The organism is Haloarchaeobius amylolyticus (assembly GCF_042678045.1).
GTDB classification, from domain to species: Archaea; Halobacteriota; Halobacteria; order Halobacteriales; family Natrialbaceae; genus Natrinema; species Natrinema amylolyticus_A.
In genome coordinates, this window is record NZ_JBHUDI010000004.1 from 138,740 (window position 1) to 248,639 (window position 109,900).

Annotated in this window: 118 protein-coding genes, 1 tRNA gene and 2 pseudogenes (2 of these 121 cut by a window edge); 58 read left to right on the top strand and 63 right to left on the bottom strand. The window is 64.8% G+C overall.

Annotated elements, in window-relative coordinates; genetic code table 11:
* Both ACFR99_RS06910 and ACFR99_RS06915 read left to right on the top strand, forming a co-directional pair.
* On the top strand, positions 1-814 hold the end of the coding sequence (locus tag ACFR99_RS06910; RefSeq protein ID WP_390285686.1) for a UvrD-helicase domain-containing protein. 1,058 nt of this gene lie to the left of the window's left edge; 814 of the gene's 1,872 nt are visible here — the last part of the coding sequence; the start codon falls outside the window, past its left edge; its stop codon occupies positions 812-814.
* Positions 811-1,959: a M24 family metallopeptidase gene (locus tag ACFR99_RS06915; RefSeq protein ID WP_390285688.1), complete on the top strand. Its 1,149-nt coding sequence runs from the start codon at positions 811-813 to the stop codon at positions 1,957-1,959. Before ACFR99_RS06910 ends, ACFR99_RS06915 begins: the two co-directional genes overlap by 4 nt.
* 259 nt (positions 1,960-2,218) lie before the next feature.
* On the opposite strand, the gene ACFR99_RS06920 is transcribed toward ACFR99_RS06915, so the two are convergent.
* Both ACFR99_RS06920 and ACFR99_RS06925 read right to left on the bottom strand, forming a co-directional pair.
* Positions 2,219-3,295, bottom strand: coding sequence for a DUF7972 family membrane protein (locus ACFR99_RS06920; protein ID WP_390285690.1), 1,077 nt, complete (start codon positions 3,293-3,295; stop codon positions 2,219-2,221).
* A gap of 122 nt (positions 3,296-3,417) precedes the next feature.
* On the bottom strand, positions 3,418-3,678 hold the full coding sequence (locus tag ACFR99_RS06925) for a DUF7533 family protein (protein ID WP_390285692.1): 261 nt from the start codon (positions 3,676-3,678) through the stop codon (positions 3,418-3,420).
* 191 nt (positions 3,679-3,869) lie between these two features.
* Here ACFR99_RS06925 and ACFR99_RS06930 point away from each other — a divergent pair, with 191 nt between their 5' ends.
* Entirely contained in the window at positions 3,870-5,930 is a 2,061-nt protein-coding gene (locus ACFR99_RS06930) for a PAS domain-containing sensor histidine kinase (protein WP_390285694.1), read from the top strand.
* Between the two features lie 90 nt (positions 5,931-6,020).
* On the top strand, positions 6,021-6,626 hold the full coding sequence (locus ACFR99_RS06935) for a riboflavin synthase (protein WP_390285696.1): 606 nt from the start codon (positions 6,021-6,023) through the stop codon (positions 6,624-6,626).
* 8 nt (positions 6,627-6,634) lie between these two features.
* Here ACFR99_RS06935 and ACFR99_RS06940 read toward each other — a convergent pair whose 3' ends face one another.
* The 3 genes from ACFR99_RS06940 to ACFR99_RS06950 form a co-directional block, all read right to left on the bottom strand.
* Positions 6,635-8,683 carry a hypothetical protein gene (locus ACFR99_RS06940; RefSeq protein WP_390285697.1) on the bottom strand — a complete coding sequence of 683 codons (2,049 nt, stop codon included), beginning with the start codon at positions 8,681-8,683 and terminating at the stop codon, positions 6,635-6,637.
* A 93-nt stretch (positions 8,684-8,776) separates the two neighbouring features.
* The gene (locus ACFR99_RS06945) at positions 8,777-9,793 is read right to left on the bottom strand and encodes a PrsW family intramembrane metalloprotease (RefSeq protein WP_390285699.1); all 1,017 of its coding nucleotides are present in this window, start codon (positions 9,791-9,793) and stop codon (positions 8,777-8,779) included.
* 109 nt (positions 9,794-9,902) lie between these two features.
* Positions 9,903-10,325 carry a DUF7522 family protein gene (locus tag ACFR99_RS06950; RefSeq protein WP_390285701.1) on the bottom strand — a complete coding sequence of 141 codons (423 nt, stop codon included), beginning with the start codon at positions 10,323-10,325 and terminating at the stop codon, positions 9,903-9,905.
* 166 nt (positions 10,326-10,491) lie between these two features.
* Here ACFR99_RS06950 and ACFR99_RS06955 point away from each other — a divergent pair, with 166 nt between their 5' ends.
* Together ACFR99_RS06955 and ACFR99_RS06960 are read left to right on the top strand one after the other, a co-directional pair.
* Positions 10,492-10,869 carry a DUF7532 family protein gene (locus ACFR99_RS06955; protein ID WP_390285703.1) on the top strand — a complete coding sequence of 126 codons (378 nt, stop codon included), beginning with the start codon at positions 10,492-10,494 and terminating at the stop codon, positions 10,867-10,869.
* A gap of 88 nt (positions 10,870-10,957) precedes the next feature.
* Positions 10,958-12,388 (top strand): ribonuclease FAU-1 family protein, encoded by a 1,431-nt coding sequence (locus ACFR99_RS06960; RefSeq protein WP_390285705.1) that lies wholly within the window; start codon positions 10,958-10,960, stop codon positions 12,386-12,388.
* A 93-nt stretch (positions 12,389-12,481) separates the two neighbouring features.
* Here the strand turns inward: ACFR99_RS06960 and ACFR99_RS06965 are convergent, their stop codons facing one another.
* From ACFR99_RS06965 to ACFR99_RS06980, 4 genes and pseudogenes are all read right to left on the bottom strand, one after another.
* Positions 12,482-12,934: an NUDIX hydrolase gene (locus ACFR99_RS06965; RefSeq protein WP_390285707.1), complete on the bottom strand. Its 453-nt coding sequence runs from the start codon at positions 12,932-12,934 to the stop codon at positions 12,482-12,484.
* Between the two features lie 65 nt (positions 12,935-12,999).
* Positions 13,000-13,128, bottom strand: a pseudogene (locus ACFR99_RS06970) (bile acid:sodium symporter family protein); the annotation flags it as partial.
* A gap of 182 nt (positions 13,129-13,310) precedes the next feature.
* Positions 13,311-13,445, bottom strand: coding sequence for a DUF7560 family zinc ribbon protein (locus ACFR99_RS06975; RefSeq protein ID WP_390285709.1), 135 nt, complete (start codon positions 13,443-13,445; stop codon positions 13,311-13,313).
* A gap of 116 nt (positions 13,446-13,561) precedes the next feature.
* The gene (locus ACFR99_RS06980; RefSeq protein ID WP_390285711.1) at positions 13,562-14,017 is read right to left on the bottom strand and encodes a hypothetical protein; all 456 of its coding nucleotides are present in this window, start codon (positions 14,015-14,017) and stop codon (positions 13,562-13,564) included.
* Between the two features lie 102 nt (positions 14,018-14,119).
* On the opposite strand from ACFR99_RS06980, the gene ACFR99_RS06985 reads away from it, so the two are divergent.
* The 3 genes from ACFR99_RS06985 (at position 14,120) to ACFR99_RS06995 (ending at position 15,144) form a co-directional block, all read left to right on the top strand.
* Positions 14,120-14,464, top strand: a complete 345-nt coding sequence (locus ACFR99_RS06985; protein WP_390285713.1) for a helix-turn-helix domain-containing protein — start codon at positions 14,120-14,122, stop codon at positions 14,462-14,464.
* A gap of 1 nt (position 14,465) precedes the next feature.
* A complete protein-coding gene (locus ACFR99_RS06990) occupies positions 14,466-14,786 on the top strand; it encodes a DUF7521 family protein (protein ID WP_390285715.1) in 321 nt (106 codons plus the stop codon).
* Between the two features lie 85 nt (positions 14,787-14,871).
* On the top strand, positions 14,872-15,144 hold the full coding sequence (locus ACFR99_RS06995; RefSeq protein ID WP_390285717.1) for a hypothetical protein: 273 nt from the start codon (positions 14,872-14,874) through the stop codon (positions 15,142-15,144).
* 41 nt (positions 15,145-15,185) lie between these two features.
* Here ACFR99_RS06995 and ACFR99_RS07000 read toward each other — a convergent pair whose 3' ends face one another.
* The gene (locus tag ACFR99_RS07000) at positions 15,186-16,241 is read right to left on the bottom strand and encodes an aldo/keto reductase (protein ID WP_390285719.1); all 1,056 of its coding nucleotides are present in this window, start codon (positions 16,239-16,241) and stop codon (positions 15,186-15,188) included.
* A 185-nt stretch (positions 16,242-16,426) separates the two neighbouring features.
* Between ACFR99_RS07000 and ACFR99_RS07005 the strand changes: the two genes are divergently transcribed.
* The 3 genes from ACFR99_RS07005 to ACFR99_RS07015 all read left to right on the top strand — a co-directional run bounded on the left by ACFR99_RS07005 (position 16,427) and on the right by ACFR99_RS07015 (position 18,125).
* Positions 16,427-16,642 carry a hypothetical protein gene (locus ACFR99_RS07005; RefSeq protein ID WP_390285721.1) on the top strand — a complete coding sequence of 72 codons (216 nt, stop codon included), beginning with the start codon at positions 16,427-16,429 and terminating at the stop codon, positions 16,640-16,642.
* 182 nt (positions 16,643-16,824) lie between these two features.
* A complete protein-coding gene (locus tag ACFR99_RS07010; RefSeq protein WP_390285723.1) occupies positions 16,825-17,724 on the top strand; it encodes an acyltransferase in 900 nt (299 codons plus the stop codon).
* Between the two features lie 74 nt (positions 17,725-17,798).
* Positions 17,799-18,125 (top strand): DUF7577 domain-containing protein, encoded by a 327-nt coding sequence (locus ACFR99_RS07015; protein WP_390285725.1) that lies wholly within the window; start codon positions 17,799-17,801, stop codon positions 18,123-18,125.
* A gap of 120 nt (positions 18,126-18,245) precedes the next feature.
* On the opposite strand, the gene ACFR99_RS07020 is transcribed toward ACFR99_RS07015, so the two are convergent.
* A complete protein-coding gene (locus ACFR99_RS07020) occupies positions 18,246-18,998 on the bottom strand; it encodes a hypothetical protein (protein ID WP_390285727.1) in 753 nt (250 codons plus the stop codon).
* 491 nt (positions 18,999-19,489) lie between these two features.
* Between ACFR99_RS07020 and thsB the strand changes: the two genes are divergently transcribed.
* The gene (thsB, locus tag ACFR99_RS07025) at positions 19,490-21,142 is read left to right on the top strand and encodes a thermosome subunit beta (protein WP_390286391.1); all 1,653 of its coding nucleotides are present in this window, start codon (positions 19,490-19,492) and stop codon (positions 21,140-21,142) included.
* A gap of 201 nt (positions 21,143-21,343) precedes the next feature.
* Here the strand turns inward: thsB and lrp are convergent, their stop codons facing one another.
* Positions 21,344-21,808, bottom strand: a complete 465-nt coding sequence (lrp, locus tag ACFR99_RS07030) for an HTH-type transcriptional regulator Lrp (RefSeq protein WP_390285729.1) — start codon at positions 21,806-21,808, stop codon at positions 21,344-21,346.
* Between the two features lie 126 nt (positions 21,809-21,934).
* Between lrp and glnA the strand changes: the two genes are divergently transcribed.
* Complete coding sequence (gene glnA / locus ACFR99_RS07035) at positions 21,935-23,290, top strand: type I glutamate--ammonia ligase (RefSeq protein WP_390285731.1); 1,356 nt, start codon at positions 21,935-21,937, stop codon at positions 23,288-23,290.
* A 42-nt stretch (positions 23,291-23,332) separates the two neighbouring features.
* Here the strand turns inward: glnA and ACFR99_RS07040 are convergent, their stop codons facing one another.
* The gene (locus tag ACFR99_RS07040) at positions 23,333-23,977 is read right to left on the bottom strand and encodes a metallophosphoesterase family protein (RefSeq protein ID WP_390285732.1); all 645 of its coding nucleotides are present in this window, start codon (positions 23,975-23,977) and stop codon (positions 23,333-23,335) included.
* A gap of 126 nt (positions 23,978-24,103) precedes the next feature.
* Between ACFR99_RS07040 and ACFR99_RS07045 the strand changes: the two genes are divergently transcribed.
* Positions 24,104-24,370, top strand: coding sequence for a hypothetical protein (locus tag ACFR99_RS07045; RefSeq protein WP_390285734.1), 267 nt, complete (start codon positions 24,104-24,106; stop codon positions 24,368-24,370).
* 60 nt (positions 24,371-24,430) lie between these two features.
* Here ACFR99_RS07045 and ACFR99_RS07050 read toward each other — a convergent pair whose 3' ends face one another.
* On the bottom strand, positions 24,431-25,246 hold the full coding sequence (locus tag ACFR99_RS07050; RefSeq protein WP_390285736.1) for a helix-hairpin-helix domain-containing protein: 816 nt from the start codon (positions 25,244-25,246) through the stop codon (positions 24,431-24,433).
* Between the two features lie 227 nt (positions 25,247-25,473).
* On the opposite strand from ACFR99_RS07050, the gene ACFR99_RS07055 reads away from it, so the two are divergent.
* Entirely contained in the window at positions 25,474-25,992 is a 519-nt protein-coding gene (locus ACFR99_RS07055) for a gamma carbonic anhydrase family protein (protein ID WP_390285738.1), read from the top strand.
* A gap of 87 nt (positions 25,993-26,079) precedes the next feature.
* On the opposite strand, the gene ACFR99_RS07060 is transcribed toward ACFR99_RS07055, so the two are convergent.
* The 3 genes from ACFR99_RS07060 to ACFR99_RS07070 form a co-directional block, all read right to left on the bottom strand.
* Positions 26,080-26,583, bottom strand: a complete 504-nt coding sequence (locus ACFR99_RS07060; RefSeq protein WP_390285740.1) for a hypothetical protein — start codon at positions 26,581-26,583, stop codon at positions 26,080-26,082.
* Positions 26,584-26,660: 77 nt separating this feature from the next.
* Positions 26,661-27,788, bottom strand: a complete 1,128-nt coding sequence (gene pdhA / locus ACFR99_RS07065) for a pyruvate dehydrogenase (acetyl-transferring) E1 component subunit alpha (protein WP_390285742.1) — start codon at positions 27,786-27,788, stop codon at positions 26,661-26,663.
* 211 nt (positions 27,789-27,999) lie between these two features.
* Positions 28,000-28,221 carry a hypothetical protein gene (locus ACFR99_RS07070; RefSeq protein WP_390285744.1) on the bottom strand — a complete coding sequence of 74 codons (222 nt, stop codon included), beginning with the start codon at positions 28,219-28,221 and terminating at the stop codon, positions 28,000-28,002.
* Positions 28,222-28,721: 500 nt separating this feature from the next.
* Between ACFR99_RS07070 and ACFR99_RS07075 the strand changes: the two genes are divergently transcribed.
* Positions 28,722-29,537: a TrmB family transcriptional regulator gene (locus ACFR99_RS07075; protein WP_390285746.1), complete on the top strand. Its 816-nt coding sequence runs from the start codon at positions 28,722-28,724 to the stop codon at positions 29,535-29,537.
* 62 nt (positions 29,538-29,599) lie between these two features.
* Here ACFR99_RS07075 and ygfZ read toward each other — a convergent pair whose 3' ends face one another.
* Positions 29,600-30,691 (bottom strand): CAF17-like 4Fe-4S cluster assembly/insertion protein YgfZ, encoded by a 1,092-nt coding sequence (gene ygfZ, locus ACFR99_RS07080; protein ID WP_390285748.1) that lies wholly within the window; start codon positions 30,689-30,691, stop codon positions 29,600-29,602.
* Positions 30,692-30,730: 39 nt separating this feature from the next.
* The gene (locus tag ACFR99_RS07085) at positions 30,731-31,027 is read right to left on the bottom strand and encodes a DUF6432 family protein (protein ID WP_390285750.1); all 297 of its coding nucleotides are present in this window, start codon (positions 31,025-31,027) and stop codon (positions 30,731-30,733) included.
* A 200-nt stretch (positions 31,028-31,227) separates the two neighbouring features.
* On the opposite strand from ACFR99_RS07085, the gene ACFR99_RS07090 reads away from it, so the two are divergent.
* The 3 genes from ACFR99_RS07090 (at position 31,228) to ACFR99_RS07100 (ending at position 33,360) form a co-directional block, all read left to right on the top strand.
* The gene (locus tag ACFR99_RS07090) at positions 31,228-32,268 is read left to right on the top strand and encodes a DUF7093 family protein (RefSeq protein ID WP_390285752.1); all 1,041 of its coding nucleotides are present in this window, start codon (positions 31,228-31,230) and stop codon (positions 32,266-32,268) included.
* Between the two features lie 163 nt (positions 32,269-32,431).
* Positions 32,432-32,815 (top strand): DUF5611 family protein, encoded by a 384-nt coding sequence (locus ACFR99_RS07095; protein ID WP_390285754.1) that lies wholly within the window; start codon positions 32,432-32,434, stop codon positions 32,813-32,815.
* Positions 32,816-33,171: 356 nt separating this feature from the next.
* Positions 33,172-33,360 (top strand): hypothetical protein, encoded by a 189-nt coding sequence (locus ACFR99_RS07100; RefSeq protein WP_390285756.1) that lies wholly within the window; start codon positions 33,172-33,174, stop codon positions 33,358-33,360.
* A 41-nt stretch (positions 33,361-33,401) separates the two neighbouring features.
* Here ACFR99_RS07100 and ACFR99_RS07105 read toward each other — a convergent pair whose 3' ends face one another.
* From ACFR99_RS07105 to ACFR99_RS07125, 5 genes are all read right to left on the bottom strand, one after another.
* Complete coding sequence (locus ACFR99_RS07105; protein ID WP_390285758.1) at positions 33,402-34,883, bottom strand: heme-binding protein; 1,482 nt, start codon at positions 34,881-34,883, stop codon at positions 33,402-33,404.
* A 221-nt stretch (positions 34,884-35,104) separates the two neighbouring features.
* Positions 35,105-36,946: a site-2 protease family protein gene (locus ACFR99_RS07110; protein ID WP_390285760.1), complete on the bottom strand. Its 1,842-nt coding sequence runs from the start codon at positions 36,944-36,946 to the stop codon at positions 35,105-35,107.
* Between the two features lie 103 nt (positions 36,947-37,049).
* Entirely contained in the window at positions 37,050-38,750 is a 1,701-nt protein-coding gene (gene lysS / locus ACFR99_RS07115; RefSeq protein ID WP_390285762.1) for a lysine--tRNA ligase, read from the bottom strand.
* Entirely contained in the window at positions 38,747-39,472 is a 726-nt protein-coding gene (gene pyrH, locus ACFR99_RS07120; RefSeq protein WP_390285764.1) for a UMP kinase, read from the bottom strand. The genes lysS and pyrH overlap by 4 nt, the downstream gene beginning before the upstream one ends.
* 119 nt (positions 39,473-39,591) lie before the next feature.
* Complete coding sequence (locus ACFR99_RS07125) at positions 39,592-40,608, bottom strand: CapA family protein (RefSeq protein ID WP_390285766.1); 1,017 nt, start codon at positions 40,606-40,608, stop codon at positions 39,592-39,594.
* A 104-nt stretch (positions 40,609-40,712) separates the two neighbouring features.
* Here ACFR99_RS07125 and ACFR99_RS07130 point away from each other — a divergent pair, with 104 nt between their 5' ends.
* From ACFR99_RS07130 to ACFR99_RS07140, 3 genes are all read left to right on the top strand, one after another.
* Positions 40,713-41,570, top strand: coding sequence for a molybdopterin synthase (locus ACFR99_RS07130; RefSeq protein ID WP_390285768.1), 858 nt, complete (start codon positions 40,713-40,715; stop codon positions 41,568-41,570).
* Between the two features lie 256 nt (positions 41,571-41,826).
* Positions 41,827-42,069, top strand: coding sequence for a DUF7123 family protein (locus tag ACFR99_RS07135; protein WP_008010849.1), 243 nt, complete (start codon positions 41,827-41,829; stop codon positions 42,067-42,069).
* 228 nt (positions 42,070-42,297) lie between these two features.
* Positions 42,298-43,455, top strand: coding sequence for a site-2 protease family protein (locus ACFR99_RS07140; RefSeq protein ID WP_390285770.1), 1,158 nt, complete (start codon positions 42,298-42,300; stop codon positions 43,453-43,455).
* Between the two features lie 11 nt (positions 43,456-43,466).
* On the opposite strand, the gene thiL is transcribed toward ACFR99_RS07140, so the two are convergent.
* On the bottom strand, positions 43,467-44,363 hold the full coding sequence (gene thiL / locus ACFR99_RS07145) for a thiamine-phosphate kinase (protein ID WP_390285772.1): 897 nt from the start codon (positions 44,361-44,363) through the stop codon (positions 43,467-43,469).
* Between the two features lie 98 nt (positions 44,364-44,461).
* Here thiL and ACFR99_RS07150 point away from each other — a divergent pair, with 98 nt between their 5' ends.
* The 5 genes from ACFR99_RS07150 (at position 44,462) to ACFR99_RS07170 (ending at position 48,701) form a co-directional block, all read left to right on the top strand.
* On the top strand, positions 44,462-44,917 hold the full coding sequence (locus ACFR99_RS07150; RefSeq protein WP_390285774.1) for a 30S ribosomal protein S19e: 456 nt from the start codon (positions 44,462-44,464) through the stop codon (positions 44,915-44,917).
* A 181-nt stretch (positions 44,918-45,098) separates the two neighbouring features.
* The gene (locus ACFR99_RS07155; protein WP_390285776.1) at positions 45,099-45,446 is read left to right on the top strand and encodes a DNA-binding protein; all 348 of its coding nucleotides are present in this window, start codon (positions 45,099-45,101) and stop codon (positions 45,444-45,446) included.
* Positions 45,446-46,036: a DUF7411 family protein gene (locus tag ACFR99_RS07160; RefSeq protein WP_390285778.1), complete on the top strand. Its 591-nt coding sequence runs from the start codon at positions 45,446-45,448 to the stop codon at positions 46,034-46,036. The genes ACFR99_RS07155 and ACFR99_RS07160 overlap by 1 nt, the downstream gene beginning before the upstream one ends.
* Positions 46,037-46,095: 59 nt before the next feature.
* Positions 46,096-47,394, top strand: coding sequence for a histidine--tRNA ligase (gene hisS, locus ACFR99_RS07165; RefSeq protein WP_390285780.1), 1,299 nt, complete (start codon positions 46,096-46,098; stop codon positions 47,392-47,394).
* 98 nt (positions 47,395-47,492) lie between these two features.
* Positions 47,493-48,701 (top strand): MFS transporter, encoded by a 1,209-nt coding sequence (locus tag ACFR99_RS07170; protein WP_390285782.1) that lies wholly within the window; start codon positions 47,493-47,495, stop codon positions 48,699-48,701.
* Between the two features lie 41 nt (positions 48,702-48,742).
* Here ACFR99_RS07170 and ACFR99_RS07175 read toward each other — a convergent pair whose 3' ends face one another.
* From ACFR99_RS07175 to ACFR99_RS07195, 5 genes are all read right to left on the bottom strand, one after another.
* Positions 48,743-49,117, bottom strand: a complete 375-nt coding sequence (locus ACFR99_RS07175; RefSeq protein WP_390285784.1) for a VOC family protein — start codon at positions 49,115-49,117, stop codon at positions 48,743-48,745.
* Positions 49,118-49,165: 48 nt separating this feature from the next.
* On the bottom strand, positions 49,166-49,828 hold the full coding sequence (locus ACFR99_RS07180; RefSeq protein ID WP_390285786.1) for a helix-turn-helix domain-containing protein: 663 nt from the start codon (positions 49,826-49,828) through the stop codon (positions 49,166-49,168).
* Between the two features lie 134 nt (positions 49,829-49,962).
* Complete coding sequence (locus ACFR99_RS07185) at positions 49,963-50,313, bottom strand: cell division protein SepF (RefSeq protein ID WP_390285788.1); 351 nt, start codon at positions 50,311-50,313, stop codon at positions 49,963-49,965.
* A gap of 183 nt (positions 50,314-50,496) precedes the next feature.
* On the bottom strand, positions 50,497-50,946 hold the full coding sequence (locus tag ACFR99_RS07190) for a CBS domain-containing protein (RefSeq protein ID WP_390285790.1): 450 nt from the start codon (positions 50,944-50,946) through the stop codon (positions 50,497-50,499).
* Positions 50,947-51,153: 207 nt separating this feature from the next.
* A complete protein-coding gene (locus ACFR99_RS07195; RefSeq protein WP_390285792.1) occupies positions 51,154-51,633 on the bottom strand; it encodes an RNA-binding protein in 480 nt (159 codons plus the stop codon).
* A gap of 198 nt (positions 51,634-51,831) precedes the next feature.
* Here ACFR99_RS07195 and ACFR99_RS07200 point away from each other — a divergent pair, with 198 nt between their 5' ends.
* The gene (locus ACFR99_RS07200; RefSeq protein ID WP_390285794.1) at positions 51,832-52,128 is read left to right on the top strand and encodes a DUF7562 family protein; all 297 of its coding nucleotides are present in this window, start codon (positions 51,832-51,834) and stop codon (positions 52,126-52,128) included.
* 82 nt (positions 52,129-52,210) lie between these two features.
* Positions 52,211-53,509, top strand: a complete 1,299-nt coding sequence (locus ACFR99_RS07205; RefSeq protein WP_390285796.1) for an RNB domain-containing ribonuclease — start codon at positions 52,211-52,213, stop codon at positions 53,507-53,509.
* 84 nt (positions 53,510-53,593) lie between these two features.
* Here ACFR99_RS07205 and ACFR99_RS07210 read toward each other — a convergent pair whose 3' ends face one another.
* From ACFR99_RS07210 to ACFR99_RS07230, 5 genes are all read right to left on the bottom strand, one after another.
* Positions 53,594-54,139 (bottom strand): GNAT family N-acetyltransferase, encoded by a 546-nt coding sequence (locus tag ACFR99_RS07210; RefSeq protein WP_390285798.1) that lies wholly within the window; start codon positions 54,137-54,139, stop codon positions 53,594-53,596.
* Between the two features lie 171 nt (positions 54,140-54,310).
* The gene (locus ACFR99_RS07215; protein WP_390285800.1) at positions 54,311-55,603 is read right to left on the bottom strand and encodes a PGF-CTERM sorting domain-containing protein; all 1,293 of its coding nucleotides are present in this window, start codon (positions 55,601-55,603) and stop codon (positions 54,311-54,313) included.
* A 77-nt stretch (positions 55,604-55,680) separates the two neighbouring features.
* The gene (gene kdgK1, locus ACFR99_RS07220; protein ID WP_390285802.1) at positions 55,681-56,634 is read right to left on the bottom strand and encodes a bifunctional 2-dehydro-3-deoxygluconokinase/2-dehydro-3-deoxygalactonokinase; all 954 of its coding nucleotides are present in this window, start codon (positions 56,632-56,634) and stop codon (positions 55,681-55,683) included.
* A 167-nt stretch (positions 56,635-56,801) separates the two neighbouring features.
* Positions 56,802-57,878 carry an RNA 3'-terminal phosphate cyclase gene (gene rtcA, locus ACFR99_RS07225; protein WP_390285804.1) on the bottom strand — a complete coding sequence of 359 codons (1,077 nt, stop codon included), beginning with the start codon at positions 57,876-57,878 and terminating at the stop codon, positions 56,802-56,804.
* A 248-nt stretch (positions 57,879-58,126) separates the two neighbouring features.
* Positions 58,127-58,750, bottom strand: coding sequence for an acetate uptake transporter (locus ACFR99_RS07230; RefSeq protein WP_390285806.1), 624 nt, complete (start codon positions 58,748-58,750; stop codon positions 58,127-58,129).
* A gap of 460 nt (positions 58,751-59,210) precedes the next feature.
* Here ACFR99_RS07230 and ACFR99_RS07235 point away from each other — a divergent pair, with 460 nt between their 5' ends.
* Positions 59,211-60,533, top strand: coding sequence for an MFS transporter (locus ACFR99_RS07235; RefSeq protein WP_390285808.1), 1,323 nt, complete (start codon positions 59,211-59,213; stop codon positions 60,531-60,533).
* A gap of 37 nt (positions 60,534-60,570) precedes the next feature.
* Here ACFR99_RS07235 and mutL read toward each other — a convergent pair whose 3' ends face one another.
* The 3 genes from mutL to ACFR99_RS07250 form a co-directional block, all read right to left on the bottom strand.
* The gene (gene mutL, locus ACFR99_RS07240; RefSeq protein ID WP_390285810.1) at positions 60,571-62,778 is read right to left on the bottom strand and encodes a DNA mismatch repair endonuclease MutL; all 2,208 of its coding nucleotides are present in this window, start codon (positions 62,776-62,778) and stop codon (positions 60,571-60,573) included.
* A gap of 628 nt (positions 62,779-63,406) precedes the next feature.
* Complete coding sequence (mutS, locus tag ACFR99_RS07245; protein ID WP_390285812.1) at positions 63,407-66,064, bottom strand: DNA mismatch repair protein MutS; 2,658 nt, start codon at positions 66,062-66,064, stop codon at positions 63,407-63,409.
* Positions 66,065-66,451: 387 nt separating this feature from the next.
* A complete protein-coding gene (locus ACFR99_RS07250) occupies positions 66,452-66,775 on the bottom strand; it encodes a tRNA-binding protein (RefSeq protein ID WP_390285814.1) in 324 nt (107 codons plus the stop codon).
* 105 nt (positions 66,776-66,880) lie between these two features.
* On the opposite strand from ACFR99_RS07250, the gene ACFR99_RS07255 reads away from it, so the two are divergent.
* A complete protein-coding gene (locus ACFR99_RS07255; protein ID WP_390285816.1) occupies positions 66,881-67,651 on the top strand; it encodes a universal stress protein in 771 nt (256 codons plus the stop codon).
* Positions 67,652-67,774: 123 nt separating this feature from the next.
* Here ACFR99_RS07255 and ACFR99_RS07260 read toward each other — a convergent pair whose 3' ends face one another.
* From ACFR99_RS07260 to thiD, 5 genes are all read right to left on the bottom strand, one after another.
* Positions 67,775-69,565, bottom strand: coding sequence for a PAS domain-containing protein (locus tag ACFR99_RS07260; protein ID WP_390285818.1), 1,791 nt, complete (start codon positions 69,563-69,565; stop codon positions 67,775-67,777).
* Positions 69,566-69,647: 82 nt separating this feature from the next.
* The gene (locus ACFR99_RS07265) at positions 69,648-70,400 is read right to left on the bottom strand and encodes a universal stress protein (RefSeq protein WP_390285820.1); all 753 of its coding nucleotides are present in this window, start codon (positions 70,398-70,400) and stop codon (positions 69,648-69,650) included.
* Entirely contained in the window at positions 70,397-71,815 is a 1,419-nt protein-coding gene (locus tag ACFR99_RS07270; RefSeq protein WP_390285822.1) for an APC family permease, read from the bottom strand. Before ACFR99_RS07270 ends, ACFR99_RS07265 begins: the two co-directional genes overlap by 4 nt.
* Before the next feature lie 105 nt (positions 71,816-71,920).
* Positions 71,921-72,895 carry a TIGR03560 family F420-dependent LLM class oxidoreductase gene (locus tag ACFR99_RS07275; protein ID WP_390285824.1) on the bottom strand — a complete coding sequence of 325 codons (975 nt, stop codon included), beginning with the start codon at positions 72,893-72,895 and terminating at the stop codon, positions 71,921-71,923.
* Positions 72,892-74,253, bottom strand: a complete 1,362-nt coding sequence (gene thiD, locus ACFR99_RS07280) for a bifunctional hydroxymethylpyrimidine kinase/phosphomethylpyrimidine kinase (RefSeq protein ID WP_390285826.1) — start codon at positions 74,251-74,253, stop codon at positions 72,892-72,894. Before thiD ends, ACFR99_RS07275 begins: the two co-directional genes overlap by 4 nt.
* Positions 74,254-74,344: 91 nt before the next feature.
* On the opposite strand from thiD, the gene ACFR99_RS07285 reads away from it, so the two are divergent.
* The 5 genes and pseudogenes from ACFR99_RS07285 to ACFR99_RS07300 all read left to right on the top strand — a co-directional run bounded on the left by ACFR99_RS07285 (position 74,345) and on the right by ACFR99_RS07300 (position 77,577).
* Positions 74,345-75,028: a rhomboid family intramembrane serine protease gene (locus ACFR99_RS07285; protein ID WP_390285828.1), complete on the top strand. Its 684-nt coding sequence runs from the start codon at positions 74,345-74,347 to the stop codon at positions 75,026-75,028.
* Positions 75,029-75,143: 115 nt separating this feature from the next.
* Positions 75,144-75,215 (top strand) — tRNA-Ala (locus ACFR99_RS07290).
* Between the two features lie 392 nt (positions 75,216-75,607).
* The gene (locus ACFR99_RS07295; protein WP_390285830.1) at positions 75,608-76,144 is read left to right on the top strand and encodes a hypothetical protein; all 537 of its coding nucleotides are present in this window, start codon (positions 75,608-75,610) and stop codon (positions 76,142-76,144) included.
* Positions 76,145-76,402: 258 nt separating this feature from the next.
* A pseudogene (locus tag ACFR99_RS20355) lies at positions 76,403-76,545 on the top strand (DUF7692 domain-containing protein).
* A gap of 564 nt (positions 76,546-77,109) precedes the next feature.
* The gene (locus ACFR99_RS07300) at positions 77,110-77,577 is read left to right on the top strand and encodes a cupin domain-containing protein (RefSeq protein ID WP_390285832.1); all 468 of its coding nucleotides are present in this window, start codon (positions 77,110-77,112) and stop codon (positions 77,575-77,577) included.
* Between the two features lie 174 nt (positions 77,578-77,751).
* Here the strand turns inward: ACFR99_RS07300 and ACFR99_RS07305 are convergent, their stop codons facing one another.
* The gene (locus ACFR99_RS07305) at positions 77,752-77,949 is read right to left on the bottom strand and encodes a hypothetical protein (RefSeq protein WP_390285833.1); all 198 of its coding nucleotides are present in this window, start codon (positions 77,947-77,949) and stop codon (positions 77,752-77,754) included.
* Between the two features lie 280 nt (positions 77,950-78,229).
* Between ACFR99_RS07305 and ACFR99_RS07310 the strand changes: the two genes are divergently transcribed.
* The 7 genes from ACFR99_RS07310 (at position 78,230) to ACFR99_RS07340 (ending at position 83,391) form a co-directional block, all read left to right on the top strand.
* A complete protein-coding gene (locus tag ACFR99_RS07310; protein ID WP_390285835.1) occupies positions 78,230-78,508 on the top strand; it encodes an amphi-Trp domain-containing protein in 279 nt (92 codons plus the stop codon).
* 15 nt (positions 78,509-78,523) lie between these two features.
* Positions 78,524-79,405, top strand: coding sequence for a universal stress protein (locus ACFR99_RS07315; protein ID WP_390285837.1), 882 nt, complete (start codon positions 78,524-78,526; stop codon positions 79,403-79,405).
* A gap of 74 nt (positions 79,406-79,479) precedes the next feature.
* Positions 79,480-80,550 (top strand): WD40/YVTN/BNR-like repeat-containing protein, encoded by a 1,071-nt coding sequence (locus tag ACFR99_RS07320; RefSeq protein WP_390285839.1) that lies wholly within the window; start codon positions 79,480-79,482, stop codon positions 80,548-80,550.
* Between the two features lie 194 nt (positions 80,551-80,744).
* Positions 80,745-81,059, top strand: a complete 315-nt coding sequence (locus ACFR99_RS07325; protein ID WP_390285841.1) for a 30S ribosomal protein S24e — start codon at positions 80,745-80,747, stop codon at positions 81,057-81,059.
* 1 nt (position 81,060) lies between these two features.
* Entirely contained in the window at positions 81,061-81,195 is a 135-nt protein-coding gene (locus ACFR99_RS07330; protein WP_390285843.1) for a 30S ribosomal protein S27ae, read from the top strand.
* A gap of 69 nt (positions 81,196-81,264) precedes the next feature.
* On the top strand, positions 81,265-83,013 hold the full coding sequence (locus ACFR99_RS07335; RefSeq protein WP_390285845.1) for a bifunctional N(6)-L-threonylcarbamoyladenine synthase/serine/threonine protein kinase: 1,749 nt from the start codon (positions 81,265-81,267) through the stop codon (positions 83,011-83,013).
* A gap of 93 nt (positions 83,014-83,106) precedes the next feature.
* Complete coding sequence (locus tag ACFR99_RS07340) at positions 83,107-83,391, top strand: DUF5808 domain-containing protein (RefSeq protein ID WP_390285847.1); 285 nt, start codon at positions 83,107-83,109, stop codon at positions 83,389-83,391.
* A gap of 146 nt (positions 83,392-83,537) precedes the next feature.
* Here ACFR99_RS07340 and ACFR99_RS07345 read toward each other — a convergent pair whose 3' ends face one another.
* Positions 83,538-85,208, bottom strand: coding sequence for an NADH-quinone oxidoreductase subunit D (locus ACFR99_RS07345; protein ID WP_390285849.1), 1,671 nt, complete (start codon positions 85,206-85,208; stop codon positions 83,538-83,540).
* 83 nt (positions 85,209-85,291) lie between these two features.
* Between ACFR99_RS07345 and ACFR99_RS07350 the strand changes: the two genes are divergently transcribed.
* The 4 genes from ACFR99_RS07350 to ACFR99_RS07365 all read left to right on the top strand — a co-directional run bounded on the left by ACFR99_RS07350 (position 85,292) and on the right by ACFR99_RS07365 (position 87,607).
* Positions 85,292-85,942, top strand: a complete 651-nt coding sequence (locus tag ACFR99_RS07350; RefSeq protein WP_390285851.1) for a helix-turn-helix domain-containing protein — start codon at positions 85,292-85,294, stop codon at positions 85,940-85,942.
* 54 nt (positions 85,943-85,996) lie between these two features.
* Positions 85,997-86,548, top strand: a complete 552-nt coding sequence (locus tag ACFR99_RS07355; RefSeq protein ID WP_390285853.1) for an XTP/dITP diphosphatase — start codon at positions 85,997-85,999, stop codon at positions 86,546-86,548.
* A 146-nt stretch (positions 86,549-86,694) separates the two neighbouring features.
* A complete protein-coding gene (locus tag ACFR99_RS07360; RefSeq protein ID WP_390285855.1) occupies positions 86,695-87,114 on the top strand; it encodes a universal stress protein in 420 nt (139 codons plus the stop codon).
* A 73-nt stretch (positions 87,115-87,187) separates the two neighbouring features.
* Entirely contained in the window at positions 87,188-87,607 is a 420-nt protein-coding gene (locus tag ACFR99_RS07365) for a universal stress protein (RefSeq protein ID WP_390285857.1), read from the top strand.
* Positions 87,608-87,664: 57 nt separating this feature from the next.
* Here the strand turns inward: ACFR99_RS07365 and ACFR99_RS07370 are convergent, their stop codons facing one another.
* Positions 87,665-88,159 carry a universal stress protein gene (locus ACFR99_RS07370; protein WP_390285859.1) on the bottom strand — a complete coding sequence of 165 codons (495 nt, stop codon included), beginning with the start codon at positions 88,157-88,159 and terminating at the stop codon, positions 87,665-87,667.
* A 142-nt stretch (positions 88,160-88,301) separates the two neighbouring features.
* On the opposite strand from ACFR99_RS07370, the gene ACFR99_RS07375 reads away from it, so the two are divergent.
* Positions 88,302-88,940 (top strand): SOUL family heme-binding protein, encoded by a 639-nt coding sequence (locus tag ACFR99_RS07375; protein ID WP_390285861.1) that lies wholly within the window; start codon positions 88,302-88,304, stop codon positions 88,938-88,940.
* Between the two features lie 46 nt (positions 88,941-88,986).
* On the opposite strand, the gene ACFR99_RS07380 is transcribed toward ACFR99_RS07375, so the two are convergent.
* Positions 88,987-89,475, bottom strand: coding sequence for a DUF2267 domain-containing protein (locus tag ACFR99_RS07380; protein WP_390285863.1), 489 nt, complete (start codon positions 89,473-89,475; stop codon positions 88,987-88,989).
* 140 nt (positions 89,476-89,615) lie between these two features.
* Between ACFR99_RS07380 and ACFR99_RS07385 the strand changes: the two genes are divergently transcribed.
* Both ACFR99_RS07385 and ACFR99_RS07390 read left to right on the top strand, forming a co-directional pair.
* Positions 89,616-90,320 carry a DUF2270 domain-containing protein gene (locus ACFR99_RS07385; RefSeq protein ID WP_390285865.1) on the top strand — a complete coding sequence of 235 codons (705 nt, stop codon included), beginning with the start codon at positions 89,616-89,618 and terminating at the stop codon, positions 90,318-90,320.
* 65 nt (positions 90,321-90,385) lie between these two features.
* On the top strand, positions 90,386-91,261 hold the full coding sequence (locus ACFR99_RS07390) for a universal stress protein (protein WP_390285867.1): 876 nt from the start codon (positions 90,386-90,388) through the stop codon (positions 91,259-91,261).
* A gap of 7 nt (positions 91,262-91,268) precedes the next feature.
* Here the strand turns inward: ACFR99_RS07390 and ACFR99_RS07395 are convergent, their stop codons facing one another.
* The 13 genes from ACFR99_RS07395 to ACFR99_RS07455 all read right to left on the bottom strand — a co-directional run bounded on the left by ACFR99_RS07395 (position 91,269) and on the right by ACFR99_RS07455 (position 103,252).
* A complete protein-coding gene (locus ACFR99_RS07395) occupies positions 91,269-91,721 on the bottom strand; it encodes a universal stress protein (RefSeq protein ID WP_390285869.1) in 453 nt (150 codons plus the stop codon).
* A gap of 115 nt (positions 91,722-91,836) precedes the next feature.
* Complete coding sequence (locus tag ACFR99_RS07400; protein WP_390285871.1) at positions 91,837-92,967, bottom strand: guanosine monophosphate reductase; 1,131 nt, start codon at positions 92,965-92,967, stop codon at positions 91,837-91,839.
* 95 nt (positions 92,968-93,062) lie between these two features.
* Entirely contained in the window at positions 93,063-93,536 is a 474-nt protein-coding gene (locus tag ACFR99_RS07405; RefSeq protein ID WP_390285873.1) for a DUF7384 family protein, read from the bottom strand.
* Positions 93,537-93,676: 140 nt separating this feature from the next.
* Complete coding sequence (locus ACFR99_RS07410) at positions 93,677-94,783, bottom strand: putative sulfate/molybdate transporter (protein WP_390285875.1); 1,107 nt, start codon at positions 94,781-94,783, stop codon at positions 93,677-93,679.
* 202 nt (positions 94,784-94,985) lie between these two features.
* Complete coding sequence (gene rpsJ, locus ACFR99_RS07415) at positions 94,986-95,294, bottom strand: 30S ribosomal protein S10 (RefSeq protein WP_004215311.1); 309 nt, start codon at positions 95,292-95,294, stop codon at positions 94,986-94,988.
* Entirely contained in the window at positions 95,295-96,557 is a 1,263-nt protein-coding gene (gene tuf / locus ACFR99_RS07420) for a translation elongation factor EF-1 subunit alpha (protein WP_390285880.1), read from the bottom strand.
* 439 nt (positions 96,558-96,996) lie between these two features.
* Entirely contained in the window at positions 96,997-97,944 is a 948-nt protein-coding gene (locus ACFR99_RS07425) for a homoserine dehydrogenase (RefSeq protein ID WP_390285882.1), read from the bottom strand.
* A complete protein-coding gene (locus tag ACFR99_RS07430) occupies positions 97,941-98,513 on the bottom strand; it encodes an amino acid-binding protein (RefSeq protein WP_390285884.1) in 573 nt (190 codons plus the stop codon). The genes ACFR99_RS07425 and ACFR99_RS07430 overlap by 4 nt, the downstream gene beginning before the upstream one ends.
* Positions 98,514-98,754: 241 nt before the next feature.
* The gene (locus tag ACFR99_RS07435) at positions 98,755-99,750 is read right to left on the bottom strand and encodes a sulfite exporter TauE/SafE family protein (protein WP_390285886.1); all 996 of its coding nucleotides are present in this window, start codon (positions 99,748-99,750) and stop codon (positions 98,755-98,757) included.
* Between the two features lie 8 nt (positions 99,751-99,758).
* Positions 99,759-99,908 (bottom strand): DUF7512 family protein, encoded by a 150-nt coding sequence (locus ACFR99_RS07440; RefSeq protein WP_465260895.1) that lies wholly within the window; start codon positions 99,906-99,908, stop codon positions 99,759-99,761.
* A gap of 434 nt (positions 99,909-100,342) precedes the next feature.
* Entirely contained in the window at positions 100,343-100,708 is a 366-nt protein-coding gene (locus ACFR99_RS07445) for a NifU family protein (RefSeq protein WP_390285890.1), read from the bottom strand.
* 60 nt (positions 100,709-100,768) lie between these two features.
* Entirely contained in the window at positions 100,769-102,199 is a 1,431-nt protein-coding gene (locus ACFR99_RS07450) for an LVIVD repeat-containing protein (RefSeq protein WP_390285892.1), read from the bottom strand.
* A gap of 75 nt (positions 102,200-102,274) precedes the next feature.
* Positions 102,275-103,252, bottom strand: a complete 978-nt coding sequence (locus ACFR99_RS07455) for an ROK family protein (RefSeq protein WP_390285894.1) — start codon at positions 103,250-103,252, stop codon at positions 102,275-102,277.
* Between the two features lie 147 nt (positions 103,253-103,399).
* On the opposite strand from ACFR99_RS07455, the gene ACFR99_RS07460 reads away from it, so the two are divergent.
* Positions 103,400-103,828 (top strand): hypothetical protein, encoded by a 429-nt coding sequence (locus ACFR99_RS07460; protein WP_390285896.1) that lies wholly within the window; start codon positions 103,400-103,402, stop codon positions 103,826-103,828.
* Between the two features lie 100 nt (positions 103,829-103,928).
* Here the strand turns inward: ACFR99_RS07460 and ACFR99_RS07465 are convergent, their stop codons facing one another.
* Both ACFR99_RS07465 and ACFR99_RS07470 read right to left on the bottom strand, forming a co-directional pair.
* Complete coding sequence (locus ACFR99_RS07465; RefSeq protein WP_390285898.1) at positions 103,929-104,393, bottom strand: universal stress protein; 465 nt, start codon at positions 104,391-104,393, stop codon at positions 103,929-103,931.
* A 110-nt stretch (positions 104,394-104,503) separates the two neighbouring features.
* The gene (locus tag ACFR99_RS07470; RefSeq protein WP_390285900.1) at positions 104,504-104,986 is read right to left on the bottom strand and encodes a universal stress protein; all 483 of its coding nucleotides are present in this window, start codon (positions 104,984-104,986) and stop codon (positions 104,504-104,506) included.
* A 127-nt stretch (positions 104,987-105,113) separates the two neighbouring features.
* Between ACFR99_RS07470 and ACFR99_RS07475 the strand changes: the two genes are divergently transcribed.
* The 3 genes from ACFR99_RS07475 (at position 105,114) to ACFR99_RS07485 (ending at position 107,313) form a co-directional block, all read left to right on the top strand.
* Positions 105,114-105,854 (top strand): SDR family oxidoreductase, encoded by a 741-nt coding sequence (locus tag ACFR99_RS07475; protein ID WP_390285902.1) that lies wholly within the window; start codon positions 105,114-105,116, stop codon positions 105,852-105,854.
* Between the two features lie 225 nt (positions 105,855-106,079).
* Positions 106,080-106,772, top strand: a complete 693-nt coding sequence (locus ACFR99_RS07480) for a YqjF family protein (protein WP_390285904.1) — start codon at positions 106,080-106,082, stop codon at positions 106,770-106,772.
* Positions 106,773-106,824: 52 nt separating this feature from the next.
* Positions 106,825-107,313, top strand: a complete 489-nt coding sequence (locus ACFR99_RS07485) for an MOSC domain-containing protein (protein ID WP_390285906.1) — start codon at positions 106,825-106,827, stop codon at positions 107,311-107,313.
* 51 nt (positions 107,314-107,364) lie between these two features.
* Here the strand turns inward: ACFR99_RS07485 and ACFR99_RS07490 are convergent, their stop codons facing one another.
* The gene (locus ACFR99_RS07490) at positions 107,365-107,748 is read right to left on the bottom strand and encodes a hypothetical protein (protein ID WP_390285908.1); all 384 of its coding nucleotides are present in this window, start codon (positions 107,746-107,748) and stop codon (positions 107,365-107,367) included.
* A gap of 223 nt (positions 107,749-107,971) precedes the next feature.
* Here ACFR99_RS07490 and ACFR99_RS07495 point away from each other — a divergent pair, with 223 nt between their 5' ends.
* From ACFR99_RS07495 to ACFR99_RS07505, 3 genes are all read left to right on the top strand, one after another.
* Complete coding sequence (locus ACFR99_RS07495) at positions 107,972-108,769, top strand: YqcI/YcgG family protein (RefSeq protein ID WP_390285910.1); 798 nt, start codon at positions 107,972-107,974, stop codon at positions 108,767-108,769.
* Positions 108,766-109,356 (top strand): cysteine hydrolase family protein, encoded by a 591-nt coding sequence (locus ACFR99_RS07500; protein WP_390285912.1) that lies wholly within the window; start codon positions 108,766-108,768, stop codon positions 109,354-109,356. Before ACFR99_RS07495 ends, ACFR99_RS07500 begins: the two co-directional genes overlap by 4 nt.
* Positions 109,357-109,435: 79 nt before the next feature.
* Positions 109,436-109,900, top strand: partial view of a phosphopantetheine adenylyltransferase gene (locus ACFR99_RS07505; protein WP_390285914.1) — the 5' portion only. The gene runs 3 nt beyond the window's last position; only the first 465 of its 468 coding nucleotides appear in the window; it begins with the start codon at positions 109,436-109,438; the stop codon falls past the right edge of the window.

Here is a 109,900-nt window from a genome sequence, read left to right on the forward strand (position 1 = left end):
TCGCTACCAGATGTTCCAATTCATCGACGAGTTCATCACCGAAGGTGTCCCCTTCACCTCGCTGACCGACCAGCGGATGTGGACCGACCGGCTCACCCAGTACGTCCGCGCGGTCGAAGCGATCGACGCCGGCGAGGACGTCACCGGCCTGCAGGCACGTCGGCTCGCCGACATGCTTCAGGAGTCGGCCTTCGGCACTAACGAACGCGACGACCTCTTCGACGAAATCGACGAGCGCCAGGAGGACGCCGGTATCGACGACCTCGCGGAGCTCATGATTCCGGCCGAAGTCATCACCGACCACGTGCCGTTCATGCCCGGCCCGGCCTCCGCGTCCGATATGCTCCGGAAGGTGACCAACTTCCAGAAGAAGAGCGTCCGCGCCTACTTCGCGATCGGCGAATACCAGGGGATGGACACCGACCGCGTCCGCGTCGGCACGATCCACTCTGCGAAGGGTCGCGAGGCCGACCACGTCCTCGTCGGCACCGACCTCACCGAGAAGGTCGTCGAGCAGATGGTCGCCACCGTCGACGATCCCACGGACGTCCCCCACTGCGAGGAGTTCACCAAGACGACCTCGCCGGTGCCCGTCCTGACCGACAACGAGCGCCGCGTCTTCTACGTCGGCATGTCTCGCGCCCGCGAACGGCTCGTCCTCCTCGAGAACCTCGTCGACGGCGCACCGACGCTGCCAGTCGACGTCCTGCTCAAAAACGAGCTGACGGAGCTGACCCTCGAGGAACTGATCGAGGAGGCCCAGCAGCCGGTCGAGGGATCGGACGCCGACGAGATCGAAGCCGAAGCGCCGTGACCGGTGGGAGCGACCGCGGGCTCGAGCCCGGCCGGCCAGCCGACGCGCCATCGGCGCTCGTCCGCGAGCGCCGCGACCACGCGGTCGATGTGCTGGCGTCGACGCTCGAGCACCGAGACGCGACCGCGTTCGTCCACGTCGGGATCGAGCGCGATCCGGCGATCCGGTACAGTTGCTCGTCGCCCACGAACGGCCCCGTCGCCGTCGCGTACGACGGCACCGACGGCGAGTGGCTCAGTCGCACGGCCGACGGAAGCGACGGCCATCCCGCCGCCGACCTCGCAGCGACGCTTGCAGGTCGCGGCCGCGAGGGGACGATCCTGACTCCTCCTCGCATTCCACACGACGCCGCACTCTACCTCGAGAACGCGGGATTCGAGGTGGCCTCGACGGACGCCATCGAGCGAGCGCGAGCGACGAAGACCGCCACTGAGCGCGAGCGAATCGCGGCCGTCCAGCGGGCAGCGAAAGCTGGGATTCGACGGGCTGCGTCGGTACTGGCCGACGCGACGGTCGTCGACGGCCGGCTTGCGATCACGGAAGGCGACGACGACCCCGTCCCACTGACGCCTGCTCGCGTCCGGACTGCGATCGACGAGGCGATCGTCGATGCGGGTGCGTTTCCGGCCGGGAATACGGCGGTCAATCCAAGTACTGCTCCCAACGTCGACGGCGAGGCACTCCGACCCGACGAGCCGATCGTGCTCGCGGCCACGCCCCGCGGGCCGGCCGGCTACTACGGCGGACTCGTCCGGACGCTCATCGTCGACAGCGACGGCGGCCGGGAACGACGGGTCCACGTTGCCGTCACCCAGTCGTTTCGCTCCGCGCGGTCGCTGCTGACTGCTGGTTCGGCGTCCGTCCACACCGTCGCAGCAGATCTCGAGGCTGAAGTTCGTTCGTTCGGCCTCGACGACGGCGTCGAGGCCACCGTTGCCGGCGTCGGCCTCGAGCCTCGTGAACGGCCGATCGACGGCGACGATATCGAACCCGGGGCCGTGGTCCGACTGGATGTGGCTGCCCGCGTCGACGAAATGAGCCGGCTTCGGATCGCCGACGTGCTGGTCATCACCGACGAGGGCGAGCGACCGGACCGACTCGCGGCACCCGAACACTCGCTGTCGCCGGCGGCGCTGCTCGACTGAGTTTCGGGCTCGAGTTTCGCCGGGAGTGAGTGAGACAGTACGGTTAAGACAGCTATTGACGAGGCCGGGCGTTTCTCCTCGAGTTGACAACGAGGGATCTCCACGCCCTCCCCAACCGATTCGCTCACGCTGTCTGCGTTCGCTCATCCCTCGCACGATATCTGGTCGCGACTCGCTGTTCGCTCGTCGCTCTCCAGCGCGCGCCACCGCACGGAGATCCTGCTGAAGATCCGCGCCTCGGAGTGGACGGGTTTCGTCGTCAGTCGTCGTCGCTCGCTCCCGCGTCGTAGGACGTCTCGCGGCCCGCATCGAGGACGAACGGTCCCTCTTCGGGGGTCCGTTTCGTCACGTTCGCGGCCCGGAGGACGTAGGACGTGAGCACGGCGTAGGGCGCGAGCGCAATGGTGTAGGCGAGGCTGATAAAGACCGTCAGCGGCGTGTAGCCGAGCACGGTGACGTTCGGAAACAGACCCGAATCGAGCGCGAGCAACACGTAGGTGATAAACACGATTGTCGGCAGGGAGACGGTCAACAGCGTCGTCGAGAGATCGGAGAGCTCGAGTTTGTAGTACAGCGTTTTGAAGTACTCTCGACAGATCATCAAGGTGTGGAGCGTGTCCATGATGTCCTCGATGACCCGCTTCTCGGTCGCAGTCGGCTGGTCGCCGTACTCCGTGAGCACCCGTCGTGCCTGATAGAGCTGCCACGATGAGTCGTAGTTCAGCCCGGTCAGAAGCTCGTCAGTGGACCCCTTCGGGACCCGGGAGAGCGTCGTCAGTACCTCCTCGGTGTTCGCGTGAATGTCGGCCTGGAGTCGGTCGACTTCCTCGCGGTACTCCTGGCCTGCGGCCCCCTCGAGGCGCTGTAACTCGTCTGCTTGCTCCTTGATCGACCGGAGGACGACCGCGGTGAACTGGCCCGGTCGCGCTGGACTCACGTCGACGATGTCCCGCTCCTCGAGTTGGCCCTGAAAGTCGATCGTCGTGTCGACGCGTTCGGACTGATCGCCCAGCGAGGTCAGTTCCTGCGAGATGCCGACGGCGGCGATCGAGACGACGATCGAGACCAGCAGGATCGTCCCCGACAGCAAGGTGTTGAACACCGTCTGGACCATCGTCGTCTCGCGCAGCAGGTCCTGATACTCGATGGGCCAGAGCCCGCCCATGACGAGCAACACGGCGAAGACCGCGGCGAGCAACGCGGTCGCGACCTGCTCGCGGTTCCCGTCGAACAGGAGCCACCGCTTGAGTCGGTTCTCGCTCGAGCGGTCGAGCCGCCGGCTCGAGGTGGCGATGCGATCGTGGACCGATCGGAGCAGTGACTCGCCGTCGACCATCGGTAGACGCCGAGACCGGCCACGCGTAAATAGCCATCACCGGCTGCGGTCAGCCGCTGCCCTCCCGACGCGACGCGATCGGTGCGCTCGAGCGGGCAGTACGGCGACCGAGCCACGAGACCCTACGACTCGTCGTCGGCCTCGGCTTCGGGCTCGGGCTCTTTCGCGACCGTGCCGACGACCCGCCTGGCGAGTAGTTCGGGGATGTCCGTGGGAAGCGTCAGCCAGTGTTGGACGACCACGAGTCCGACAGCGAGCCCGATCAGCGCGACGCCGAACGTCGTCTGCCCGCGAATCAACACGAGCTCGAGTCCGGCGATCGCGGCGGGCAAGGCGAGAACGAGTGTGCCTGCGAGTTTGATCGTGTCGATGATGCCGGCCATTGACGCCACGTAGAGCGGGAACAGCTAAAAACGCGACGACAGGGGTGGATCGATCGCGTCGCGTTTGTCGCGTGTCGATCCCCGTCCGACGACATTCGTTTCCGTTATACAGTATTGACTATTTACTAAAACTTTGAAATAGGTGGCGGCCCGGGTATCAGTATCGGCCCCGAGCCCGACGAACGCACGTCATGTCACGCCAATCGAGACATCGATACGAAGCGATCTGTGAAACTTCCCCTGATGCCATCCTCCTCATCGATGGCGATGGCCGGATTACCTACGCGAACGCCCGCGTGACCGACCTGTTCGGGTACGAGCCGTCCGAACTCGTCGGCAAGCCGATCGAAATCCTCGTTCCGGAGTCCGTCCGGGACGCACACGTTGCCCAGCGAGACGCATACATCGCTGATCCAGCGGTCCGTCCGATGGGCGTCAATCTCGAGCTCTCGGGCCAACGAAAGGATGGCACGGAGATTCCGGTCGACATCAGTCTGAGTCCGATCGAGACCGACGGCCAACGCGAGTTCATGGCTGCCGTCCGGGACGTCAGCGAGCAGCGGGCATTGCGCACGAAGTACCAGACGATCCTCGAGGCAGTTCCGGACGCGGTCCTCGTCGCGGACGCGGCGACGGGCGAAATCATCGAAGCGAACCGGCAGGTGGCCGACCTCACGGGATACGAACCGGACGAAATCGTCGGTGAGCCGCAGACGGCCCTCCACCCGTCGGGCGAGGAACCGTCCTACCGCGAGCTCTTTGCCAACCACGTTGGGTCCGGCCAGTCGATTTTCACCCAGTTTCCGGATGGGTCCGACATCTACGTCGAAACCAAAGACGGCGAGCAGGTTCCGGTCGAGATCAACGCCCACACCTTCGAACTGCAGGACCAACAGTTGATCGCGGGCGCTTTCCGCGACGTGACGGCCCGGAAAGAGTACGAGCGACAGCTCCAGGCGCTTCACACGGCGACGCGCTGGCTGATGGAGGCCGACGACAGCGAGGAAATCGCACGGCTCGTCGCCGACGCTGCGCGGACGATCCTCGGCTACGAGCACAACGTCGTCCGACTCGTCGACGACACGCACCTGCGGCCGGTCGCCGTCACCGAGTCAGCGGAAACGGAGATGGGTGCGCGGCCGGATTACCCGGTCGACGGCGACTCGCCGGCGAGTCGGGCCTACCGACGCGGTGAGTCGATCCGGTACGACGACGTCCGGTCGCTCGAGGACGACTACGATCGTGGCGAGGCCCACGCCGCGATGTACCTCCCGCTCGGTGACCACGGCGTGATCAGTATCGTCGATCCCGACGCTGGCGCGTTCGACCAGTCGGACGAGGACCTCGCCTTCGTGTTGTCGCTGAACGCCGAAATCGCGCTCAACCGACTCGCGTACGAACAGGAACTCGAGCGCCAGAACGAACGGTTAGACGAGTTCGCGAGCGTCGTCGCCCACGATCTTCGCAACCCCCTGAACGTCGCCCAGGGCCTGCTCGCGACCGCGCAAACGGAATCCGACCTCGAGCACGGAGACGAACTCGACGACGTCCTCGATCGGATGGCGGGGATTATCGACGACGTGCTGACGATGGTCCGGTGTGGCTACGACCTCGAGTCGGTCGACGAGCTCGCGTTCGGTGACGTCGTCACGTCCTGTTGGGACACCGTGGCGACCGGGAATGCGTCGCTACAGGTCGCATCCGACGGGCGCTTCTACGCCGACTCGAGCCGCATCCGGAACCTGTTCGAGAACCTGTTCCGAAACGCCGTGGAGCATGGCTCCACGAGCCCTCCCTCGCAAGCTCGGCAGGACGCTGTGGAACGGAGTTCAACAAGCCCTGACTCGCAAGCTCGGCAGGACGCTGTGGAACGGAGTTCAACAAGCCCTGACTCGCAAGCTCGGCAGGACGCTGTGGAACGGAGTTCAACAAGCCCTGACTCGCAAGCTCGGCAGGACGCCGTCGAGCACGGCGGCGACGGCGTCACCGTGACCGTCGGCCTCGTCGACGACGGGTTTTACGTCGGTGACGACGGCCCTGGCATTCCACCGGACGAGCGCGATCGCGTCCTCGAACCTGGCTGGACCACGAACGCCGATGGGACCGGGCTCGGCCTGAATATCGTCCGCGAGATCGCCCAGGCCCACGGGTGGGACGTCGACGTCACCGAAAGCGCAGCCGGCGGTGCCCGGTTCGAGTTCTCCGGCGTGCGAACTGCCGTCGGCGACGAGTCGGTCACGCCACCGTCCTGAGGCCAGCCCCGGCCGTGAGCACACCCGGACGTAGCTCCGCCGTCGGTTGGACCCGGAACGGCTTTCTCCCACCGCCCGCCAGTTGTAGATATGTTTACGGGGATCGTCGAGGAGACCGGCGAGATCGTCGCCCGAGAACGAACCGCCGACGGCCTCCGACTGCGGATCGGGGCCGACGACGTCGCCACGGGACTCGAGCACGGCCAGAGTATCAGCGTCAGCGGCGCGTGTCTCACCGTCGAGCGATACGACGAGGGCGCGTGGTTCGAGGTCTTCCTGGCGACCGAGACCGTCGAGCGGACGTATCTGGGCGACCTCGAGACGGGCGATGTGGTCAATCTCGAGCGGGCGATGCCGGCCGACGGCCGGTTCGACGGCCACGTCGTCCAGGGCCACGTCGACGCGGTCGCGACGGTGACGAACGTCGAGTCGGTCGAGGAAGACTGGTTCTTCGAGTTCGAACTGCCAGAAAAGTACGACCGCTACGTCGTCGAGAAGGGCTCGATCACGCTCGATGGGATCAGCCTCACCGTCGCCGATCTCGACGCGGACGCTGGTCGGGTGACCGTCGCGATCATTCCGACGACCTACGAGCTGACCACGCTCTCCGAGAAGGAACCCGGCGATCCGGTTCACCTCGAGGTCGACGTGCTCGCGAAGTACGTCGAGCGGCTGCTCGAGACCCGCTTCGAGTAGCTGACGATCTATTCGCCGCCCGCATCCAGTCGTCGCTGACACGCTTCGAGCAGCCCGATCTGGAGTTCGAGAAGCTCCGCAACCTCCTCGTCCCCCACCTCGACCCGTTCGTCGAGCCGGCCCCGCAGCACTTGGATCCGATCGAGGTAGGCTGCGAGCTGTTCGGCGAGTTCCGCCTCTTCCGGCTGGGTGTGTCCGTCTTCGAATTCGGCGACCGCCTCGTCCAGTTCGGCAACTGCCTCGTCCAGCGACTGTCGCTGCTCGCGGGACGCGCTGGGTTCTGTGCCCGTCATCGCAGTGACGGCGTCGAAGTAGCCTCTGGTGGCCGCGTGCGCAGCCTCGAGCCCCTGTCGCTGGGCGATCAGGGGAACCTCGACGGCACCCCGAGCGGCGCGTTGCTGGACGGCAAGGCTCCGCCGGAGTAGCTCTTCTTCCTGTGCCATCGCCGCTCGCTGTGCGGCGAGCGTGGCCGCCAGCGGTGATCTCGAGCCATGCCGGTCCTGGCTGCGTTCGATACTAGCCGCACCTGGTTCGTCAGCCGGGGGTTCATCCATCGGCCCGCCGGTCCCTCGGTCCATCGCTGTGGTACCCTCCGGCACGGTTTCACGGACAGCAGTTTCGGCTCCCGACTCGGCGTCGCTCTCCGGATCAGCAACCGCGTCAGGATCGATCTCGGCAGCTGAATCGCTGCTCCTCGCGGTCGTCGCGCTGTCGGTTTTCAACTCGGTTTCCGGGCGCGGATCCCCCGGGGCGGACGAGCGAACGTCGACGCTGGGGTCGCGTTCCGTTTCCGGACGAGCATCCGTCGTCGGTTCCGACTGGGAGTCGGTTTCCCTCACCGATTCGATATCGACACCTCGGTCCAGTTCGTCGACCAGATCCATCGATTCGGTCTCACTCGCTCCGCCAGCGGTCTCGGGGGTCTCGGTCTCGCCCGCCTCTGTAGCTGACCCGAGATCGACGCCGGGTTCTATCTCGTCGGCGATGTCGGTAGTTTCCCCGGATGCGGTTGCCCCCTCACTCCCGCTCCGCTCCTCGGATTCGGTGGGGTCGATGGCCGATTCGATGTCGACGCCCCGGTCCAGTTCGGTGGCCGGATCCGCCTCCGCTGTCTCGGTTTCGTCCGCGGTGTCCCCGGCCGGATTCGCCGCCTCGGCAGGTTCCGTTCCCGTCGTCACTGGGCTGTTTTCGGTCGCTTCCGTCTCCGACGTTTCTTCCATTGGCGCGTCCTGAACGCTCGCTCCGTCCGCCGATCCGGTTTCGCTCATCGAGTCGAGCGACGCCGGCGTTTCGGCACTCTCCTGTGAGTCCGTTTCATCGCTCGTTCCGGTCGTGACCTGTCGGTCGGGTTCGTCCGCCGTGTCAGTCGCGGAGCTCTCGTCAGACACGCCCGTCGGCTCGTCGGTGACCCCGTCGTCGGTTTCCAACTCGTCGATCGCGTCAGTCTCCACAGCCGTCTCGGTTTCCCCGGTTATATCTCCAGTCTCGCTCGTGTCGGCTTCCTCGAGTCCATTGGACGCGTCTGGCTCGCCAGCTCGCTCGGTTGCGGTCCGTCTCGCTGGTTCGGCCGTTTCGCCAGCAATATCGCGTTTCGCAGCCTCGCCGATCTCCTCGGCGAGTTCGTCTCCGAAATCTCGCTCTTCGGCAGTGTCGGATTCGGGTCCGGTTCCGTGAGTGGCGTCGGCCGATTCGTCGATATCAGTGGGGAGGCCCTGTTTGTCGACGCGTGTGTCTGGATCTGGCCGGGTTCCGATCGATTTGGCGGGACTGGAATCTGTCGACTCGGCCGGCGTTCCCAACTCCTCCTCGATCTCGTTGACTGATGCCGCCTCGAGCTGGATCGTCTCGCTCGAGATGTCGGCGATGCTGTCCGCGCGGATCACGACGGTATCTGAGGGCTGTTTCCAGCCGAGTGTGGCCCTGATCGAGTCGAGGATGCCGGCGCGGGGCTCGATGTGTGCGGTGTCGTCCTCGACCGCTGTGACGGTCCCAACCTCCTCCCCGGTTGCGGTCTCGACGGTCTTGTCGATATCGTCGTCGGTGAACGTCGTGCTCATGCGTTGTGCTCCGGTGCCCGAGAAAAGTCCCTGCTGCCTGCACTGGCCGCGTGGCCAGCAGCTGTTGTAGGTCGGACCGTCACCGAGGCGCAGTCACTGCCGTGGCGGATCGAACTCGGTCAACTCCGGCCGGGCGTCGCTGTCGACGTCTACCCTGGCGGCCCGATAGGCCCGGCGATAGCGATCGATCTTGCGATAGAGGTAGTAGCCGATCATGAGGTCGTAGCCGATCACGTAGCCGACGAACGCGAGTCCGAAGCTGATCGGGAGGAATTCGGTGAGCATGTCGGGGACGATGCCGACCGTGACGTTGTACGTCCCGTGGACGAACGCGGCGACGAGCAGCCCCTTGAGGACGATCGAGCCGGCGTACTCGCGGTTGAACTTCGCCAGGCCGAGGTAGTAGCCCGCGATGGCCGAGTAGATGACGTGACCGGGACCAGCCAGTGCACGGACCGTCGCGATCCCGCTTGCGGTGACGAAGACGTTCACTTCGGGGTTCGCCTCGCCGATGACCCGACTGATGTAGATCGCGTTTTCGATGGCCGCAAAGCCGAGTCCGGCGACGGCCCCGTAGACCGCCCCATCGATGACGGCGGTGAAGCTGTCGCTCCGGTAGGCGAACACGTGGACGGCGAGGAGCTTGACCGTCTCCTCGACGGGGCCGACGATCAGGTAGAAAAAGAGCACGCCACTGCCGAGTCCGAGAACCACCTGGCTGAGCGAGTTGATCAGGGCCGCAAACGTCGCGAACAGGACCGCGAGCAGAAAGGTCGCGACGAGCAAGCCCAGCGGCTCGCTCGTCGTAATATCGGCATACCAGATGTACGCTGCGAGCAATCCCGCGGGGACGACCGAGAGCCCGAAGAAGACCGAAACGAACGGGTCCTCGAGGACGACTGCGATCGGGGTGACGAGTAACGAGATGGTGATCACGATGGCGGTCAGCAGGACGAGCGCACGGAGCCCGTAGCTAACCGTATTGTAGAGCGTGTACGCGATCAAATCGACGGCTGATCGCGGCTCCCACGTCGAGATATCGTAGAGATCGATCGTTCCGTCGTCGCTTCGATCTTCGGCTCGCTCGACCGGGTCGCGCCTACGCTGCATGGCCATGCGTTCGAGCGCTGGCCCGGTATAGGTTCGGCAACCGGCGACGCCGCGCTCGCGTCGCCGATCTCAGTCTATTGCAGCCGTCGCAATGTCGCTCGAGGACGGACTACTCCTCGAGCAGCCGCTGGATCGCGACCGCGGCGTCTTCGAACGCGTTGACGTCCATGCTGTCGATCGTCAACAGGACGCCGACGTCACGCTGGAGTACCCTGACGACGAATCCGTTCTCGTGGAACCGGACGGTAAACTCGTAGTCACCGATGTCCGAATCGCTCTCTCTGCGGGCGATCGTCGTCCGGACGGGGACCTCGGAGAACCCGGCCTGTTCGAACTCGACCAGTTGCGCTTTGGCATCGCGGGCTGACGCCCGCGAGTCATAGAGGTCCTGCCGGAGATACAGGATGTCGAACGCTGACGGCGTGAAGTAGATCACGCTCCGAAGCGTGTCGCCAAGACTGGTCCGTGCTGCGCTGATGATACCGGTTGCCAGTTCGTCGTCGAGGTTCGTTCTGTAGAGTTCGCCACTCATGATGATTGTTGGCAACCGCCAGTATCAAACATTTCGCCTACAGTAATGGTGAACGGACGACAGCTAGACTGATCGGTGCCGGCAGACACGGTGGTCTGGGGCCGCTCGACGCAGCGACCGGCACGAACTCGGAATGATCAAAGGGCTCCCGACCCAACCGGCGGCTATGCATTTCGATCAGCGAACCCAGCAGGCGCTTCGCGACGTCGGCCTCGAGACCGACGACCTCCGGGCCGCCTCGGAGGCCGTCGTCGAGGCCGTCGCCGAGGACGCGGCGGCGCTCGAGGAGTTCTTCGACGAGCACGACACCGTCTACTCCGATATGGACATGGCGCACTCGAGTGCCGACTATCCGGAACACACCGTCGACTACGCCGACATCACGACTCACGCCGCCGAGATGCGTGGCTGGCTCCGGTTCGACACGTGGGGCGTCTCCATCGAGGACGGTCGGTTGCTCGACGATGGGTCCGTCGAACTCACCCTCGGGCCGACGATCGACGACCGGGTGCGGTTCGCACCCGACCGCGAGACGTTGCGGTGATCGCCGTGCTTGAGGCACGGATTGGATCGCGCTCGAGCGATCCACGGCGGTGGACCGACCCACGATCCGCGGCGGGGGAGAGTGACCGATGACGACGGCTCGCGTCCGCGGGATCTACACGACTGCGGTCACGCAGTTGCTGAGCGAGGCCGACTACGAGGTCGTCCAGGCCTCCGACCCGATCCGGGAGCGGTTCGACCAGTCGTTCGACACCGTTCCGGCCAACGTCTCGATCGAGACCACCCGCGATCGACAGGGCGTCGAGATCTCGGGCGACGCTGATGCGGCCGAGACGGCCGCAGGCGAACTCGAGGGCCTCGCCATCGATACCTTCCGCTGGGACGACGACGTCCCTCGTGGCGCGGTCTTCGATGCCGAAGTGCTCGAGGCCGACGGCGGCAGCGGTGCCGTCGTCGACCTCGGCGACGGCCGGCGTGGCTATCTCTCGTACGACGACGTCGACGGTTACGTCGACGCCGGCAACCGCTACCGGGTGCAAGTCACTGAGCCCACGCCGCCGTGGGACGACGACCGGCCGCGGGTGCAGCCGACCCTCGAGGTGCAGGATGGGCTCTGTACCCTTTCGCGTGATCGGACCGGCGTCTCGGCGGCGATGCGCGGCGAGCGCGCGGACGAACTCGTCGGCATGACGGACTTGCTCTCGGTCGAGGTTCCCGACGGCTGGGGGGTCCGATGGCAACACGCCGCGGCCGACGCGGACCTCGAGGCGATGGGGACCGCCCTCGAGGACGCGGCCGATCGCGCACGCCTGCTCGAGGATGCCCTCGCCGACGCGCCCGACGTGCCGGGCGAGCCGGCCCGCCTCGCGACACCGCAGCGAACCACGTGGGTCTGGTTCGGCCGCCAGTCCCGGTTCGCGCTCGATGGGGTCCGCCGGCGCGTAGAGACGACGATGCCGGGCCATCATCGGACGAAGGCGGCCGATCGCGCCGCGAGCGCGGCGGTCGACTTCGCGGAGGCGGTCTGTGGCTCGGTCGACAGCGATGCTGACGCTGACGACTTCCCGTTTGCGGCCGTCTCTCGACAGTTCGGGCCCACGTCCGGCGAGCGAATCGAGATCGGCCACGGCAAACCCGACGGCCGACGCATCTCGCTCGGGCGCGGCGAGGTCACCGACTGGGATCCCGAGGGGAAGGTGACCCTCGAGCGCTCGATGCGCGGGGGCGGCAGCTACGACGCGCTCGGCACTCCCAAGGAAGATGGCGACGTGGCAGTGACGAAGTTCCGCGAGGGTCGGTGGTGGTATCCGACGACGTACAAAGCCGCTGACGGCACGTCGAAGGGGACCTACGTCAACGTCTGTACGCCGGTCGAACTCTTTCCGGACTGCGTTCGGTATGTCGACCTCTATGTCGACGTGATCCGCCGGCCCGACGGAACGGTCGAGATCGTCGACGCCGACGAACTCGAGGACGCCGTCGATGCTGGGCTGGTATCCAACGAACTGGCCGCAAAAGCGATGGACGTTGCGGAAGCCGTCGAGCGCGCGCTCTCGTAGGACGGCCGCTCTCATACGGACTCCTGTCAGTCTGTTTTGGTGCACCCGCGACCGCTCTGCGGGTGCACCGGCAACTCGGTACAGCAGCCCATATCAGTCCGACGCGCTCGAGACCGCTTCGGTTCGGGACGCGATCGGCAGCAGGTCGACGTACTCGTCGAGCTCGAGCGCGAACTCCCGCGTGTCCGTCGGCCGGACCCAGCGGAACGCGAACTCGGCGCCGTGTTCGCCCCCGCCATCGGTGACGGTGTGGGTCCACCGGTCGCGTGGCTCGTAGACCGTCGCGTGAAAGAAGTGGCGGACGTACCGTCTGCCCTCGCGCCGCCGCCAGACGTCGGTCGTCAGGTGACGTGTCTCACTCAGCGTACTGAGTCCGCTCTCCTCGCGGACCTCCCTGAACAGCGCCTGCCGCGGCGACTCGCCGGACTCGAGGGTCCCTTTCGGGATCTGTAGGCCATCGTGTCCCGGCCCCTCGAAGACCAGAAGCTCGCCCGTTCCGCGAGTGATGTAAGCACACGCCTTCTGGACGTACGTTACGTCAGACATGGTATGAGATAACACACAACCAAGTCGTAAAAGCCTATGTTGGAGGATGTTAAAGGAAACTAAGGAATGTATGGCCGGATCGGCGTGAACGTCTCGGGAGAATACAATGCTAGCGGCGAGACGATCAGCACCCAGAGGACGAATTATTTGCTCGTGAACTCACCAATCCATTCCAGCGAAGATTGCAAGGCAATTCGACTGTCACCGTGATAGACACGATCCGTTGTCGGTGTGTCCCGGCTATGAAGGCTCTGGCTTCCGTGTCCGGTCGGAAGCTCGCTCGCCATCCAGTGCTCGAGCGCCCGTCGATGGGTCGATTCGCCGGAGTTCGCGCCGGTCGGTCGCACTCGATCGCCGTTTGCCGCTCGGTTCGTGGTCACGTCGCGAAGTGATCCGCGGTCACCGATCGTCCACAGACGGGACAGCCGTTCACAAGCGTCGCGTCGCGCATCGGATCGGTGACCGGAATCTCTCGGCCGCAATCCGGACAGGTAAATTCGTATGATGTCATAGGCCTGAATAGTACTCCTTCACCTAGAACATGGTCTGCACGCGAGATAGGGAACGAGCCCAGATATAGAGGGCTGTATATAAGTGATACTCGGCTCGCGCTCGAACGGATGTCCCTCACGCTCCCCAGAGATTCGCCGCGACGAACGCAACTTGAACGAACACGAGCATCAGCAGGGTTGCCAGCGCACACAGTTCGTAGACGGGCCGGACGAGGTCACCGGTTGCGTCGAACGCACCGATGCGCTCGAGGCTAATGCGCAGCGCCCAGAAGCCGACGTACGTCACCGCGATGAAGATCGGAAACGCGGCCAGCACGAGCGGCGTGGGAGCGTGTTCGGGCCCGTAGTAGGTGCCGATGCTCCAGCGGATTCGGACGCTGTCCCCGAGTGCGGGAGCGGCAGCGAGGCTCACCGCGACGCTCGCAAGCACGACGAGTAGTCCACCACTCCCAGTTGGTCGAAGCCGACCGCCAGCGGGGTCTGCTGCCGAGGATGCGAGCCACGTCGTGATGCGGCGAGTCCGTTCGACGAGTCGATCGAGCGTGCCCGACGAGCGGGTCGATGGCGTCATATTCCGACTGACGAGGCGAGACGGGAAAACTCGGCTCGCACGACTGCAGCGGCTGCAGTGGCGATAACCCCTTTATGTCTCTTCTCTGTACACTCTCCAACCGTGAGTGAGGAGGTCGACGTCGAGACGATCGGGGCCTTGCTCGAGGACCCGACGGTGCGTACGATCCTCACCCAGACGAGCCAGGAACCCATGTCAGCGACCACCTTGAGCGAGCACTGCGAGGCGTCGAAACCCACGGTGTACCGGCGATTAGAGGACCTCCGCGAGTGTGGTCTCCTCGTTGAGCGAACCAAACCGGATCCTGATCGGGGTCACCACCGAACCGTCTACGCGACGAACCTCGAGCGGATCACGGTCGAACTCGAGGACGGAGGGTTGACGCTGCACATCGACCGCCGCGAAGACATCGCCGACCGCTTTACGAGACTCATCGAGGGGATGTAACGTGCAGGGACCGATACAGCTCTGGGAGCCCGCGCTGCCGCCGGAGTGGGTCACGACGTTCGTGCAAGCGACCGACGTGCTGAGCGCGCTCATCGGGCTGTTCATCGCCTACCAGGCCTATCGAGGCTACCGACGAAACGACAGTCGGCCGATGTTATTCATCGCCATCGGATTCGCACTGACACTTGCGGTTCCGTTCCTGTTACTGTTGTTCTACGTGGTGCTGCCGTTCGTTTCCGAGTCGCTGGCCGCCGTCCTCAGCCAGACGAGTCAGCTCTGTGGGCTGGTCGTGATCCTGTACGCGCTTCGAATGCCGACGTGACCGCACCGGACTGAGTTGTGCGACCCGTCGCGAGAGCGACCGGACAGGATAAACCGTTACATCATGGCATCACATACCATTACCTATGAGTTCACTCAACGAGGAGATGGCCGACGTGCGGGCGGACATCGACGATGTCAGAACACAGCTTCGCGATGACGTACCAGAATTTTTCGAGTTCGACGTGACGGTCGGCAACATCACGTACAACGCCAACAGCAACAGCGTCTCTATCACCGTCGAACCGAGCGCTCGAGCGCGAGAGCAACTCTCCGAGCAGTTAGGCGGCGTCGACGTAAAGACGGACGGAAGCCTCGTGTTCGAGTTCCGACTCGTGAACTCGTCGGGCGACGAATAGGCACAGCGGCGGACGTGGCCGCTCGAGCCTGCCGTGCCTGATCAGTCAGCCGCGAGCTTGTCCAGCCCGGCGGACTCGATGTCTTCGCCGTCGACCGACGAGCGCAGCGCGTCCATGCCGTCGTCGCGGTCGATGCCGAAGTCGTTTTCGTAGAGGTCGTCGACGCGGGCCAGTTCCTCCGCGGAGAGTTTGGGCACGTCGCTCGCGGCCGCCCACTCGTCGATGTCCGCTTTCGTGCGGAACGTCGGGGTCACAGTCGCGACGGGGTCGTGGGAGAGCAGCCACGCGATCGAGGCCTGCCCCATCGTGCGCTCGCCGTCACGCTCGAGGAAGCGCAGTTTTTCGAGTTTCTCCCAGCCGGTCTCGTACCACTCGTCGGGGCGGAAACCGCGGTGGTCGCCCTCGCCGAGTTCGGTCTCGGGAGTGACCTGCTCGTTGAGGATGCCCGAGGAGTGGGGAACCCGCGGGATCAAGCTGGTCGACGACCCCGTGCGCTCGATCGTCTCGAGGAAGTGGTTGCCGACCTCCTGTTCCAGGACGTTCCAGACCAGCTGGACCGAGTCGAACTCCTCTTCGATCGCCAGGTCGCCTTCCGCGAGCCAGCCGATCGAGGGGCCCAGCGCGAGCCCGACGGCGTCGATTTTGCCTTCCTCCTCGAGTTCGTCGAGCAACTCGAGGACGTCGGGGGTAATCTCGTCGACGTCGGCGTTGTGCAACTGCAGGACGTCGACGGCGTCCATCTCGAGGCGCTCGAGACTCTTCTCGACGGCGTCCCGGAGGTAGTCGGAGTCCATCTCCTTGGGGAGTTCGCCGTGGCCGGCCTGCGGATTGTTGTAGAAGTCGTAGCCGACCTTGGTGGCGATGGTGACCTCGTCGCGGACCTCGGACAGCGCCTGTCCGACCAGTTCCTCGCTGCGACCGTGGCCGTAGACGTCGCCCGTGTCGAAGTAGGTGATGCCCTGCTCGACGGCGTACTGGAGCATCTCGATGGCGTCCTCTTCGGAGCGGTCGCCCCACCAGTCGGTACCGACGGTCCACGCGCCGAAGCCGACTTCGCTGACCTCGACTCCGGACTCGCCGAGTTCGCTGTAGTGCATAGCCGCCCATTCGAAGCGGGGGAACTTAGGGTGAACGGAACGCTCGAGTTCCGGGCCGAACGGGTTCGGTCGCGCGTGCCGTGATACGGTCTGCTGTCCCGCTGTCCCGGCGGGTGCGCCGGCACCCACTGACAGGAGTCCGTATGAGCCGAATCGCTCTTGGGTGTCGACTGACACGTATCCGTATGCCCAGTTCTCGCCGCAACTCGCGCAATCCGGGGTGGCTCTTGCTTGCCGTCTTCGTCGTCAGCCTGTCGCTTGCCGTCCTCGCCGCGAGCTATCTCGAGATTCCCAGGGACCGCGTCACGATCGGCGCGGTCATCGTGGGGTCACTGCTGGTCGTCGGCGCGCTCGCGTTGCCCGCGTTGCTCTTTGCCGGGTGGCAGTCCGATCGGGAGTGATACGGACTCCTGTCAGTGGGTACCGTTGCAGCCACAGGACGGTCGCGGTTGCATCGGTAAACAGCTACAGCAGACCTATGAGTCTCTGGCGGAATCTGCCCGGTAACACGCACGTCAGTTGGTCCGGCAACCCCGGACGCACAACCGAACCCCTATGAACTCGGCGGGCAATACGTCGGGGTATGACAAAGCGGTACGTGTCGCTCCCCGAGGAGGCAGAAACGGGGATGCGCGAGTTCATCGACGAGGTCGATCGACGGCTTGCGAGCGACGAGGACACCTGCTCGGTCGTCGAAGACGTCCTGATCGACCTCTCGGGCGACCGCGAGGCCTACGAGCGCTGGCAGCGTGGCGAGTCGGTTCCACCGGCCGAACGAATCCGCCTGCAGAGCTACGATCCCTGTAACACCACCCTCGAGAGCGAGTACTACGCCGAGAAAGACGAAGAGGAGTTCCGCCGGTCCAAACACCTCCAGTGGCTCTGGCGGCAGTTCGACAGTCTGCCGATAGCGGACAACGTCGAGTTCGCGCTCCGGTTCCGGCGGATGCTCGCGGATCACCTCTTCGAGGAGTGTGGCGACAACTGCCGCTTTTTCAAGGGCATTACGTTCACCTACGGCCACAACATCACGATCGGCGATAACGTCGTCGTCCACGACGACGTCCACTTAGACGACCGCGGGAAGCTGACGATCGGCGATCGCGTGTCGATCTCCGACGGCGTCCACATCTACAGTCACGACCACGACGTCGTCGACCAGACCGAGGTACGCAACTACCACACGATCGTCGAGGACGACGTCCGACTCACCTACGACTCGATGGTCCGCGCCGGCTGTAAGGTCGGTGAAAACGCCATCGTCGGCGCACGCGGCATCGTCCAGAACGACATCCCTGCCCACCACATCGCTATCGGGATGCCCGCGAAAAGCGTCAAGGTCAAACCCGGCTGGGAGGACGTCGCCATCCCCGTCGACGAGGCCGGCGTCAACCGGCAGGACGAGCGCCACCTCGAGTACGACCTCCCCGACGACCTCGAGGTCTTCGACGAGTTCGGCCGTGACCTACAGCCGCCCCGATAGTTACTGCCGACCTGACTCTCGTCAACCCCGATAGCGGGGAATACCCAAGTGCCTCGAGAACGTACCGCATACTGATGGAGCTCTGGGGCTGGCTCATCGGCTACGTCGCGCTGTTCGCCCTGCTTCACCTGTTACTGTACTATCTGTACGTCCGGCGGGACGACGGCGAGAACGAGCGAACACCGTCGTTCGCCGATCCCAATCACACGAGCCTTCGCTCGTCGTCCAGCCCCGATCGCTATCCGCGTGCCACTGATGAGGTAGGTGACGTCGACCGGGACTACGACCACGATCGCGAGTTCGACGGGGAGACGATCCGCTGTCCCCACTGTGGCGCGCCTAACGAGGCCGATCAGGCGTTTACGTACTGCTGGCACTGCGTGTCGGGCTTACAGCGGTGACCGGCGTCGCTGACGCGACTGCCGAGAGCTGATACGGTCTGCTGTCCCGAGTCACCGGCGCGCCCGCGATCAGTCCTGCGGGTGCGCCGGAACTGACTGACAGTAGTCCGTATGACTCCCCTATTCCGCCAGCGCTGCCGCGAGTCGGTCGAGGTGATCGACGCCAACGACGGCGACGGCCGTCCCTGGTTCCGAGTGAACCTCCTCGAGTCGGTCGATCATACAGCGCTCGCGCGTGTCGTCTCTGTACGCCAGGGTGGTTCCGTCCGTATCGACACTGCCCAGCAGCGCCTGGACGCCGGCGACGTGGGCGCGCTCGTGGGCTGCCTGTCGATCCGGTGAATCCTCGTGATCGACATCGTATTCGACCGAATCACTGGGAATAACGGTCATCGACGTCGCGTGAGTCAGCGTCGCGGCGACTCGATACGTGAGTGCGTCCCGGGTCGCGTCGCCGACGCTCGAGAGGACGCGCCGCGCCGTCGCCGGTGAGACGCGGTCGGCAACCAGTTTCGTAACGAGCCGCCGGAAGAACGACCAGTTTGGGGCGTCGATGCCGACGGACGCGGCGTCGGGCGCGGCACGGATCGCCGCGCTCATCTCGCCGCCGAACCGCGGTGGTGTCGGATCGTCGGCATCACCCTTGCGCCCGTAGACGCGGTACAGCGGCATCGCAATGGGCGGCAACTCGAGTGCGATCGTCGCCGGTTCGATGCGTTTCAACACGCGTTCGACGCGTGCGATGCTTGCGGGATGGTCGTGGACGACGCCGACCAACACGAGATCGCCACTCGAGTCGGGGAGTCGGCGGCAAAACTGGGCGGTGATTCGTGGGTCGTCGAACGATTCGGCGAACGAGAGGGACTCGTCCATTGCTCGCGTAGTAATACGTGACTACCGGTATAACGCTTCCGTTACATTGACTCGGTTCCGAGTCATGATTGCGAAACTACGTACTACGTTACTCGAGTGTGGGGTGTTTCTATAGTAACAACTGAAACGATTTATGCACCGATCGCACAGCAGTCGTGCGATCGGGTGTGCATTGACTTTCAGTGGCTACTATAGATCGACGGTGGACTGTATCCGTCGTCACTGGACGTGAAGTCGCTGCGCTGACGGCTGTTCGTTCGTGGGGGCCACGGCTGGCGCTCCGGCCACGCTCCAATATAAAAACACCGTGTCATTGATCGATTGAGAACGCGTGACGAGCGGATTTCGACGACGAAATCCGTCGACACCGTCCCGCACTGCCACGATTTTTCTCGATCTCCGATCACATCGACGGTAATCGGGACGTGCGAAAATAGAGAAACATTTATATAGAATCACAATCAATCACTCGACCGACTATGAGTCAGCGAATGCAGCAGGGTCAGCCGATGATCGTAATGAGCGAGGACTCCCAGCGCGTCAAGGACAAGGACGCGCAGGATTACAACATCAGCGCCGCCCGTGCGGTCGCTGAAGCCGTCCGTTCGACACTCGGCCCGAAAGGGATGGACAAGATGCTCGTCGACTCCATGGGATCGGTGACGATCACCAACGACGGCGTCACCATCTTGAAGGAGATGGACATCGACAACCCGACGGCCGAGATGATCATCGAGGTCGCCGAAACGCAGGAAGACGAGGCCGGCGACGGCACCACGACGGCCGTCGCGATCGCCGGTGAACTCCTCAAGAACGCCGAGGACCTGCTCGAGCAGGACATCCACCCGACGGCGATCATCAAGGGCTTCCACCTCGCCAGCGAGCAGGCCCGCGAGGAAATCGACGACATCGCGACCGACATCGACACCAGCGACGAGGACCTCCTCCGCAAGACCGCCGAAACCTCGATGACCGGCAAGGGCACCGAGGTCAACAAGGAGTATCTCGCCGAACTCATCGTCGAGGCCGTCCGCCAGGTCACCGTCGAGAACGACGAGGGCGAGAACGTCGTCGACCTCGAGTTCCTCAACATCGAGACCCAGACCGGCAACAGCGCCGGCGAGTCCGACCTGCTCGAGGGCGGCATCGTCGACAAGGACCCGGTCCACGACAACATGCCCACGTCGGCCGAGGACGCCGACATCCTGCTGCTCAACGAGGCCATCGAGGTCGAGGAAACCGACATCGACACTGAGGTCTCCGTCACCGACCCCGACCAGCTCCAGCAGTTCCTCGACCGCGAGGAGAAACAGCTTCAGGAGAAAGTCGACACGATCGCCGACCTCGGCGCCGACGTCGTCTTCTGCCAGAAGGGTATCGACGACCTCGCCCAGCACTACCTCGCCAAGGAAGGCATCCTCGCAGTGCGCCGCGCCAAGAAGTCCGACCTCGAGTTCCTCAAGGAAGTCGTCAGCGCGAACATTGTCTCCGACCTCGAGAGCGCCGAGGAAGACGACCTCGGCTTCGGTGACGTCACCCGCGACGAGGAAGACGAGCTGTTCTACGTCGAGGGCGAGGACGCCCACGGCGTCACGCTCCTGCTGCGTGGCTCGACCGACCACGTCGTCGACGAACTCGAGCGTGGCGTCAACGACGCGCTTGACGTCGTCGCTCAGACCGTCTCCGACGGCCGCGTCCTCGCCGGCGGCGGCGCCATCGAGGTCGAACTCGCCTCGCGACTCCGTGACTACGCTGACTCGGTCTCCGGTCGCGAGCAGTTGGCTGTCGAAGCGTTCGCAGACTCGCTTGAGCTCGTCCCGCGCGTGCTCGCCGAGAACGCGGGCCTCGACAGCATCGACACGCTCGTCGACCTGCGTGCGGCCCACGACGACGGCGACGTCGAAGCGGGCCTGAACGTCTTCACGGGCGACGTTGAGGACACCTTCGAGTCCGGCGTCGTCGAACCGGCCCACGCCAAAGAGCAGGCCGTCACCTCTGCTGCCGAAGCGGCCAACCTCGTGCTCAAAATCGACGACATCATCTCCGCCGGCGACCTGTCGACGGACAAGGGCGACGACGAGGAAGGCGCGCCCGGTGCCGGCGGCATGGGCGGCATGGGCGGCGGCATGGGCGGCATGATGTAAAACTAAATTTTGCTCTGCGGGCCAGCGAAGCTGGCCCTCGGCAAAATTTAGTATAAAAGCACTCCTCCTTCCGTTCCGACCCGCTACGCGGGTCTCCACATCAGTCGTCGGCCCGCTCGCTCACCCTTCGGGTTCGCTCGCGGTGAACTGATTAACGACGCCGCTATTCGGCGATGGGTTCTGCTGAAAAGGACCGTCTGTTTATGCTTCCTCGTCGACCTCGAGTTCGAACTGTTCGTTCTCGCTCACGGCGTTCAACACGACGCTGGTGTTCGAGGCCTTGATATCGGGGTCAGTCAGTAGCTCTTTGATCTGGTCGTTCATGCCGTCGGTGTCTTCGAACTTGCCGATGGCGATCACGTCGTAGTCGCCAGTAACTTCGTAGACGCTGGTCATCTGGCGGTGGTCGCGCAGCGTGTCGGTGACGTCGGGTAAGGCGTTGCCTTCGACCTGCAGCTGGATGACGGCGGTCACGTCGTAGCCGGCCGCGTCGTAATCGACTCTGGGAGTATAGCCCTCGATGACGCCTTCGTCCTCGAGATCGGAGAGGTGATTCGAGACGGTCGTTACGGAGACGTCGAGTTCCTCGGCGAGGCTGCGCAGGCTGGCCCGGCCGTCGCCGAGAAGTGCATTCACTAGTTTTGCATCGAGATTTTCGTACGTCATCACATCGACCCACTCATTGAAGCCTTTAGAACTTTACGAATATGCAGTTTGGGGCCGGAGAGAGAAGATTTGCTCGGAACAGTAGTGTTTTAGTAAGCGGGTTACGAGAATACGACGACGAGAAAGATGACAAGCGGAAACCTCACAGAAACAGAACAGGCGGTGCTGGACGAGATCGAGGAGAAAGACGTTGACTTCCTCCGGCTACAGTTTACCGACATTCTCGGAACGGTCAAGAACGTCTCCGTGCCAGCCCGTCAGGCCGAGAAGGCCTTTGAAGAGGGGATCTATTTCGACGGTTCTTCTATCGAAGGCTTCGTGCGCATTCAGGAGTCGGACATGCGGCTCAAGCCCGACCCGGAGACCTTCGCGATTCTGCCGTGGCGCCAGAAGGAGGGCAGTGCTGCCGCCCGGATGATCTGTGACGTCTACGATACCTATACGGGCGAACCCTTCGAAGGAGACCCGCGTCGCGTCCTCAAGAACGCCCTCGACCGCGCCAACGAGATGGGCTATACGGTCAACGCCGCGCCCGAACCGGAGTTCTTCCTCTTCGAAGAGGACGAGGAGGGCCGCGCGACGACCAAGACCAACGACGCTGGCGGCTACTTCGACCTCGCGCCGAAAGACCTCGCAAGCGACGTTCGCCGCGACATCATCTACGGCCTCGAGAGCATGGGCTTCGAGGTCGAGGCCAGCCACCACGAGGTCGCCGAAGGCCAGCACGAAATCAACTTCACCTACGACGACGCCCTGACGACGGCCGACAACGTCGGCACCTTCCGCACGGTCGTCCGTGCGATCGCCGCCCAGCACGATCTGCACGCGACGTTCATGCCCAAGCCGATCCCACGAATCAACGGCTCGGGGATGCACACCCACATCTCGCTGTTCACCGAGGACGGCGAGAACGCCTTCCACGACGACGACGACGAGTTCAACCTGAGCGAGGAGGCTCACGCCTTCACCGCCGGCATCTTAGAACACGCACCGGCGATCACGGCGATCGCGAACCCGACCGTGAACAGCTACAAGCGACTGGTGCCGGGCTACGAGGCACCCGTCTACGTCGCCTGGTCCGACCGCAACCGCTCGGCGCTGATCCGCCGGCCCGCCGCACGCACCCCAGCGGCGTCGCGCATCGAACTGCGCTCCCCGGATCCGTCGTGTAACCCCTACCTCGCGCTCGCGGTCATGATCCACGCCGGTCTCGACGGCATCGAGCAGAACCTCGAGTGTCCCGACCCGGTCCGCGAGAACATCTACGACTTCGACGAGGAGAAACGCGAGGAGTACGGCATCGATACGCTACCGGCCAACCTCGGCGAAGCCGTCGACGCGCTCGAGGACGACGAAGCGATGTACAGCGCACTCGGCGATCACGTCGCCTCCAAGTTCGTCGAGGCCAAGCGCCAGGAGTTCGAGGAGTACCTCGTCGACGTCTCCGAGTGGGAACTCGACCGCTACCTCGAGACGTTCTAAAACGACCTCGCTGTCCATAGCGTCCGTTCTTTTGGGTTGCGTTCAGTCCGCGTCCGTAAACTCGTGGTTGTGGCCCTCGAGTGTCAGCGTCTCCGGCTCGAGCGTGTAGTAGCGCTCCCACGCAGGTTCGAGACTCACGACACGAGTCCCCGCGATTTCGGCCTCGCGGTGACGATGGTGGTGGCCGACGAGACAGATGTCGGGTGAGAGTGCCTCGAGTAGCCCATTGATATGCTCACAGCCGGGATCGTAGCCGTACGAGAGCAGGCCGGTCGGGGCCTCGTGGGTGAGGAAGACATCGACATCCTCGAGGTCGGCGGCTCGCTCGACGTCCTCGTGAGTGAAGTGACGGCGTCGTTCGCCGGTCAGTTCGTCTCGAGGAAGGTCGTACTTCGTTGGCGCGAAGTTCCCCGAGAGACCGGCTACGCGTAGGCCGTCGACCGTCGCCGCCGTGCTCGCCAGCAGGTGGACGTTCGTCGCTTCTGCGGGCGACTCGCCCGCACGCAGCGCGTCGATCACGTCGAAATCCTCGTTGTTCCCCGCGATAAACCACGTCGGCGCCGGCAGATCGTACCGCTCGAGGTCGCCGACCTGGAGGACGTGATCCGGCTCGAGGGTGTGGTAGCACTCGAGCAGCGTTTCACGCAGGTCGGGATCGGACGCGTGGGCGTCGCCGAGGACGAGCATACCCATTCTACGAGGACACACCGGATAGCATCACTGGCGAACCCTGCAGGGGAGCTATACTGCCGTTGCCTGTGACGAGCACATTCAAGGTCGACCCTTAGCCGTGTGAGCGTTCGACATTAGAGTATGGCTGACACGCCAGAAGTCAATGAAGTCGAAACGGAAGACGACTACGTTCACGTCCGGTTTCGCGATCCCGATCGGTACGACGAGATCCGAACGCCCGACTGGGCGGAACAGCCGGCGGAGTCGGTGTCGGAAGGAAGCGAGGTCCGGACCGGCAAGGTCGAGGACGACGACTGGGAGGTTACCAGCGTCCTGATCGACAAGCACGTCGGCGAGGACAAAGCGAAAGAACAGGCTCGCGAGATCGTCGACAAGATAGAATCGTAGGGAGACGGACGGATCGGTGACCCTTCGTTTCGGACCGTCGGCGCGAGAGGGACGACCCGCTCAGGCTTCGGCTTGATCGATCCACTCCTCGGCCTGACTCTCCGGGATGTCGGCGGCTTCGGCGACGGCCTCGGGGCCGGCGCGCGTGAGGTCGGCGATCGTCGCGATGCCGGCCTCCGAGAGCTGCTCGCGGACTTCCTCGTCGATTCCCTCGACGGATTCGAGGGTGTGCTCCGGATCGGTTTCGATCTTCGTGTGTGGTTCGTCGGTCCCCTGGACTGGGATCTCCTGAGTGACCGCTTCGGTCTGCTCCTCGAGTTGTTGCTGGAACCGTTCGATCTGTTCGGCCTGCCGTTCGAGCAGTTCCTCGACGTCACTGGTCTGGTTTTCGAGCAGGTCTTCGAGCTGATCCTGGAGCTCCTGGGTCCGCTCGAGCTGCTCGCGGAGTTGCCCGGAGAGCTCATCGACGTTCTGGACAGTCCGGTCCTCGACGGACTGTGTTATCTCGAGGAGCTGATCGGTCTGCTCGTCGAGGGCGTCGGCGAACTCCTCGGAGAGCTCGTTGGCGGAGTCGACGTCCCGCTCCAGTTCGCGCTCGAGTACATCGTAGAACTCTGCGTAGGTCGTTTTCAGCTGATCGAACGTTTCGTCGATGGTTCGGTGTACCTCGGAGGCGTCGTCGCTTGGCAGCACCGCTGCCGTCGCGTTGACGTAGCCGTGAGTCGCCGCCTGCGCGAGCTCGAGTTGCTGGCGCTGAAGCGACGCCTGGCCTTTGAGGCCGGTAAGCGCCATCGTATCGACGTTTCGCTGGGTAGCCATCCCTTGCTTGAGTAGCTGCTGGCTCTGTTTGACTGCGGTTCGCTGCGCATCGAACATAGCTCGAATGGGTGATTCTAACTGGCTCATGTGTTCGGGTAGTCGTCCGGCTCGACAGAATATAAATAACGGGCTTGCAAACCATTTGATGGTATTGAATGGTTGCAAAAGTCACAACAGCCGACCGGTCGTTCGTTCCGGTCGCGTCTGAGACGGCTCTCAATCGAGGGAGACTGTCACGAGTATCGTGATCCAGTATTATCACTGCATTCGTGGTTAGTGCATCTATGGTCGACAGGCGAACCTACGAGTTCGAGGGAGACCGACCGACGATCGACGAGACAGCGCAAGTAAGCCGGGAGGCGACGCTCGTCGGTGACGTCGAAATCGGGGCCGACGCGAGCGTCTGGCCCGGCGTCGTCCTCCGCGGTGACGTCGATCCCGTCCGCATCGGCCGGGGAACCCACGTTGGGGACAACGCGACGATTCACGCATCACACCTCGGGGATCAGGTCATGGTGGGCCACGGGGCGATCCTCAACGAAACGACCGTCGAGGACCGGGCACTGGTCGGGTTCAACGCGACGACCAATTCCGACGTCACGATCGGCAGCGGCAGCATCGTCGCCGCGGGGACCGTCGTCCCCGATAGTTACGATATTCCGCCGGAGTCGTTCGTCCGCGGCGTGCCGGCCGAGATCACGCCGCTCGAGAAAACGGGCATCGACGCCGAGGCGATCCTTGAAGAGTATTCGTCGGGCGAGTACACGAATCTGGCCCAGCGTCACGAGGAGCTGTTCGAGTGATCGGTCGCGTACGGACCGCTGTCAGCGGATCCATCGCAACCACAGCACGGTCGCGGTTGCGACGGGACGTAGTGACAGCAGCCCGTCTCAGGCTTGCTGGGTCGCCGAGCCGATCTCGAAGATCTCCCGGTAGAGGCTCTCGGCGAGACGATCGATGTTCTCCTCGGCTTCGCTGGCGTCCATCGTGTCGCCGATGCCCTGCCACTCGACGGATAGTCGGGTAATCGGAACCAGTGCGACCCCGCTGATGACGATGTCGCCGTCCGGCGTGTGGACCCGCCACGCGGTCCCCGTTCCGGTCGACGATCGGGTAACGTCGTCGATCTCGCCGCCGGCGGCGACCCACCGCTCGACGAGATCGTCAGTGAGTCGGCGGAGCTTCCGTTCACCGAGCACGTGAAGCGCAATCCCGCCACCCGCCAGCAGCGCGAACGCGACTGCTGCCATCGGCAGACCGCCGTAGGGGACGTTGATCGATGCCGCAAGGCCGGCCGTCACGACGATCAGGCCGAGTACCCGTACGTCAATCGCGCTCGGCACCGTGCCGCTCCAGGCCGCTGTCGTCTCCCGGGACGACTGCTCGAGTTGCATGTCGATTCCACCTCGACGTGACGATCGGGTAGCCGTTGGCCTGTCCCAGTGCGGACTTTATACGACTGATCCTCGACTTACTCGTCCTCGAGTAACGCGTCATCGCCGTGGGTCTCGCGTAACGCGTCGAGGTACTCCCGTTGGGCCTCGAGTCGTGGCGTCGGCTCCGCGTAAGTGTACTCGAACAGTTCGCTGGGATCCCCATCGACGCCCTCGGCGCGGTCGATCAGCGTCGCCAGCGTCTCCTCGATCTCGGACTCGATCGCGTCGATCCGGTCGTCGTCGAGGTGGCCCTCGTCTCGCAGGTACGTCTCGAATCGCTCGATCGGGTCCCGCTCGCGCCATCGTTGGACCTCCTCGTCGTCCCGGTAGACGCTGGGATCGTCCGCCGTCGTATGGGCACCGTAGCGGTACTGGACTGCCTCGATCAGCGTTGGGCGCAACCGGTCGCCGCCAGGCTCGAGGGCCTTCTCCCGGGCAGCGTTCGTCACGGCGTAGGTCGCGAGCGGGTCCATGCCGTCGACCTGGACGCCCGCGAAGCCGTATGCGTGGGCCTTCTGGGCGATGGTTGCGCTCGCGGTTTGCGCTTCGCGCGGGATCGAGATGGCCCACTGGTTGTTGTTGCAGATGAAGACAGTCGGCGTATCGAACACGCCCGCAAAATTCATCGCCTCGTGGAAGTCTCCCTCCGATGTCGACCCGTCGCCGAAGTGGGCGACGCCGACGCGTTCGTCGCCGTCTAGCTTTGCCGCCCACGACCAGCCCACTATATGTGGCAGGTGGCCAGCGATCGAGATATTCAGGGGAAAGACGTCGATCTCCGCTAGCGCCGCGTTGCCGTCCTCGTGGCCCATCCAGTACAGCAGGTACTCCCACGGCATCCCCCGTGCCGCAAGCGCACCGTGTTCTCGGTACTGAAAGGAGATGGTGTCGTCGTCCGCGAGCGCGTACGTCGAGCCGATCTGGGACCCTTCCTGGCCGGCCAGTGAAGAGTACGTACCCAGCCGGCCCTGACGCTGGAGACTGATCATCCGCTCGTCGAACCGCCTGGAAAACCGCATATCCCGGTACATCGACCGCAACATCTCCGGCTCGAGATCCGGCTCCAGTTCGGGGGCAACGACGGTCCCGTCAGCGTCGAGCACCTGAATCCGATCGTCCGGTGCCCGCTCGAGGAGGTCGTACTCGAGGGCGTCGCGTGACATGGCCGCACCGACGGGTTCGCGTCACATAACAGTAGCTCCGACTGCAGGCGTGTCGACACGCGTCGGAAACTGACGATCCTGTCTTCCCTGAGTGGTCGTTCACTCGATTAATCAAAACTCAACCCCCTTATGAAAATGTTACAGCTTTAATATGATGTGTCCCCCTTACCGTTCATAGATGTCTGCGCTAAGTGACACATTATTCGAGGTGTTAGCTAACGAACACCGACGGCGGATACTGTTCGCGCTCGTCGAGCTGCCGCCAAACGAACCGCCGATTTATCTCGATGCGCCGCCGGATGCTGCCGGTATGGATCCAGCGGTGACCATCGAACGACAGCACATCCATCTGCCCAAACTGGCTGACTACGGATTCATCGAGTGGCATCGGAATCTGAATGCCGTCGAACCAGGTCCGCGATTCGAAGAGCATAGACCCGTTCTGGAACTGCTCTCCGAGTATCGAGGGGAGTCTCCTGTAATATCACCCTGACCACGCATCTCGGCCCAGGTAGTTCTCTTCACTGACGTTTCAGATCGGCCGTCTCTAACTCACCAATGGCGATCGAACAGCACATTTGTTGCGACTGATACGATTCCGTCTCCGTCCGAACCTTCCATTCGAGTCGTCTCACGGGCCGTTGCCTTCCTCGTCGGTCTACAACTGACTCAGACACTATCGACGAGCAACGATTCAGCAATCGCCATCGTGATACGGCAGTTGACGAGTCCCGTCGTGGTTGGGCCAAACGAGACTCGCCACCTCCTCGTTTCGGGCGTACACCCAAGTAGCTTGTGTGACGATCTGAGTGAAACCTCTGCCGTCGGCGTAAAATTCCCTGATCCACTTCTGACAACATTTCGATACACGAATCCTTTTCCATCCGCACGACCTACTCTGCGTGTTCGGATCTCCGAATTCGTGGTTGGGCCATGACAGACAACGAAACTACACGAGAGGCGATTAGCCTGTTGCAGGACCTCGGGCTTCAGGAGTACGAAGCGCGCTGCTTTATGGCGTTGAACAAACTTCCCAGTGGAACCGCAAAGGAGATCCACGAGATCTCCGAGGTACCACGGACGAGGGTGTACGACGCGATTCGGGTCCTCGAGTCACAGGGGCTGGTCGAAGTTCGACACTCGAGCCCCCAGATGTATCGGGCCGTTAGCATCGACGAGGCGACCCAGACCCTGCGACAGAAGTACGACGACCGTATCGAGACGCTCGAGACCCATCTCAAGAATACGGACGTACAGGACGTCGAGGAGAACGACCACGTCCAGGAGGTCTGGTCGCTGACCGGCCACGACGCGATCGAGTCGCGGACGCTCGATCTCGTCAGGGAGGCGGAGTCCGAAATCGCACTCCTCGTCGTCGACGAGGATATCCTGTCCGAGGCGCTGTTCGATAGCTTGCAGACGGCGGTCGATCACGACCTGTCGATCGTGCTGGGTGGCCAGACGGAACGGATCACAGAGACGCTCGGGACGGAACTCTCCACGACCCGCGTGTTCGAGACCGGCCTCGACTGGCTCACCGGCACCGCAAGCGACGACGAAGTCGCGATCAGCCGGATTCTGCTCATCGACCGTGAGACGCTTCTCATCGGCTCGTACTATCCGAACACCCCCGATGACAGAGCAGAAGAGCAGGCGATCTTCGCCCGCGGTCTCGAGAACGGGATCGTTGTTTTGCTTCGCCGATTAGTGACCGCGGGGTTACCACAGATCAAAGATCCGGGTTCCTGATCGGCGTTTGCAGCCACAGCGAGTGGCCAGCGACCGCTGAACGAGCCGCAAGGTTCCCTGCGCTACTCGTAGTCGGGCAGCCGATCCGACTGATCCGACCCCTCGACGAACGGCAGTTCGGCGCGGCTCGCGGCCACCTCGTTACCATCGACCCGAACCGTCAGCGCGTCGCTTTCGAGCCCGTAGTCGACGACCGCGAGCGCGATGACGCCCTCGAGCAGCGGACTCTCGCCCGCGCGGGTGACCTCGCCGACCGACGCGTCGCCGTCGAAGACGGCCGCACCCGATTCGGGCACGGTCTCACCCTCGAGTGTCAGCCCGACGAGTCGGCGACTTGGCTGCCCGCGGTTCTCGACGCGGGAGACGACTTCCTGGCCGACGTAACAGCCCTTCTCGAAATCAAGGGCGGTTCGCAGGCCGAGAACGTTCGGGACCGTCCCTTCGAGTTCGGTGTGAAAGAGCGGCGAGCCAGCCTCGAGCGCGAGACTCTCGAAGGTTCGGTAGCCGAAGGGAGCGGCGTTGAGTCCCTGATTGAGGAGTGTGTCGTAGACGGCTTCGGCGTCATCGGCGGCGCAGATCACCTCGTAGCTTTCCTCACCGGTGAGCGCGTCGGTGCGGATGACGGACACGCCCTCGTCACCCATCGTGCCGCGGACGAACGAGTAGCGCCGCTCGGGCGAGCCGGCACCGTTGAGGACGCTGGCGATCTTCTCGGTGGCCTGCGGGCCGTGAATCCCGAAGACCGCATAGTCGTCGCTGGCAACCCGGATGTCGACGTCTTGGATGAACACCTTCTCGGACCACTCTTCGGCGAGCGGCTCGGCAGTCTCGGGCTGGGTAAACAGGAGGAGCCGCTCGCCCGCGTTGTAAATATAGAGTTCCACCTCGATCCCGCCCTGGGGATCGAGCACGAGCGCGTAACAGCCCTGTCCGTCCTCGTCGGGAACCCGGTTCGACACCACGTTGTCGACGTACTCGAGGCGGTCGTCGCCCTCGACGACGAGCACGCCATAGGCCAACTCGAGTAAGCCCACGCCGTTGCGGACCGCCTGATGCGTGCGCTCCGGTCGTCCGTAGTGGTCGACGATTCGCCGGCCGGCGCGCTCGCCGAACGTGGCTCCATGATCCGCGTGGATGGACTCGATGACGCTCATGAATACACTCTGGGCGCTGCGCGTATCAGGCGTTTCGATTCAAAAAGGCATCCGGTCGCGCAGCCACTCCCCGATCGACTGCTCGTCGTCCTCGTCGGCTGGATTGTCGGGGACGACGCGGTCGGCGGGCTTGATCACCGTCTCCGAGTTCGACTCGACGACGATCAGGTCGTCGGCTTTGAGCGTCGACAGCGCCTCCTCGAGTTCGTCGATGTCGACCTCGACGGCCGCCCGGAGTTCGAAGACGGTCATGCCGTCGTCAACGCGATCGACCAGGGCGTCGAGTACCGCCACCTCCGTTCCCTCCCGGTTCCGGTACTCCCGCTTTGCTCTCATCCATGTGCCTATTCGATGACCTGGGATTTGACGTTTGTCGTTCCGACGATGGGGCCATCGGGCCAAGACGGGGATCGAGCCACGACTCGACACCAGATCGTGGTGCTGGGGCGCGAACACAATTCAAGTTGAATGACTGTCACGGCCAAAAGACTGACATGCAGTACGTTTTTTATGGGCCGGGTCGGTACGATTGGACAATGGTCCTGCGATGTTCGCTGCTCGGGCACGACTTCGGCGACGCCGAGGTCGAACACGAGCGCGAAGAACGGGGCAGTGAGGTCGTCGTTACCGTCCAGGAGTTCGAAGAGTGTTCCCGCTGTGGCGAGCGCAACGTCATCAGCGAGAACACCGAGGTGACCAGCCTCGCCGCCGGGACGGGTGCCGACTCACTTCCCGATGATCACGACCCCGAGCCGACTGAACCGCCCCTCGAGTCAGTTGCCACCGACGAGAGTGCATCCGAGACGGACGCCGACTTCGGGGATGCCGACGAACCCAGCACCGGGACAGATGCCGAGTTCATCGATGCTGACGAACCGGATTTCGATTCGGACGCCGAGTTCATCGATGCTGATGAACCTGATTCCGGTTCGGACGCCGAATTCATCGACGACGCTCCCCCGGCCGCCGCTGAAAGCGAACGCGATCCAGCGGACGCTATGACAGCCTCCACAGAGACCGCCGATGCCGACGACGTCGACCTCCCGACCGACGAGAACGGCGACCCCGTCGTCGACGACGGCGAAATCCTCGAGGACGACGACGATCCCGCCCCCGAACGCGACCGCGAACACGGCGAGTGGCCCGACTCGAGCGATGTCGGGCCGCCGGTCGGTGCTGACTCCACCCCCGCGGCGTGGCCCGACGACGACGCCGAGGCGCCAGCCGACGACGCAGCATCCGACCCGACCCCGGTCGACGACGATGCGGTCGTGCTCGAAAACGACGTGCCACCAGGCTCCGCGGACGACGCCCGGTCGGTGACCGCGGCGCCACCGACCGACGCCACCGACGACGCTCCCGCCGACGCCCCGTCGGAGCCGGCTACTGGCATCGAGCGGGTCGACTCGGTTTCGACGCCGACCGAACGCGAGGGTGGTCCCACAGACAACGTACTGACCGAATTCTACTGTCCGCGGTGTGAGTACGTCGCCGCTGGCGACCGCAGCTCGCTGCGTGCCGGCGACATCTGCCCTGACTGTCGCAAAGGCTATCTCAGCGAGCGCGAGCGTCGGTAGCCGTCACCACCAGCTGCGCAGTGGTCGCTGGCCCACTCACAGTGCCGTTCGTCGATCCGTCGGCGAATCGCCCGTCGAGTATGTTTAGCAGTCCTAACCCATCAGCCACCCGAAACGTCGGCTATGAAAAGAGGTAAACGCTCCGCCGTGTTTCTCCCAATCCATGAAGGAGTACAAGATGCGCCGCGGTGAATATCTCGAGGAGCGAATTCCGGACATGGAGTCGACCGTCGAGGACTACTTCGGTCCGATCACGGGCACCCAGGAGTACAAGGGCAGCGACCTCTTCCTCATCGAGGAGCCTGACAACCCCGTCTTCGAGAAGATCGTCGTCGGTGCCGTCGAGTACTCCGGCAAGAAGGACAAACTCGGCGTCGAGTTCCACGAACGCGACCCCACCGAACTCGGCCCCGACGAACTCGAGGCTGCCGGCGACGCCGTCGACGCGAAAAACGACTTCCTGCTTGAGGCGACCGGCCGCGACGCCAAATCCCGCCGCGACTCGATGAAACGGAAAGTCGAAGACGACCCGGATCACGACTTCTAACAACCTTTTACACTGCGGTTTGTCGCGAGCGAGCGCGTAGTGCCTCGCTCGCGACGTCCCTCGGTAAAAGGTTGACCAAAAGCACTCCTCCCTCCGTTTCAGCCCCTTTGGGGCCTTCACATCGGTCGTCGGCCCGCTCGCTCACTGACTCACGGCCTTCGGCCGTTCGTCTTCCCGCGGCGCTACGCGCCGCACTTTCGTTCGCTCGCGGTCGGTATCGGGTAACTGCCTGCCCTCCCCCGGGTCACGGGCTCCTCGAAGTGCTCGGAGCCCGTTCCCGGCCACAGTCCGCTGTATTCGTTGTGGCCCCGATCACCTTCGTAACGGCTTTTATCGCCGCGTCGAACCCTCGAGTCATGGACCCACAGGCGTTTGTCGTTGCAACGCTCGTCGCCCACATTGGGCTCGCGATGTTCGTGACCGGCCACGCGCGCCTGAATGAGACCGAGGCCGGCAAGTGGCCGTTCGTGACGCTCGCGTTCGGGTTAGCCGGAGTCGCTGCTTACTTCTTCTACGACGAATCGTCGGACGCAGGCGAAATCTAAGGTCGAGTCTCGATCTCGAGCCGGCAAAAAAGTCCCCGTCTTCAGGCGAGGAAGACGTGTCGCGGCCGGTCGGCGAGGACGTCGCGACCGAACTCGACGGTCTCCGAGAAGGCCTCGCTGCGGAAGAACTCCATGGCGTCCTCGCGGGAGTCCCAGCGACTGGCGATGAACATGTCGTTTTCGTCCTCGCGGTTGACGAGCAGATCGGTCTTGCGGTGGCCGTCCATGTCCGCGAGCATGTCGGCGGCGTCATCGAACACACCGGTGAAGTCGCTGCGGTGCTCGGGCTTGACCGTGTAGAACATCCCCATCGTGCCCCACGAGTCGTCCTCGTCGTCGCCCGCTTGCCGGACGATTTCGGGGAGTTCCGCGAGGAAGCCAGCGGCCGTGTTCGCGGCGCGGTCGGTGTCCCAGAGGCTGACGACCGCGGTCTCCGCGTCGTCGTCTCGAGGCTCGTAGACGGCCGTCTTCACGTGCGTGTCGTAGTGGTCGAAGTTCTGGCGTAGTCCGTCGACCTCCTCGAATAGCTCGTCGGAATCAGCCTCCGAGTAGAGCACGACTGCGTGGACGTCTTCGCCGTGTGGCTGGCCCGCGTAGACGCCCTGCTCCTCGAGTTCGCTGCGAACGTCCTCGTCGTCGCCGTGTGGGCCGCCGGAGCCGCCGTGGTGGCCGCTCGATTCCGAGTCACCGTGATGGTGACCCTCGGTGTCGCCGCCCGCGTGGGGATGACCGCTCTCTTCCTGTGGCACTGGTTCGCCGGCGAGATACGCTCCCAGATCGGTGGGTTCCATCCGACGAGCCGAGAGGAACCGCCCGAACTCGGCGAAGCGTGAACTCGATGGATCGAAGCGCATCTCGTAGAGCAGTTCCTTGACGTCGGTCGGATCGTCGCCAAAGAGGGTAATGCCCCACTCGAAGTCGTCGAGGCCGATGCTGCCGGAGATGATCTGGGTAACGCGACCGGCGTAGTCCTTGCCGATCTCGCCGTGGTTCGAGAGGTAGTCGGCCCGCTCGTCGAAGGGCAGTTCGTACCAGTTGTGGTCGGGCCCGCGGCGCTTGCTCATCGGGTAGAAGCTGAGGAAGTCGCTGTCGGGTAGCTCGGGCTTGAGCCGGGACTCGATGTAGTTGGCGATCCCGGTGTCGGCGGTTTCACCCTCTTCGAAGTAGTCTTGGGACATGTAGCCCGACACTTCCGTCACTGAGAGGTAGGAGTCGGCCCGCTCGGTGAACTCGGCGAGAGCAGTGTGTTCGAACCGACGCTCGAGCGCGTCGATATCGGCGAGCGTCGGCCGCAGGTGCAAGACGAGCAGGTCGGCCTTGTGGCCCAGCACCGCGAACGTCGCAGACTGGCCCTCGTCGGCGTCGTCGACGCTTTCAGCGGACGTGAGGTAGTCGATACCCTCCTCGATCGCCCGTTCGCGCCGTCGCTCGGGTGCGTCTCGCCAGGCGTCCCAATCGATCGACCGGAAGTCGTGCAGGACGTACCAGCCCTCTTCGGTCTGTGGCGGTTGCCGTCGTTCCATAGACGCGGGTTAGGACGGCGACGCTAAGAAGGGCCGGGTTTCTCCCCAATATCGTGTGATGATGGCCCTGCATGTGACCGGTCGCGTTCATTGTGCGGTAGCTGACTCGTCGATCGAACAGTACCGACGGTCCTGGTTTCATACGGACTATTGGCAGTCAGTTCCGGTGCACCTGTGACCCGTTCTGCGGGTGCGCCGGTAACTCGGGACAGCAGACCGTCTCAGCCCGCGAGTAGTTGTGGGCCGAACAGCAACATGAGGAAGCTGATGAGCATCGTCACGCCGACCGTGGTCGTCACCACGCGGACCATGCCGCGGGTGGCGGTGATCGGGAGCCGAGAGACGATCGCTTCGGTGCTCGTCCGGAGGATGTGTCCCCCATCGAGCGGGAACGCCGGGACACAGTTGAAAAAGCCGAGCTGGACGTTGATCCAGCCGGTCCAGAACAACAGGTTCGCCAGCAGGAAGACACCCCCGTCGCCGAACACGCCGAGTGCACCCTGAATCTCGTAGAAGTTCTGGATCCCGCCGGTGAAGCCGGCGAAGTTGAAGGGGAGTACGCCACTGACACCGATGACCGGCAACAAAAGCGCCACTCCGATCTTGCCGAGGAAGGTGTCGGCAACCGGTCCAAATCGCGTCTCGCCGTCTCCCCCGAGCAGGCCGAGATACTCGCCTGCGGGATAGAGTTGGACGCCGATATCGCTCATCGAGACGCCAGACGTTCCCGGCTGGGGCTGAATGCCCAAGAAGCCGCTGTCGGCTCGCGGATGCTCGTCGAGCGTGACGGTGTGGCTCTCACGCTCGTCACCGAAATAGCCCTCGACGGTGACCTCCTGGCCGGACTCGGTGTCCTCGAGCAGGTCGGCGAGGTCCTCGTAGTTGTACACCCGTTCGCCGTCGAAGCTGGTGATGACGAACGTTTCGTCGGTCGGCCCGGTCTGGGCCTCGAGCGGTTCGTCGGCGACGACCGAGACCGCAGCGCCGATCGTCACCTCGCGTTCGACGCGCTCCTCACTGTTTTCGGGTTCGATCGTCAGCGTGACGCGCTCGTTGTCGCCGACAGCGTCGACGAAGCCGCGCTCGGTCGCGACCGACTGGCCGTCGACCGCGCGGATTTTGTCACCGGCGGCCAGTCCTGTCGGGCTGTCGTCGGTCGCCGCGGTCACGAGCAGTGCGCGATCGACTGTCACCGTCTCGTCGCCGTTGAGTTCGACGCTCACCTGGTCGCCGTCGGTGGCCTCGAGTCGGTTCGCGAAGTCGTCGTTGCCATCGACCGCAGTGCCGTTGATTGCCGTGATACGGTCATTGGGTCCGATTCCTGCGTCGGCGGCGGGAGAACTGTCCGCGACGCCGCCGACGGCAGCGCCGGGTGCGACGGCGATCGAGCCGGCGACGGGGCCAAAGAGGAGCGCGAAAGCAAGGAGCGTGATCGCGAAGTTGTTCGTGACGCCGGCGGCGAACATCCGGGTCTGGCCGCCGCGGGAGGCCGCCTTGCTGCTCTCCTGGTCGGGTTCGACGAACGCGCCGACGGGGAGGACGGCGAGCATCGCGATCCCCATCGATTCGATGTCGATGTCCTCGACGCGACAGAGCAGGCCGTGGCCGCCCTCGTGGACGACGAGCCCGACGAGTAGGCCGAAGACGATGCCGGGCGTGGCTGCCAGCGGGAGGAAGTCGTTGACGCCGGGAATAACGAGGACGTTTCGTGGCTGTCGAACTGCCGAGGACGACAGCTGTGGCGACGAGAGCGCGGCTATCGCGCCCTGAATGAGAAAGACGAACATGCTCACCATCACGACGATCGCGATGCCGACGCCGAGATTCGACCACGCACGCCAGAACCGTTTGGGCTGTGCGAGCCGGTCGAGCAGGGCACGGCCGCGTTTGGTGTGGAACGTGAGAATGGGTCCTTGCGTGCCGATGTAGTCGGGCAGATAACCGCCGTTTCTCAGGCCGAGGACCGCGATCCAGTAGAGAAGGAGACCGACCAGAACCCACGTCAGAACCTCCGATCCATAGATTGCGGGGGGTGAGACGACAGCGAGGGAACCGTGATCCATTACTAGTCGTTCGGGCCGGCAGTCTCAAATGGCTTTTGTCTATCCCATCGGTCAGCAGTCGGACTGGTGGACAGATCGATGGTGGTGCCGTCGTCAGACTGGCTCAGCGTTCGCGCCGGAGCCGATCGACGACGAATTCCCGGTCGACTTTTGCGAGGAACGGACCGAGCTTCGGCCCCTGGTCTTCGTCGAAGAACAGCCGGTAGCCAGCCCCGAAGAAGTCGCCGACGTCGACGTCGTGGCGTTTTGCGGTCTCGTAGATCTCGCCTTGAATCTCGTCGGGCTCGTGGCCCTCTTCGATGAAGTCGGCCAGTTCCGCGAGCGCGGCTTCGGTCTCCGCGTCGAAGTCGTGAGCCGGAATCTCGCTGCGCTTGAGCTCGTAATCGAACTCGTTGCCGGTCCGGCGCGCCCAGTTGCGGGCCTGTTCGACCCGCTTTAGGGCCCCCTCGACGGCCCATTCGGGCGCGTCGTCGGGGATGTGTCCCTCACGACGAGCGATCTCTTCGCGCAGGTCAGGGTCGTCGGTCATCCCGAGCACCGCGGCGAAGGTGTAGGGCAGCCGAATCCGCTCTTCTCGTGGCTCATCGACCACGAAGGGGTAGACACGCTCGGCGAAGGCCGCCTCGTCTTCGTCGGCCTCGACCTCGCCGAAGTAGATCGCCTCGAGCCGGTCGAACTCGTCGACCAGCTGATCTAAGCGTTCGATGCTGAAGTCCCGGGCCTTCGAGGGGTCCTTCGCGAAGAAATAGCGCAGGACTTCAGGCTCTAACAGTTCGAGGACGTCCGAGACGAGGATGACGTTGCCAGCTGACGAGGAGAAGGGCTCGCCCTCGAGGGTGAACCACTCGTAGACCATCGGCACCGGCGGCTCGATCTCGAGGACGTTGCGGGCGACGTCTTGGCCGCTGGGCCAGGAACCTTCGGCGTGGTCCTTGCCGAAGGGTTCGAAGTCGACACCGAGCAGTTGCCACTGGGCGGGCCATTCGAAACGCCATGGGAGTTTGCCCTCGCGCAGCGTGGCGGTGCCCTCGTGACCGCAGCCATCGATGGTCTGGTCGCCGGCGTCCATGTCGGTACAGCGGTAGTCGACGGTTCCGGCGTCGACGTCGACACTCGTGACCGTCTCCGTGACCTTGCCACACTCCTCGCAGATCGGATTAAAAGGAACGTAGTCCTCGTCGACCTTGTCCTGGTACTGCGAGAGGACCTCGCGGGCGCGATCCTGGTGCTCGAGGACGAAGCGGGTAACGTCCTCGAAGTCGCCGGACTCGTACAGTTCGGTGTTCGAGACCAGCTCGATCGGCACGTCGACGGTGTCGGCGCTGTCCTGAATGATCGTCGCGAAGTGGTCGCCGTAGGAGTCACAGCAGCCGAAGGGGTCCGGAATGTCGGTGTAGGGCGCACCGAGGTTCCGACCGAGGGCGCCGGCATCGACCTCGCCGAGATCGACAAGGTTCCCCTCCAAGTCACAGAGGGTCCGGGGCAGCCCCCGGAGGGGGTCGCGGTCGTCGGCGGTGAAGACCTGTCGGACTTCGTAACCGCGGTCGCGCAGCACCTCGGCGACGTAGTAGCCGCGCATGATCTCGTTGACGTTACCCAGATGGGGCACGCCCGAGGGCGAAATTCCGCCCTTGATCACGATCGGCTCCTCGGGATTCCGCTCCTCGACACGATCAGCAACGGTGTCGGCCCAGAAAGCATGCCGCGTCTCGCTTGCCTCCTCTCGCTGGAGGGTGTAGGGGCTGATCGCCTCCGAGTCCGGCGCGTCGCTCGTAGTCTCGTCCGCGTCGCCGTCGGTCGTCATTGCTCGTCGCTCGCCCAGTAGGTCGGTTCCGCGCCGGCGCCGTCGGGAAGGATGTCAGTGCCGCCGTGTTCCCCGTGGCGAACGGCGCGTGCGATCCGGTCGGGGTCGGTGCCGTCGAGGACGATCGTCCGCATTCCCGAGCGCTCGATGATCTTCGCCGCCAGCAGGTCGACCGGCGCGGAGGCTCCGGCGTTCATCTCTAAGCCGGCGATGACGTCGACGAGTTCGGTCGCGGAGAGTTCGTCGTATTTGATCGCATCCTCATCCTCGTTGGGATCGGCGCTGTAGACGCCAGGGACGCTCGTGGCATAGACGAGCAGGTCGGCGTCGATGTACTCCGCGAGGGCGGCCCCGACGGCGTCAGTCGTCTGGGCCGGTGCGACCCCGCCCATGACGCAGATGTCGTCGCGACGGAGCGCCTCGCTGGCCTCCTCGTAATCCAGCGCGGGCGCGGTCACGGATTCTTCGCTCAGCGCGGCGATGAGCAGCCGCGCGTTGAGCCGCGTGACGTCGATTCCCAACTGGTCGAGTTCGATCTCGTTCGCCCCGAGGTTCCGTGCAGCCGAGATGTACTCGCGAGCGACACCGCCACCCCCGACGACGGCACCGATCCGACAGCCCTCGTCGACGAGGTCTTCGATGACGGCCGCGTGCTCGGCCACCCGGTCCGCCCCGGGTTCGGGCACGAGGACGCTTCCGCCGATGGAGACGACCACTTTCATACTACCCCGGTGTAGCGGAGTTGCTATCTTAAGGGTTGCCAACTGCCCGGACGGCATGGTGACACACCCCTCGAGCGCTGACTCGAGTTCGACGACTCGCCCGACCAACCGGCGTCCGACTACGACTCGAGCGACAGGACGAGCGCGTCGCCGTCCCGATCGAATTCGGTCCCGAACGGGGCCGAGAGATTACGCATCCGCTCGCGAGCCCACTCGGCCGCCTCCGAACTCGCCTCGTCGACTGCACAGTCCTCTATCTCGGTCGGGTGCAACCGGAGCTCGAGCGGGTCGCCGTCGGGCGTCACCGAGAGGACGAACAGGAAACTCCGGTCGTTTCGCAACTCGGGGTCGACACGGTAGTCGTCGACGAAATCCCCGGCGTCGTAGATGATCGGCCGTCCCTCGTGGACCTCGATCGCCTGGAAGACGTGGGCGCTGTGGCCGTGCACGATGTCGACACCTTCCTCGATCAGCCAGCGGCCGAACGCCTGAAACGACTCGGGTGGCTCCGTGACCATGTTCGGCCCCCAGTGCAGCGAGGCGACCAGCAGGTCGGGGTTCGTCTCGCGTGCGCGCTCGAGAGTTTCCCGGACGCGCTCTCGCATCTCCGCGTCGTCGGCATCAATCTCGATCCAGCCCGTTCCGGGGGACTCCTCGTCGGCGGCGTACTCCGGCGTGTTGTCGGTCAACCCGATCACTGCGATTTCGAGGTCGTCGTCGCTCGTGTCGGTATCGCCGATCGTCCGAACCGCCGGCTCGAGCGCCTCGTCGATCGTCTCGCCGGCACCTGTACGCGCGATTCCGGCCTCGTCGAGTGCCTCGAGCGTGTCCCGCAGGGCCACCTCCTCGTAGTCGAGGATGTGGTTGTTCGCCAGCGTACAGACGTCGACACCGGCGTGCTCGAGTGCCGGAATCGCCCAGTCAGGATCGGCCCGGAAGTGAAACGGCCGGTAGGTGCGCTGCCACTGCTGGCCGCGCGTCGAGAGACAGCACTCGAGGTTGATCACCAGCCCGTCGAGGCCGCGCAGGCGCTCGAGGACGGTTCCCCACACTGCGTCGACGGAGCGGCGGCGCTGGCGGTCGTTGACGACTCGCCCGAGCATGACGTCGCCCGTGAAACCGAGTCGAAGGGGCATAGCCGTGGCTTCGGTGGCAGCGTGCAAAGGTTTCACACCTGGCCCGGGTCCTGTCTCTGCCAGCCGGCGATAGCTACAAACCCTGAGCCGACCATGTCTCGGATATGTACGTACTCGGTGTCCGGGACGCGGGAGCTGACCGCGACGCGCTCGAGGCGGTCGTCGATCGGATCGTCGATCGGCTCGCCGACCGCGGGCGGGTCGGCGTCGTCAGGTACGACGCGACGATCGCCGACGGAACCGACGCACGCGAATCGATCACCTTCGGTGAGGACATTACTACGGTCGGCGGCGACGTGACCTACGATCTCGGTGTCGACGGCGACTGGACCGCCTCGGGGACGGGGCTGTCCGTCGGCGATGCACTTGATCGCCTCGCGGCGGACTGTGACTACGCAGTCGTCGTCGGTGTCCCATCGCTGCAGTATCCGTCGGTCGTCGTCGGCTCGCCCGACACTGACGACGAGACGGACGAGAGAACGATCGCGACTGTCGACAGCCCCGGCGACCTCGAGCTCGCGACCCTCGTGACGGCCCTCGAGTCGGCTGAACCCCACGAGACGCTCGAGTCGCTGGTGGCACGTCTCAAACGGTCGCCACGAGCCGACCGCGCTGGCGCGATCGCGACTTTCACCGGTCGGGTCCGTGCAAAAGACAGCGACGACGACGCGCGGACCCAGTACCTCGAGTTCGAGAAGTACGAGGGCGTCGCCGACGAGCGGATGACTGCTCTCGAAACCGACCTCGAGACGCGAGACGGCGTTTTCGACGTCGAACTCTACCATCGAACCGGGATCGTCGAGGACGGCGAGGACATCGTCTTCGTGGTCGTGCTCGCCGGCCACCGCGAGGAGGCGTTCCGGACCGTCGAAGACGGGATCAATCGTCTGAAAGACGAAGTGCCGCTGTTCAAAAAGGAGGTCACCGTCGAGGACGAGTTCTGGGTCCACGAACGATCCTGACCGTTACATTCGTTTATCGAGACTGCTGAAATATCGAAACAATATCGAAAGGAGATAGTATCGGACTCGTGATCGTCGCAAGCGAGATAATATGTTAGCAGCTGTTTTAAAACGTCTCGAGCGATCTCGTCTGTTTATTAAAAGTTCTTTATCGAGGGCTGAAGCAGCTCTTACCCCCCGGATAACTGAACACAATCGAAACGTGGCTAATTATCCTTCCTTTATAACAGCTATCGGCCACAAGTAGTGAACGTCGATGAGCACGACTGCCCACCCCTCCACGGAAAGCAAGGAAAGCCGCCTGAAACGCTATCTGCGCGAACGTGCCGAAGACGACGGCGAGCTGTACTTCAAAGGCAAGTTCATCGCAGACGATGTCGGCATGTCTCCCAAAGAGATCGGCGCGCTGATGGCCAAGCTCTCCGGCTCCGTCTCCGATCTCGAGATCGAAAAGTGGTCGTACACGAGTGCGACGACGTGGCGCGTCGCACCCGCCTAACACGCTTTGACCGCCGAGATCGGATCGTTTGACTGACCGTCCCCGCTCGTTCTCCATTTCTCTCGGTGTGAGTCATGCGACCCGTACAGACGTACTCGTTCGCGGGCTGTGACCGCAGAGGGCCTTGTCGGTCGCCGACTGACCGCACGTTCCAGACCCGACGGCGCGGAAACGGATACCCCTGCCGACGGCAGTCGATTTATACCCGACGAGGGTGAACCACGTGTGATGGACGACATCGATCGGTCCGGATTCGAGACGGCGAGTCGCGGCGGTCGCTCGCTCGAGGACGGGCCGCCGATCGATCGGATCGAATCGGTGTTTGCGGTCTACGAGGTTCGTCGCGAGGACGGACAGGTCGTCTACTACGGTGATCCACTGGCTCACCCCGAGCGGGTGATGCGAGAGCTCTGGCCGGCGTTTCGCGAGCGCGGGTACGACGCGACACTCGAGCGTCGGCACGGCGAGTACGCGCTAGTCGCCGAGCCGACGACCGTCGGCGTCGACGGGATTCCGTGGACGAACATCGTGTTGCTCCTGTTGACGGTGTGTTCGACGCTGTTTGCGGGCTCGTTCTGGTACCAGCTCGACCCGTTCGCCGATCCGACCGTGATCTGGCAGGCCTGGCCGTTTACCGCGGCTATTCTGGGCGTGCTCGGCGTCCACGAGATGGGCCACTACGTCATGAGCCGCTACCACCAGGTCGACGCCTCGCTGCCCTACTTCATCCCGGTGCCGACGCTCATCGGGACGATGGGGGCGATCATCACCTTAAAAGGTCGGATGCCCGACCGGAAAGCGTTGTTCGACATCGGCGCTGCCGGTCCGTTGGCCGGGCTGGTCGCGACGGTCGTCGTGACGGTGATCGGGTTGCATCTCCCGCCTGTGACCGTCCCCGAGGCGATCGTCCAGGATCCCAACTCGATCCGGATCGAGCTGGGCTATCCACCCTTGCTCGAGTTGCTCGCCGCGGGGTTCGACCAGCCGCTGTACCGTGACGATCCGGCGACCGGGGTGAACCCGGTCGTCATCGGCGCGTGGGTCGGGATGTTCGTCACCTTCCTCAATCTGATTCCGGTGGGCCAGCTCGACGGCGGCCACATCCTCCGGGCGATGGCTGGCGACTTCCAGGAAACGATCGCGGCACTGGTTCCGGGCGTGTTGTTCGCACTCGCCGCGTACCTCTACTACATCGACGGCTACAGCGTGAACACGGTGTTCGTCTGGATCCTCTGGGGAGTGTTGACGGCAGTGCTCGCCTCGAAAGGGCCGGCCACACCAGTTCAAGACGAGCGACTCGGACGAGGTCGATTCGTCCTTGGGACCGTCACGTTCGGCCTCGGACTGCTCTGTTTTATGCCGGTACCAGTCATGATCGTTGGCTGATCGGGTTTTGCCTATCCGTGCGTGTAGCCGCGATCCGCGAGCGCCTCGCCGTCGATGGTGAGGCCGTCGTCGGCCGCGCGGACCGAGCCGATCACCGACAGTGAGACGTCGGTCGCCGCTCGGACCGCCGACAGCGCGTCCTCGGGAAGCGTCGCGACGAGTTCGAAGTCCTCGCCGAAGGTCGTCGCGAGCTCGAGCGCCTCGTCGTCGCCATCGGTGACGTCGCGGACGGCGTCGGCGATCGGGATCCGGTCGGATTCGATCGCGAACCCGCAGTCGCTGGCCTCCGCGAGCTGGTGGAGCGAGCGGGCGAGTCCGTCGCTCGAGTCCATCATCGCGGTCGCGTGGGGCGCAAGCGCCCGGCCGGCCGCGATCCGTGGCGTGAACTGAAATAGGTCGTTCGCCCGCTCGAGGTGGTCATCGTCATCACCGGTCGCGCGCTCGAAGTACTCGAGTGCGGCCCCGCTCCGGCCGAGCGTGCCGGTCACGCAGACGACGTCGCCGGGTCGTGCGCCGCGTCTGCGAACGGGGTCGTCTGTCCGGCCGATCACGGTCGTCGCCACAGTGAATTCGTCGTGGCCGTCCAGATCGCCGCCGACGTACTCGGTCCCGACCAGCTCGCAGACGTCGCTTGCGCCACGAACGAACGCGAGCAGTTCGTCGCGGTCGAACGTGGGGGCAGCGTACGCGGCGACCGCAGCCGTCGGCTCGGCACCCATCGCGGCGATATCCGACAGGGACGCGCCGACGGCGCGCCAGCCGGCTGTATACCGAGTCGTGCCCGCGGGAAAGTCCGTCCGCTCGTGGAGCATGTCCGTCGTTACGACCAGTCCGTCGACGACGGCGGCGTCGTCCCCGGCAGCCTCGAGTTCCCCATCGAGCAGTGCCAGGGCGGCTCGTTCGTCCATACCATCCGTTTCGACTCGAGTGCGAAAAACGGTCCGGGCCGACGCGGCGCTGCCGCGATACGATGCTCTTAAATGCCGCCGACGGGAACCACACGCCAATGGCTACGATGTACGACGTTCCGGCGGACGACCTCATCGAGGCGCTCGCCGACGATCTCGCGGATCGACTCGAGGAACCGGACTGGGGTAACTTCGCCAAGACTGGCGTCGACAAGGAACTGCCACCGGAACAGGAGGGCTTCTGGGCCACTCGCGCTGCAAGCCTCCTGCGCAAGGTCGCCGACCGCGGTCCCGTCGGCGTCGAGCGACTCTCGACGGAGTACGGCGGCGCGAAAGGCGGCTCCAACCGCTATCAGGTCGCCCCCGACAAGCGCGCCGACGGCTCGAAGAACCTCATTCGGACCATCCTCCAGCAACTCGAAGAGGAAGACCTCGTCGAGACCGCCGAGGGTGAGGGCCGCCGCGTCACTGCCGAGGGACAGAGTCTGCTCGACGACACTGCCGGCGAAGTCCTCGAAGAGCTCGACCGTCCGGAACTCGAGCGCTACGCGTAATTCATACGGTCTGCTATCGCTGGTTACCGGCGCACTCGCAGGACGTGTCGCGGGTGCGCCGGAAATGACTGATAGGAGTCCGTATCACGGGATCGTTTTCGTGCCGGTTTCACCGCCGAGAGCCATCGCTCTCCCGCGTCCGTAATCATTTTCCCGCCTGCGGGATAATTGAAACACAGCTATGAGTGGCTCACCCGACGACGAACGACTCGAGGAGCTCCGACAGAAAAAAATGGAGCAGCTACAGGACCGCGCCGAGTCCCAGGGCGAGGGCGGCCAGGAGGCCGCACAGCAACAGGCCGAAGCCCAGAAGAACGCGCTGCTGCGCCAGTATCTGACCGACGACGCCCGCAAACGGCTCAACACGGTCAAGATGAGCAAACCTCAGTTCGGCGAGCAGGTCGAGCGCCAGGTCGTCACCCTTGCCCGGAGCGGCCGCATCCAGGGGAAAATCGACGACGACAAGATGAAACAGCTCCTCAAAGAGCTCAAGCCCGACTCCAAGAGCTTCGACATCCAGCGCCGGTGATGGAGCTCGGACTGCTCTACAGCGGCGGCAAGGATTCGACGCTGGCAGCGCTCTTGCTCGAGGAGTTCTATGATGTCACACTGGTGACGGCCCACTTCGGCATCAGCGATGACTGGAAACACGCCCGCGAGACGGCCGAGACGGTCGGATTCGAGTTCGACCGACTCGAGTGCGATCCCGACGTCGCCCACGAAGCCGTCGATCTGATCCGCGAGGACGGCTTTCCCCGCAACGGCATTCAGCTGGTCCACAAACACGCCCTCGAGCGACTCGCGACCCGCGAGTTCGACGCGATCGCCGACGGCACCCGCCGAGACGACCGCGTCCCGACGGTCTCGCGGGCCCAGGCTCAGAGCTTGGAGGACCGCCACGGCGTCGACTACATCGCGCCGCTGTCGGGCTTCGGTCGATCTGCCGTCGACCGGTTGGTCGAAGCACGACTGGACGTGACCGCCGGTCCCAGCGAGCAGATCGACAGGGCAGATTACGAGGCCGAACTCCGAGCGCTCATCGCCGAACAAGAGGGGACGGGGGCGATCGCGGAGTACTTCCCCGATCACGATCAGACTTCCGTGACGAACGTTCGGTGACGTTTCTCAGCCGTCGCCGAACGAAAGAATAGAAGGTCGTCGTCGCCCAACGAGTGGTCATGTACGACCGGATCAAGGGGTTTCGTGACTTCTACCCTGGCGAGATGTCTTCACGGCGGGCGACGACCGACGTGCTGGAGGAGACGGCCCGCGAATACGGCTTCCGCGAGATCGGCACGCCGGCCTTAGAGCGCGCTGAGATGTGGACCGACAAGAGCGGCGACGAGATCGTCGACGAACTCTACGCGTTCGAGGACCAGAGCGGCCGCCACGTCACGCTGACGCCGGAACTGACGCCGACGGTCGCCCGGATGGTCGTCGCGAAACAACAGGAACTGTCGAAGCCGATCAAGTGGTTCTCGACGCGGCCGTTCTGGCGCTACGAGCAGGTCCAGCAGGGCCGCTACCGGGAGTTCTACCAGACCAACGTCGACATCTTCGGCTCCTCGGAACCCGAAGCCGACGCCGAGATCCTTGCGTGGGCCGCCGACGCGATGACCGGCCTCGGGCTCACCGGCGAGCACTTCGAGTTCCGCATCTCCCACCGCGACATTCTCGGGGGCATCCTCGAGAGCTACGACGCTGACGTCGACACCGAGGCGGCGATCCGCGCAGTCGACAAGTCCGACAAGATCTCCCAGGCTGAGTATCACGACCTGTTGATCGACGCCGGGCTCTCGGCCGACCAGGCCGCCGAGTTCGCCGACCTCATCGCCAAGGGCGACCTCGAGGCAGTCGAATCCTTCGCCGATACCGAGCGCGTGACCGCGGCCGTCGAGAACCTCCAGAACGTGCTTGCAGCCGCCGAGGACTTCGGCGCACGCGAGTACTGTACGATTTCGCTCGAGACGGCCCGCGGACTGGACTACTACACGGGCGTCGTCTTCGAGTGTTTCGACTCCGCTGGCGAGGTCTCCCGGTCGATCTTCGGTGGTGGCCGCTACGACGATCTGATCGAGAGCTTCGGCGGCCAGCCGACGCCTGCGGTCGGCGTCGCACCCGGCCACGCGACGCTGTCGCTGTTGCTCCAGCGGGCCGGCGTCTGGCCCGAGGAGGAAGTGACGACAGACTACTACGTTCTCCAGATCGGCGACACACGCTCGGAGGCGGCTCGAATCACCCGTGCGCTGCGCGACCGGGGCCACGTCGTCGAGACCGACATCGCAGGGCGCTCCTTCGGCGCGCAACTGAACTACGCCGACTCGATCAACGCCGAGACGGTCGTCATCGCCGGCGAACAGGACCTCGAAAACGACGAGGTGACGATCAAGGACATGGAGTCGGGCGATCAGATACAGGTCCCTGTCGACGCGTTCCCGGGCGACATAGAGCGGCCGACACTCGCGGACTTCGAGTGAGCGGTTCGGGTCGACAGCGACGCTCGAGCGCCGTCGCTGCCGCCTGCCCCTCGAGAGCAGCACGCTTTTGATACCCGTTTGCCAAAGATCAGTGATCGATGGACAGGTCGGACTGGCGGACAGTGGGACTCGTCACGACGTGGCAGATCGCCGCGAGCATCTGTTACTACGCGGTGTTCGCCGCGACGCCGTTTTTTCGCGACGCGTTCGGACTCTCTCGATTCGCGGTCGGACTCGTGGTCACCACGCTGACGCTGGGCTACGCCGTCTTCCTGTTGCCACTCGGCGCGCTGACGGATCGATTCGGCGAACGCCTGACGCTGACGCTGGGCCTCGTCGGGCTCGCAACGGGGACCGTGCTGGTCGCAGGCGCGCCGACGTATGCGCTGTTGCTCGCGGCGGTGTTCGTTCTGGGATCGATGTACGGAACCGCGATCCCCGGCACGAACAAGGTGGTCTTCGACAACATCGATCCGGGCCGTCAGAACCTCGCGATGGGCATCAAACAGGTCGGCGTCACCGGCGGCAGCGGCATCAGCGCGCTCCTGATCACCGGCCTCGCGGGTGTTCTGTTCTGGCAGGCCGGCTTCCTCGTCGCTGCTGGCGTCGGGTCGCTCGTCGCCGTCGGCTTCTATCTGGCCTACTCGAGCGCTAGCGGAGGCGGCACGGACGGTTATCCCGATTTTCGCGCGTTGCTCGCGAACCGGTCGTACGTCGCGTTGACGACCGCCGGCCTCTTTCTCGGCGCGGCCCTGTTTACGACCACCGGCTACACGGTCCTGTACGTCGAGGAATCGATCGGTGCGTCCGTCGCGTTCGGCGGGATCGTCCTCGCGCTCGTCCAAGTGTTCGGCAGCGTCGGCCGCGTCCTGACCGGCTGGCTGAGCGACGTGCTGCCCGGCGAGCCCCGCGTCAGGATCGGGCTGGTGCTCATTGCCCAGTCGCTCGGCAGTGCGGCCATGTTCGTCGTGGTCGCAGCGACGACGGGCGAACGCGGCGCCGCGATCGCGTTTTCCGTCCTCGGGTTTTTCGTTCTCGGGTACACCGGCGTCTACTACTCCGTCATGGCGACGCTCGTGCGGGCCGACGAGATGGGGGGTGCGACCGCGGGTGGCCAGCTCGCGCTCACCAGCGGCGCGCTCGTCGCGCCACCCGCGTTCGGCTATTTCGCCGATGCGGCCGGCTATCGAACCGCCTGGCTCTTTCTGGCCGCCGTCGTGACGATCGCCGCCGGACTCCTCGTATACGTCGTCCGAACACCGCCACCGGTCGCGATCCCCGCTGCGACCGACAGCTCCGACACGTAGCGACGCGACCGTCGCCGACCACCGACTGTCCGTCGGTTCGCTCACTCGACCTCTTCGACGAGCTCGACGACGTAACCGTCGGGATCTTCGACGAACGCGACGCGGAGGCCGAGGTCGTCCATCGTCGTCGGTGCCGTTTCGATCGGTGGATCGACGCGCTCGACCAGTCGCTCGACGGTCTCGTCGGTGCTGTCGACGCCGACCGCGACGTGTGCCATCGTCCCCGAATCGATGTCGGGACCGCCCTCTGGATCGTACTTGAACTGGAACTCCGCGTTGTCGCCGCCGATGTAGACGTTTTCGACGCCGTCGTCGCCGGTGAACGACCAGTTCTCGGTGAGACCGAGCGCGTCGACGTAGAACTCGCGCGTTCGTTCGATGTCCGAGACCCACAACGCAGTGTGAATGACGTCCATGTCCGCGAAAAAACGGCCGACGGCCAAAGCGTTACTGGCGTGTGGCCGTCACTCCTGGGGCCGCTCCGCGTCGAGGATCGCGTCCATCAGCTTCGTCTGGGCCGCCGCCAGGTGCTCGGTGAACGTCGAGCGGGCGACGCCGAGCTCCTCGGCGACGTCGGTCGCGTTCGCACCCTTTGGATAGTCGAAATAGCCCATCTCGTGGGCCGTCTCGACGATCTCCCGCTGTCGAGTCGTGAGGTGGTTCCGGTCGACGATGACCGGATCGGCCGAGACGTCGTCGTGGTTCTGCGAGAGTTCCTCCACGATGACCCCCTCGAACTGTTCGCGCAGCTCGTCGACGATCTCGGCGATCTCGGCGAGTTCGAGGGTGCGAAACGAAATCAGTAACGTACCGGCCTGGGCGCGCACCGATGAGACCGGCGTTCCCGTCGTCTCGACGATTTCGCAGGCACAGCCGGCGGTGCTGTCGCGTTCGAATCGGTAGATCGCCTCACGATCGTTCGATTGGACCGGCGTTAGCTCGACGTCGTGATCTCCGTCGATCGAGGCGTCCGCGTCGATGCCGAACTCCTCGACGACCGTTCCGTCGGCCGTCGGTTTCGACGATCGGGAGACGGAATCGACCGACTCGTCGGCGCACGCGGAGACGCGAGCGACCGGGCAGTTCCCCGGTTCGTCGACGACGACCGTTGCACGAAAGCCCGTCATACGCCACAGTACGTCAACGCGGGGCATAACCGGCGCTGGAATTCCCGGCGTGTGAAAATACCTCGGTCGAGTCGCGACTCGAGCCACCGGACGGATGCGATGACACGTCGGCCGCGAGCCGCGACGGACAGACTCTAGAGTTTCTCGCGGCTGATCCGAACGCCGGTCGGCGTGATAATCATCTGGTCGTCGCCCTTTCGGACGATGTCACCGTCGACCTCCTGGGCGACCTGTCGGAGTTCGTCGACGATGTGTTCGACCGTGCTGTCTTCGGTCCGCAGACGCGTGATGTCCGCGATGACGATGTCGCCGTCGTAGACGGCGTCTTTGATATCGATCGCGTCGGCCTGTCCGCTGACCTCCGCGATATGGACCTGCATCGTCGCCTCGGCCGATTCCGCGGCAACGTCCTCGAGATTTAGTTCGGCGTAGTCCTCAACGGTTCGGGACTGGTTCCCGCCGAGAATTTTACTCATCAATCCCATAGGCGAGAGAGTCCGTCGCTGTGTCCATAGTTCTTACGTCAGACGTGACCGTTCAGCCGTCGTGAGCGAATCGGTGGCGGGTCCTGGATGCTCGCCGACGCGCATACGAACCCCTGTCAGTCAGTGCTGGTGTACCCGCGACCGTCCTGCGGATGCACCGGGACAGCGTCACAGCAGACCGTATCAATCGCCCGCAGTGAGGCTGTGTCCATCGCTCGAGTCGAGACACAGCGGGTCGTCATGCCACTCGATCTCGAGACGATGTCGCGGAAGATACGGCGCCAACGTCCGGGCGGAAAGCAACCCGCGGTAGCTGCCGTCGGCGACGACGGGGAGGTGCTTGACGCCGACCGTCCGCATCGTTTCGGCGGCCTCGGCCAGGGTCGCGGTCGGCGAGATCGTGGTCACCGGCGACGACATGATCGTCCGCACGACCGGTCGCTCGTCCGTTTCCGCGACCAGGGCGACGATATCGGATTCGGTGACGATGCCCACGATCGACTCGTCGGCGACGACGGGCAGCGCGGCCACGTCGGTCCGGCGAAGGGACTGGGCCGCTTCGGAGACGGGTGTGTCGGGAGCGATCGTCGGGGACGGACTGAGGGTAACGGAATCGACTGTCGGTTCGATCATCACTGATGCGTGCTACCACGAACCAATACTTAAGCACAGTGGACATACGTCTTCTAGGACCTAGTATTAGTGAATCTAATTGGGCTCGAGGGCCAGATATATTGAAATAGAGCCAATAGATCTGTGGTGGCGATGTCCAAGAACGATGTGGACACTCTCGAGGGAAACTGTGCTGACGGTCACCGGCCGATAGCGGTGTTCGTTCGACTATCCGGTAAACTCGTAGAGTTCGTCGCCGACGTGGTGCAGTGAGTCGACGACTTTTCCCTCGTCGCCGACCATGTCCGCCGCGTCGACGCGGGCACGACCGACCGCGAGCACCTTCCCGTGGGATTCCTCGGCGATGACGACCAGATCGCCCGCCGAGATGTCCTCCGTTGCGTCCGTGATCCCGGGCCGCATCACGTCCGCACCGTCGCTGACGAACGAGACGGCCCCCGCGTCGACAGTGACCAGCCGCTTGTCGGGTTCGTAGGCGTTTGCCCCGCGGACCGTCGGGAACGGCTCCTCGTCGAAGTACGCGACTCGCGGCTCGCCGTCGATGAGGACGACCTCCCAGTCGGTGTCCTCGAACTCGACGAGTTCGTAAGTGTCGCCCTCGGGCGAGACGCCGAGGTGCTCCTCGAGTGCGGTCTCGAGTTCGGAGACGGCGTCGCTGCGGAGGTGGTGTCGTGATTTGACCTGCATACCCGTGCTACCGCCCGTACGCATTTAATAGATAAGATTCGGCGTCATGTGTCGGCGGCGGGACGACCATTCCCGCCGGCACCGATGGAACGCTCCCTCGTGAGTCTGCGACCGCGCGGTGGCCCTCGAGTGTCAGACCGTCACGATGCCCGTGAGGTGTGCCAATCGCTAAGTACTCTCAGGCCGTTAGCCCTGCGTATGTGGCCCTCTCGGAACCGGGTGGAGACGGTCACGTGCGTTGCCTGTGGCGCCGAGCGGTCGCGCGACGAAGCCCGCGAGTACGACAAGCACGGCGATCGCTGGGACCGCGACGACAAGACCTTCGAATACCTCTGTAAGGCCTGTCACCGCGAGCTGTGTCACCACCCACGGAACGAACTCGAGGCGCTGTTGGTCGACCTCGACGCCGACACGCAGAGCCAGGAGGCGTTTCTCGCGCGCTATCTCGCAGCTGTCGAGGAGCGATACGGCACGCTCGAAGAACGTGAGCGATAGCGTTGCGGCCGCCATCGTGTGAGGGCGGACGTCCGGCCCGCGTCCCGACACGACTTTCACCCTCACGTCCGTAGCCATTGCCATGAGTGACGACGCACAGGCCGAGGCCGGCACGGTCGAAGGCCAGGGCCCCGTGGAGGTCTCGGAAGACCTCGCGCGCCATCTCGAGAACAAGCGCGAGGAGTTGTTCGAGAAGTTCGAGATCCCCTACGAGTTCCCGCCGGAAGTTCTCGAGGAAGCTGAAGCCCGGACAGAGGGCGTAACACAGGAAATCACCGACGAGATCGACGATCGGAAAGATCTGCGGGACCTGACGACGTGGACGACCGACCCAATCGACGCCCAGGACTTCGACGACGCACTTTCGATCGAGGAACGCGACGACGAGTACGTCCTCTGGGTGCACATCGCCGACGTGACCCACTACGTCACCCCCGAGACGGCGATGTGGGACGAGGCCGTCGAGCGCAGTAATACGGTCTATCTGCCCGGCTACACGGTCCACATGCTGCCACCGGTGCTTGCCGAGACGGTCTGCTCGCTCGTGCCCAACGAGGAGCGCCTCGCCCACACCGTCGAGATGCATCTCGACAAGGAGAACCTGACCTACGAGACCATCGACATCTACAAGTCCGTCATCGAGTCCGACGAGCGACTTACGTACGCGCAAGCCGAGAAGCGCCTCGACGACCCCGACGCACCCCTCCACGAAGAGAACAAACTGGTCTACGACCTCGCCGAGCGGATGCACGAACAGCGCAAGGAAGACGGCTCGCTTGTCCTCAATCCGAGCCGCGACCGCGCTCACACCATCATCGAGGAGTGCATGCTGAAGGCCAACAAGGCCGTCACGCACGAACTGATGTGGAACCGCGGTGTCTCGGCCATGTACCGGGTCCACCCACAGCCAAGCCCCGACGAGTGGTCCGAAGCCCTCCAGGAGATCCAGGATTTAGATGGCGTCTCGATCCCCGGCAGCACCTGGGACGACCCGCGGAAAGCCGTCAACGCCACGCTCGAGGAGGCCCCCGACCGCCAACTCGACAAGATCCAGTGGGCCGTGATGAAGGTGATGCCCCGGGCCCGCTACATGAACGATCCGTTCGGCGGTCACCATGCGCTGAACTTCGAGATCTACGGGCACTTCACGAGCCCGATCCGCCGGCTGTCGGACCTGATCAACCACTGGATCGTCTACAAGAACGACGTCCCCGAGAACCTCGTGGAACTCTGCGATCGGGCCAGCGACAAGCAGAAAGACGCCGAACAGTGCGAACGCGAGTACAAGACCTTCCTTCAGGAGGTCGGTCTCGACCCGATGGCGGTCAACAACCGCGGCATCGAGGTCGTCGACGAGAGCGAAGCCGAGCGCACGTTGTAGGCGAGGCCTCGAAAGACCGAGCGGCGCAGCCGCGAGGACGAAGCGGACAAAACGCCGTAACGACGCGCGTCTCGTGTTTCTCGTTCATAATTCTTTCTCGTAGACGTGTTCCTCGAGCCCCGCCGCTAGCCCGGACGGCCGCGTTTCGACGCGATCGAAGCCCCGCGATTCGTAAAACGAGATACCGATATCGTTGTCGGCGAGGACGGCCAGCCGAACGCGATCGAAACCGGTCGAGCAACTCGTCTCGAGGGTCTCGAGCAACGCCGTGCCGACCCCTTCGTTCCAGGCGGCGGGTCGGACGTACAGGCGCGCGAGAAACGCCACTGCCGTGTCTTCGGGCCACGGCACGACGTGTGCGAAGCCGTCGAGCTCGGGATCCGACCGGCGGTCGGTCTCGCCGGCCGATGCGGCCTCGGACGCCTCAGTGACGAGGAACACGGCGTCGTTGCGGCTATTGGCGTCGGAAATCGCGGATTCGAGGTCGCCGATCGTGTACCAGTCGTCGACGACGTCGTCGACCGTGTCGGGGCCGAGTACGTCGTCGTAGGCGGCGTGCCAGCTCTCGCGTGCGATCTCGTGGATAGCCCAGATGTCGTCGACCGTCGCCTGACGGACGGCTCGAGTCACGAGGGTGGCTATCACGGCAGCCATTAAAAAGCGGCAGGCGACTGCTATCGATCCCTTACCGTCGTGGCGGGCGAGGCATTCGCCGCTGTGACGGGCCGCGACCAGCCACGTTCACATTTTTGCCACCAGCCAACGATCAGCAAAACAGCGACCGGAAATGAGCCCGCCCCGTTACTGGAGAGACCGAGTGACGACACCGATCAGCAGCGCGATCAGTGCAGCGCCAGCACCGAAGCCAGGCATACTGTCGCCGGTTCCGTCGTCCGTGTCGTCTTCGGTAGTGCCGTCGTTGCTCGTTTCGGAGCCGTCGCTTCCGTCAGTACCGTCGCCGGCGATCGTCATCGTTCGCTCGGAGAAGTGATTGACCGCGACGTAGACCGTCGCCTGTCCCTCGGCCCCTGCGTCCTGGACGACCATGTATCGGGACTCGTCGCTGCCGATCGCGCCCTCGAGGTCGCTCTTCGAGGACGCTTCCGCCGCGGCTTCGCCGTCGACACGCACCGAGAGGTTCTCGAGGCTGCCGACGGCCTCCTCGGAGACGGTAGTCATCACGACCGTCCCCTCGTGGACAGCCCGGTCGATGGTCACGTTGACCTGATTCGTGGCGGTCTGGCTCGCGGTCGCCGAAGTCTCTTGGCCGTAAGAGGCGGCGTCGGACACGATTTCACCGTCGCGCTCGGTCGCGGTCACCTCGACGGCGGCGTTGCCCTCGGCGATCAGCGACTCCTCGTACTGGGCGCGCTCGTCGCGCTCGCCCTCGGCGTACGAGCGGAACGCGAGCGTCGCGTTCTCGCCGAGGTCGGCGGTGACGTTGCCGTCGGTGACACCGACCTCGCCGTCGCCGACGACGAGGAAGACGCCCTCGCGACCGTCCGTTTCGACGCGGACCCGATCGCCGTCCTCACGGGCTTCGGCGCCGGCTTCGAGTTCGGCCTCGACGTACTGGGCCTCGCCGCCGCTCTCGACGACCAGCGTGCCACGTGGGGTGTCGTGAGCCGACAGGGTCGCACCGCTCTCGGCTTCGATCTCGGTGCTGGCCCGCGTCTCGCTCGTCAGCGACAGGTTCGCCCCGCTCAGGTTCGTCGCCGCCTCGAGACTGACGGCCCCGTCGAGACTGCTACTGGAACTCGACTCGGTCTCGCTCTGGGACTGGACGGCAACGGTAGTAAACGTCTGTTCGCCGTCGACGCGGTAGTCAGTAATGGCGTCGCCTTGCAGCTCGAACGCGACGTTCGCACCGCCGTAGGCATTACCGTCAGCGCTGGTCTCGGTGTCGGTGCTGGTCGTGAGTTCGGTACTGCCGTCGGACGTACCCTCGAGGTCGGTACCGGATTCGACCCCGGCATCGGCGTCGATAGTCGTCGTTCCGTCTACGGTCGTCGTCGCGGCTGCACCAGCCGCGGCCATTGCCACGGTGCCCGTGGTCACGAGCAGTGCAACCAACAGTGCGGTTCCGCGATTCATTGTACACCGTGACTTTCAACGCGTCGATAAAACCCGTTTTGACAAATCCGTCCAATCGTCGGGGTAATCGCGATCCGCTACCGAGAAATACCCTCGCTGCTGTCTTTGACGACGGCCTCGACCTCGTCGGCGGTGACGAGGGCTGCATCGCCGGGAATCGTCCGCTTGAGCGAGGCCGTCGCTGCGGCGTACTCGAGGGCGGTCGGCACGTCGTCGCCGTCGAGTCGCCGGGCGATGAATGCGCCGGTAAAGGCGTCGCCGGTGCCGATCGGATCGACAGTGTCGGTCTCGTAGGCCGCGTGGTCGTGGACGACGCTGTCGTGCCAGCCGACCGCGCCCTCCTCGCCGCGGGTGACGACGACGGTGGTGAAGTCGTACTGGGAGCCGAGTTTGTGGGCGAGCTGGCGCGGGTCGCCCTCGAAGCCGAGGACGGTCCGGGCGTCGCGGGCGGCGATCACGAGGATGTCGATGCCCGGAAACAGTTTCGTGAGCGTCTCTCTGGCCTCGTCGGGTGACCAGAGCTTGTTCCGGTAGTTGAAATCGAAGGCGGTCGACGTGCCGCCCTTGCGGGCTGCCTTGAGCAGGTTCAGCGTCGTGTCCCGTAGCGTCGTCGAGAGCGCGGGTGTGATCCCGGTCGTAAAGAACACCTGTGCGTCCTGGATCCGGTCGATGTCGAACTCGCGGGCTTCCGCAGTCGAGATGGCGGTGTTCTCCCGGTCGTAGATCACGTTCGTCCCGCGGGGCTCGCCCGCGTGCTCGAGGTAGTAGGTCCCCTGGCGACCGCGGTGGCTCCAGACGACGTCCGTCTCGATCCCGTGGCCTCGAAGTTCGCCGACGACGCGCCGACCGAGCGGCGTCTCGGGAACCTTCGACAGCCAGGTCGCCGACGCGCCCAGTCGACTCGCCGCGATGGCCACGTTGCTCTCTGCACCGCCGGCACGGACCTCGAGTTCATCGGCGTTCTCGAGGCGCTCGGAGTCCGGCGGCGATAGCCGGAGCATCGTCTCGCCAAAGGTGACGATGTCGCTCACGAATCGACCACCCGGCTCGCGCGGCCGCAAACGACGGTGTGTCCTCCGGTCATAATTCTGTCAACGGATGGCAGCGATATAAGTTATGGCGGTCGTTCGGCGAATGAACCACTGGGTCGTCCGCTGGCGCTCGGTTTCGCCGTGTTGCGGTTGCGGTGGCCCTCGAGCTATCGCTTCCCGGTCAGCGGTGACGGGACCGACACGACCGTCGTTTCGCCGTCGCGCTCGCGGTCGACGTCGATCCCGAACTCCTCGAGCAGTGTACAGCCCGTCTCGACGTGGTCGGTCACGGCCGGGATTCGAACGCGCCCGCCGGCGACCGCGAGGACGACCAGCAACTGGTCGGCCATGTGGCGGTCGACGGGGGCACTCCCCTCGAGAAAGCGGGTCGCGGCGTCGGCAGTATCCTCGCCGACGCGTTCGGCCGGCGTGCCGCGCTCGCCGAGCGCGGAGAAGCCAGCGACGCCGGTCCCGTGATCGAGTCGCACCACCAGCGCAGAGCCGGGACAGGCGCTTTCGGCGGTCGTCTCGCAGCGCTCTTCGAGGTCGGGTTCGGCATCGCGACCCAGCCGCTCGAGTGCGCCCTCTGCTTGCCGGTGGGCCACGTCGCGCTCGGCCAGCGACGCCGATTCGGTCGAATAGACCCGCAGTCCCTCGATCGGGCCGCGGTCGACGAGGTCGACCCGCTCGAGGTCCGAGGGCGCGAGCTGCAGCGTCGCCCGGCCGCCGCCAGCGGGGTAGAACCCCCGGCGGTCGATCTCGCAGGCGGCCGCGAGGCCGAACCGCCGGAGCAGGGGCAGTTTCACGTACCGAAGGTAATCCAGCGGTGGTGACCACGCCACGTCCGTCCCGCCGGTGACCGTCACCGACAGCGGCGACTCGAGGGCCGTCGCCAGCGGCAGGAGCGTCTCGAACAGCAGCGTCACGCTGCCCGCGGTCCCGATGTTGATTTCGTATTCGCCGCCTCCGAGTCGTCCGCGTCCCGTCCGATCACTATCCGTCTCGAGTCCCGGCTCGAACTCGATCGTTTCCGCACCGAGTTCGTCACCCGACACATCGGCGTCGCACACGTGGGTGATCGTCTCGAGGGCCGCCAGATGCTGGTGTGCCAGGCCCGGGTCTGGCCGGTCGCCGCGGACGTTCTCGAGGCGAACCGGCTCGTTCTCGAGGACCGACAGCGCGAGCGCGGTCCGGAGGAACTGGCCGCCGGCGCTCGAGCCATCGAGGACGCGAGGGGTCGTCATGGGTAGGGCTACGGGCTCGAGAATCCTATACTGTTGGACGCCGATCAGTGATCGCTCGCTTGCGCTACAGTGACAACTGAAACGATTTACGTACCGATCGCACAGCAGTCGTGCGATCGGGTGTGCAGTGACGTTCAGTGGCACTATCGAGGGTTCGTCGACGGTGAAGAAGAAACGGCACCAGCGCGGTCGGTTTCACGGGGAAGGGCGCGCTGGACGTGACAATCGGTTCCCTGTGTAGGTGCCGATCAGTCGTCGGCGACGTTCATCGTGTCGTGGGTGGCCGGCTTCGATTTGAGCGGCTGGCCGCCCAGCGGGAGGACTTCGGCGTCGAAGCTCCAGTTCGTCACTTCCGCGATACTGATGTAGAGTGCACCTGCGCCGGTGACCAGTCCGAGGTAGCCACCGAGCGTGACCAGCGACGCGATCCCGAGGATGTCGCCGAAGGCGAGCAGGAAGAACGTGATCGAGAGCACGAGGAAGACGCTCCAGAGCGCCCAGTTGAGCTTGAACGTGCTGATCCACATGCCCACGGTGAAGAGGCCCCAGACGAGGAGGATCACACCGATCGCCTCTGCGCCAACAGACGGGAGCAGTCCGTTGTGCGTCATCGTGATGAGGAGGCCAAACCAGATCCAGAACGCGCCGTAGCTGGTGAAGGCGGTCAGTCCGAAGGTGTTGCCTTCGTTGTACTCCAGCATCCCAACGAGCAACTGGACGAAACCGCCGAAGCCGAGGGCCATCGGAATAAGCGCCATTTCGAGTTCGAGACCAAAGAGTCCGGCATTGACGAGGCTCAGCACGATCGTCGTCAGGCTGAACGCTGCCAGGCCAAGGGGACCCGGGTTGCCGGTATTAGTATTTGCAGGCATCAAAACACCATAGCGAATCCCAGGTTATAAAGCATGATGTTTGGACAAAAATGGTGACAAACTCTCGTAGTATACCGCGCTATTTGATTCCATATGGCACTACCGCATATGTCGGGTTATAATATATGATGCGAAACATCGATGCTGCGCTAGTGATTATCACTCTCGAAATTCGCACGAAAGATCGACGATATCGATCTCGATTTTGCAGTACGGGTCTAATGCAATTCACCTGATGGATATGTCGGCCACGTCTTCCCAAACGAGTAGCTGAATATCCAAGGAATATTATATACAGTATAAAACCTATCTGATAAGATGGCTCTGTCACCGGCGCCGGCCGTCTCCGGTTCCTCGCCTGTCGACAGCCGACAGATCGGGAAACCGCGGACGCCGCTTTCCACGTCGATGGGTTCCGGTTGGTGAATCTTTTCGGCACTTCGGAATGCAGGATGGGGACATGCGACTCTGGCGCGATCCGCTTCGACGACGGTGGATTCTCTGGGCGACGATGGGCACCGCCTTTCTACTCCTTAACGCGAGTCGGCTCTCGACTGCGGTGCTCGCGGAGGATCTCATGGCCGCGTTCGGAACGACGGGCGCGCAGTTGGGGACGCTTCACGCCGTCTTTTTCTGGGTGTACGCTGCGATGCAGATACCAACCGGCCTGCTGGCCGACCGCGTCGGTCCGCGACGCACGGCGACGATCGGCGCAGTGGTGATGAGCGTCGGCACGATCGGGTTCGCCGCGGCGAACTCGTATCTCGTGGCATTGCTCGGTCGCGGGCTCGTCGGCCTCGGCGGCAGCGTCATCTTCGTCTGTATCCTCCGGTTCTGTGCAACCTGGTTTCGGGCCGACGAGTTCGCGACGATGAGCGGCCTGACGTTCACGCTCTCCGGGTTCGGCGGCGTCCTCGCGACGACCCCGCTGGCGATCGCCGTCGGTGCCGTCGGCTGGCGCGTCTCGATCGGGTCGCTGGGTGTGGCCGGCTTCGTCGCCGCCGTGGCTGTGTTTGCACTCGTCCGAGACACGCCCGCCCGGGCAGGATTCGAACCGCTCGAGGGCGTTCCCGAACCCAAGCCCCTTACCGGTGCGCAGCTTCGCTCGTCGCTCGCGGCCGTCGTCCGGGACCCGCTGGTCTGGGTCGTCTCGATTATGCTCTTCTGTATGACTGGCGTGAATCTCACCCTGTTCGGGCTCTGGGGAGTTCCCTACGTGGTGCAGGTGTACGACGTCTCCGTCACCACGGCGTCGACGATCACCCTGCTCGGGAGCGTCGGCATCATGATCGGATCCCCGGCGATCGGGTGGCTCTCGGACCGTCTCGAGCGCCGGATGGGGTTGATCGCGGTCGGCGGCGGCTGTTTCACGGCCTGTCTCGCCCTGATCGCGGCCGTCGGGCGGCCGCCGCTGGCCGTCGTGGGCGTGGTCTTTTTCCTGACTGGCTTCCTGCAGGGCGCGTTCCTGCTCAGCTACGCTGTCGTCAAGGAGCGCTACCCGAGTAATGCGAGCGGGATCTCGACCGGGACGATCAACTTCGGCGCGTTCGTCGGGGCTGCGGTCCTGCCGACGGTGATGGGCTGGGCACTCGATACCTACTGGACCGGCGACCTCGTCAGTGGCGTCCGCGTCTACACGCCGCTTGGCTATCGGATCGCATTCGCCATCGCCACCGCTGCCGGGGCAGTCGCCTTCGGCTGTGCGATCTGGCTCTACCGGCACGAACGTCCGACAGTTCGGGACATCCGAGATACGAGCGCCAAGAAGCTCGGCGAAGAGTGAGACATGACGTCCCGACCCGTCGTCCGGTCGGCCCACCCTACTCGCCGTGACCGGGATAATCCCGCTCGAACCGCTCTTCGATCTCCGTTTCGTCGAATCGAACGATCACCGGCCGTCCGTGCGGACAGGCGTAGGGGTTCTCGCAACCGTCCAACGCCTCGAGCAGATCGATCACCGATCCCTCGGTCAGCGACGTGTTCCCCGTGATCGAGGGATAACAGGCCAGATCGCCGAGGAACGCGTCGGCCAGCGCGTCGACCGTCTCCGCGCCCGCCTCGCGGTCACCTTCGACGAAGGAGGTGAGCACGTCCCGAAGCCGATCGGGATCGAGCGTCTTCTCGAGGACCGCAGGGACGGTCGTCACGGCGACCGTCCGGTCGTCGACACGATCGGCATAAAACCCCAGTCGCGAGAGCGCCTCTCGGTAGTGGGTGAAGGCTTCCGCCTCTGCGGCGGTCAACTCGAGTTCGACGGGCTCGGCGAGTGCCTGTGCGGTCGGATCGTCGGCGAACGCGTCCTGCAGGCGCTCGTAGTTGACCCGCTCGTCGGCAGCGTGCTGGTCGATCAAGACCAGTCCGTCGGGCGTCTCACAGACCAGATAGGTGTCGTGGAGCTGGCCCAGTACGCGCAACGGCGGCAGCGACTCGAACGCGGTCTCCTCGCCCGTCGCGGCCTCACCGGTCAGCGTCCGCTGTTCGGTGGCAGCCCTGAACGTGCGGTCTGCGTTGGCCGTCGCGTCGCGATCGGCCTGCGACTCGTCGTCTCGAGCCGCGGACGGGCTCGAATCGGCTGCCGTCGCCGTCGAACCGGCTGTCGTCTCGGCGTCCGTTCGGTGATCTCGATCCGTGCTCGGCTCCGTCGTGGTCGCCGACGACCGTTCTGACTCGCTTGTATCCGCTGTCGACCGCGACGTGCGCTCGGTGCTGGCATCGGCCTCACTCGAGGAGGCCTCTGTGTCCGTACTCGCCGGTTCCGGGTCGGCGGGCGAGGGCGCGTCGTCCGTCCCGTCGTCGGCCGCTGGGGGTGCCGGGTCGCGTTCGTTGTTATCCGAGTTTCTGGCCGGCGTCGCAGCTCCAGTGCTGTGCTCGAGCGTCGTCGACTCGTAGTCGGGCGTCCCCGTCCCGGACCCACGATCACCGCCGGGCTCGACCTGTGCCTCGCCCGGTGCCGACCGGCCCCGTGGCGCACGCGACCGCAGCAGGCCGTGCTCGAGCAGCGCCGACTCGACGGCGGCGTCGACCTGCCGGCGGACCGCATCGTCGTCGTCGAAGCGCACCTCTCGCTTGCGCGGGTGGACGTTCACGTCGACCGCGCCGCCGGGGGCTTCGAGGAAGAGCGTGACGAATGGATACCGGTCGCTACCCAGCTGTGTCCCATACGCGCCCATGATCCCCTCGCGGACGGCGTCGGCGGTCACGGCCCGGCCGTTAACGTACGTCGCGAGGTAGTCCCGACTCGAGCGATTCGTTTCGGGATGGGAGACGAGCCCCGAGACGGACTCGAGTGGCCCCGGCGGGAGTTCGTCGCCGTCGGCCTCGACGGGGATCATCGCAGAGGCGACCTCGCGGCCATACACCGAGAGCACGGCGGCCTGCAGGTCGCCCTGGCCGGTCGTCGCGAACACTTCGCGACCGTCGTGGGTCAACGAGACTGCGACATCGGGGTTCGCGAGTGCATAGCGCGTGACGACGCGGTTGACGTGGGCGAACTCCGTCGCCGTCGTCTTGAGGAACTTCCGGCGGGCGGGCGTGTTATAAAAGAGGTCGTCGACCTCGACGATCGTCCCCGCGGGACAGCCCGTCGGCTCGACGCTCGTCACCTCGCCGCCCTCGTAGACGAGTTCCGTCCCCGCGCCGTCGGCGTCGCGGGGGCGCGAACGGATCGTCAACCGCGACACCGAGCCGATCGTGTGCAACGCTTCGCCGCGAAAGCCGAGGGTTGCGACCCCCGACTCGAGGTCCTCGAGCCCGTCGATCTTGCTGGTCGTGTGCTCGCGGACGGCCGCTCGGAGGTCCGCCTCGGTCATCCCGTGGCCGTCGTCTGCGACCCGGATCAACTCAGTGCCGCCGTCCTCGACGGTGACGTCGACGCTCGAGGCGTCAGCGTCCAAACTGTTCTCGACCAGTTCCTTGACGGCGCTAGCGGGCCGTTCGACGACCTCGCCGGCGGCGATCCGGGCGACAGTGTCCTCGTCTAGCTGGTGGATCTCGGTCTCGTCCTGCGATGGGATGCTCTCGTCGCTCATGATAATGCGGCGTCGGTACGGCGATCGGTTTCGACGCCCGATGGTCTGCATATCCATACAGACGGCGTCTGGTTAGGTCTTACGTCCCGACGGATCGGTTCGATCTTCCGAGCCTGGCGGCCCGCTCGGGGCATCCGCCGGGGATCGAGGACCGGCCCCTGCGACGTCGAATCCGGCACCGCAAACCGGTGAAAGAGCTAAGGGTCGTCCGGTGTTCGATACCGACGCCGAATCGGAGGGAGTGTTTCAAAACCATGAGCAACTACACTGTTGAAGTACCCGATGGGAGGAACGCGGAATTCGAATCGAGTGCGACGACCACGGCGAATCCGCGGAGTTCCAACCGGGGTATCGGAAGGTCGCGTTTCACTGCGAGGGCTGTGGCCTCGAGATCCAGATCGACCTCCACGACCTCTCCGAGTGGCGGGATCTGGGCGAACTGTGCTGACGGACGCCGCCTGGGCGGATATCGGCCGCCTCGAGCGAATGCGATGCTGACGGCTCGTCTCACCGAGTCGGCGGAACGTACTGGACAGAAGTCAATACGAAGCCGGTCGCATGTATGCGGCCGTCATTTGGGGACGGCCGCGAATTCGCGACCGGCTTCACATCGTTCTGTCCGGCAGTATCACTCCTCGAGTCGCTCCTGTAACTCCTGAACCTTCGAGACGAGTTCGATCGGCGGCGTCGTGTTCACGTCGATCGACTCGAGGTCCTCGAGGACGGCCTCGGTCTCGGGGTCGAGCGACTGCTCGTCAGCCGCTGTCGGACCGCCGTCGGTCGACGCCGACCGAGCCGGGGTCTGTTCCTGTCCCTCCATCTGCATCGTTCCGCTCCCGAGATCGAAGACGGCCTGGACGGGTTCGCTCGAACCGCCACCTTTGGCCTCGATGGCTTTCTCTTCGCGCAGGCGCGCTAAGACATCCCGGGCGCGGTCGACGACGGGATCGGGCACTCCTGCGAGGTCGGCGACGTGAATCCCGTAGCTGCGGTCCGTGGGGCCGTCCCGTACTGTCCGGAGGAACGTCACGTCGCCGTCGCGTTCGTCGGCCGCAATGTGGACGTTAGCGACACGGGGAAGGTTCTCAGCGAGCCCGGTCAGCTCGTGGTAGTGGGTCGCAAAGAGGGTCTTGGCCTGGACTTCGTTGTGCAGATACTCCGTTGCGGCCCACGCGATCGAGATCCCGTCGTAGGTCGCGGTCCCGCGGCCGACCTCATCGAGGATGACCAGTGACTCCTCGGTCGCGGTGTGAAGGATGTTCGAGAGTTCGCTCATTTCGACCATAAACGTCGAGCGACCCTGTGCCAGTTCGTCAAGCGCACCGACGCGGGTGAAGATGCCGTCGACCAGCCCGATCTCGGCGTCCTTTGCGGGAACGAAACTGCCGATCTGGGCCAGCAGGACGATACACGCGACCTGGCGCATGTACGTCGATTTCCCGGACATGTTGGGCCCCGTCACGACGAGGAAGCCCCGATCCTCGTCCAGCCGCACGTCGTTGGGGACGAACTCTGTCGTCTGCTCGACGACCGGATGACGACCCTGGTCGATCGCTAAGCGATCGCCCCGGTGTAAGTCGGGCTGAACCCAGCGGTTCTCGGCGGCGTGGGTCGCCAGACTCGCCAGCGCGTCGACGGTCGCCAGCGCCCGGCCGACATCTTGCAGCAGTTCGGCGTGTGCGGCAACCGACTCACGAAGCTCCTCGAACAGTTCGTACTCGAGGTCGCCGCGTCGTTCCTCGAGTCTGAGGATTTCACGTTCTTTCTCCTCGAGTTCGTCGGTGGTGAACCGTTTGGAGTTCTTCAGCGTCTTGATCTCTTCGTAGTGGTCGGGGACGCCGTCGGCGGCGGACTTGCCGACCTGGATGTAGTAGCCGTCGGTCTTGTTGCGGTCGACGGTGACGTGTGAGAGGCCATGCTGGGCTTTCTCGCGGTCAGCGAGGGTATCGAGCCACTCCTTGACCGCCTCGTGGCGCTCGATGACCTCGTCGAGTTCGTCGTCGTACCCTCGCTGGAGGAGTTCGCCCTGGGTGACCGTCGATGGCGGATCGTCGGCGATGGCCGCCTCGAGGGTCTCCCGGAGGTCGGCAGCAGCTTCGCGGTCCGGTCGATCCACGATCCCCGAAAGAGGCGAATCGGCAAGCTCCGGCTTCGACGCGACGATGTCGGCCAGCGCGGGCAACACCGACAGCGTCTCCTGAACCGCGAGCAGGTCCCGCGCGTCGGCGCTCCCGTGGGTCGCTTTCGAGGCGAGTCGCGCCAGATCGTAGGCCTCGCCGAGCGCGTCCTGGAGCTCGTCGCGAGCCAGCGCCGCCGTCGACAGCGCAGCGACGGATTTCTGGCGCTCCTCGAGCGTTGCGAGCGACCGCCGGGGCCGCTGGAGCCACTCCTTCAGCAGTCGGCCGCCGGCGCTGGTCTCGGTGTGGTCGATCGTCGCGAACAGCGAGCCGTCGCGCTCGCCCTGCATGGTTTCGGTCAACTCGAGGTTACGCTGGGTGGTCGCGTCCAGCGTGACGTGGTCGTCGCCGTGGTGGGCCTGGATCCGGGTCATCGAGGCCAGCACGCCCGCGCCGGTGTCCGCGACGTACGCGAGGATCGACCCGGCAGCGGCGATGGCCGGCTCGTCGACGGCCAGTCGGTCGACGGTCTCCGTGCCGAACTGTTCGCGCACCTGGTGGGCTGCCCGTTTCGGTGCGAACGCCTCCGTCTCGTGGAGGGTAAGCGTCGCGTCGCTGCGTTCGCGGACCCGGTTCAGCAGGTCGTCGTCGGTTCGCACGTCGGGTCCGGGCAGGACCTCGACCGGATCGAACCGGTAGAGTTCTGTCAACGCGTCGTCGGCGTCGTCGGCTTCCGCGACGAGAAAGCGGCCGGTAGTCACGTCCGCAAAGGCGAGGCCATAGGCGTTTTCGCTCCCACTGACAACCGCCGCGAGATACTGGGCGTCGGCGTCGCTGGTCTCGAGCAAGGTGCCGGGGGTCACGACGCGAACGATCTCGCGAGCGTGGCCGGAGTCGGTCTCGTACTGGTCGGCGACGGCGACGCGGTAGCCGCGTTCGACGAGGGCCTTGAGGTAGGGCGTCAGATCGTCGATCGGGACGCCGGCCATCGGATACGACGAGCCGTGCGAGGACTTCTGGGAGACTTTGAGATCGAGTTCCTCGCTGACGCGTTCGGCGTCCTCGCCGAAGAACTCGTAGAAGTCGCCACACTGCATCGCCAGTAGATCGGCGTCGGTCCCCTCTTTGAGGGAGAAAAACTCGCCGACGATCCCCGTCGCCTCGGTCATACTGGATGCGTATCGTTCCATCTCAAAAACCCTGCGGGATCCGCGGTGAAAGTGGTCGCGGCAACGCTGGATCGTGATCGATCACGACAGCGTTCTCAGGGAGGCCTCTTCGGGTCGAAACTCGCGTCTGAAACCAGCGTCGAAACCGACACCGGACCCGAACACCGCGAGTCGGGCCCGTGCGGTGATGGTTGATCGGAGCAGAAGACGTCGGGACGTGCTCCGATCGGTGGCGAGGGTTCGGCGATGTCTCGGATGATCGGACGGGTTCGGTGGGGGGGTGGGGGGATGACCGAATCCGGCCCGCCTCGCCACGTCGTTCGTTCGAGCCTTCTCAGTATACTTATTGGGTCGTTAAGCCGCGACAACAGACGCCGTGAGTGGGAATCAGTACAACGTTCCGCCCAGCGGCACGTCGTCGTCCGGCGAGACCAATACGGGATACCCCTCCTCGCTGGGGACGCCGACGGTCAGCGCTTCGGATTTGAATCCCGCGATCCGCACCGATCCGAGGTTCGTCGCACACAGTACCTGCCGACCGACGAGCTCTGTGGTGTCGTAGTGGTGGTCCAGTTGTCCGGCTGACTGGATCTCTTCATCGCCGAGATCGATCCAGAGTTTCGTCATCTTCGGCTTCTCGGCTTCGAGGAACGGTTCGGCGTCGATCACTTCCCCGACCTCGAGCTCGACATCAAACGGACTGTCGACCATGCGCCGCGATACCGCACCAACCCAAAATTAGCTATCGGTTCTCACTCTGAGACGTTCGATGGGGGTATATACCGCTCACCGTGGTAGGATGACAGACTACACCTCATGTCAGCGCCTCGTGATCACCGCGTGCTGATCCCGGTCGACGTTCTCGAGGGGGAGGTCGTTCCTGAAACGATCGTCGACGCGTTCGCGTCGATCCCGGTCGTCCTGCTTGGCTATCGCGAACTACCTGACCAGACCGCCCCGGACCAGGCACGCGACCAGTACGGCGATCGCGCGCGGGCCGAACTCGAGGAACTACGGTCGGTCTTCGAGGACGCCGGCTGTGACGTTACGTCGCGGCTGGCGTTTACCCATGACCGGCTGGAAACGTTCGAACGCGTCGCCGTCGAGGACGCCTGTGACGCCGTCCTGGTGCTCAACCCGGCACCCGTCCTCGAGACGGTGCTCGTCGCACTCCGGGGCGACGTCAACGTCGAGTACATCGCCCGACTGCTCGCGACGATTCTCACCGGAACGGACCTCGAGCTCACTCTCTTTCACGTCACGCCGGACGACTCGAGTCAAGCGGCGGGGACGGAACTGCTCGAGACGGCCCGATCGGAACTGGTCGACGCGGGCGTCGATGCGGATCGGATCGACAGCACGGTCGTCGTCGACGACTCGCCGACGGCGGCGATCGTCGAGGCGTCAGCCGACCACGACCTTCTGGTCGCCGGCGAGAGCCGCCCGTCGGTCCGTCGGGTTATCTTCCGGGATCGGGCCAAACGGCTGGCGCGACGGACGGTCGATCCGGTGCTCGTGATTCGCGGGGAGTATCTCGAGGGCGAGACCACGTCCAACGGGGACTCGGCACCCGACGAGGACGGCTAACTGGTCGGTCGGTCATCGACGGGTCGGTCTCCCGATATGGCCCGGGAGACAGCCGAGCGCGGGACGTCAGCAGTGACAGGAATCCGTACGAGACTGTCGGCCACTCGCGTTCTCCGGGGTGGGTCACTCGCCGGTCGGCAGTTCGACGACGAAGACTGCCCCTCGGGGATCGTTGTCCTCGACCCGGACGCTGCCGCCGTAGGTGTCGACGAGCGTCTCTACGAGGTAGAGGCCGAGCCCCGTCCCGGCGCTGTCTCCGCCTTTCGTTCCCTTTCCGAAGATCTCGTCTTTCTGCTCGTCGGAGACGCCCGGCCCGTCGTCGGCGACACGAACGACGACGCTCTCGTCGCGCTCGGTCGCGGCGACTACGACGGAGGGTACCTCCCGATCGTTGTGTTGGACGGCGTTTGTCAACAGGTTCCGAAAAACCGAGTGGAGCATATCGTCGGCAACGACCGTCGTCCGCGGGATCGTCCCCTCGACGGTGACCGCGGCGGCCGCGTACTCGGAACGTACCCGCTCGAGTTCGCTCTCGAGGGTGCGTCGGAGATCGACGCGTGCCAGGTTTTCGTCCGTCGAGAGCATCACGTCGGACATGTCGCGTGCCGTCTGTGTCAACTCGACGGCGTGACCGGCGCTTTCACGGATCGTCGCGAGATATTCGCGGCCCGCATCGTCGACATGGTCGTGGAGGAAGTCCGCGGAGGCGGTGACGAGCTGGAGGTCGTTGCGGATGTCGTGGCGCAGCATCTGGTTCAACACGTCGAGGTCGTCACGCTGGTCTTTCAGCCGCTGCTCGTAGCGCTTTCGCTCCGTGATGTCCTGGACTGCCTTGTGGACGTGTTCGGCTCCCGAGTCGTCCGTCGAGAGGGAGGCCGTGATCACCACGTCGATCGACTCCCCGTCGAGCGGCTCGAGTGTCACTTCGCGTTTGACGGAGGGGACGTCGGTGTCCCGGAGCGTCTCGACGAGGTCAGCACGTACCTCCGGGTTCGCGTAGAAGTCGGCGACACGATACTCGTGAAGCTGATCGACGGAGTCGACACCTAACAGCGAGGCGAGCGCCGGATTGGCGTACTCGAAGGTTCCGTCGGGCGTGGGTTCAGTCCGAAACACGCCGCTGGGAACGGTCTCCAAGAGGTGATCGGCGAGTTCTAACGCCTGTCGACTCTCGACCCGTTCGGTAACGTCTTCCTGGAAGCCGACGTAGTTCGTCACCGTCCCCTCGTCGTCGCGAATCGGGGCGATCGTCACGCGGTTCCAGAACTCGATGCCGTCACTGCGATAGTTCTTGAGCTCGACGGTGACCGGCCGCTCGGCCGCGATCGCCTCACGCATCTCGTCGACCGGCTCGGCCCGCGTCTCCGGCCCCTGCAGGAATCGACAGTTTCGTCCGATGGCCCCGGCAGCCGAATAGCCGGTGATCTCTTCGAACATCTCGTTGATATAGATCATCGGGTTGTCCGCCTGATGGGGATCGCTGATCGTGATCCCGATCGGAGCGGCGTCGACTGCCCGCGATTTCAACTCGCAGTCGAGGTCGTCGTCTTGCGACCGGTCTGTCTCGTCGGTTGCCCCCGTGAGTCGCGCGAGAACGTGGTCGTCGCCGTCGATCGAGATCGGCGACACGCACACGTCGAACGGCACGATCTCGTCCGAGCCGGTGCGTATCAGCCACGTCCTGGTTGCGACGTCGTCTCGATCGAGTGCTGGCACGGGATCGGGTTCTGGCCCCCGAACCTCGTCGATGAGCGCCGTCACGTCACGGTCGAGGAGAGCCTCGCGCTCACGGTCGACGAGCTCACAGACCCGTCGGTTACACTCGCGGATCCGTTCCGTGTCCGGATCGATGATCACGAGCCCGTCGGGAGCCTCGTCGAACACCGTTTCGTATGCCGACGTCGCCAGACGCATGCCGAGGGGAATGGACGCACTCGAGTTAACCGTTGTGCGTCTCGTCCCCGGCCGGGAATCGACACCCTGAGACGGACTCCTGTCAGTCGGGACGCGAGGGCCGGTCGGCGGAATCGTCTGCCGGTCGCTTCCGGGTGGTCGCCGCGTCGTCGTGGTGCCTGCGGACGACGAGCACCGGTCCGACCGACTCAGTAGCGACGCGTTCGGCGTCCTCGCCGAAGAGAAACGACCGGAGCGACGGAGCCCGTTCGCCCATGACGATGGCGTCGTGGCCGGCCGCGGTGTCGACGAGCGCCTCGAACGGCGGCTCGTCGACCGCGAGTTCGGTCTCCACCTCGATTCCGTACTCGGAAAGGGTTGTCGCGGCGGACGCGAGCGATTCTCGGCCACTGGATTCGTCGTCGGTCGCGAGAAAGAGCGTGACGTCGATCTCGCGGTCGCCGACCAGTTCCGTGACGAAGCTTGTGATCCGGTCGACGGCGACATCACCGGTCAACGTCACGAGGAGGCGATCGACCGGCCCGATCGTGCCGGTGATAGCGTAGGCGTCGGCGGCCGTCTCGTCGGCGATCCGGTCGATCGTTTGCTCCCGGTCGTGGGTGAACACGAGGCGGTGATCTGCGCTGCCGCCGGCTGCTTCGAACGCGTCCTCGAGATCGACGAGCGCTTCGGTGGCTCTGTCCTCGTATTGCAGTCGCGCCTGATCCGGCGGCGTCTGTTCCGGCAGGACGTGATAGCCGAGCACGGTCACGTCCATCGTCGCGAGCAGTGTCGGGAGACCGGTCGAGACCGATTCGCCCTCGAGGATCGCCAGCGGAACGAGGACGCGGGTCATTGGATTCCCCCCTTGAGGGTTACGTCGCGGGCATAGTAGGCGTACCACCCGGCGGTCGCGATCATGATCGCGATGCCGATGAGCTGTGACGTGCGTTGCATGAAGCCGATCAGGGCGAAACTGGCGAGTGCGCCGAGTGCCGGGACGACGGGATAGCCGGGGACCCGGAAGTCGGGATCGTACCACTCCGGTTCGTCGCGGCGCAGTGCGAGCAGGGCCACGCAGATCAGCCCGTACATGACCAGGTGCAGGAACGAGGCGACCTCCGCGAGCAGTTCCACGCGACCGGTCGCGACCAGCACGAGGATCGGCCCGCCGGCCATCCCCAGCGCGACGTGTGGTGTGCCGTATCGCAGGTTGATGTGGCTCGCTCGCCGCGGTAACAGGGCGTCTTTCGAGACCGCGTAGATGGCTCGAGACGTGCTGAGGACCGATGCGTTCGCACTCGACATGGTCGCAAGCAGCCCACCGAACACGATCGCGACCGCACCGGCTGCACCGAGGTAGTGGCGGCCGACCTCGACCATGGCCGTCTCGCCGAGTTCCGCGAGTCGGTCGCCTCCGAACGCGCTCGTCGCGACGAAGATCGTCGTCACGTAGAGGACGCCGACGATGAGGACGGAGCCGACCATCGCCAGCGGCAGGTTCCGTCCGGGGTCTTTCATCTCCCCGGCGACGGTCGCGACCTGTGCGAAGCCCAGATACGAGGTGAACACGAGCGCCGCGGTCGTCAACACCGGCATCGCGCCGAACGGCGCGAACTGCTCGGGCGCGGACGGCTCGCCGATGAGCCCCACCGCGTTGAGGCCGCCGTACCCGAGAAAGACGGCCAGTATCGAGAGCAACAACGCGACGATCCCGTTCTGGAGCTTCGCCGCGTTTTCCGTCCCAGTGATATTCAACACGGTAAAGGCCGCTCCGAACAGTAACGCCAGCGGGATGACGAGTCCGTCGCTGACCGCGACGCCGAGTTCCGCGAGCGTGTCGACGGCGTAGTAGCCGAAGCCGACGAGATAAAACGCCGTCGCGAACACCAGCCCGAACCACAGCGACAGCCCGACGACGGTCCCGGCGAGCGTGCCCAGTCCGCGGGAGATGTAGTAGTAGCCGCCCCCGCTTTTCGGCATCGCCGTCGCGAGTTCGGAGGCCGGCAGCGCGACCAGCAGGGCGACGATCGCGCCGATCGCGAACGACCCCGCCGCGGCGGGCCCGGCCCGGCCGGCCGCCAGCCCCGGGAACACGAAGATCCCGGCCCCGATCATCGTCCCGATCCCGATGGCGAGACCACCAGTGAGCCCGAGCGTCCGCTCGAGTTCGGCGTCGTCGGTGATCGTCGCCTCGTCGGTCTCGATCGTCGGCTCGAGCTGTGGTGACTCTCCCTCGATGTTCGCCCCACCGACCGACGGATCACTCATACCGAGGGCGTCTCGCGCCTGCCGTATAGCTCTACTGTCGATTTTGGGGCACTGAACATGTCGCCGCCATCCACGAGTGACCCGGTCCCGTCCGACTGCCGGCCGTCAGGCGGCGAGTTCGTCGGCCAGCACCGTCAGACTCTCGTCTTCGGCGTCGGCCGCGTCCGGAATCGCGAGCATGACCTCCTCGATGCCGACATCGGCGTAGTCCGCGAGCCGGTCGCGGACCTCCGCGGGCGTTCCCGTGGGGGCCGTCTCCAGATAGCCCGCGAGGAAGAATTCGCGGGGCTCGCTCGGCTCGTCGGGGAGGAACTCGCTTTGGAAGCGCTCGCGCTTTGCTTCGGCCGCGGCGGTCGTCTCGCCGACGAAGACGAACAGCTCGGCGGACTTGCGGATCTCGTCGTATCGGGCCTCGCTTTCGCAGTGGCCGCGGAGCACGTCGAGTTTCTCGGCGAAGCCCTCGGGCTCGAGCGTGCCGAAGTTCCAGCCGTCGGCCAGCTCGGCGGTGTATCGCAGCGTGAACTGCTCGCCACCGCCACCGATCCAGATCGGCGGGTGCGGGTCCTGGACGGGTTGGGGTTCACAGAAAGCCTCATCGAGGTCGACGTCGAGGTGCTCGCCCTCGTGACTGTAGGTGTCGGTGGTCCACAACCCCTGCAGGATCTCGACGGTTTCGGCAAGTCGGCGGAGCCGTTCGGCCGGTGGCTCGCGGAACTCGTAGCCAAAGCGGTCGTACTCGGCTTCGTACCAGCCCCCGCCCAAGCCGAGGTCGAGTCGGCCGTCGCTGATGTGATCGACCGTCGCCGCCATCTTCGCGAGCAGGGCCGGATGGCGGTAGGACTGGCTCGTCACGAGGGTGCCCAGCCGAATCCGGTCGGTCGCTTCGGCGACGGCACTCAGAGTCGTCCAGCACTCCTGGGTCGCCCGCCGCGGGTCGCCGATCCACGACTGGAAGTGATCCTCGAGCCAGACCGCGTCGTAGCCGAGCCGCTCGGCCTCGAGTGCCGTGTCTCGAACTGTCCCGATATCGGTTCCGTACTGCGGGAGGATGATGCCGACGTCGAGATCGGTCGCGCTCATTCGGAGACCTCCCGGTCGAGCGCCAGCGTTCGCTCGGCCAGCGTCTCGGGATCCGTGGCGACGACCTTCACGATCGCCTCCTTGCCGACCTCACCGCGATCGACGACGGCAGCGGGCGGCTCGTCGCGGTCCCCGAAGGCCTGTTGGGCACCCCAGCCCATCGTGCTGTCCTCGATCTCCGCGACTTCCTCGGGTTGCTGGCCCCGGTCGTACTCGGCGATCGGCCAGTCGAGCGTCTCGAGAGCCGCCTCGACGTCCGCGTCGAACCGGCAGTTGACCGCAAAGCGTAGGTCCGGGAAGAATTCCCGCGCCGACAGCAGGAAGCGAGCGACGTGACTCGAGGCGCCGAACCGAACGCCGCGGTTGGGGTGAACCCCCGAGAGAGTACGGGTGATCCGCCCCTCGACGGCGGCCGTCTCGGCGACGGAGTCGGCATACGGCGTCGCGCCGACGACGTTCATCCCGACTTCGGGAACCAGCGCCGACACGTCGGCGTCGACGAACCGGTCGACGACTGCCTGGACCATCTCGGCGGTGGGCTCTCGGGCCGCTTCGTTCCGCAGCGGAGCCATGTGGTTGACCGCGCCGTGGCCCTTGCCCACGTCGTAGTAGTAGCGTACCGCGCGCGCGAGAACGTCGGTCGCACCTCCCACGGCGGGCTCGAGGGCCTCGCCCTTTGCGAGGCGGGCCGCGATCGCCGCGGCGAGCGTACAGCCGGAGCCGTGAGTGGCGTCCGTGCCGACGCGCGGGTGTTCGAACGTCCGGACGGTGTCCTCGGTAACGAGCGTATCCCGCACCCGCTCGCCGGGGACGTGGCCGCCTTTGATCAGGACCGCGTCGACGCCGGTCTCGAGGATCGCTTCGCCGGCCTCGCGGGCGGTCTCTTCGTCGGTGACGGCGATGTCGGTCAGGACCTCGGCCTCGTCGGCGTTGGGCGTCGCGACGGTCGCCTCGCCGAGCAGGTCCTCGTAGGCGCGCTCGGCTTCGGGCTCGAGCAAGCGGTCGCCGGAGGTCGCGACCATCACTGGGTCGACCACCAGCGGGAAGTCGAATCCCTGTGCGTGGTCGGCGACGGTCTCGATGACCTCGGTCGTCGCGAGCATCCCCGTCTTCGCCGCGCCGACCGCGAAGTCGTCGGTGACGGCTGCGAGTTGTGCGTCGACTTCCGCGACCGGCAGGACGTGCGAGGACTCGACGCCACGGGTGTTCTGGGCCGTGACGGCGGTGATCGCCGACGTCCCGAAGACGCCGTGGGCGGCCATCGTCGCGAGGTCGGCCTGGATGCCCGCGCCGCCACCGGAGTCGCTGCCGGCGATCGTCAGCGCGACCGGTCGGCTCTCGGGTGCTGGTGTTCGCATACGATATCGTATTCTGCGGTTGTACTAAGCGATGATGGTCCCCGTATCCACGAAAACGGAGACTTTTGGCGATCCCCGTGTACGTATCCGTATGGTGCGGCGCTCGCGGTCCCGAACGCAGTCTCCGTCCTCCCGCCAGTCCAACGCCGGCGCTGGCGACCGGCCGCCCGCCCGGTCGCGGAGCCCGAGTCCGATCCTCGAGCTCCTCGTCGTCTTCGTGCTCGTCTTCGTCGTCCAGGGCGTCACGGCGCTCGCGGGCGTGATGGGCGCGCTATTCGTCCTCGCGCCGCCGCTGTCGACCAACCCGTGGACGATCGTCACGAGCGTCTACGCCCACAGCGGCTTCGGCCACCTGCTCTCGAACAGCCTCGCCCTGATCGTCTTCGGCTGGCCGGTCGCGCGGGCGACCACCCGGCTTCGCTTTCACGTCTTCTTCGCGATCACCGGCGCGATCGCGGGCGTTTCCCAGCTCGTCCTCACGGGTGCCCTCGCGGCGCTACCGGTCGCCCCCGTCGCGCCGACGGCCGGCGTCCTCGGTGCCAGCGGTGCCGTCTTTGCCCTCCTGGGCTATCTCGTCGCGTCGAACCGGCTCTCGAGCGGCCTCGCCTCGCTCGTCGACGTCCCAGGCTGGCTCTCAGCGCTCGTGTTCGTCGGGCTCGCGATCGGGGTGACGCTTGCGACCGCCTCCCCCGGCGTCGCCCTCCTCGCTCACTTCGCCGGCTTTCTGGTCGGCGCGCTCGCCGGCCGCGCTCGCGTGCTCGCGGTCCGGCCGTGATCGGTGGTAGCTCGCTCCGAGTGGGTGATCGGCTCGGGCCTCGCCCATGAGTCGGTGTCCCGATCCGGCGTCGAAACACAAGCCTCAAATAGAAACCGCCGGTAGGAACGTGCGAGGGCTCGTAGATCAGTGGCAGATCGCTTCCTTCGCAAGGAAGAGGCCCCGGGTTCAAATCCCGGCGAGTCCATTTCCTTCCGCTCACTTCGTTCGCTCCAGTCAATGGACTCGCCGTAGTCACACTCGCTTCGCTCGCGTGACTCCCGGCGAGTCCTTTTGTATCGTCTGAAGTGTCTCGATCGACGCTCGAGTAGCGATTCCGTCCGTTCTCTCAGCTTGTTCCGTTTTGATCGTCCGCGGCTCGAGGGTGGGGTCGGCACCGCGATCGCACCGCAACGCCTGCGGGGTCGGGTCGCGCTGCGCGCGAACGCCCCCTTGGCGGGTGTCGCCAAGGCGACAGCGCCAAAAAATTACAGCGCCCTACCCTCACCTTCGCACGCGGATCTCCAATTGATCCATGCGAAACAGGGGTATAGAATGTCTCTCCAGTGCATTTATTAGATGCCAATCAAATACTATAACATGGCTGACTCTTCTGTATCACGTCAGAAAATGGAGGAGATTTTGGAAAATTCTGATAATGAGGATATCGAATTTTGGGAACAATTACTGGAAGAAGGTAAAATAACCTTTCAAAATAGCATTGAGGAAGTACAGAAAATAAGAGACAGATCTATAGAGTTCATGAAGATAATACTTCTGTTAGGTTCATTTTATGTAGCTGTCCTCCAGTTCGGATTTGAGGGTACACAGCCGATCTCGAATAATTATCTTCTGTACATTCCGTTCATTCCGCTATTTATTTCAACCATACCATTCTTCCATACATACATTATACCTAATTCCCATACGATCGGTACTAATACTAAAAATGCTCACATTTCAATATCAGAAGGGTATAATAAACTAGAGTACACTAAGATCATGTCTGCAGTATATTTCTACTGGGGAGACGATAACATGGATATAGTATCCAAATCAATTAAGATTCAACTCTTTGGTGTCGGTTGTATCTTCTCTTCGCTTGGCGCAGTAGCCGGCATCATTCTTCGTCTTTAGATGCTCCATCCGTTCCCCCCTAGGGTTGTACGTCGACAGAATCAGTTTCCCGAATATGCACACGAGATCAGAAACGTCGTGTGCATATTTCGAGTCGATCACTCCCTCAAGCCGGGATTCATCTACGATGGACCGATAGATCACTCCTATTTGGCCGATATGGACCGTTGAGTGAGCTGAAAAAACCAGGATTTCGAGGTCGTGTGTACGAGTATGCGAATCTGGATTGACGGGGACTATGCATACTGACGAGACGCAATTGAACGCGCAGTTGACTTCTACGACTGCAACAAAACAAAAGCAGTCGTGAGTGCCTGCGGCGATGTTCCGACGTTCGTCCAGGCTGCCGCCAGGTCCTCGAGCCCACTTCCCCCACACTCGAGCACCACCGCATGCGGTGAGCAGTGAGTTCGACTCGAGATCGCTATCGCTCCCGTCTGACTCGCGTCGGTCGAGAAACGCCGGCCAGAGGCCAGCGTCGGAGCCCCATCCGGTAGGTGGTGGTGTGTCAATCGGATCAGTGAGATCGGGTGCCGATGTGGCCAGTGGCATCACGTCGGGGCGATCCCAGGGGCAACGGCGAGGGTCCGTCTGTCTCGAAGCCGGACGGATTCTGTCGGATCGAATCGTCTCCCCGCCATTTGGGGGGTTTGAATCGTGCCGAAATAACTTTGTTGGTTATGTGATACTTACCGAAACAACCATTAGTGATATCCGAAAACAATAGAACGCCTCCGGCTATCCCCCCATCCCCTCAACCCCCCATCCGGAGGCAGCTTCCCCATCCCCTTTCGATAACGGAGACAGCCGATCGACGGCTGTGTCTGCTGGGTTTCGCGATGATCGCCACCACCGTGCCCTCGACGGAACGCCCTCTCGGCGGTCCGATTTGCGACGCGAAACTCCTACTCGGCCGTTCGTTCCGGCCACTAGTCTATTTACCCCCACCGTGTGACTGCGTCACTATGGAGCAGGTGAGCCTCTCCGACGTCGACCGATGGATGAGCCCGGCACGAAACAAACGGTCGCTCTCGAACGCACTCGGAACCGAACACCTCGCGATGAACCACTACATTCTCGAGCCCGGCGAGAGCTTCGGCTTCGGCTATCACCGCCACGCCGAGCAGGAAGAGATCTTCTACGTGCTCGAGGGGACGGCGACGTTCGAGACGGAGGAAGGTGACGTGACCGTCAGCGCGGAGGAAGCGATCCGCTTTGCGCCCGGCGAATGGCAGCTCGGCCGCAACGAGACCGACGACCGGGTCGTGGCGCTCGCCCTCGGTGCACCGTCCGAGACCGGCGAGACGGAGATCCGTCGGACGTGTCCCAACTGTGGCGAGCGCCAGCCGGTCCGTATCGAGCCGACCGACGACCGCAACGCGCTCGTCGCCATCTGTGAGGAATGCGGTGCGGAAACAGTGCGTCACACCTGATACTGTCGGCCAACAGTCCGTGAGGGCGCGGTCGTGTTTCGACGTCCTTCGCCGCCTGCGACGGCGTCTCGCGTGCGATCGCTGTGTGATACTGATACGGACTGCTGTCAGTCATGACCGGCGGGTCCGCGACCCGTCCTGGGGTGCGCCGGGACACAGTGAGAGGAGACCGGATCAGTGAAAGTCCTCCTCGGCGTCATCGAAGACGTCGTCCTCCTCGATCACGCGAAGTGATGGATTCTCGCACGAACAGATATTGTGCGGACTGATCGGTTGGATGGTTCCGTCCTCGGTGATCCGGACCGTAAGCAGTTCGCCACAGTTGCTGCAGACACCGGGGGCTTTCTCTTTGCGTTCGTCAGACGGTGTCATCGAACTCAACCAATTCGTGGTATGATAACAATGCCCTTCAGATAAAAAGTACCCAGGGGTCGGAACCGGTCGCCGATCGATACCCGGCGGAGCTGATTGCGTTGGGAGTTGAGTCGCGCATCGCGACAAACCAGTGGATCGGATCAGGGCGACTCGAGTCGTCGCCCCCTTCGAGGTGTCCAGTCGCTTTCAGTACGCGAGAGTATCGCAAGAGGACGGTATTCTACTCCAGTGAGAGCACCCCTGCGTGTTTATCCCGGTCCTCGATGTGTCGACGCACATGGGTGAACTCGAGACCGAGGAACAACGATCCCGATCGGAGGTCGCCGATTATTTCCACGAACTGGCCGACCAACTCGACGCTGACGGCGACGTGACTCTCGAGCTCGGTGGCACAACCGTCGCGATGAACCCGGCGGAGCCGATCACGTTCAAACTGGAAAGCGAGTCGGACTGGTCCGAGGGGGAGACGGAGGCAAAGCAGAGTATCGAATTCGAACTCGTCTGGTGGCGTGAGGCCCACACTGCCGACGAGGGCACGCTGGATATCCGCGAGTGACACCCGGCACCACCAATGTACACCCAGATCCTCTTTCCGACTGATGGCAGCGAAGGGTCGGCGGCCGCGTTCGACCACGTCCTCGAGATCGCCGACGCCCACGGGGCGACAGTCCACGTCCTCAACGTGGCGGATACGACGAAAGACAGCGTGCTCCGCCGGCAAGGCGAGACCGTCGACACCCTCGTCCAGGAGGGCGAGACGATCGTCAGCGATGCCGAAGACCGCGCCCAGCAGCGGGGAATCGAGACGGTCGCCGAAGTCCGTCAGGGCGTGCCCGCCAACACGATCGTCGACTACGCAGCGTCACACGACGTCGATCTCGTCGTCATGCCAACCCACGGACGGCAGGGCCTCGAGCGAGTACTGCTCGGGAGTACGACCGAGCGCGTTATCAGGCAGGCCGAGACACCCACATTGACGATCCGGCCAGATACCGACGCGATCGACTACCCCTACCGGAGTGTGCTGGTCCCGACCGACGGCAGCGAGAGTGCCCGGGACGCACTCACGATCGGGGTCGACGTCGCGACCACCGAGGGGGCCGCGTTGCATCTCCTGTCGGTCGTCACGACTGCAACGCTCGGCGTCGACGTCCGAAACGAGATCCAGCTGACGGCACTCGAGGAAAGCGCGACCCAGATCCTCGAGGACGCGTCGGCATTCGCGACCGACGCTGGCGTCGAGCCGGTCGACGAGGCGATCGAGTTCGGGCCGTCGATTCCCCGGGAAATCCGGACGTACATCGACGACCACGACATCGATCTCGTCGTCGTCGGCACCCACGGACGCACGGGCCTGGATCGGTATCTGCTCGGCAGCGTCACCGACCAGCTCGTCCGAACGTCGCCGGTTCCAGTGTTGACGGTTCGCGGGGATCGCTCCGACGCAGAGTAACGGTCTGCTCGCTGGCTCGCAGTGGCGCGCGAAGGGGGGAACGACTCATCCGTCGTGGCCCCGTTCCAACGAGTATGACGACGGTGATCGTCGCCGTTCGAGACCGACTGCTCGTCTATCGGGGAGACGGGTTCGAGCCGGACGGCTGGACGACCACGTCGCGACTCGACGGACGCGACCTCGAGTGTGTCGGTGCCCACCCGGGCGCGCCCGAGCGGCTCTTCATCGGCACCCGGAACGGACTGCTCCGCTCCGTCGACGGCGGGGAGTCGTTCGACCGTCGCGAGACGCAGTTCGTGGCCGAGGGCACGGCGGGCGGACAGGCGATTGCGCGGCCCGACACAGCAGCGACCGTCCGCGAGGGCGACCGCGTGATGGCCGTGACGGGCAGCCCACACGACCCGGACGTGGTCTACGCCGGCACTGAACCCAGCCGCCTCTATCGCTCGTGTGACGGTGGCGACTCCTGGACGCACCTCGAGGGACTGGCCGTCCTCCCCTCGGCCGACGAGTGGTCGTTTCCGCCGCGGCCACACACCCACCACGTCCGCACGATCGCGGTCGATCCGTTCGATCCCGACCGGCTCTACGTGGGGATCGAGGCTGGCGCACTCGTTACCACGTCCGACGGCGGCGAGACGTGGCACGAGCGGCCGCCGGGAGCCCGCCGGGACAATCACACCCTTGCAACCCACCCCGATCGCGAGGGCCGGCTCTACGCCGCGGCCGGCGACGGCTACGCCGAGAGCGACGACGGCGGCGACTCGTGGCACCACCCGCAGGACGGCCTCGCACACCGGTACTGCTGGTCGGTCGTCCCCGATCCCGGTGATCCCGATCGCGTCATGGTCTCGAGCGCACGCGGGGCGTCGACGGCACACGTCCCGCGGAGAGCGGATTCGTACGTCTATCGCCGCACGGGCAACGAGCCGTGTCAACGGCTCGAGGGACGCGGTCTGCCGACCGGTGAGGGGGTCGTCCGAACGGTGTTTGCGACGGTCGGCGAGCCGGGCATCGTCGTCGCGGTCAACAACCGGGGACTGTTTCTGACGCGGGAGTTCGGCGACTCGTGGGTGCAGGTCGATGTCGACTGGCCCGTAGCGCTCGAGGGGCAGGTTCCGCGCGGACTGGTCGTATTTCCCTGATGCGGGCTGCTGTCGTGGGGTACCGCCGCGACTGGAGACCGTCTCGCGGCCACGCCGCAAGTGACTGACAACCGGACGTCTGAGACAGCAGTGATCGCCGACGTCGCTATCGAGCCCAGTTTCCGGCCTGCAGGTGGGTGGTTCGAAATCCTTTTAGGCGCTACACGGGGATAGTAGAGTAACTGAGTGATATCATGGACGTCGACATCATCTCCGAAGAGGAGAACCCCATGTTGCATCGAACGGACGTGACTTTCGAACTGTCCCACGAGGACGCCACCCCCGAGCGCCTGCAGGTCCGAGACAGCCTCGCCGCGAAGCTGAACAAGGACGCCGACGAGGTCGTCATCCGCAAGCTCGACACCAAGTTCGGGATGCGCAAGACGGTCGGTCAGGCGAAGGTCTACGACACTGCCGACGACGCCCGCGACGTCGAGCAAGACCACATGCTCGAGCGCAACAAGATCGGCGCCGAGGAAGAGGCCGACGCCGAGGCGGAGGAGGCATAAGATGGCGCGTTACGAGCTCTACAACGACGACGGCAGCACCGACGGTGAACTCTGTCCCCGCTGTGGTGATGTCTTCCTTGCCGACCACGGTGACCGCAAACACTGCGGCAAGTGCGGCTACACCGAGTGGGAATAACCCCTGAGTGATGGCCGACGTGCCACAGACGGAGTTGGCACGTCGACGCTTCCGACCCGTTTTTCATCCGTGACTAATTCCATCCGTATCCTCGGGATCGAAGGCACCGCCTGGGCCGCCAGCGCGGCGCTTTTCGACGCCGAGACCGACGACGTCGTCATCGAAACCGACGCCTATCAGCCCGACAGCGGCGGCATCCACCCCCGTGAGGCGTCCGAACACATGCACGACGCCATCCCGGAGGTAGTCGGGCGCGTCCTCGAGCATGCCCGCGAGACCCACGACGGCTCGGCCTCGGAGCCGCCGGTCGACGTCGACGAGCGGAGCTCGTCGGGCCAACAGGCTGCGCCTGTTGACGCCGTCGCCTTCTCCCGTGGCCCCGGCCTCGGCCCCTGTCTGCGCGTCGTCGGCACCGCCGCCCGGGCGCTGAGTCAGGCCCTCGAGGTGCCCCTGGTCGGCGTCAACCACATGGTCGCTCACCTCGAGATCGGCCGCCACACCTCGGGATTCGACTCGCCGGTCTGTCTCAACGCAAGCGGGGCGAACGCACACCTGTTGGCATACCGCAACGGCCGCTATCGCGTCCTCGGGGAGACGATGGACACCGGTGTCGGGAACTCGATCGACAAGTTCACCCGTCACGTCGGCTGGTCCCACCCCGGCGGGCCGAAGGTCGAAGAAGCGGCCAAAGACGGCGAGTACGTCGACCTCCCCTACGTCGTCAAGGGGATGGACTTTTCGTTTTCGGGGATCATGAGCGCTGCCAAGCAGCGATACGACGACGGCGTCCCGGTCGAGGACGTCTGTTACTCCTTACAGGAGAACATCTTCGGCATGCTAACCGAAGTCTCGGAACGCGCCCTGTCGCTGACCGGCAGCGACGAACTCGTCCTCGGCGGTGGCGTTGGGCACAACGCCCGCCTGCGCGAGATGCTCGCCGAGATGTGTGCCCAGCGCGGGGCCGACTTCCACGCGCCCGAACCCCGATTCCTGGGTGACAACGCCGGGATGATCGCCGTGCTCGGTGCGAAGATGTACGCCGCAGGCGATACGCTCGCGCTCGAGGACTCGCGCGTCGATCCTAACTTCCGACCCGATCAGGTGCCGGTGACGTGGCGTGGGAGGTCCGAGCGAAGCGAGGACCCCGGAAACGCGAGCGGTGACACGAGGAACCGCGAGCGCGGCGACGAGCCGGAGCTCGCGGCCGGTCGCGGCGCGGGCTCGGGCAACAGTCAGGTCCGCGGAGCCGAAGCGCTGGTCGACTTAGCGCCCGAGGCCGGCCGCGTCACGAAACGTCGCCGAGCCAAGACCTACCGCCATCCCGCCCTCGACGAGCGCCTCCGCAAAGAGCGAACGACACTCGAGGCCCGGCTGACCAGTCTGGCCCGCCGCGAGGGCGTCCCGACGCCGGTGCTGTCGAATATCGACCCGCACGAGGCGAAGCTTGAATTCGAGTACGTCGGCGAGCGCGACCTGCAGGCGGCGCTGTCGCCCGACCGGGTTCGTGACGTCGGCCGGCACCTCGCGCGGCTTCACCAGGCAGGGTTCGTCCACGGCGATCCGACGACGCGAAACGTGAGAGTCGATGGTGATCGAACGTATCTCATCGACTTCGGCCTCGGCTACCACACCGACCACGTCGAGGACTATGCGATGGATCTGCACGTCTTCGATCAAAGTCTCGTCGGCACCGCCGCCGACCCCGAGCCGCTCCGCGAGGCAGCCCGCGAGGGGTATCGCGAGGTCGGCGACCGACGGGTGCTCGAGCGCCTCCACGAGGTCGAGGGACGGGGACGATATCAGTCGGACACGGAGTAGCGCCACGTCGATCGGCTCCTGGCCGTCGACGGCGACTCGCAGCACTCGTCGCAGCACACAATATCTTTATCCGGGGACGACGTATCACCGGCCATGGCAGACAAGCCGACTTCCGGTGAGATTCTTGGGGTCCCGTATAACTTCGAACGACCGAGCATCGGCCGCATGCTCTCGGCGTACTGGCAGCCCGGCGAAGGGATGCTCGTCGAGAAACCGTTCGGCGTCGGCTACACCCTGAACCTCGCCAACTGGCGGTCTTGGATCGTCGTCCTCGTCGCCGGCGGCCTCCTGTGGCAACAGGAGAAGGGATCGACCGGCGAGAGCGAGGACCGAACGGACGAGCCCGTCGAGGTAATCGTCGACGAGACCGACGACTGAGACGGTCTACTGTACCGAGTTCCCGGTAGGACCGCAGAGCGGTGGCAGTCCCACCGGCACTGACGTACAGGAGTCCGTATGAGCACAGTCCCTGCTGTTTCTCGAGGCCGCGTTTGCGACTCCGCCACTCACAGGGGGATGTCGCATCAGCGGTCGACTTCGCCCATGATACAGTCGAGGCTGCCGATCGCCGCGATGAGGTCGGCCACGTACTCGCCACGGGCGAGTTCGGGCAGCGCGGAGAGGTTCGAAAAGCAGGGGCTGCGGATCTTGAACCGGGCTGGCGTGTCGGTGCCATCCGCCCGGATGTAGATGCCGAGTTCGCTTTTCGCTCCTTCGACGGCGCGGTAGGTCTCGGTATCGGCGTCGGGTTTGAGCGTCCGGGGGACGTTACTCTGAAGGGTCCGGTCGTCGTCCGGCCACTCTTCGAGCAGGTCCAGACACTGGTCGACGATTTTCGCGGACTCCTCGACCTCGCGCAGGCGGACGAGCACCCGGGCGTAGTTGTCGCCGTCGGGTTCGGTGACGACGTCCCACTCGAGGTTGTCGTAGTAGCCGTAGGGATCGTCCCGGCGGAGGTCGTAGTCGATGCCCGATCCGCGAGCGACGGGGCCGGTACAGCCGTACTGTTTGGCGGTCTGCGGCTCGAGTACTCCCGTGCCGACACACCGGCGCTGGAAGATCTCGTTGCCGGTCAGCAGGTCGTGGTACTCCTCGATCTTGGCGGGCAGTCCGTCGAGGAAATCCCGACACTGCGCGATAAATTCGTCTCGGGGCTCGGGCAGGTCCCAGGCGACCCCGCCGAGCCGGAAGTAGTTGAACATCATCCGCTGGCCGGTCAGGGCCTCCAGGATGTCGAGAACGAGTTCGCGGTCGCGGATGGCATACTGGAAGGCGGCGGTGAACTCGCCGACGATGTCGAGCGCGTAGGTGCCGACGGCGATGAAATGCGAGGCCAGCCGCGAGAGTTCGGCACCCATCGTCCGGATGATCTGGGCGTACTCGGGGACCTCGATATCGGCGAGGTCCTCGGCGGCGCGGGCGTAGGCCCACTCGTTTAATAGTCCCGAGGAGACCCAGTCCCACCGATCCGGATAGGGCATGATCTGGTGGCGATACGTCGACTGCTGACACATCTGCTCCTCACAGCGGTGGATGTAGCCGATATCGGGCTCGACGTCGACGACCGTCTCGCCGTCCAGCACCGCCTCGACGTGCAAGACGCCGTGAGTCGACGGGTGGTGGGGCCCGATGTTCAGGAACATCGTCTCCGATTCGGGACGCCGCTCGTCGCCCGCGATGGGATTTGCGTGTTCCGAGAGGGTGACGACCTGTGGCTGGTCCTGGTCGTAGGACAGCGAGAGTGGGTGGCCCTGCCAGGTTTCTGGCAAGAGAATGCGCTGCAGATCCGGATGGCCCTCGTACTCGATGCCGACGAGGTCGTAGGCCTCGCGTTCGTGCCAGTCGGCGGTCCGAAAGACCGGTTCGGCGGACTCGCTGACCGGGTCGTCGATCGGAGTCGGGACGACGACCGACACCTCCTGAGTCGGATCGGCGTAGGACTTGAGGTGGTAGATCGTCTCGAACCGGTCGGGATACTGCTGTGCGGTGACACAGGAGCAGTGATCGAACCCTGTTTCGTCGCGCAGCGTCGCAAGCACTGCCTGGACCGCGTCCGGTCGGATCACGATCCCCGGCGCGTTCAGGTGGTCGTCACGGGCGAGGACGGCGTCGCCGAGCAGGGCGGCAAGCTCGACATCCCTGCGCGAATCGGCCGCTTTGGACGGCCGCGACTCGAGCGTAGCATCCGATGACATCGTCCGTGATTCGAACGGCTGAGACGAGTCAATTCTGCGACAGTCGCTAGGCTATTTATATACGCACGCCGGATCATCTGGCCGTGAAGACCGTTCGGCTCACGCTCCGGCACGACGCCGAGACGATCCATCCGATGCACCGATTCGTCGCCGACAGCGACGCCTTCGACGCCTATCGGATGGTCCACGGGAACTTCGCTGGCGACGACGACAACGCCTTCATTTTTCACGTCGTCGGCGATCCGGACGTCTACAAGGCTGCTCTTGCGGACACCGATCGCGTCCACGACTACGAACTCACGCGAACTGGCGATCGCTCGTTTACCGTCTACGTGCGCGACGTTCCCGAGGGGATCGACAAACGGCTGCTCGAGCTGTTCACGGAGGGGAGTCTTGTCACGTTACCGCCACTGGAGTACCGCTCGGACTGGACGGTTCGCTTCTCGGTCGTCGGCGACCCATCGGACATTCGGCAGGCGCTCGAGGGCGTCCCTGATGGAATCGAGACGACCGTCGACCGCGTCGGCGAGTACGACGGCAGTGACGCCGCAGTCGGTGCGTTGACTCCCCGCCAGCGCGAGGCACTGCGGGTCGCCCGCAGCCTCGGCTACTTCGACGTCCCTCGCAGCGCGAGCGTCGAAGACGTGGCCGCCGAACTCGAGTGTGCACCGGGGACGGCCGCCGAACACCTCCGGAAGGCAGAAGCGACGGTGATCGACGCCCTCGAACTGTGAGGGGGCCGCAGCGCAACCGACGAGGCTTTGCCGCCGACGCACCCTCGCTCGCACATGGCCATTCGATTCGTCACCGGCAACGAGGGGAAAGTCCGCGAGGCACGCGAGTATCTCGAGGGGCTCGAGCCCGTCGAACAGGTCGAATACGACTACACCGAGGTCCAGAGCGACTCGCTTGCGGAGATCGCAGCCCATGGGGCCCGCGAGGCGTTCGAACACCTGGGACGCGACGAGCCGGTACTGGTCGACGATGCCGGCCTGTTCATCGACGCGCTGGGGGGCTTCCCGGGGCCGTACTCGGCGTACGTCGAGGACACCGTCGGCGTCGAGCGACTGTGGCGGCTCGCGAAGACAGAGGAGAACCGCCGTGCGAAGTTCCGGACTGTCCTCGCGTACGCGGACGAAGACGGGACGGAGACGTTTTCGGGCTCGGTCGCCGGCACGCTCGTCGCCCCTCGCGGCGAGGGCGGGTTCGGCTACGACCCGATCTTCGAGTACAACGGACAGACGATGGCCGAGATGAGCACCGAGGAGAAGAACGCCATCTCTCACCGCGGGCGCGCGCTCGCGGCGTTCGCGGAGTGGTACGCCGACCGCGAGGCGTGATCGACTCGATCCCCTGGCCTGATACGGTCTGCTATCACTGGTTCCCGGCGCACCCGCATGGCGGGTCGCGGGTGCGCGGAACGGACTCAGAGGAGTCCGTATGAAACCTATAAGCGCCAGTCGGTGGTGGGAGGAGACGCGCCGGCATGTACGATACGATCCTCGTTCCAACCGACGGCAGCGATGCGGCGAACCGGGCGATCGAACACGCGGTGAGCCTCGCTCGTACGTTCGACGCCGAACTGTACGGGCTCTACGTCATTGACACTCGACGCTACGGGGAACAAGCGCTCGGAACCAGCGGGGGCGTTCTCGAGGAACTCGGGGAACGGGGCCGTGAAGTCCTCGCCGACCTCGAGGAGCGAGCGGACGCCGACCACGTACCGGTTACGACCGAGGTGATCGACGGTCGACCGTCGTCGAAGATCATCGCGTACGCGGACGAGGTCGACGCCGACCTGATCGTCCTCGGCAACCGCGGACTCGGCGGTGGTCTCGAGGGAACGATCGGCAGCAACGCCGAGCGCGTCGTTCGGTACGGGGATCGGCCGGTCATTACGGCCTGACACTCGGGATCGTCGACGTATCATGCGGCGGCGTGTGAGCTATTTCCCCCGTTTCCGCGTGCATACTGTCACGATGTACGATACGATCCTCGTTCCAACGGACGGCAGCGACCCGGCGAACCGTGCCGCCAAACACGCGCTGGCGCTGGCCGAACAGTACGACGCTCAGGTCGACGCCCTCTACTGCGTCGAGACCCACCGCTACGGCGAACCTGCACTCAGCAGCGCCGAAATCGTTCTCAACGATCTCGAGGAGCGCGGTCAGGCACTGCTCGACGACCTCGCCGATCGCGGCGACAACTACGGTATCGAGGTCTCGACGTGTCTCTGCCACGGCCGTCCCTGGGAGGAGATCCGCGCGCGGGCCGACGACGTCGACGCGGACCTCATCGTGATCGGCTATCAGGGCCAGAGCCACTCCCGTGGCGGCAAGATCGGCAGCGTCGCCGAACGCGTCGTCCGAGCGGCTGACCGGCCGGTGTTGACTGCCTGATCGAACGCCGCGTTCACACCGAGACGCGAACAGTCACCGCTCGAACCTCGAGCGACGCTACTCCGATTCCGAGTCGGGGTAGAAGTCCGGGTGGGGTTCGAGACCCGAGAGCCGTGGCGGTGACGTCTGTCGGACGATGTGGACATCGTAGGTATCGTCGGCAGCGACGTGGACGCCGACGCTCGTCAGCGGCGTCACGACGCGGCCGACGTTGTCGCTGCCGAGGAAGACGACCGTCGGATCGTACTGCTGTGCCAGCTGTTCGATCCGGCCCGCCAGTCGTTGCTCGGGTGGGAACTCGCGGATCCGTTCGTACTCGAACGTGGCGTCGGGTGCGATCGATCCGACCTGCTCGCGAAGGGTCTCGACGACCGTGTCGATGTCGAACTCCTCGTCGGGACCGATCCAGCCCTTCTCGCGTGCGTAGCCTTTCCGCTCCGGGACGACGCTGACGGCTGCGACCGGTTCCTCGAGCGCACGACCGTACTCGACGGCCCGTGCAAGCGCTGCTTCAGCCAGGTCCGATCCGTCGAACGGGACGACGAACGTCATAGGGACAGCATCGACGGGGGTGACAGTAACGTTATGGGATCCCAACATCCGAAGTTGGACGCACCCGTCCCGAGCGTGGAGTCCTCGAGAGCAGCCGTAACTGCCCCGTGAGGCTTTGTCTATCGGAGTGATACCGGATCGTATGGGATCGATACGGCGGCTCTTGCTTGCGATCGGCGGCCTGCTCGCAGCGTGGATCGGCTGGGGTGTCTACGTCAGTCGGACGACCGAACGCGTGCCCGCGGAGACGCTGACACGATTCGATGGCGTCGAAATTCGGCGGTATCCGCGATCGGTGCTAGTCGAAACGACGGCCCCGGACAACCGAACGGCGTTCCGACGACTCTTTCGCTACATTTCGGGTGCGAACACGGGAAGTGAGAACATTTCGATGACTGTTCCGGTGACGACACACCGCGAATCGATCGCGATGACCGCGCCCGTCCGAACCGACGCCGCCGACGATGGCGTCACGATGGCGTTCTACCTCCCGGCGACGTACACACCCGAGACCGCTCCGATACCGACCGACTCCGACGTTCGACTCGTGGTCGAACCCGAACGCACGGTCGCCGTGCGGCGCTTCTCGTGGTACGCGACGGCCGACCGCGTCGATCGCCAGCGGAAGCGCCTGCTCGAGGCCCTCTCACAACGGGGGATCGAGACGCGTGGGCGGCCAGTGGTACTCCAGTACAACGATCCGTGGACGCCGCCGTTCATGCGGACCAACGAAGTGGCAGTCCGGATCGAAGCGTCCGGTAACTGGTCCCGTCCCGACTGAGGCCGGGCTGTGCAGCGACGGAGCCGATCGGACGACCGCGTTCGGTTCAGTCGTCCGACTCTTCTGCGCCGGGTTCCTCCGCTTCCGGCTGTGGCCCGCCACCGGTCTGGGCTTCCTCGGCCTCGCCCCAGCCGCCGGCGTCGACCACCTCGAACAACTTGCCCCAGTTCTCGTCGTCCTGTGCTTCGGGAAGCTGATTCCGGAGTTGCTCGAAATCGGACGGCGCCACCTGCGTCTCGACAAGATCGACGATCACACGGGCGTGGTAGGCTGCAGTCGACGGATCGGTCTCCTCGATCTCGCTGACTCGTGAGACGAACTCGCTCCAATCGAATCGCTGACCGTGATCGCTGACGGCACCGGTCAGGTACCAGCGGATCTCCATCGGGAGCGACCCCGCGAGATCCTCGGCTGCGCCGGCTGGGATCCGCTGGCCCAGCGTCATGAGCGTCGCGCGAATCGCCCGCACGGTTTCGCCGGTGCCCGGTAGTTCGAGTCGATGCTGGATCTGGCCGGTAAACTCGTCGAAGTTCATCCTCGTTCGCGTCCGACCACGATCACAGGTATAAACCCCTGTTCACACCCAGTGACCTGACTCGGCGACAGTGGCCCGCCGATCCGCTCGCGACGAAATCCCCGGTCTCTTTCGCCATCGCCTGAGTACGGTCTCCCACGATGGACAGTGAGTCGACAGACGACGGCGAGCCGACCGACTCCAAGTACCCCGAGATCGGACGTGGCCTGCTAGAAGCGGAGATGGGACCGAGCTCGAGTCTGGCCCACCTCTATCGGGGCGAGATCCACCGGATGAAGTTCTGGCGCGAGCGACTCGATCAGACGACCTACTGGGCGATCGTCATCATGAGCGCCATCCTGACGTGGACCTTCTCGAGCCGGAACAACCCCCACTACGTCCTCCTGCTCGGGGTCGCGGCGCTGACCGCGTTCCTGATCATCGAGGCGCGTCGCTTCCGTGGCTACGACATCTGGCGCGGGCGCGTCCGGACGCTCCAGAAGAACGTCTTCGCGTACGGACTCGACCCCTCGGCCGGCCTCGAGGATCCGGAGTGGCGCGAGAAGTTGAGTCGGGACTACCGACAGCCGGTCATCAAGATCTCTCTCGAGGAAGCGATCGCGCACCGACTGCGCCGGATCTATCTGGTGTTGTTCACGATCACGCTGAGCGCGTGGGTCGTCCGCATCGCGGCGTTCGCCAACCGGCCATGGCCCGAAAGCGCCGCCGTCGGTGACATTCCGGGTCTGGCGGTTACTGCAGCGGTCGCCACGTTCTATCTCCTCGCGGTGTTCGTTGCGCTGCGGAACCGAACGTGGCAAAGCGAGGACGAACTCCGCACGGAGATGGTCGGCCAGGATCGCTGAGTGCTGCGGTAAGTGACTGTCGACTGACAGTATACTGAAGGAGCCATCCGTTGAAGGACGAACCAATGTACGACCGTATCCTGATCCCCGTCGACGGCAGCGACGAGGCCACGCAGGCCGCACGCCGCGGTCTCGATCTCGCCCGGCAGTTCGACGCGGCCGTCGAGGTCCTCTACGTCATCGACCGGCGCTCGAGCACCCGGACGGCCGACGAGCAGGCAGACCTCCGAGAACGCGGCGAGGAAATCGTCGCTGAAATCGAGGCCCTCGCTTCGGACCTCGATCGGCCCGTGACGACGACGGTAACCGACGGCTCGCCCGCGGCACGGATCGCCAGACTCGCAGCCGAGTATGACGTGGGACTGATCGTCATCGGGCGACAGGGGATCACGGGACTGAGCAAACGGCTCCTCGGCGGCGTCACGGAAGGAGTCCTCAACCGGAGCGACGTGCCCGTCCTCGTCGTTCCGAAAGGCGACCAGTCGACCGGCGACTCGTCCGACTACGATCGACTGCTCGTGCCGACCGACGGGAGCGAAAACGCCACCCGTGCTGCCCCCCACGCTAGCGCCGTCGCAGGGCAGTACGGTTCGACCGTTCACGTCCTGAGCGTCATCGACATTCAGTCTGCCGGCGGCGCGTTCAGCGCGGGTGGCCTCGAGCAATCGTTCGTCGACCATCTCGAGGACGAAGCCAGCGAGACGGTCGACGACCTCGCGGCCGAGATCGACGCGGCTGCCGACGTCGAGACTGCCGTCGAAAAAACGTCACTCGACGGTGTTGCAGCCGAAATCCGTGAGTACATCGGGACACACGAGATCGACCTCGTCGTCATGGGATCGCACGGCCGGTCGAACCTCCGGCGACAACTGCTCGGGAGCGTCTCCGGGGATGTGCTCCGGTCGGTCGACGTGCCGGTACTGATCGTGACGCGGTCCTGAGGGCCGATTACGACTCGTCCGGTGGGTTCTCGTCTCGAACGACTGTCACCGTGCCGGGTGCGCGCCGGACGACCCGTTCGGCGACGCTGCCCAGCAGGAACCGCGAGAGGCCACGCCGCCCGTGGCTTCCGAGAACGATCTGATCGACGTCGTGGTCCTCCGCGTAGGAGACGATCGTATCGGAGACGATCCCGACCTCCGTCGCCGTCGTGATCTCGGTGTCGTACTCGCTGGCGATCTCCTCGGCTTTCTCGAGGACTGCCTCGGCAGCGTCCTTCGACCGTTCGAAGGCGTCGTCCGCGTAGAAGACACCGTCGACGCCGGCTGAGCCGGCCCAGTCGCGCGGATCGTTGACGTGGAGGACGTGGATCTCCGCGTCGTCGGCGTTCGAGAGCGCGTGATGTAATGCGGCGGTCGCCTGTGGCGATTCGTCGAACGCGACCAGGACTGTCGTTGTCATACGTGGTCCGTGGGCCGCCAGCGGCAAATCGCTTGAGGATTTCGACCCGTGGACTGGGAGAAGGACGGCACCGCGCTCGGTGTGTCCGGCCTGCCCTCGCCTCGCCAGTTTCGTCTCAGTCGTCTTCGGCTGACGCGTCCGCAACAGCAGACTGCTCCGACTCGGTCGCCTCGCCGTCGACGGCGCGGTCTGTGCTGTCGACGCTGACACCCTCCCAGTCGTGATCCGTGTGATAGCCCTCGCGTGCTTTTGCGCTCGGAGCGACGCGGATGAACTCGGCGTTCTCGCGGGCCGCCCGAATCGTCGACCCACCACAGTAGGAGAGCCCCGACTGAATGCCGGCACGGAACTCCGTGACGACGTCCTCGAGTGGCCCCTTGTACGGCGTCAGCGCCTCGACGCCCTCGTCGGCACGCACGTCGGCGTCTTTGTCGTCGCGCTTTTCGGCGGCGATCGTCGTCGCCATCCCCCGCGAGCGTTTGTATCGTGTGCCGTCGACTTCGACGACCGCGCCGGGCGATTCCTCTGTGCCGGCGAGGAGACTGCCGATCATCACAGTGTCGGCTCCCGCCATCAGCGCCTTCACCGCGTCACCGGACGTTCGAATGCCGCCGTCGGCACAGATCGTCACGTCCAGCTCGTCGGCCGCGTCCGTACAGTCGTCGACCGCAGTGAGCTGTGGGACACCCGCGCCGGCGACCTTCCGGGTGGTACAGTGCGAGCCCGGCCCGATGCCGACTTTCACACAGTCAGCACCGGCGGCCGCGAGGTCTTCGACACCGTTTGCCGTCGCAACGTTGCCGGCGACGAGATCCGTCTCGGGGAACGCCGCCCGGAGGCGCTCGACGGCCTCGAGCGCGCCCTCGAGGTGGCCGTGAGCCACGTCGACTACGAGCGCGTCGACGCCGGCCGCGACCAGCGCGTCGGCTCGAGCGACGTAATCCTCGTTGATCCCGATAGCGGCGGCGACGCGTTCGCCGGCGTCGACCACCTGCTCGACCTGTCTGGCCTGTTCCTCCGGCGTGAGAAAACGGTGGAGCACCCCGAGTCCACCGGCACGCGAGAGTGCGATCGCCAGCTCGGCCTCCGTGACGGTGTCCATGGCGGCGGCGACCAGCGGCGTCTCGAGTTCGATACCTGGCGTAAACGACGTCGAGAGATCCACGTTGCGTCGACTCTCGACTGGCGAGCGCTTCGGGACGAGAAGCACGTCACCGTAACTCAACCCGGTGCGAAGATCGTTCATGACCCCCTCTCGTTTAGGGATCGCGTCGGATAAGGGTCTCGCCGATTTTCGAGCTATGCGGCCGTCTTGCCGCCGCTCACCGTCTGGAACTGCGACTACGCTCGCGGATCCCGATCGGGGCCCGGATACGTGTCGCCTTCGACGACTTCGTAGAGACTCTCGGGATCGAACAACCCTGCGAACGCGTCCGGCGGTCGAATGCTGACGGAGACGCGAGGCTGGAGGGTGAGGCCGGCTTTCGCCGAGCGAAGCCGCTCGTCGTACGAGAGGAGCTGTGCCGCGTTACCCCGATAGGCTGAGGCCAGCGCGGGGTGGTCGCTTTCGGGCTGGTCGACCGCGACGCGCTCGGTCTCGAGGCGCTCCCGGTGGTCGGCCGCGAGGTCGGCGTCGGCAAGCCGCGTGACGAGCCGTTCGGTCTGGTCGAGCAGCGGATCGCTCGCGACCAGCTCGACCCAGGAGTGACGGCGAACGTGATCCAGCGCCTCGCGGGCGTCGCCGCCGACCAACAGATCCGCCGCGAGCACGTCGGCGTCCGCGACGACGCGAGCCGGATTCGGCGTCTCAGGCATCGTCGTCCTCCCGGATCGCCGTGAGTTCCGCTCGCACGGCCTCGAGGTCGCCGTCGTACTCCGTCCCGCGCTCGAACAGGTCGGCCCAACTCGGTGGCATCGGTGGCGATTGGGGCTGCGGGCTCAAAGATCGTCCGGCTTCACTCGCGTTGTCGCGAGAGCACCCAGAACACGACCGTTCCGAGGGCGAACGCAACGCCGACGTTGATGGCCAGCCCAACGACGCCGACCCCCGCGACGACTGCGAGCGAACGGGCGTCGGCAACGGGCTCGAACGCCGCACGACCGAGTTCGAGGGCGACGACGACGAGTAACGCGCCGAGGACGGCAAGCGGGAACGCAGTCAGGAGCGCACCGCCGGCCACGACTGCAAGCGCGAGGTAACCGATTCCCAGCAGGACGTTCGCGCCGCCGGTTCGCGCGCCGAAAGCGTACTTGCCGGCGAGGCCGCCGCTGCCGTGACACATCGGCACGCCACCGACCGGAATCGCCGTGAGACAGGTGACGCCCATACTCGTCGCAAGCGTGTCGGGTGAGACGTCCCGATCGTAGAGGTCGCCACAGAGCAGGGCAGTCGCAATCGCGGCGTTGCCGAGCGTCATGCCGAGCTGGGCGACCGTCCCCTCGAGCGCGGCCGCGCTGACCGACGGCCCGCCGGCGGGAAAAACGGTGAGTGCCGGCACCGCCGGCGTCGGAACGCCGGCCGTCACGACGGCGGCGATCCCACCGAGTCCGAGCACGACCAGCACGCTCGCCTGCCGATAGCCGACCAGCGCCAACAGGCCGACGACGGCGAGTCCGGCCACTGCGATGGGCACGTTCGCGAGCGAGAGATCGACGGCCGCCTCGAGCAAGAGCAGGGCCACGGCGAGTTGGACCCCACGGATGACCGGTTCGCCGACGACGCGCTGGAGCCGGCCGACGAGGCCGAGTCGGCCGACCGTGAGCAGTACGCCGCCGGCGACCAATCCGGCAGCGGCGAGTTCGGCGTAGGTTAGCGTCCCGACGATCGCCAGCCCGACCAGTGCCTTCATCGGCTCGACGGACAGCGGCAGTCCGTAGTAGATCCCCCAAATGATCTGGAAGACGCCGAAACCGACCAGCACGTGGGGCAAGGAGACGCTGGTCGTCGCGCCCAGTGCAACCAAAAGCGGCAACACCGTAACCGAATCACCTAGCGCACCTGCCAGTTCGCTCGCGGTAAACTCGAGGTCGGTATCGAGCGGTGATCCGACGGAGTACGACATCTATCCCGTGATACTGTCGGAGCGGCCTTGACTCTTGGCAGTAACCGCGATTGGTTTCTCTCACCCGCTCCACGTCGCCGGATTCGGTTACCGGCGTGCGTGCCAGCGCGGCCGCTTTCGGGACGAGCGATGCCGCCACAGCGGGCGCTATCAGACGGGCCTAAAAACGGAAAACTCGCACTCGAGCCGCGATCGAGGGGTCCTAGTCTTCGAGGACGATCTCGATCGAGACGTCGTTCGGCACCTGAATGCGCATGAGCTGTCGGAGTGCGCGTTCGTCGGCGTCCAGGTCGATCAGGCGCTTGTGGACGCGCATCTCCCAGTGCTCCCACGTCGCGGTGCCCTCGCCGTCGGGCGATTTCCGGGTCGGCACCTCGAGCGTTTTCGTCGGCAGCGGAATGGGTCCGCTCAGGTTGACGCCGGTGTTGTTCGCGATCTCGCGGACGTCGTCACAGATGTCGTCTAAGTCGTCGGGACTCGTGCCCGCGAGTCGAACGCGTGCCTGCTGCATTTATTTCTCGTCGACGCTCAGGACCTTGCCAGCGGCGATGGTCTGACCCATGTCGCGGATGGCGAAGCTCCCGAGTTCGGGGATCTCGCTGGATGGCTCGATGCTGAGGGGCTTCTGCGGTCGGATGGTGACCACAGCAGCGTCACCCGCCTGGATGAAGTCGGGGTTCTCCTCGGCGACCTCGCCGCTCGAGGGGTCCATTTTCTTGTCGATGGATTCGATCGTACACGCGACCTGTGCGGTGTGGGCGTGGAAGACCGGGGTGTAGCCGGCGGTGATGACCGAGGGGTGCTGCATGACGACGATCTGGGCCTGGAACGTCTCGGCGACGCTCGGCGGGTCGTCGGCGGGGCCACAGACGTCACCGCGGCGGATGTCGTCCTTGCCGATGCCGCGGACGTTGAATCCGACGTTGTCACCGGGTTCAGCCTTGGGCACCTCTTCGTGGTGCATCTCGATCGTCTTCACTTCGCCACCGACGTCCGATGGCTGGAAGGAGACGTTGTCGCCGGTGTTCAGGATACCGGTCTCGATACGTCCGACGGGGACGGTACCGATACCCGAGATCGTGTAGACGTCCTGAATCGGGAGTCGAAGCGGCGCGTCCGTCGGCGGCTCCGGCTCCGGCAGGTCGTTGAGGGCCTCGAGGAGGATTTCGCCGTCGTACCACGGCGTGTTGTCGGACTCCTCGGCGATGTTGTCGCCTTCGAACGCCGAGATCGGGATGAACGAGGCGTCGTCGGTGTTGAACTGGACCTGCTTGAGCAGCTGGTTGACTTCTTCGACGACCTCGTCGTACGTCGACTCTTCGTAGTCGACGATGTCCATCTTGTTGATGCCGATGATGAGTTCGTCGATACCGAGGGTACGAGCCAGGAAGACGTGCTCCTGGGTCTGGGGCGCGACACCGTCGTCAGCGGCGACGACGAGGACGGCGTTGTCCGCCTGGGATGCGCCCGTGATCATGTTCTTCACGAAGTCGCGGTGGCCAGGACAGTCGACGATGGTGAAGTCGTAGGCGTCCGTCGAGAACTCCTGGTGGGCGATGTCGATGGTGACACCACGCTCTCGCTCTTCGGCGAGGTTGTCCATGACGTAGGCGAACTCGAAGCCACCCTTGCCCTTCTCTTCTGCTTCTTCGCGGTGCTGTTCGATGACGTGCTCTGGTACGCTCCCCGTCTCGTAGAGGAGTCGTCCCACGAGCGTACTCTTCCCGTGGTCAACGTGACCGATGATGGCCAGGTTCTGGTGTTGGTCGCTCATTGTTGTAGCTCACGCGCAGAGGCGCTTATATCGGTCTCTTTGGCTCGTTGCGGTTAAAACCATTTCGAAAGCGTATTCAGTCGATCCCGACGCCGTCTTGCGGTTTGGCTAGCATTCACACGCCACAGAACGTTCGATCCCGGCCGACGGCGGCGGGTCGATGGCGGGCTCGAGGGCCTGTTTCCCGACTCCAGCGCGACACACGTCTCGGGCGCGGTCGGCGACTGGTCGGGACTGATACTGTTAGACAGAGGTCCATACGAAGCCGGTCGCGAATTCGCGGCCGGCTCAACCGGAGACGGCCGCAGCAGACCGATCTTCACGTCGTTCCGTCCGGCAGTATGATCACGTGCGACCGGTACAACTCGTCTCGTCCGACAGACAACAACCGGTAGTGAAGCGGGGTATCCAACAGCAAAACGAGCACGTCGTGATCGCGTTACAGTGGTGGGAGTCGACCGACGTCGGAGAGCACCGCCGTCGCCGTCTCCGGGCCGCCGGCGCCGCGCCCGCTCGTGTGGAGCGATCCTGCGTGCCGGGTCTCGATCTGGACGATGTTGCGCGTGCCGGTCACGGCGAGCGCGCCGTTTTCGGGGACGAGTCGCGGGCCGACGCGGACGCCGTCGCGGGTCGCCTCGCCGATGAGCCGGATCGTGCGGCCGTCTTCGGCGGCGAGATCGAGCGCGCTGCCCGGGATGTCCTGGATGCCGTCGACCGTCGCATCCTCGAGAGCAAAGCCACCATCAGCGAGCACGTTCGCGAGGATGACGAACTTCAGGGCGGCGTCGGTGCCGTCGACGTCGAAGGTCGGGTCAGCCTCGGCGACGCCCAGATCCTGTGCTTCGGCGAGGACGTGGTCGTAGTCGAGCCCCTCGGCGGCCATCCGCGTGAGGATGAAATTCGCGGTCCCGTTCAAGACGCCTCGAACCGCGGTGACGGCCTGGGGCGTACAGTCCTCGATCGTCGAGAGGATCGGAATCGCGCCGCCGACGGTCGCCTCGAAGCGGATCGAACCCGCGCTCTCGGCCTCGAGTGCGCGCAGTTCCTCGTAGCGTTCGGCGACCGGGCCCTTGTTCGCGAGGACGGCGTGACGGTCGGCCTCGAGCGCACGCTGGACGTGGGAGAAGCCGGGTTCGGCGTCGCCGAGCGTCGTCGGGGTCGCCTCGATCAGTACGTCGTAGTCAGTCGCGAAGACGTCCTCGGGAGCGGCAGTGCCGACGGCCCCGCCGCCGACCTTTCGCTCGAGGGCGTCTTCGACGGCGATGCCGTCCGGATCGACTGCGGCGCTACTGGAGTCAGCGAGTGCGACGACCTCGTGGCCGTACTCGCCGGCGAGATCAGCGACCGAGCGGCCGACGTCACCCGCACCGAGAATTGCGAGCTTCATGCGGTCTCACCCCCGAGTAGGGGTTCGACGACGGTCAAGTCCTTCTCCGTGCCGATCGAGCGGATCGCTGCGAGCGCCTCCGTGGAGCGACCGGAGTTGATCGCGAGTCGCGCGCGGGCGCTCGCGACACCTTCGGTGCCGTCGGGCGACGTCACCGAGAGATCCTGGACGACGGCGTCGGCCTCGTCTTCGATCCGCGAGAGGGTGTTCGAGAGATCGGTCTCGATGAGGTGGCCGACCAGCACGACGCTGATCTCCTCGCCGTAGTGTTCTTCGCCGGCCTGAATGACGTTGACGCCGGCATCGCGCAGCGCGTCGACGATGCCGTCGAATCGGTCAGGGGGACACTCCATGTCGACCTCGACGGGGATGTGCCCGCGAGGCGTGATGTTGCCGCGTTCGTGGTGGATACTCAGCAGATTGCCGCCGTTGTCGGCGATTGGTGCGAGCGCGCGGAGTAACTCGCCGGGTTCGTCGACGAGCTCGAGCCGGACGGTATAGGCGCGGACGCCGCCGTCGGTCTCGGCGTCGGGATCGTCCTCATCGCCGGACTCGGGTACGTTACCCATCGACGTCACCTCCTGCCTGCAGACAGTTACTCATCATGGTGTACGAGTCCGTAATGGGCGCATAAAAGGATATAGGACTTCCCAACGGTCTCGCTCTGTCAACGAACAGCACGGCGTAACTGAACGTCATTGCACCCGATCGCACGACGGGAGCGCGGTTCCAACCGAGCTCCGTGAGCGAGACCCCGGACGGTGCGGTCGGTGTGTCAATCAGTTTGATTGGAGGCAGTCATCGTCCCACTCAATCTGCGGCGTGAACCGATTCGGCAGGCTCGTTCTCACGGATACTCTGAATGCTCGCCCAGATGACGGCACCGCTGACCAGCAGGGCCGACCCGAAGATGAGCGCCTGACTGAGACGGTTCAGAACCACCATGTCGTAGGCGTTCCCGAGGTTCCGGCTGGCCACCGCAGCCGACCCCGCCAGCAACATTGCGGCGAAGTACTCGGTGATGTCGTCTTCGTTGACGAGTGCCGTCGCGCCGGCGCCGATGCGGGCACCCATTGCGCTCCCTGCAAGCAGGGGAAGGACGATAGTGAGGTCGAGCGCGCCGGATTGGGCGTAGGTGAACGCGCCGAACGCGCCCGAGGCCGTGATCTGGAAGACGTCGGTTCCGACCGCGACCGCGGCGGGGACGCCCAGCCCGTACATCATCGCGGGCATCAGCAGGAAGCCGCCGCCGACGCCGAGGAAGCCCGAGAGGATCCCGATGCCAAACGCCATCGCGAGCGTCACCCACAGCGACACCTCGGTACCGCCCTTGATGGAGACCATGGGTGGGAGCTCGATCGACTGGAGCTTTTTGGCGAGTGCGGGTTCCTCGTCGTCGCTCGAGTCCTCCGCACGGGCGTCCCGAAGCATCAACAGCCCGACGACCGCCAGCAAGCCGATATACGAGAGGCTCACAATGAGGTCGGCGAAGCCGAGTCCCTTCAGGAGATAGACGACTTCCTTCCCGACCTCGATGCCGGCAGTCATCCCCACGATGAACATCAGGCCGAGTTTGTAGTCGACCTGGCCGTGGTCACGGTGGCGAAGCGCCGCGATGACCGAGGTCCCGAACACGAACGCGAGTCCGCTCCCGACCGCGGTCGTCGAGTCGTACCCCATCACGAGTAGCGCGGGCGTGACGAGGAACGAGCCACCCATTCCGAAGAACCCGAACAGGGTTCCGATGAGCAGACCAAAGCTGACGAACAATCCGAGTTGCCCCGCCGCGATTCCGAACAGTTCCATCGCCACGACTAGGTCCCCCCGAGGACGCGTTTGAGCGGCCCGCTCAGCGCCGTCGTGAGCGCCCCGTAGACGACGTACAGCACCATCGCTTCGACGAGGACGGCACCGACGCCCGTGATGGCCTGTCCGGTCGCGCCCAGTGACTCGAGTCCGATCATCGTTCGATCACGCTGCTCTCGCATGCCCGTGTCGGCTGCATCGATAGCGACGCCTCAACCCGTCCTGGTTTAATAGACTTGTGGGTGCCGCGCAAGATAGAATACGCATAGGTTCGGAATCATGTCATATAGGATAGCCATAACTTATCGAACCTGGAGACTCGTGCCCGAGATGCAAATCTTACCGCTATCTATGACGGTCTGTACTCGCGCGCGTTCCCGCCTTGTCGACGATTACAGCAGTGTCTGGCCGGCAGCTGTGGTATCCCTCGAGGGGGCGGACGCGTCGTCGATACTGACACCGACGACTCGTACAGACGAGCCGACGCTCGTTCGCCGGCTGTCGCCACGTCGGACACGAGACTGGTCGCACTCGCGAGACCGCCGACTATCGAACAGATACGATCGTCGATCGAAGGCCTCGAAAACAGCGCTTACAGGTGGTCTTTGCCCGGGTTCGACGATCCCCAGTCGCCGCGACCGCCTTCGGTCCGATCGATCCCCATGATCGATTCTGGCTGGTCGGGACCGCCGAGACTATCGCGTGCGTCGGGCACCCGAACCGTGACCTCGTCGATTTCGGGCCACGTGATCAGTTCGGCCTCGATGTTGCCCGTCGTCACGTCGCTGACCGAACAGCCCTTGCAGCCGCCGCCGAGTTCGATAATGACCTCGCCGGTCTCGGGGTCGGCCGCCCGCACCGCGCTGGTGCCGCCGTGCATCTGGATGATCGGCATCTCACGTGCCAGCCACTGCTCGACGCGCTCTCGCAGCGACGGCTCGCCCTCGGAGTCAGTCATGTGTCGTGCTAGACGCTCGAGCGGGGTATACCTTGGGTCGGGCGGCCGAAATCAGCCGAATTAATCCTGAACGTTTCTGCGCCGCCGGAGCCACTCGAGCGCGACGCCGCCACCGACGAGGCCGGCGGCGCCGGTGAAGCCGGGTATCGTATCGGCGGCCTCGTCATCATCGCTGGACGCGCCCGAATCGTCGCTCGCCCCCCATTCGTCGGGATCGTCCAGGGGTGGTGGATCGGCCTGCTCGCCGGCTTCGGCCGGGAAAGTGTAGAGCGCGCCCTCGAGCGACGTATTGGGGATCGCCTCGGTGCTCGATGCGATGAACGTCTCGCCGGGGTCGACCACGCGTGCCGTCCAGAACCCCGTCTCGGCCGGGTCGCGCCACCAGGCGAGCCGTTCGGGGGCGGTGGGATCGGAGACGTCGTGGATCTGGACGCCGGCCCGATACCACGACGAGTAGAGCCGGTCGCCGCGGAGTTCGAAGTTGTGTGAGGTCGTCCAGGTCCCGCCGCGATAGGATTCGTCGTCGGTCCGTGGCGCGTCGATCGATCCCCGATGTACCGGGTCCGTCGGATCGCGCACGTCGTAGAGGTCGATCCCGCCCGGATGGTCGGGTTCGTCCCCGCCAGTCGCCCACGCCTCTCGGCCGACCGCCATGAGGTCGCTGCCCTCGTCGACCGCCGCGTAGTGATCGTTACCGGGCAGCCCGTAGACGCCGTCCCGATAGTCGTCGGTCTCGCGTTGGGCCTCGAGCGTGGTGTCCGCGACGTGGGTGACGTAGGTGGGGGCGGTCGGATCGCTCACGTCGAGCAGGTAGGTCCCGGCGTTCCAGTAGGGGAGGTAGGCCATCTCGTCTTGCACGTAGACGTCGTGGAGATAGCGACCGAGCCAGTGGACGTCGCGCCAGCCGGGCTCGCGGTCCAGCAGTGACCAGTCCCCGACCCGTGTGAGCTCGTCGTCGCCGATGTCGACGATCACGAGCCGGTTGTCCTGTTGCGTGTTCTCGACGAGAAAGAGCAGGTCGTCCTCGAGATAGCAGTTGTGAACATGGGACCCCGTTTCGTAGGCGCCGGTCGGGACCGGCTCGGCGGGATCGCTCACGTCGTAGCGTCGAACACCCAGATACAGGTCGCTCGAGCGGGCGGTTTCGGCCGGGCCGGCGACGATCAGTCGGTCGCCGTCGACGGTCAGATCGAGGAGCTGTGTCAGCGACGCGCCGTCGATCGCGATGTCGCGTTCCTCGGCGAGAATCGTCGGCTCGGCGGGATCACTCACGTCGACGACTGCAAACCCGGTCGTCGCGGCGACGTACGCGATCCCATCGTCGCCGACGACGGCCTCCGCAGCGCCGGTGATGGGAACCTGTCCGAGCGGTTCGTATGGTTCCTGTTGCTGGGGTCTCGCGGTAGTCGATCGGGATAGCACGGCCATCGACGGCAGGGACAGACCAAGTCCGGCGACACCGCCCTTCGTGAGGAACGCTCTCCGCTCCATAGTTGGAAGAGCGGATACAGATACATAGAAGATGGTGTACTCGGCAGCGGACACCGCGACCGAGATGTGTGCGGCTCAGCCGCGCAGCCGACGCCGATCGCCGGTCCCCTCGGTCAGGGCACTGGCGAGTGCCCCTTCGACGACGACGTCGTCGCCGAGGTCGGTGACGTGAATCTCCGGCACGTTCGTCATCACCATCTCCGAGACGCGCTCGCGGATGGGGTCGACGACCAGTTCTTCGTTGTGCAACGCGACCGCGCCGCCAAAGGAGACGACGATCGGCGCGAACGCGTGGATCACGTTCGTGACACCGATCGCGTTCCAGTGGGCGAGTTGTTCGACGACGTAGTCGGCCAGTTCGTCCTCACCGGCGAGGTCGAAGACGTCCTTCGCGGTGAACTCCGGTCCCTCGAGCGGGAGGGCAGTCGAGATCGTCGGATCGTCGTCGGCGAGCAGCCGGGCGAAATCAGGGATGGCGTTGCCCGAACAGTAGGCCTCCCAGTGGCCGTCGTGGCCGCAGCCACAGGTCAGCCGACCGTGGGGGTCGACGACGTAGTGGCCGACCTCGCCGGCGTTGCCATCCCAGCCGCTGACGATGCGGCCGTCCGAGCAGACGCCGGCGCCGATCCCCGAGGAGATGGTGATGTAGACCATGTCGTCGGGATTGCGAGCGGCGTGGAACCGTTCGCCGATGACGCCCGCGGTCGTGTCGTTGTGGAGGTAGACGTCGTCGCTGTCAATCAGCTTCGCAATCGGCCCGGTCAGCGGGATGCGGTCGATCGAGTCGGGCAGGTTCGCCGGATCGATTACCGCACCCTCAGCGAGGTCGAACGGCCCGATCGAGCCGATGCCGGCGGCAGTGATCCGTTTGGGATCGATACCGGCCTCGCCACAGGCACCACGAAGCGTTCGCAGGACCCCTTCCGTCACGTCGATACCCGTCGGCCCGCGCGGCGTCGATCGGCGATCCACACCGATCGTCGTCCCGTCCGGCTCGGCGACGACCGCCCGGACGTTGGTCGCGCCGAGATCGACGCCCGCATAGTAGACCATGCTACCCTAGAGACGACCGCGACCGTACTTAACTACCCAGATTGTACTCGCCGACGAGTATCGATTTCGATACGTTCGGAGCCGGCAACACACGACGGAGCCGTCGGCGGCGACATATGTATGTCACTCTGTAGCATATCTAATCGTATGGCTACCGACGACTCACGCGCCGATACGGACGTCGGGTCAGACCCGACAACCGCGCTCTCCGAGAGGGAACTCGAGGCGCTCCACGAGGTCGAACTGGGCCTCGAGTGGGCCCAGCGTGCGCAGGGCTACCTCCTCGAGTTCCACCACGCGACGGGCCACGGGATGGACCATCTCTACCGCGCCGAAACCCACCTCAGAGCGACTGGCCACGACGACCTCGCCGATACGATCCGGGACGACCTCCTCCCCCACGGGGTCGTCGACGAGGACCGCTGGTCCTACGATATCCTCGAGACCTTCCAGGAGAGCCTGCTGGTCGAAACGCGGGCGCTCGAGCACCGGGTCCGACAGGAGTTGGCTGATGGGCAGCGCCACGTCCGCGAGCGCAAACAAGAACGGGAGTGGAAACGGCGGGCCGAGGAGTGATAGCGAACGGCCGACAGGTGCCAACGCAGCCGGCGCTGAACCGTGGTGATGTGACAAGAGAGGGCGAAAACGCGGGATCGATTCGTCGACAGCGACAGGTCTACTCCATGACGTCGAGGTCGCGGAAGTAGGTGACCGGACAGGGTGCCGAGAGGATAATCTCCTGGGAGACGGAGCCGAGCACGGCCTTTTCAGCTGGGGAGCGCCGGCGACCACCGACGACCATCCGGTCGGCGTCGACGTCGACTGCCATGTCGACGACTTTGGAACTGACTTCGCCGAGTGCGCCTTTGATCTCGTAGTCGACGCCGGCGTCCTCGAAGCGTTCGGCGAGTTCGGGGACCGGCGCGCGTTCGGCGGCGACCTCGTCGGGGTCGACGTCGTCGGCACGAGCGTCGAAGCCGATATCCTCGTGAATGTCTTCGTACTCGTCTTCCGTGAAGGCATGGCCGATCACGACTTTCGCGTCGAGGGGTTCGGCGATCTCGAGCACGGTCTCGGCGAGCTCCGGCGCACGTACTGTGTCCATCGGTCCCACTGCAAGGAGTACCGTATCAATTGCCATGTCCGCACAGTGGTTGGGCCACCTGCATAAGTATTCTCGTCGATGCAGGACTCCAATACCGACCGTGACCGTTTTGATGGTGGTCTTGAGTGGGTGTGGCTACTCGAGTCTCATTCGTCCGGTGGCTCCCGGGTGGGTGCGGATTCGTCGCTGCGGACGAAGGTGACGGGACACGGTGCCGACAGCAGCACTTCCTGTGCCGTCGAGCCGAAGACGGCTTTTCCGGTCGGTGATCGCCGCCGCCCGCCGACGACGACTCGATCGGCGTCGGCACTCGCCGCAAGGTCAACGATCGACTGCCCGTGGTCCCCGACGGCACCCCGGATCTCGTAGTCGACGTCGTGTTCGTCGAGGATCGTCTGCAACTCGTGGATCGTCGAGTGTCGGGCTGCGACCGCGTCGGGCTCGATTTCGTCGACGGTGCGATCGAACTCGAGTCGGTCGAGGACCTCGTCGTACTCGGTGCTGGTGAAGACGTGTGCGAGGACGACGGTGGCGTCGGCCGGTTTCGCGACCTCGAGGACCGTCTCGGCCAGTTGCCCGCTGCGGTCTTCGTCACCGGGACCGACCGCGAGTAACACCGTATCTAGCATGACTGGTGAATCGGCCCACAGCACCGTAAAGCCGTGGCAGGGTGGCGACGGGGATCGATGTCGATGGAATCGCGGCCGGCAGTGCCACGCCGTCATCGTTTTCCACACCGTCGCCGAGTATCGACGCATGGATGGACCCGATCTCGACGGGCAGACGGTACTCGTGACGGGCAGTGCGAAAGGCGTCGGCCGCGAACTGCTGTTGGCGACGGCCGACTGCGGCGCGGCGACGGCAGTCCACTACAACACCAGCGCCGACGCGGCCCGCGAGGTTGCCGATCAGGCCCGCGAACGGGGCGCACCAGCGGCGATGACGGTGCAGGCCGATGTTACCGATCCCGACAGTGTCGACGGCCTCTTCGCCGCGATCGAGGCCGACCTCGGCGACGTCGACGTGCTGGTCAACAACGTCGGCGACTTCGCGCCCGCGCGCTGGGACGATCTCGCGTTCGAGGAGTGGACCCGCGTCCTCGAGACGAACCTCACCGGCACCTACCTCTGCTCGAAGCGAGCCCTGCCCGGGATGCGAGCACGCGAGTCCGGTCGGATCGTGAACATCGGCTACGCCTCGAGCGAGCAAGGACTCGTCAGTCCGAAGAACTTCCCCTACTTCGTCGCGAAGAAAGGCGTGTTGATGTTTACACGCATGCTCGCGGCGGACACCCAGGATGATGGGATCACGGTCAACGCCATCTCGCCGTACGTCGTCGAAAATTCCGACGAGTTCCCCGACGAGTTACCCCGTGGTCGGCCCGCGAACTTCGACGATCTGATCGCGCCGCTGTATTTCTTCCTCGATCCGGATAGTGGGTACGTCAGCGGCGAGAACATCGAGGTTGACGGCGGCTGGTTGCCCGAGACTGTGTAAGCAATCGAACCGCGGCACTGTGTGCCGCGGGACGTTTTTGGTCCAGATTTTTGCGAGGAGCGGGGCTCGAGCGCAGCGAGAGCCCCCGACGAAGTAAAAAGGAGGGTGTAGAACATCGAAGTCGACGGCGGCTGGGTCCCAGAGCACGTGTAGGCTGTCGAGCGAGTCCCGGCAAGTAGCCACGTTTGGCTGCAGCGTTTTTATCCGTCTGCCCCTAGGGCCGCTATGACGCTCCCGATCGCGATGGGCTGGCGACACCTGCTCTTTGCCAACTGGCCGGTCGATCCCGCCGTCGTTGCGGCTCAAATTCCGGATGATCTTACCGTCGAGACCTACGACGGCCGGGCGTGGCTCTCTGTCGTGCCGTATCTGAACGTTGACGTTCGTCCGCGCGGGCTTCCCGCAGCGATGGGCGTCGATCTCCCCGAACTCAACCTCCGGACGTACGTCAGTCGGGACGGCGAGCCCGGCGTCTACTTCTTCAGCCTCGACGCGGAAGGGATCCTCGGCGTCCTCGGGGCGCGCCTCTTTCACCGACTGCCCTACTACTACGCCGACATCGAGCTGACAGGGACCGACCGCGGAATCGCGTTCACGAGCGAGCGACGCCATCCGGGTGCCCCACCGGCGACGTTCGCGGGCACCTACGAGCCGGTGGGTGACCCGTTCGTCCCCGAGCCCGGCTCGCTGGCGGCGTTTCTCACCGAGCACTACCGATACTACACGACGGCTCGAGACGGCACGCTTCGTTACGCCGACATCGACCACGACCGGTGGACGCTGCGGCCGGCGACGGTGACGACCGAGACGAACACGCTGTTCGAGGCCAACGGGTTCGAACGGCCTGCAGGGTCGCCGGTCTGTTACTACAGCCGCGGCGTCGACATCACGTCGTCGCGAAACCGCCGCTGGGAGTGAGCCGCAGCAGGAGAACGATCGATATTCCTCGGTCGCGGCCGTCGGCTACCCCATGACATCGACGGGAACGGTCCGAGCGATCCACATCGCGCCGGAACAGGGTGCCCCGATGGAACGCGTCGAACAGGTACCCGCAGTCGCCCGGCGGGGGCTCGAGGGTGATCGCTACTACGCCACCGAGGGAACGTTCGCCGACCGCGAAGGCAGCGACCTCACGCTCATCGAAGCCGAAGCGCTTGCGGCGGTCGAACGCGACTACGATCTCTCGCTTGCGCCCGGCCTCCACCGTCGGAACCTGACGACGGCGGGCATCGCCCTGAACCACTTGGTCGGGGAGCGGTTTCGGGTCGGCGAGATCGTCTGTGAAGGGATCGAACTCTGCGAGCCGTGTTCGTACCTCGAGCGCCACCTCGCAAAACAGGGCATCCGTGAGGCGCTGGTTCATCGGGGTGGGCTTCGAGCGCGGATCCTCGAAGATGGCGTCGTTGCGGAAGGCGACAGTATCGAACGTGTCGCTCGGCGTGGAACGAGCCAGCGCTGAGACCCGTCGTCGGACCGGACCGATTCCGGCGGAAGCCGCTGCAGTCCGATGCTACGACGTGCGCTTCCGAACGGCACGTCGAACGAGAACTGCGACCGCGAGCGTGCTCCCGCTGACGAGCGTGAACAGCCCGCCCCAGAAGACGCCCCCTCTCGTGGGTGCGTAGAGCGTGTACCACCTCGTCGCTGCTAGCCACAGCGTCACGGCGCTCAGGACTCCGATGACGATCGAGCCGACAGCGATTCCCACGCGGAATGTTTCAAGGAGCGCGACAAGCGCGAGCATCCCTGGGATGATGAGTTCTGGATCAACGGGTACTGGCCCGAGCGTCGGCCAGGTCGGATAGGGTTGTGGCAACTCGAAGAGCGTAATCGCGGCGATCACGAGGACGAGCACGGCGAGGAGCGACTGAAGTGCGCGGAGCGGGGACCGCATGTGCCTGAATTGATGATACGCAGATAATATAGCTTCTACTACATTTTGTGGTGCGCGACAGCGAGTGAGCACCGCGACGGTCACTAGGTGTCCCTTCCCCGCATCTGATCCCAGAAAAGATCTCATATTCCGGGCGGCGAAAACGAGGAATCCGAAGTATTCGTCGCTACTCGATCGTCGGAAGCAGAAACTACATTTTCGTGAGGTCGAAGAGATATACACGATGAACGAACCGGGCATCCAGTCGCTGATGGACCAGGAAACGCTCGATCGGCGCGTTCGTGACGGGGAGACACCGGAGTGGGTCGCCGATCACTGGCACTCGTTTCGCGACGGACTGCTCGGCGAGCGAAACGAGACGCCGTTCCCCTGCTTTTTCGGTGCCGAATCCGTCCAGAACGGCGAGCCGATCTACACCGCGGTCCCATCGATGAGCGACGCCGACGCGCTTCTGGGACTGCGCGATCGGATCCTCGAGTACCTCGAGATCTATCAGGACCACTCGGAGCGCGCCTCGCTGGTCACCTTCTTCAAGCCGCCCGCAGAGCCGCTCTCGGAGGCGGAGTATCACGAGACGCTGTGGCATATCCTGCAGACGCTGCACCTCCACGATCCCGAGCCGTGGCCCGAGGACATCCCGACCGAGCCCGACGATCCATACTGGGAGTTCTGTCTCGGCGGCGAGCCCATGTTCCCGACCTGTCGGGCCCCGTTCTACGAAAAACGCAAGAGCCGATACTGTCCGGTCGGCCTCGAGATCACGTTCCAGCCGCGCGCGCTGTTCGAGAACCTCGACGTGACGGCCGACACCGAGGCCGGCCAGCACGCTCGCGAGGTAATTCAGGATCGACTCGAGGGCTACGACGGGGTCTGTCCCCACGCCGATCTCGGTGACTGGGGCGTCGAGGGCGACCGTGAGTGGCCCCAGTACATGCTCTCCGAAGACGACGAGCAAGCGCCATCGACGTGCCCGATCACGGTCACGCGCACGCATCCGAAACCCGGCGCGAAGTTGCCATGAGCGGCGGCGACGGGGCCGACGGACTGACTCGAGCCGACGAGCGGCTCGCCGACGCCGCCCTGGTCCTGATCGACTTCCAGCAGGGGTTCGACGACCCCGTGTGGGGCGAGCGCAACAACCCCGAGGCCGAAGCGAACGCGGCGCGCCTGCTCGAGCGGTGGCGGGAAACCGACCGACCGGTCGTCCACGTCCGCCACGACTCGATGGAATCCGATTCACCGCTCCGAGGCGATCAGTCCGGCTTCGCGTTCAAACCTGGGACGGCCCCCAGCGAGGGGGAGCCGACGATGGTGAAGTCGGTCAACAGCGCGTTCATCGGGACCGAACTCGAGGACTGGCTCCGCGAACGGGGCCTCGAGACGGTCGTCATCGCCGGGCTCACGACGGATCACTGCGTCTCGACGAGCACCCGGATGGCCGAGAACCTCGGCTTCGACCCGATCGTCGTCCGCGATGCGACTGCAACGTTCGAGCGCTCGCTCGACGGGGTGACCTTCGACGCGGAGACGGTCCATCGAACTGCGCTGGCCCATCTCGAAGGCGAGTTCGCTGAAATCGCGACGACCGCCCAGCTCCTCGAGGACTGATCCGCCGATCGCGATCCGTCATCGCCGTCGATTCGCGGGTCGCAGTGCTATTATAGGCCTGCTCGTGACACGACATCGTATGCGAGTCGTTGTCGCCGGCACGTTCGGGCCGCTCCACGACGGTCATCGGTCTCTGTTCGAACACGCACTCCGGTTCGGCACGGACGGCGTCGTCGTCGCGCTGACGAGCGACGACCTCGCGACCGAGACGCGCCACGAGCCGCGGCCGATTCCACCGTTCGACGACCGAGTGGGTGCCGTGACAGACGCCATTGCGGACCTCGACGAGTGGGATCGCGACGTCGAAATTCGGCGACTCGAGACCGAAGCCGGGATCGCGGCGACCGACCCCGCGATCGACGCGCTGGTAGTCTCCCCCGAAACGGCTCCCGAACTCGAGGAAATCAACGACCAGCGGCGCGATCGAGGCCTCGAGCCGCTCTCGGGGATCGTCGCGCCCTACGTCTACGCCGACGATGGCGAGCGAATCTCGTCGACGCGGATCGTCAAGGGGGAGATCGACGAACACGGTCGGCTGCTCGCG

Coding starts and splice junctions, on each gene's coding strand:
- ACFR99_RS06920 (WP_390285690.1), bottom strand. CDS start 3,295: ATGGTCGACGGCGAGTCACTGCTCCGATCGGTCCACGATCGCATCGCC.
- ACFR99_RS06925 (WP_390285692.1), bottom strand. CDS start 3,678: ATGGCCGGCATCATCGACACGATCAAACTCGCAGGCACACTCGTTCTC.
- ACFR99_RS06930 (WP_390285694.1), top strand. CDS start 3,870: ATGTCACGCCAATCGAGACATCGATACGAAGCGATCTGTGAAACTTCC.
- ACFR99_RS06935 (WP_390285696.1), top strand. CDS start 6,021: ATGTTTACGGGGATCGTCGAGGAGACCGGCGAGATCGTCGCCCGAGAA.
- ACFR99_RS06940 (WP_390285697.1), bottom strand. CDS start 8,683: ATGAGCACGACGTTCACCGACGACGATATCGACAAGACCGTCGAGACC.
- ACFR99_RS06945 (WP_390285699.1), bottom strand. CDS start 9,793: ATGCAGCGTAGGCGCGACCCGGTCGAGCGAGCCGAAGATCGAAGCGAC.
- ACFR99_RS06950 (WP_390285701.1), bottom strand. CDS start 10,325: ATGAGTGGCGAACTCTACAGAACGAACCTCGACGACGAACTGGCAACC.
- ACFR99_RS06955 (WP_390285703.1), top strand. CDS start 10,492: ATGCATTTCGATCAGCGAACCCAGCAGGCGCTTCGCGACGTCGGCCTC.
- ACFR99_RS06960 (WP_390285705.1), top strand. CDS start 10,958: ATGACGACGGCTCGCGTCCGCGGGATCTACACGACTGCGGTCACGCAG.
- ACFR99_RS06965 (WP_390285707.1), bottom strand. CDS start 12,934: ATGTCTGACGTAACGTACGTCCAGAAGGCGTGTGCTTACATCACTCGC.
- ACFR99_RS06975 (WP_390285709.1), bottom strand. CDS start 13,445: ATGACATCATACGAATTTACCTGTCCGGATTGCGGCCGAGAGATTCCG.
- ACFR99_RS06980 (WP_390285711.1), bottom strand. CDS start 14,017: ATGACGCCATCGACCCGCTCGTCGGGCACGCTCGATCGACTCGTCGAA.
- ACFR99_RS06995 (WP_390285717.1), top strand. CDS start 14,872: ATGAGTTCACTCAACGAGGAGATGGCCGACGTGCGGGCGGACATCGAC.
- ACFR99_RS07000 (WP_390285719.1), bottom strand. CDS start 16,241: ATGCACTACAGCGAACTCGGCGAGTCCGGAGTCGAGGTCAGCGAAGTC.
- ACFR99_RS07005 (WP_390285721.1), top strand. CDS start 16,427: ATGCCCAGTTCTCGCCGCAACTCGCGCAATCCGGGGTGGCTCTTGCTT.
- ACFR99_RS07010 (WP_390285723.1), top strand. CDS start 16,825: ATGACAAAGCGGTACGTGTCGCTCCCCGAGGAGGCAGAAACGGGGATG.
- ACFR99_RS07015 (WP_390285725.1), top strand. CDS start 17,799: ATGGAGCTCTGGGGCTGGCTCATCGGCTACGTCGCGCTGTTCGCCCTG.
- ACFR99_RS07020 (WP_390285727.1), bottom strand. CDS start 18,998: ATGGACGAGTCCCTCTCGTTCGCCGAATCGTTCGACGACCCACGAATC.
- thsB (WP_390286391.1), top strand. CDS start 19,490: ATGCAGCAGGGTCAGCCGATGATCGTAATGAGCGAGGACTCCCAGCGC.
- lrp (WP_390285729.1), bottom strand. CDS start 21,808: ATGACGTACGAAAATCTCGATGCAAAACTAGTGAATGCACTTCTCGGC.
- glnA (WP_390285731.1), top strand. CDS start 21,935: ATGACAAGCGGAAACCTCACAGAAACAGAACAGGCGGTGCTGGACGAG.
- ACFR99_RS07040 (WP_390285732.1), bottom strand. CDS start 23,977: ATGCTCGTCCTCGGCGACGCCCACGCGTCCGATCCCGACCTGCGTGAA.
- ACFR99_RS07045 (WP_390285734.1), top strand. CDS start 24,104: ATGGCTGACACGCCAGAAGTCAATGAAGTCGAAACGGAAGACGACTAC.
- ACFR99_RS07050 (WP_390285736.1), bottom strand. CDS start 25,246: ATGTTCGATGCGCAGCGAACCGCAGTCAAACAGAGCCAGCAGCTACTC.
- ACFR99_RS07055 (WP_390285738.1), top strand. CDS start 25,474: ATGGTCGACAGGCGAACCTACGAGTTCGAGGGAGACCGACCGACGATC.
- ACFR99_RS07060 (WP_390285740.1), bottom strand. CDS start 26,583: ATGCAACTCGAGCAGTCGTCCCGGGAGACGACAGCGGCCTGGAGCGGC.
- pdhA (WP_390285742.1), bottom strand. CDS start 27,788: ATGTCACGCGACGCCCTCGAGTACGACCTCCTCGAGCGGGCACCGGAC.
- ACFR99_RS07070 (WP_390285744.1), bottom strand. CDS start 28,221: ATGCTCTTCGAATCGCGGACCTGGTTCGACGGCATTCAGATTCCGATG.
- ACFR99_RS07075 (WP_390285746.1), top strand. CDS start 28,722: ATGACAGACAACGAAACTACACGAGAGGCGATTAGCCTGTTGCAGGAC.
- ygfZ (WP_390285748.1), bottom strand. CDS start 30,691: ATGAGCGTCATCGAGTCCATCCACGCGGATCATGGAGCCACGTTCGGC.
- ACFR99_RS07085 (WP_390285750.1), bottom strand. CDS start 31,027: ATGAGAGCAAAGCGGGAGTACCGGAACCGGGAGGGAACGGAGGTGGCG.
- ACFR99_RS07090 (WP_390285752.1), top strand. CDS start 31,228: ATGGTCCTGCGATGTTCGCTGCTCGGGCACGACTTCGGCGACGCCGAG.
- ACFR99_RS07095 (WP_390285754.1), top strand. CDS start 32,432: ATGAAGGAGTACAAGATGCGCCGCGGTGAATATCTCGAGGAGCGAATT.
- ACFR99_RS07100 (WP_390285756.1), top strand. CDS start 33,172: ATGGACCCACAGGCGTTTGTCGTTGCAACGCTCGTCGCCCACATTGGG.
- ACFR99_RS07105 (WP_390285758.1), bottom strand. CDS start 34,883: ATGGAACGACGGCAACCGCCACAGACCGAAGAGGGCTGGTACGTCCTG.
- ACFR99_RS07110 (WP_390285760.1), bottom strand. CDS start 36,946: ATGGATCACGGTTCCCTCGCTGTCGTCTCACCCCCCGCAATCTATGGA.
- lysS (WP_390285762.1), bottom strand. CDS start 38,750: ATGACGACCGACGGCGACGCGGACGAGACTACGAGCGACGCGCCGGAC.
- pyrH (WP_390285764.1), bottom strand. CDS start 39,472: ATGAAAGTGGTCGTCTCCATCGGCGGAAGCGTCCTCGTGCCCGAACCC.
- ACFR99_RS07125 (WP_390285766.1), bottom strand. CDS start 40,608: ATGCCCCTTCGACTCGGTTTCACGGGCGACGTCATGCTCGGGCGAGTC.
- ACFR99_RS07130 (WP_390285768.1), top strand. CDS start 40,713: ATGTACGTACTCGGTGTCCGGGACGCGGGAGCTGACCGCGACGCGCTC.
- ACFR99_RS07135 (WP_008010849.1), top strand. CDS start 41,827: ATGAGCACGACTGCCCACCCCTCCACGGAAAGCAAGGAAAGCCGCCTG.
- ACFR99_RS07140 (WP_390285770.1), top strand. CDS start 42,298: ATGGACGACATCGATCGGTCCGGATTCGAGACGGCGAGTCGCGGCGGT.
- thiL (WP_390285772.1), bottom strand. CDS start 44,363: ATGGACGAACGAGCCGCCCTGGCACTGCTCGATGGGGAACTCGAGGCT.
- ACFR99_RS07150 (WP_390285774.1), top strand. CDS start 44,462: ATGGCTACGATGTACGACGTTCCGGCGGACGACCTCATCGAGGCGCTC.
- ACFR99_RS07155 (WP_390285776.1), top strand. CDS start 45,099: ATGAGTGGCTCACCCGACGACGAACGACTCGAGGAGCTCCGACAGAAA.
- ACFR99_RS07160 (WP_390285778.1), top strand. CDS start 45,446: ATGGAGCTCGGACTGCTCTACAGCGGCGGCAAGGATTCGACGCTGGCA.
- hisS (WP_390285780.1), top strand. CDS start 46,096: ATGTACGACCGGATCAAGGGGTTTCGTGACTTCTACCCTGGCGAGATG.
- ACFR99_RS07170 (WP_390285782.1), top strand. CDS start 47,493: ATGGACAGGTCGGACTGGCGGACAGTGGGACTCGTCACGACGTGGCAG.
- ACFR99_RS07175 (WP_390285784.1), bottom strand. CDS start 49,117: ATGGACGTCATTCACACTGCGTTGTGGGTCTCGGACATCGAACGAACG.
- ACFR99_RS07180 (WP_390285786.1), bottom strand. CDS start 49,828: ATGACGGGCTTTCGTGCAACGGTCGTCGTCGACGAACCGGGGAACTGC.
- ACFR99_RS07185 (WP_390285788.1), bottom strand. CDS start 50,313: ATGGGATTGATGAGTAAAATTCTCGGCGGGAACCAGTCCCGAACCGTT.
- ACFR99_RS07190 (WP_390285790.1), bottom strand. CDS start 50,946: ATGATCGAACCGACAGTCGATTCCGTTACCCTCAGTCCGTCCCCGACG.
- ACFR99_RS07195 (WP_390285792.1), bottom strand. CDS start 51,633: ATGCAGGTCAAATCACGACACCACCTCCGCAGCGACGCCGTCTCCGAA.
- ACFR99_RS07200 (WP_390285794.1), top strand. CDS start 51,832: ATGTGGCCCTCTCGGAACCGGGTGGAGACGGTCACGTGCGTTGCCTGT.
- ACFR99_RS07205 (WP_390285796.1), top strand. CDS start 52,211: ATGAGTGACGACGCACAGGCCGAGGCCGGCACGGTCGAAGGCCAGGGC.
- ACFR99_RS07215 (WP_390285800.1), bottom strand. CDS start 55,603: ATGAATCGCGGAACCGCACTGTTGGTTGCACTGCTCGTGACCACGGGC.
- rtcA (WP_390285804.1), bottom strand. CDS start 57,878: ATGACGACCCCTCGCGTCCTCGATGGCTCGAGCGCCGGCGGCCAGTTC.
- ACFR99_RS07230 (WP_390285806.1), bottom strand. CDS start 58,750: ATGCCTGCAAATACTAATACCGGCAACCCGGGTCCCCTTGGCCTGGCA.
- ACFR99_RS07235 (WP_390285808.1), top strand. CDS start 59,211: ATGCGACTCTGGCGCGATCCGCTTCGACGACGGTGGATTCTCTGGGCG.
- mutL (WP_390285810.1), bottom strand. CDS start 62,778: ATGAGCGACGAGAGCATCCCATCGCAGGACGAGACCGAGATCCACCAG.
- mutS (WP_390285812.1), bottom strand. CDS start 66,064: ATGACCGAGGCGACGGGGATCGTCGGCGAGTTTTTCTCCCTCAAAGAG.
- ACFR99_RS07250 (WP_390285814.1), bottom strand. CDS start 66,775: ATGGTCGACAGTCCGTTTGATGTCGAGCTCGAGGTCGGGGAAGTGATC.
- ACFR99_RS07255 (WP_390285816.1), top strand. CDS start 66,881: ATGTCAGCGCCTCGTGATCACCGCGTGCTGATCCCGGTCGACGTTCTC.
- ACFR99_RS07260 (WP_390285818.1), bottom strand. CDS start 69,565: ATGCGTCTGGCGACGTCGGCATACGAAACGGTGTTCGACGAGGCTCCC.
- ACFR99_RS07265 (WP_390285820.1), bottom strand. CDS start 70,400: ATGACCCGCGTCCTCGTTCCGCTGGCGATCCTCGAGGGCGAATCGGTC.
- ACFR99_RS07270 (WP_390285822.1), bottom strand. CDS start 71,815: ATGAGTGATCCGTCGGTCGGTGGGGCGAACATCGAGGGAGAGTCACCA.
- ACFR99_RS07275 (WP_390285824.1), bottom strand. CDS start 72,895: ATGAGCGCGACCGATCTCGACGTCGGCATCATCCTCCCGCAGTACGGA.
- thiD (WP_390285826.1), bottom strand. CDS start 74,253: ATGCGAACACCAGCACCCGAGAGCCGACCGGTCGCGCTGACGATCGCC.
- ACFR99_RS07285 (WP_390285828.1), top strand. CDS start 74,345: ATGGTGCGGCGCTCGCGGTCCCGAACGCAGTCTCCGTCCTCCCGCCAG.
- ACFR99_RS07295 (WP_390285830.1), top strand. CDS start 75,608: ATGGCTGACTCTTCTGTATCACGTCAGAAAATGGAGGAGATTTTGGAA.
- ACFR99_RS07300 (WP_390285832.1), top strand. CDS start 77,110: ATGGAGCAGGTGAGCCTCTCCGACGTCGACCGATGGATGAGCCCGGCA.
- ACFR99_RS07305 (WP_390285833.1), bottom strand. CDS start 77,949: ATGACACCGTCTGACGAACGCAAAGAGAAAGCCCCCGGTGTCTGCAGC.
- ACFR99_RS07310 (WP_390285835.1), top strand. CDS start 78,230: ATGGGTGAACTCGAGACCGAGGAACAACGATCCCGATCGGAGGTCGCC.
- ACFR99_RS07315 (WP_390285837.1), top strand. CDS start 78,524: ATGTACACCCAGATCCTCTTTCCGACTGATGGCAGCGAAGGGTCGGCG.
- ACFR99_RS07320 (WP_390285839.1), top strand. CDS start 79,480: ATGACGACGGTGATCGTCGCCGTTCGAGACCGACTGCTCGTCTATCGG.
- ACFR99_RS07325 (WP_390285841.1), top strand. CDS start 80,745: ATGGACGTCGACATCATCTCCGAAGAGGAGAACCCCATGTTGCATCGA.
- ACFR99_RS07330 (WP_390285843.1), top strand. CDS start 81,061: ATGGCGCGTTACGAGCTCTACAACGACGACGGCAGCACCGACGGTGAA.
- ACFR99_RS07340 (WP_390285847.1), top strand. CDS start 83,107: ATGGCAGACAAGCCGACTTCCGGTGAGATTCTTGGGGTCCCGTATAAC.
- ACFR99_RS07345 (WP_390285849.1), bottom strand. CDS start 85,208: ATGTCATCGGATGCTACGCTCGAGTCGCGGCCGTCCAAAGCGGCCGAT.
- ACFR99_RS07355 (WP_390285853.1), top strand. CDS start 85,997: ATGGCCATTCGATTCGTCACCGGCAACGAGGGGAAAGTCCGCGAGGCA.
- ACFR99_RS07360 (WP_390285855.1), top strand. CDS start 86,695: ATGTACGATACGATCCTCGTTCCAACCGACGGCAGCGATGCGGCGAAC.
- ACFR99_RS07365 (WP_390285857.1), top strand. CDS start 87,188: ATGTACGATACGATCCTCGTTCCAACGGACGGCAGCGACCCGGCGAAC.
- ACFR99_RS07370 (WP_390285859.1), bottom strand. CDS start 88,159: ATGACGTTCGTCGTCCCGTTCGACGGATCGGACCTGGCTGAAGCAGCG.
- ACFR99_RS07375 (WP_390285861.1), top strand. CDS start 88,302: ATGGGATCGATACGGCGGCTCTTGCTTGCGATCGGCGGCCTGCTCGCA.
- ACFR99_RS07380 (WP_390285863.1), bottom strand. CDS start 89,475: ATGAACTTCGACGAGTTTACCGGCCAGATCCAGCATCGACTCGAACTA.
- ACFR99_RS07385 (WP_390285865.1), top strand. CDS start 89,616: ATGGACAGTGAGTCGACAGACGACGGCGAGCCGACCGACTCCAAGTAC.
- ACFR99_RS07390 (WP_390285867.1), top strand. CDS start 90,386: ATGTACGACCGTATCCTGATCCCCGTCGACGGCAGCGACGAGGCCACG.
- ACFR99_RS07395 (WP_390285869.1), bottom strand. CDS start 91,721: ATGACAACGACAGTCCTGGTCGCGTTCGACGAATCGCCACAGGCGACC.
- ACFR99_RS07400 (WP_390285871.1), bottom strand. CDS start 92,967: ATGAACGATCTTCGCACCGGGTTGAGTTACGGTGACGTGCTTCTCGTC.
- ACFR99_RS07405 (WP_390285873.1), bottom strand. CDS start 93,536: ATGCCTGAGACGCCGAATCCGGCTCGCGTCGTCGCGGACGCCGACGTG.
- ACFR99_RS07410 (WP_390285875.1), bottom strand. CDS start 94,783: ATGTCGTACTCCGTCGGATCACCGCTCGATACCGACCTCGAGTTTACC.
- rpsJ (WP_004215311.1), bottom strand. CDS start 95,294: ATGCAGCAGGCACGCGTTCGACTCGCGGGCACGAGTCCCGACGACTTA.
- tuf (WP_390285880.1), bottom strand. CDS start 96,557: ATGAGCGACCAACACCAGAACCTGGCCATCATCGGTCACGTTGACCAC.
- ACFR99_RS07425 (WP_390285882.1), bottom strand. CDS start 97,944: ATGAAGCTCGCAATTCTCGGTGCGGGTGACGTCGGCCGCTCGGTCGCT.
- ACFR99_RS07430 (WP_390285884.1), bottom strand. CDS start 98,513: ATGGGTAACGTACCCGAGTCCGGCGATGAGGACGATCCCGACGCCGAG.
- ACFR99_RS07435 (WP_390285886.1), bottom strand. CDS start 99,750: ATGGAACTGTTCGGAATCGCGGCGGGGCAACTCGGATTGTTCGTCAGC.
- ACFR99_RS07440 (WP_465260895.1), bottom strand. CDS start 99,908: ATGATCGGACTCGAGTCACTGGGCGCGACCGGACAGGCCATCACGGGC.
- ACFR99_RS07445 (WP_390285890.1), bottom strand. CDS start 100,708: ATGACTGACTCCGAGGGCGAGCCGTCGCTGCGAGAGCGCGTCGAGCAG.
- ACFR99_RS07450 (WP_390285892.1), bottom strand. CDS start 102,199: ATGGAGCGGAGAGCGTTCCTCACGAAGGGCGGTGTCGCCGGACTTGGT.
- ACFR99_RS07455 (WP_390285894.1), bottom strand. CDS start 103,252: ATGGTCTACTATGCGGGCGTCGATCTCGGCGCGACCAACGTCCGGGCG.
- ACFR99_RS07460 (WP_390285896.1), top strand. CDS start 103,400: ATGGCTACCGACGACTCACGCGCCGATACGGACGTCGGGTCAGACCCG.
- ACFR99_RS07465 (WP_390285898.1), bottom strand. CDS start 104,393: ATGGCAATTGATACGGTACTCCTTGCAGTGGGACCGATGGACACAGTA.
- ACFR99_RS07470 (WP_390285900.1), bottom strand. CDS start 104,986: ATGCTAGATACGGTGTTACTCGCGGTCGGTCCCGGTGACGAAGACCGC.
- ACFR99_RS07475 (WP_390285902.1), top strand. CDS start 105,114: ATGGATGGACCCGATCTCGACGGGCAGACGGTACTCGTGACGGGCAGT.
- ACFR99_RS07480 (WP_390285904.1), top strand. CDS start 106,080: ATGACGCTCCCGATCGCGATGGGCTGGCGACACCTGCTCTTTGCCAAC.
- ACFR99_RS07485 (WP_390285906.1), top strand. CDS start 106,825: ATGACATCGACGGGAACGGTCCGAGCGATCCACATCGCGCCGGAACAG.
- ACFR99_RS07490 (WP_390285908.1), bottom strand. CDS start 107,748: ATGCGGTCCCCGCTCCGCGCACTTCAGTCGCTCCTCGCCGTGCTCGTC.
- ACFR99_RS07495 (WP_390285910.1), top strand. CDS start 107,972: ATGAACGAACCGGGCATCCAGTCGCTGATGGACCAGGAAACGCTCGAT.
- ACFR99_RS07500 (WP_390285912.1), top strand. CDS start 108,766: ATGAGCGGCGGCGACGGGGCCGACGGACTGACTCGAGCCGACGAGCGG.